The organism is Carboxydocella thermautotrophica (assembly GCA_003054495.1).
Lineage (GTDB): Bacteria > Bacillota.
On record CP028514.1, the window covers coordinates 12,501 to 107,500 of the forward strand.

At 48.6% G+C, this 95,000-nt stretch carries 98 protein-coding genes, 2 rRNA genes and 1 CRISPR repeat array (2 of these 101 cut by a window edge); of the genes, 97 read left to right on the plus strand and 3 right to left on the minus strand.

Annotation, left to right across the window (positions count from 1 at the left end; all coding sequences use genetic code 11):
- From CTH_RS00045 to CTH_RS00065, 5 genes are all read left to right on the plus strand, one after another.
- Positions 1-2,389 (plus strand): 23S ribosomal RNA (locus tag CTH_RS00045) (it extends 1,156 nt beyond the left edge of the window).
- 54 nt (positions 2,390-2,443) lie between these two features.
- Positions 2,444-2,560 (plus strand): 5S ribosomal RNA (rrf, locus tag CTH_RS00050).
- Between the two features lie 167 nt (positions 2,561-2,727).
- The gene (locus CTH_RS00055; RefSeq protein WP_242947918.1) at positions 2,728-3,561 is read left to right on the plus strand and encodes a DNA adenine methylase; all 834 of its coding nucleotides are present in this window, start codon (positions 2,728-2,730) and stop codon (positions 3,559-3,561) included.
- 25 nt (positions 3,562-3,586) lie between these two features.
- Positions 3,587-4,735 (plus strand): PDDEXK family nuclease, encoded by a 1,149-nt coding sequence (locus CTH_RS00060; protein ID WP_078665762.1) that lies wholly within the window; start codon positions 3,587-3,589, stop codon positions 4,733-4,735.
- A gap of 12 nt (positions 4,736-4,747) precedes the next feature.
- Positions 4,748-5,545 (plus strand): TRM11 family SAM-dependent methyltransferase, encoded by a 798-nt coding sequence (locus tag CTH_RS00065; RefSeq protein WP_078665761.1) that lies wholly within the window; start codon positions 4,748-4,750, stop codon positions 5,543-5,545.
- Positions 5,546-5,570: 25 nt separating this feature from the next.
- On the opposite strand, the gene CTH_RS00070 is transcribed toward CTH_RS00065, so the two are convergent.
- Both CTH_RS00070 and CTH_RS00075 read right to left on the minus strand, forming a co-directional pair.
- Positions 5,571-6,152, minus strand: a complete 582-nt coding sequence (locus CTH_RS00070) for a transglycosylase SLT domain-containing protein (protein WP_318262704.1) — start codon at positions 6,150-6,152, stop codon at positions 5,571-5,573.
- 35 nt (positions 6,153-6,187) lie between these two features.
- The gene (locus tag CTH_RS00075; RefSeq protein WP_078665759.1) at positions 6,188-6,418 is read right to left on the minus strand and encodes a hypothetical protein; all 231 of its coding nucleotides are present in this window, start codon (positions 6,416-6,418) and stop codon (positions 6,188-6,190) included.
- A gap of 68 nt (positions 6,419-6,486) precedes the next feature.
- Between CTH_RS00075 and CTH_RS00080 the strand changes: the two genes are divergently transcribed.
- Genes CTH_RS00080 through rsmI form a run of 8 tightly spaced genes read left to right on the plus strand, consistent with a single transcriptional unit; the run spans position 6,487 to position 12,746 of the window.
- Positions 6,487-7,896, plus strand: a complete 1,410-nt coding sequence (locus CTH_RS00080; protein ID WP_107752638.1) for an aminotransferase class I/II-fold pyridoxal phosphate-dependent enzyme — start codon at positions 6,487-6,489, stop codon at positions 7,894-7,896.
- On the plus strand, positions 7,897-8,535 hold the full coding sequence (gene tmk, locus CTH_RS00085) for a dTMP kinase (protein WP_107752640.1): 639 nt from the start codon (positions 7,897-7,899) through the stop codon (positions 8,533-8,535).
- Positions 8,522-8,974 (plus strand): YaaR family protein, encoded by a 453-nt coding sequence (locus CTH_RS00090; protein WP_107752642.1) that lies wholly within the window; start codon positions 8,522-8,524, stop codon positions 8,972-8,974. The genes tmk and CTH_RS00090 overlap by 14 nt, the downstream gene beginning before the upstream one ends.
- Before the next feature lie 17 nt (positions 8,975-8,991).
- Positions 8,992-9,984, plus strand: a complete 993-nt coding sequence (holB, locus tag CTH_RS00095; protein WP_159073780.1) for a DNA polymerase III subunit delta' — start codon at positions 8,992-8,994, stop codon at positions 9,982-9,984.
- 5 nt (positions 9,985-9,989) lie between these two features.
- On the plus strand, positions 9,990-10,805 hold the full coding sequence (locus CTH_RS00100; RefSeq protein WP_078665754.1) for a PSP1 domain-containing protein: 816 nt from the start codon (positions 9,990-9,992) through the stop codon (positions 10,803-10,805).
- 4 nt (positions 10,806-10,809) lie between these two features.
- Positions 10,810-11,190: an initiation-control protein YabA gene (locus CTH_RS00105; protein ID WP_107752645.1), complete on the plus strand. Its 381-nt coding sequence runs from the start codon at positions 10,810-10,812 to the stop codon at positions 11,188-11,190.
- Entirely contained in the window at positions 11,159-11,905 is a 747-nt protein-coding gene (locus tag CTH_RS00110) for a tRNA1(Val) (adenine(37)-N6)-methyltransferase (protein WP_078665752.1), read from the plus strand. Before CTH_RS00105 ends, CTH_RS00110 begins: the two co-directional genes overlap by 32 nt.
- On the plus strand, positions 11,898-12,746 hold the full coding sequence (gene rsmI, locus CTH_RS00115) for a 16S rRNA (cytidine(1402)-2'-O)-methyltransferase (protein WP_078665751.1): 849 nt from the start codon (positions 11,898-11,900) through the stop codon (positions 12,744-12,746). Before CTH_RS00110 ends, rsmI begins: the two co-directional genes overlap by 8 nt.
- A gap of 32 nt (positions 12,747-12,778) precedes the next feature.
- On the opposite strand, the gene CTH_RS00120 is transcribed toward rsmI, so the two are convergent.
- The gene (locus tag CTH_RS00120) at positions 12,779-13,030 is read right to left on the minus strand and encodes an AbrB/MazE/SpoVT family DNA-binding domain-containing protein (protein ID WP_078665750.1); all 252 of its coding nucleotides are present in this window, start codon (positions 13,028-13,030) and stop codon (positions 12,779-12,781) included.
- A 268-nt stretch (positions 13,031-13,298) separates the two neighbouring features.
- On the opposite strand from CTH_RS00120, the gene metG reads away from it, so the two are divergent.
- The 84 genes from metG to lysS all read left to right on the plus strand — a co-directional run.
- Positions 13,299-15,221, plus strand: coding sequence for a methionine--tRNA ligase (metG, locus tag CTH_RS00125; RefSeq protein ID WP_107752647.1), 1,923 nt, complete (start codon positions 13,299-13,301; stop codon positions 15,219-15,221).
- 12 nt (positions 15,222-15,233) lie between these two features.
- Complete coding sequence (locus tag CTH_RS00130; RefSeq protein WP_107752649.1) at positions 15,234-16,013, plus strand: TatD family hydrolase; 780 nt, start codon at positions 15,234-15,236, stop codon at positions 16,011-16,013.
- Positions 16,014-16,102: 89 nt separating this feature from the next.
- A complete protein-coding gene (locus tag CTH_RS00135) occupies positions 16,103-16,774 on the plus strand; it encodes a G5 and 3D domain-containing protein (RefSeq protein WP_107752651.1) in 672 nt (223 codons plus the stop codon).
- Positions 16,775-16,835: 61 nt separating this feature from the next.
- Entirely contained in the window at positions 16,836-17,423 is a 588-nt protein-coding gene (gene rnmV, locus CTH_RS00140; RefSeq protein WP_200803485.1) for a ribonuclease M5, read from the plus strand.
- Positions 17,383-18,258 carry a 16S rRNA (adenine(1518)-N(6)/adenine(1519)-N(6))-dimethyltransferase RsmA gene (rsmA, locus tag CTH_RS00145; protein ID WP_107752653.1) on the plus strand — a complete coding sequence of 292 codons (876 nt, stop codon included), beginning with the start codon at positions 17,383-17,385 and terminating at the stop codon, positions 18,256-18,258. The genes rnmV and rsmA overlap by 41 nt, the downstream gene beginning before the upstream one ends.
- A 34-nt stretch (positions 18,259-18,292) precedes the next feature.
- Positions 18,293-19,129 (plus strand): sporulation peptidase YabG, encoded by an 837-nt coding sequence (gene yabG, locus CTH_RS00150; RefSeq protein ID WP_318262705.1) that lies wholly within the window; start codon positions 18,293-18,295, stop codon positions 19,127-19,129.
- 75 nt (positions 19,130-19,204) lie between these two features.
- On the plus strand, positions 19,205-19,378 hold the full coding sequence (locus CTH_RS00155) for a DUF362 domain-containing protein (RefSeq protein WP_078665743.1): 174 nt from the start codon (positions 19,205-19,207) through the stop codon (positions 19,376-19,378).
- 107 nt (positions 19,379-19,485) lie between these two features.
- On the plus strand, positions 19,486-21,906 hold the full coding sequence (locus tag CTH_RS00160; RefSeq protein WP_078665742.1) for a heavy metal translocating P-type ATPase: 2,421 nt from the start codon (positions 19,486-19,488) through the stop codon (positions 21,904-21,906).
- A gap of 13 nt (positions 21,907-21,919) precedes the next feature.
- Complete coding sequence (locus CTH_RS00165; RefSeq protein ID WP_078665741.1) at positions 21,920-22,723, plus strand: electron transfer flavoprotein subunit beta/FixA family protein; 804 nt, start codon at positions 21,920-21,922, stop codon at positions 22,721-22,723.
- Positions 22,724-22,744: 21 nt separating this feature from the next.
- The gene (locus CTH_RS00170) at positions 22,745-23,995 is read left to right on the plus strand and encodes an electron transfer flavoprotein subunit alpha (protein WP_107752659.1); all 1,251 of its coding nucleotides are present in this window, start codon (positions 22,745-22,747) and stop codon (positions 23,993-23,995) included.
- A gap of 5 nt (positions 23,996-24,000) precedes the next feature.
- The gene (locus CTH_RS00175) at positions 24,001-25,293 is read left to right on the plus strand and encodes an FAD-dependent oxidoreductase (RefSeq protein WP_079908029.1); all 1,293 of its coding nucleotides are present in this window, start codon (positions 24,001-24,003) and stop codon (positions 25,291-25,293) included.
- Positions 25,290-25,568, plus strand: a complete 279-nt coding sequence (locus CTH_RS00180; RefSeq protein ID WP_200803484.1) for a ferredoxin family protein — start codon at positions 25,290-25,292, stop codon at positions 25,566-25,568. Before CTH_RS00175 ends, CTH_RS00180 begins: the two co-directional genes overlap by 4 nt.
- A gap of 258 nt (positions 25,569-25,826) precedes the next feature.
- Positions 25,827-26,282 carry a chemotaxis protein CheW gene (locus CTH_RS00185; RefSeq protein WP_078665737.1) on the plus strand — a complete coding sequence of 152 codons (456 nt, stop codon included), beginning with the start codon at positions 25,827-25,829 and terminating at the stop codon, positions 26,280-26,282.
- Between the two features lie 15 nt (positions 26,283-26,297).
- Positions 26,298-28,334 (plus strand): chemotaxis protein CheA, encoded by a 2,037-nt coding sequence (locus CTH_RS00190; RefSeq protein WP_107752662.1) that lies wholly within the window; start codon positions 26,298-26,300, stop codon positions 28,332-28,334.
- A 12-nt stretch (positions 28,335-28,346) separates the two neighbouring features.
- Positions 28,347-28,925 (plus strand): chemotaxis protein CheC, encoded by a 579-nt coding sequence (locus CTH_RS00195; protein ID WP_107752664.1) that lies wholly within the window; start codon positions 28,347-28,349, stop codon positions 28,923-28,925.
- A 12-nt stretch (positions 28,926-28,937) separates the two neighbouring features.
- Complete coding sequence (locus CTH_RS00200) at positions 28,938-29,426, plus strand: chemotaxis protein CheD (protein WP_107752666.1); 489 nt, start codon at positions 28,938-28,940, stop codon at positions 29,424-29,426.
- Positions 29,427-29,443: 17 nt separating this feature from the next.
- The gene (locus tag CTH_RS00205; protein WP_078665733.1) at positions 29,444-29,800 is read left to right on the plus strand and encodes a response regulator; all 357 of its coding nucleotides are present in this window, start codon (positions 29,444-29,446) and stop codon (positions 29,798-29,800) included.
- A 12-nt stretch (positions 29,801-29,812) separates the two neighbouring features.
- Complete coding sequence (locus CTH_RS00210; protein ID WP_079933692.1) at positions 29,813-30,892, plus strand: HD-GYP domain-containing protein; 1,080 nt, start codon at positions 29,813-29,815, stop codon at positions 30,890-30,892.
- A gap of 13 nt (positions 30,893-30,905) precedes the next feature.
- Positions 30,906-31,376 (plus strand): chemotaxis protein CheX, encoded by a 471-nt coding sequence (locus CTH_RS00215; RefSeq protein WP_079908040.1) that lies wholly within the window; start codon positions 30,906-30,908, stop codon positions 31,374-31,376.
- A gap of 85 nt (positions 31,377-31,461) precedes the next feature.
- On the plus strand, positions 31,462-32,229 hold the full coding sequence (locus CTH_RS00220; protein ID WP_159071759.1) for a cyanophycinase: 768 nt from the start codon (positions 31,462-31,464) through the stop codon (positions 32,227-32,229).
- A gap of 6 nt (positions 32,230-32,235) precedes the next feature.
- Entirely contained in the window at positions 32,236-34,887 is a 2,652-nt protein-coding gene (cphA, locus tag CTH_RS00225) for a cyanophycin synthetase (RefSeq protein ID WP_078665729.1), read from the plus strand.
- Positions 34,888-34,890: 3 nt separating this feature from the next.
- Positions 34,891-35,772 (plus strand): 4-(cytidine 5'-diphospho)-2-C-methyl-D-erythritol kinase, encoded by an 882-nt coding sequence (ispE, locus tag CTH_RS00230; protein ID WP_078665728.1) that lies wholly within the window; start codon positions 34,891-34,893, stop codon positions 35,770-35,772.
- 30 nt (positions 35,773-35,802) lie between these two features.
- Positions 35,803-36,498, plus strand: coding sequence for a GntR family transcriptional regulator (locus CTH_RS00235; RefSeq protein ID WP_078665727.1), 696 nt, complete (start codon positions 35,803-35,805; stop codon positions 36,496-36,498).
- Positions 36,498-37,217 (plus strand): NTP transferase domain-containing protein, encoded by a 720-nt coding sequence (locus tag CTH_RS00240; protein WP_078665726.1) that lies wholly within the window; start codon positions 36,498-36,500, stop codon positions 37,215-37,217. Before CTH_RS00235 ends, CTH_RS00240 begins: the two co-directional genes overlap by 1 nt.
- A 104-nt stretch (positions 37,218-37,321) precedes the next feature.
- Positions 37,322-38,173 (plus strand): pur operon repressor, encoded by an 852-nt coding sequence (purR, locus tag CTH_RS00245; protein ID WP_242952056.1) that lies wholly within the window; start codon positions 37,322-37,324, stop codon positions 38,171-38,173.
- A gap of 8 nt (positions 38,174-38,181) precedes the next feature.
- Positions 38,182-39,369 carry a threonine ammonia-lyase gene (gene ilvA / locus CTH_RS00250; protein WP_107754224.1) on the plus strand — a complete coding sequence of 396 codons (1,188 nt, stop codon included), beginning with the start codon at positions 38,182-38,184 and terminating at the stop codon, positions 39,367-39,369.
- A gap of 14 nt (positions 39,370-39,383) precedes the next feature.
- Complete coding sequence (locus CTH_RS00255) at positions 39,384-39,767, plus strand: RidA family protein (protein WP_079908046.1); 384 nt, start codon at positions 39,384-39,386, stop codon at positions 39,765-39,767.
- A gap of 122 nt (positions 39,768-39,889) precedes the next feature.
- On the plus strand, positions 39,890-40,168 hold the full coding sequence (gene spoVG, locus CTH_RS00260; protein ID WP_078665724.1) for a septation regulator SpoVG: 279 nt from the start codon (positions 39,890-39,892) through the stop codon (positions 40,166-40,168).
- Between the two features lie 222 nt (positions 40,169-40,390).
- Complete coding sequence (gene glmU / locus CTH_RS00265) at positions 40,391-41,779, plus strand: bifunctional UDP-N-acetylglucosamine diphosphorylase/glucosamine-1-phosphate N-acetyltransferase GlmU (protein ID WP_107752668.1); 1,389 nt, start codon at positions 40,391-40,393, stop codon at positions 41,777-41,779.
- 3 nt (positions 41,780-41,782) lie between these two features.
- Complete coding sequence (locus CTH_RS00270) at positions 41,783-42,724, plus strand: ribose-phosphate pyrophosphokinase (protein WP_078665722.1); 942 nt, start codon at positions 41,783-41,785, stop codon at positions 42,722-42,724.
- A 79-nt stretch (positions 42,725-42,803) separates the two neighbouring features.
- A complete protein-coding gene (locus CTH_RS00275) occupies positions 42,804-43,442 on the plus strand; it encodes a 50S ribosomal protein L25 (RefSeq protein ID WP_078665721.1) in 639 nt (212 codons plus the stop codon).
- Positions 43,443-43,642: 200 nt separating this feature from the next.
- Positions 43,643-44,257, plus strand: coding sequence for a hypothetical protein (locus CTH_RS14310; protein WP_318262706.1), 615 nt, complete (start codon positions 43,643-43,645; stop codon positions 44,255-44,257).
- Positions 44,236-45,123 carry an IS200/IS605 family accessory protein TnpB-related protein gene (locus tag CTH_RS14315; protein WP_318262707.1) on the plus strand — a complete coding sequence of 296 codons (888 nt, stop codon included), beginning with the start codon at positions 44,236-44,238 and terminating at the stop codon, positions 45,121-45,123. The genes CTH_RS14310 and CTH_RS14315 overlap by 22 nt, the downstream gene beginning before the upstream one ends.
- Positions 45,124-45,375: 252 nt before the next feature.
- On the plus strand, positions 45,376-45,948 hold the full coding sequence (gene pth / locus CTH_RS00285) for an aminoacyl-tRNA hydrolase (protein WP_079906167.1): 573 nt from the start codon (positions 45,376-45,378) through the stop codon (positions 45,946-45,948).
- A 30-nt stretch (positions 45,949-45,978) separates the two neighbouring features.
- Positions 45,979-46,731 (plus strand): CRISPR-associated endoribonuclease Cas6, encoded by a 753-nt coding sequence (gene cas6 / locus CTH_RS00290; RefSeq protein ID WP_079906141.1) that lies wholly within the window; start codon positions 45,979-45,981, stop codon positions 46,729-46,731.
- A gap of 127 nt (positions 46,732-46,858) precedes the next feature.
- Positions 46,859-47,365 carry a CRISPR-associated protein Cas4 gene (gene cas4, locus CTH_RS00295; protein ID WP_079906142.1) on the plus strand — a complete coding sequence of 169 codons (507 nt, stop codon included), beginning with the start codon at positions 46,859-46,861 and terminating at the stop codon, positions 47,363-47,365.
- Between the two features lie 18 nt (positions 47,366-47,383).
- The gene (gene cas8a1, locus CTH_RS00300; RefSeq protein ID WP_107752671.1) at positions 47,384-48,709 is read left to right on the plus strand and encodes a type I-B CRISPR-associated protein Cas8b1/Cst1; all 1,326 of its coding nucleotides are present in this window, start codon (positions 47,384-47,386) and stop codon (positions 48,707-48,709) included.
- A complete protein-coding gene (gene cas7i, locus CTH_RS00305) occupies positions 48,706-49,701 on the plus strand; it encodes a type I-B CRISPR-associated protein Cas7/Cst2/DevR (protein WP_107752673.1) in 996 nt (331 codons plus the stop codon). Before cas8a1 ends, cas7i begins: the two co-directional genes overlap by 4 nt.
- Before the next feature lie 2 nt (positions 49,702-49,703).
- Positions 49,704-50,354 (plus strand): type I-B CRISPR-associated protein Cas5b, encoded by a 651-nt coding sequence (gene cas5b / locus CTH_RS00310; RefSeq protein WP_107752674.1) that lies wholly within the window; start codon positions 49,704-49,706, stop codon positions 50,352-50,354.
- Entirely contained in the window at positions 50,323-52,491 is a 2,169-nt protein-coding gene (locus tag CTH_RS00315; RefSeq protein ID WP_107752676.1) for a CRISPR-associated helicase/endonuclease Cas3, read from the plus strand. The genes cas5b and CTH_RS00315 overlap by 32 nt, the downstream gene beginning before the upstream one ends.
- A gap of 13 nt (positions 52,492-52,504) precedes the next feature.
- A complete protein-coding gene (cas1b, locus tag CTH_RS00320; protein WP_079906147.1) occupies positions 52,505-53,488 on the plus strand; it encodes a type I-B CRISPR-associated endonuclease Cas1b in 984 nt (327 codons plus the stop codon).
- 1 nt (position 53,489) lies between these two features.
- Positions 53,490-53,753, plus strand: a complete 264-nt coding sequence (cas2, locus tag CTH_RS00325; RefSeq protein ID WP_079906148.1) for a CRISPR-associated endonuclease Cas2 — start codon at positions 53,490-53,492, stop codon at positions 53,751-53,753.
- Positions 53,754-53,909: 156 nt separating this feature from the next.
- A CRISPR array of direct repeats spans positions 53,910-57,139; the repeat unit is 30 nt; unit sequence GTCTTAATAGAACCATTGTGGGATGGAAAC.
- Positions 57,140-57,207: 68 nt separating this feature from the next.
- Positions 57,208-57,465 carry an ATP-binding cassette domain-containing protein gene (locus CTH_RS00330; protein ID WP_207656820.1) on the plus strand — a complete coding sequence of 86 codons (258 nt, stop codon included), beginning with the start codon at positions 57,208-57,210 and terminating at the stop codon, positions 57,463-57,465.
- A 361-nt stretch (positions 57,466-57,826) separates the two neighbouring features.
- The gene (locus CTH_RS00340) at positions 57,827-58,210 is read left to right on the plus strand and encodes a hypothetical protein (protein ID WP_079906149.1); all 384 of its coding nucleotides are present in this window, start codon (positions 57,827-57,829) and stop codon (positions 58,208-58,210) included.
- The gene (locus CTH_RS00345; protein ID WP_078666607.1) at positions 58,188-58,376 is read left to right on the plus strand and encodes a hypothetical protein; all 189 of its coding nucleotides are present in this window, start codon (positions 58,188-58,190) and stop codon (positions 58,374-58,376) included. Before CTH_RS00340 ends, CTH_RS00345 begins: the two co-directional genes overlap by 23 nt.
- Before the next feature lie 45 nt (positions 58,377-58,421).
- Positions 58,422-61,958 carry a transcription-repair coupling factor gene (mfd, locus tag CTH_RS00350; RefSeq protein WP_107752678.1) on the plus strand — a complete coding sequence of 1,179 codons (3,537 nt, stop codon included), beginning with the start codon at positions 58,422-58,424 and terminating at the stop codon, positions 61,956-61,958.
- Between the two features lie 33 nt (positions 61,959-61,991).
- Positions 61,992-63,083, plus strand: a complete 1,092-nt coding sequence (locus CTH_RS00355) for a peptidylprolyl isomerase (RefSeq protein ID WP_078666605.1) — start codon at positions 61,992-61,994, stop codon at positions 63,081-63,083.
- 270 nt (positions 63,084-63,353) lie between these two features.
- Entirely contained in the window at positions 63,354-63,917 is a 564-nt protein-coding gene (gene spoVT / locus CTH_RS00360; RefSeq protein WP_078666604.1) for a stage V sporulation protein T, read from the plus strand.
- A 65-nt stretch (positions 63,918-63,982) separates the two neighbouring features.
- On the plus strand, positions 63,983-65,476 hold the full coding sequence (gene yabN, locus CTH_RS00365) for a bifunctional methyltransferase/pyrophosphohydrolase YabN (RefSeq protein ID WP_078666603.1): 1,494 nt from the start codon (positions 63,983-63,985) through the stop codon (positions 65,474-65,476).
- A gap of 82 nt (positions 65,477-65,558) precedes the next feature.
- Positions 65,559-65,831 carry an HU family DNA-binding protein gene (locus CTH_RS00370; RefSeq protein WP_078666602.1) on the plus strand — a complete coding sequence of 91 codons (273 nt, stop codon included), beginning with the start codon at positions 65,559-65,561 and terminating at the stop codon, positions 65,829-65,831.
- Positions 65,832-65,901: 70 nt separating this feature from the next.
- On the plus strand, positions 65,902-66,171 hold the full coding sequence (locus CTH_RS00375) for an RNA-binding S4 domain-containing protein (protein ID WP_078666601.1): 270 nt from the start codon (positions 65,902-65,904) through the stop codon (positions 66,169-66,171).
- A 64-nt stretch (positions 66,172-66,235) separates the two neighbouring features.
- Entirely contained in the window at positions 66,236-67,198 is a 963-nt protein-coding gene (locus tag CTH_RS00380; protein ID WP_078666600.1) for a SpoIID/LytB domain-containing protein, read from the plus strand.
- A 102-nt stretch (positions 67,199-67,300) separates the two neighbouring features.
- The gene (gene yabP / locus CTH_RS00385) at positions 67,301-67,579 is read left to right on the plus strand and encodes a sporulation protein YabP (protein ID WP_078666599.1); all 279 of its coding nucleotides are present in this window, start codon (positions 67,301-67,303) and stop codon (positions 67,577-67,579) included.
- Between the two features lie 15 nt (positions 67,580-67,594).
- Positions 67,595-68,095, plus strand: a complete 501-nt coding sequence (yabQ, locus tag CTH_RS00390) for a spore cortex biosynthesis protein YabQ (RefSeq protein WP_078666598.1) — start codon at positions 67,595-67,597, stop codon at positions 68,093-68,095.
- 157 nt (positions 68,096-68,252) lie between these two features.
- A complete protein-coding gene (locus CTH_RS00395; protein ID WP_078666597.1) occupies positions 68,253-68,480 on the plus strand; it encodes a sigma factor-like helix-turn-helix DNA-binding protein in 228 nt (75 codons plus the stop codon).
- Positions 68,477-68,854, plus strand: a complete 378-nt coding sequence (locus tag CTH_RS00400; protein ID WP_078666596.1) for an FtsB family cell division protein — start codon at positions 68,477-68,479, stop codon at positions 68,852-68,854. The genes CTH_RS00395 and CTH_RS00400 overlap by 4 nt, the downstream gene beginning before the upstream one ends.
- Before the next feature lie 81 nt (positions 68,855-68,935).
- A complete protein-coding gene (locus CTH_RS00405) occupies positions 68,936-69,316 on the plus strand; it encodes a S1 RNA-binding domain-containing protein (protein WP_078666595.1) in 381 nt (126 codons plus the stop codon).
- A 51-nt stretch (positions 69,317-69,367) separates the two neighbouring features.
- Positions 69,368-70,288, plus strand: a complete 921-nt coding sequence (locus CTH_RS00410; RefSeq protein WP_159073781.1) for a Ppx/GppA phosphatase family protein — start codon at positions 69,368-69,370, stop codon at positions 70,286-70,288.
- Positions 70,289-70,393: 105 nt separating this feature from the next.
- Positions 70,394-72,565: a SpoIIE family protein phosphatase gene (locus CTH_RS00415; RefSeq protein ID WP_107752682.1), complete on the plus strand. Its 2,172-nt coding sequence runs from the start codon at positions 70,394-70,396 to the stop codon at positions 72,563-72,565.
- Positions 72,566-72,650: 85 nt separating this feature from the next.
- Entirely contained in the window at positions 72,651-73,403 is a 753-nt protein-coding gene (locus CTH_RS00420) for a threonine/serine exporter family protein (RefSeq protein WP_159071761.1), read from the plus strand.
- Positions 73,404-73,420: 17 nt separating this feature from the next.
- Positions 73,421-73,852 (plus strand): threonine/serine exporter family protein, encoded by a 432-nt coding sequence (locus tag CTH_RS00425; protein ID WP_159073782.1) that lies wholly within the window; start codon positions 73,421-73,423, stop codon positions 73,850-73,852.
- Entirely contained in the window at positions 73,842-75,230 is a 1,389-nt protein-coding gene (gene tilS, locus CTH_RS00430) for a tRNA lysidine(34) synthetase TilS (RefSeq protein ID WP_159073783.1), read from the plus strand. Before CTH_RS00425 ends, tilS begins: the two co-directional genes overlap by 11 nt.
- Before the next feature lie 32 nt (positions 75,231-75,262).
- Complete coding sequence (ftsH, locus tag CTH_RS00435) at positions 75,263-77,074, plus strand: ATP-dependent zinc metalloprotease FtsH (RefSeq protein WP_078666178.1); 1,812 nt, start codon at positions 75,263-75,265, stop codon at positions 77,072-77,074.
- A 30-nt stretch (positions 77,075-77,104) separates the two neighbouring features.
- Positions 77,105-77,554, plus strand: coding sequence for a nucleoside-diphosphate kinase (ndk, locus tag CTH_RS00440; protein ID WP_078666179.1), 450 nt, complete (start codon positions 77,105-77,107; stop codon positions 77,552-77,554).
- Between the two features lie 78 nt (positions 77,555-77,632).
- Entirely contained in the window at positions 77,633-78,034 is a 402-nt protein-coding gene (locus tag CTH_RS00445) for a thioesterase family protein (protein WP_078666180.1), read from the plus strand.
- Between the two features lie 135 nt (positions 78,035-78,169).
- Positions 78,170-79,840, plus strand: coding sequence for a formate--tetrahydrofolate ligase (locus CTH_RS00450; RefSeq protein WP_079906159.1), 1,671 nt, complete (start codon positions 78,170-78,172; stop codon positions 79,838-79,840).
- 81 nt (positions 79,841-79,921) lie between these two features.
- Positions 79,922-80,410, plus strand: a complete 489-nt coding sequence (locus CTH_RS00455) for an HD domain-containing protein (protein ID WP_078666182.1) — start codon at positions 79,922-79,924, stop codon at positions 80,408-80,410.
- Between the two features lie 12 nt (positions 80,411-80,422).
- The gene (folP, locus tag CTH_RS00460; protein WP_242952064.1) at positions 80,423-81,619 is read left to right on the plus strand and encodes a dihydropteroate synthase; all 1,197 of its coding nucleotides are present in this window, start codon (positions 80,423-80,425) and stop codon (positions 81,617-81,619) included.
- Positions 81,619-81,978, plus strand: a complete 360-nt coding sequence (gene folB / locus CTH_RS00465) for a dihydroneopterin aldolase (RefSeq protein ID WP_078666183.1) — start codon at positions 81,619-81,621, stop codon at positions 81,976-81,978. Before folP ends, folB begins: the two co-directional genes overlap by 1 nt.
- Positions 81,978-82,466: a 2-amino-4-hydroxy-6-hydroxymethyldihydropteridine diphosphokinase gene (folK, locus tag CTH_RS00470; RefSeq protein WP_107752686.1), complete on the plus strand. Its 489-nt coding sequence runs from the start codon at positions 81,978-81,980 to the stop codon at positions 82,464-82,466. Before folB ends, folK begins: the two co-directional genes overlap by 1 nt.
- A 196-nt stretch (positions 82,467-82,662) precedes the next feature.
- Entirely contained in the window at positions 82,663-83,559 is an 897-nt protein-coding gene (locus tag CTH_RS00475) for a Rossmann-like and DUF2520 domain-containing protein (protein ID WP_159071764.1), read from the plus strand.
- Positions 83,537-84,367 carry a 3-methyl-2-oxobutanoate hydroxymethyltransferase gene (gene panB, locus CTH_RS00480; protein ID WP_107752688.1) on the plus strand — a complete coding sequence of 277 codons (831 nt, stop codon included), beginning with the start codon at positions 83,537-83,539 and terminating at the stop codon, positions 84,365-84,367. Before CTH_RS00475 ends, panB begins: the two co-directional genes overlap by 23 nt.
- Before the next feature lie 11 nt (positions 84,368-84,378).
- Positions 84,379-85,230, plus strand: coding sequence for a pantoate--beta-alanine ligase (gene panC / locus CTH_RS00485; RefSeq protein ID WP_107752690.1), 852 nt, complete (start codon positions 84,379-84,381; stop codon positions 85,228-85,230).
- Positions 85,230-85,613, plus strand: coding sequence for an aspartate 1-decarboxylase (panD, locus tag CTH_RS00490; RefSeq protein ID WP_078666188.1), 384 nt, complete (start codon positions 85,230-85,232; stop codon positions 85,611-85,613). The genes panC and panD overlap by 1 nt, the downstream gene beginning before the upstream one ends.
- Positions 85,614-85,677: 64 nt before the next feature.
- On the plus strand, positions 85,678-86,601 hold the full coding sequence (gene nadA / locus CTH_RS00495; RefSeq protein ID WP_078666189.1) for a quinolinate synthase NadA: 924 nt from the start codon (positions 85,678-85,680) through the stop codon (positions 86,599-86,601).
- 17 nt (positions 86,602-86,618) lie between these two features.
- The gene (gene nadB / locus CTH_RS00500; RefSeq protein WP_107752692.1) at positions 86,619-88,226 is read left to right on the plus strand and encodes an L-aspartate oxidase; all 1,608 of its coding nucleotides are present in this window, start codon (positions 86,619-86,621) and stop codon (positions 88,224-88,226) included.
- A complete protein-coding gene (gene nadC, locus CTH_RS00505; protein ID WP_107752694.1) occupies positions 88,226-89,098 on the plus strand; it encodes a carboxylating nicotinate-nucleotide diphosphorylase in 873 nt (290 codons plus the stop codon). The genes nadB and nadC overlap by 1 nt, the downstream gene beginning before the upstream one ends.
- A gap of 6 nt (positions 89,099-89,104) precedes the next feature.
- Positions 89,105-90,112 (plus strand): biotin--[acetyl-CoA-carboxylase] ligase, encoded by a 1,008-nt coding sequence (locus tag CTH_RS00510; protein ID WP_078666192.1) that lies wholly within the window; start codon positions 89,105-89,107, stop codon positions 90,110-90,112.
- Positions 90,096-90,887, plus strand: coding sequence for a type III pantothenate kinase (locus CTH_RS00515; protein WP_078666193.1), 792 nt, complete (start codon positions 90,096-90,098; stop codon positions 90,885-90,887). Before CTH_RS00510 ends, CTH_RS00515 begins: the two co-directional genes overlap by 17 nt.
- 3 nt (positions 90,888-90,890) lie before the next feature.
- The gene (gene dusB / locus CTH_RS00520) at positions 90,891-91,859 is read left to right on the plus strand and encodes a tRNA dihydrouridine synthase DusB (RefSeq protein ID WP_078666194.1); all 969 of its coding nucleotides are present in this window, start codon (positions 90,891-90,893) and stop codon (positions 91,857-91,859) included.
- 70 nt (positions 91,860-91,929) lie between these two features.
- On the plus strand, positions 91,930-92,832 hold the full coding sequence (locus CTH_RS00525) for a quinate 5-dehydrogenase (protein WP_078666195.1): 903 nt from the start codon (positions 91,930-91,932) through the stop codon (positions 92,830-92,832).
- 21 nt (positions 92,833-92,853) lie between these two features.
- Positions 92,854-93,963, plus strand: a complete 1,110-nt coding sequence (locus tag CTH_RS00530) for a shikimate dehydrogenase (protein WP_107752698.1) — start codon at positions 92,854-92,856, stop codon at positions 93,961-93,963.
- Between the two features lie 65 nt (positions 93,964-94,028).
- Positions 94,029-94,499 carry a transcription elongation factor GreA gene (gene greA / locus CTH_RS00535; protein WP_078666197.1) on the plus strand — a complete coding sequence of 157 codons (471 nt, stop codon included), beginning with the start codon at positions 94,029-94,031 and terminating at the stop codon, positions 94,497-94,499.
- A gap of 53 nt (positions 94,500-94,552) precedes the next feature.
- Positions 94,553-95,000: the beginning of a lysine--tRNA ligase gene (lysS, locus tag CTH_RS00540; protein ID WP_078666198.1), read on the plus strand. The gene runs 1,025 nt beyond the window's last position; the window shows 448 of its 1,473 coding nt (coding positions 1-448); it begins with the start codon at positions 94,553-94,555; its stop codon lies off the right edge, out of view.

Genomic DNA, 95,000 nt, shown 5'->3' on the forward strand with positions numbered 1-95,000 from the left:
AGCGAAAGCGAGTCTGAAGAGGGCGATAAGTTTGCTGCCGTAGACCCGAAACCGGGTGATCTACCCATGTCCAGGGTGAAGCGGGAGTAAAGTCTCGTGGAGGCCCGAACCGACCGACGTTGAAAAGTCGGCGGATGAGGTGTGGGTAGGGGTGAAATGCCAATCGAACCCGGAGATAGCTGGTTCTCCCCGAAATAGCTTTAGGGCTAGCCTCAGGGGATGAGTTATGGAGGTAGAGCACTGAATGGGCTAGGGGCCTGAGCAAGGTTACCGAACCTTATCAAACTGCGAATGCCATAACTTGGACCCTGGGAGTCAGACTATGAGGGATAAGCTTCATAGTCGAGAGGGAAACAGCCCAGACCGCCGATTAAGGTCCCGAAGTACAGGCTAAGTGGGAAAGGATGTGCAGCTGCATAGACAACCAGGATGTTGGCTTAGAAGCAGCCATCATTTAAAGAGTGCGTAATAGCTCACTGGTCGAGTGGTTGTGCGCCGAAAATGTCCGGGGCTAAGCCTGTCACCGAAATCGCGGCTTATTCGAGGTTCGAAGTTGGAGGTTCGAGGTTCGAAGCAAGCAGAAATCCTAAGGTCTAAGCATAAAGTAAGGACCCGGGAGGAATGCCAAGATCGAACATCAAACTTCTAACATCGAACTTCGAGTAGGGGTAGGGGAGCGTTCCATGGGCGGAGAAGGCATACCGTGAGGAGTGCTGGAGCGCATGGAAGTGAGAATGCCGGTATAAGTATGCGAAAAGGCAGGTGAGAATCCTGCCCGCCGAAAACCTGAGGTTTCCTGGGGAAGGCTCGTCCGCCCAGGGTAAGTCGGGACCTAAGCCGAGGCCGAAGAGGCGTAGGTGATGGACAATCGGTTGAAAATCCGATACCACCATACAACCGATATTACGAAGGGGTGACGCAGGAGGCTAGGGAGAGCCGGTGATTGGAAGGACCGGTCCAAGCCAGTAGGGAGTGAGGCAGGCAAATCCGCCTCACGGAAATCCTGAGAGGTGAAGGGGAGCCCGTAAGGGCGAAGCTTCTGACGCCAAACTGCCGAGAAAAGCCTCTAAGGAGGGGGTATGGTGCCCGTACCGGAAACCGACACAGGTAGGTGAGGAGAGAATCCTAAGGCGAGCGAGAGAACCCTCGTTAAGGAACTCGGCAAAATGACTCCGTAACTTCGGGAGAAGGAGTGCCGCTAGATGTGAAGGGCTGCGCGCCTGGAGCATAGAGCGGTCGCAGAGAAGAGGCCCAAGCGACTGTTTACCAAAAACACAGGTCCCTGCCAAAGCGAAAGCTGACGTATAGGGGCTGACGTCTGCCCGGTGCCGGAAGGTTAAGGGGAAAGGTTAGCTGAGAGGCGAAGCTTTGAACCGAAGCCCCGGTAAACGGCGGCCGTAACTATAACGGTCCTAAGGTAGCGAAATTCCTTGTCGGGTAAGTTCCGACCCGCACGAAAGGCGTAACGACTTGGGCGCTGTCTCAACGAGGGGCTCGGCGAAATTGTAGTACACGTGAAGATGCGTGTTACCTGCGACAGGACAGAAAGACCCCGTGGAGCTTTACTGTAGCCTGACATTGGATTTTGGTATTGCATGTACAGGATAGGTGGGAGACTGGGAAGCTTAGGCGCCAGCCTAAGTGGAGTCGGTGGTGGGATACCACCCTTGTGATATTGAAGTTCTAACCCGAACTCGTGAGCCGGGTAGGGGACAGTGTCAGGTGGGCAGTTTGACTGGGGCGGTCGCCTCCTAAAGAGTAACGGAGGCGCCCAAAGGTTCCCTCAGCGCGAATGGAAAACGCGCGGAGAGTGCAAAGGCAGAAGGGAGCTTGACTGTGAGACCGACGGGTCGAGCAGGGACGAAAGTCGGGCTTAGTGATCCGGTGGTACCGAGTGGAAGGGCCATCGCTCAACGGATAAAAGCTACCCCGGGGATAACAGGCTTATCTCCCCCAAGAGTCCACATCGACGGGGAGGTTTGGCACCTCGATGTCGGCTCATCGCATCCTGGGGCTGAAGTAGGTCCCAAGGGTTGGGCTGTTCGCCCATTAAAGCGGTACGCGAGCTGGGTTCAGAACGTCGTGAGACAGTTCGGTCCCTATCCGTCGCAGGCGTAGGAAATTTGAGAGGAGCTGTCCCTAGTACGAGAGGACCGGGATGGACAGACCGCTGGTGTACCAGTTGTTCCGCCAGGAGCAATCGCTGGGTAGCCAAGTCTGGACGGGATAAGCGCTGAAAGCATCTAAGCGCGAAGTCCACCTCAAGATAAGATTTCCCACTGGGTAAGCCAGGTAAGACCCCTGGAAGAAGACCAGGTAGATAGGCCGGGAGTGTAAGAGCCGCAAGGCTTTGAGCAGACCGGTACTAATAGGTCGAGGTCTTAACCTCAAAAGAACTCTGTGCGGTTTTGAGGGAGCAGTCACTTATCCCTTAAAAGAATAGTCCGGTGGCAATGGCGGTGGGGCAACACCCGTACCCATACCGAACACGGCAGTTAAGCCCACCAGCGCCGATGGTACTTGGACCGCAGGGTCCTGGGAGAGTAGGTCGCTGCCGGACACGAGTTAACCCATCAAGCAGAAATGCTTGGTGGGTATTTTATTTATATTCCATTTTTATCGAATTAAATTGACTACCGGAAGGAAGTTAACTGTAAGTGTAGAATAGAATATTTTGCTGAATAAAAGAGGTAAAGGATAAAACTAATTTTTAGGGGGAATTTAAATTTGATTAATTATAAGATGGTTAATTATAAGGTTCAAATAAAGCCATTAGTAAAATGGGCAGGTGGTAAGACACAACTTTTAGATACAATAACAAAATTTTTGCCTGAAAGTTTTGATAGATATATAGAACCATTTATTGGGGGAGGAGCTTTGTATTTTTTCTTAGAGCCAGAAAAGCCAATAATAATTGATAAAAACCATGAACTTATCAATTTTTATAGAGTGGTTAGGGATAATTTGGACGAAATGATTGAAGAATTAACAAGTTATAAAAATGATGCGGAGTTTTATTATTATATTAGAAAGTTACAGCCACACCAATTAACAAATATACAAAGAGCAGCAAGATTTCTTTACTTAAACAAAACTGGATATAATGGGCTTTGGAGGGTAAATAAAAAGGGAGAATTTAATGTACCTTTTGGAAAATATAAAAACCCTAAATTAATTGATAGAGAAAACTTAATGCGCGCAAGAGAATTATTAAAAAGAACTGAAATATTATTTGGTGATTTTGATATGTGTTTAGATTATGCAGACAAAAATACCTTTATCTATTTTGATCCCCCCTATCATCCGCTTTCAGAAACATCGTCTTTTACTAGTTATACAAGCGACGATTTTACAGAGAAAGACCAGATCAGGTTAGCAAATATTTTTTGTGAATTAGATAGAAGAGGGAGTAAACTAATGTTAAGTAACTCTGATACTCCGTTTATTAAGGAACTTTATAAAGGATATAACATAGTTAAAGTTTATGCCAAAAGAGCTATAAATTGTCGTCCGGATAAACGTGGCCCCATTTCTGAATTAATAATTAGAAATTATAGCTAATGAAGAAGTAGAATAGGTGAGAAAAATGGCAGGTTATATTATTAACCTAAATTCAAATAGTGCTTTAGAACTATATATTAAGAATGGAGTTTATTCTACTTTGTTATCACCCCCGAATGGATATTGGAGAATACATCATGAAGCCACTTTTGCTGATTATGCTACAATGAAACCAGGAGACAATATATATTTTTTTATTGACCGCAAAATTTATGGAATTGGGGAATTAGTAAATATAAACGGAGATTGCAAGTTTTTAAACTATCCTGATGCTAATAAGCCATTATTACCTCCATATTCAGAATTGGAAAAAAAGTTGTTATGGAATGAAGGCCAAGGAAGTATAAACCAACGATGGATATGCGTATTTAAACCAAGTCCATATTTTTTTAAAGAAGGAATAGATATGGATGATGTTCTTGCCTCAAACCCGCCAGTATTTCGTATGTTAAGAGCTTTTTGGAAGGTATCATTTATAAAAGTTGATGATGATGAAAACCAGGCTTTAATTGATATATTCTTGCGGCGTAACAAAAATATTTTAACTAATCCAAAATCCCATGAATGTTTTTTTAGTGATTACATAAATCATCATTCTTTGTTAAGTAAAAAAATTACGCCAGATTATTTATTTAATTGTAACGACATTCTAAAAAGCTGTGCCGATGGAGATCGTCTTTCTCACGAAATGGCTCTAGAAGCAGGAATTCTTTTTCAGCTTTCTCAGAAAGAACCTAATACAATCAAGATATTTGGCGAATGGGATTATTTATCTCATCAAGTAATTGCGTCTCCTTTTAAGCCAATTGATTATATGGATAAAATGGATATTTTCGGATACTCCTATATTAAGGGATTTAAAAATACAAAATCGGAGTATATTGTAATTGAAAACAAAAAAGATATAGCAAGATTGGAAGATATTGAACAATTAATGAAGTATGTAGACTGGATTAGAGATGAATATGCTTTTGGTGATTATTCAATGATAAATGCATTTTTAGTTGCTTATGATTTTTCTAATGATGCTATACAAAATTTAACAAATATAATACAAAGAAACTACTTAAAAGGAAGAAGACCCATCCAATCAAAAACCTGGACTGGATTAAAGTTAATAAAATACAAATATGATATAAGGAGTTCAAATATAAAGTTTGAAATATTTGTTTAGGAGAAATTATTTATGGACAAAAAAGATGACTTATTTCAAGAGATTAATCTAGAAACAACTACGGTTTGGTCTTTTCCGGACAGGGGTAATTGGGCGACGCATAAAGGTGATTATAGGGGAAATTTTGCTCCACAAATTGCTAGAAATGTAATACTGAAATATTCTTCAGAAGGTGAATTAATTTTAGACCCTATGGTAGGCAGTGGGACTACACTCATTGAAGCTAAAATTTTAGGCAGGAAAGGCATAGGTGTTGATATAAATGAAAAAGCAATAAACATAACTAGGGAAAGAATAAAAATTGATTATAATAATACAGAAAGCAACTTTAAATTATTTAATGCTGATGCTCGTAATTTATATTTTATTAAAGACGAAAGTATAGATTTAATTTTAACTCACCCGCCTTATTTGAATATAATATCTTATTCTGAAGGTAAAATAGATGGCGATTTGTCTAATATTTCTGGTGTCAAAAAATTTTGTGATGAGCTTGAAATAATAATTGCAGAGTTATATCGCGTTCTAAAACCTAATAGGTATTGTGCGATTTTAATTGGTGATACCAGAAAGGGCAGACATTACGTTCCTTTAGCTTATTATGTGATGGAACGTTTTTTAAATCAAGGATTTGCCCTTAAAGAAGATATAATAAAAATTCAGCATAATTGTAAAACTACAGAAGGAATATGGCGCAATAAAGCTAATCAACTGGATTTTTATTTAATTATGCATGAGCATTTGTTTGTTTTTAGAAAACCGAAACCAAATGAGGACTTGAGTAAAATTAGATATAGTATAAAAAAGTAAAAGGACTGTCCCAGCGACAGTCCTTTTAGGCTTCCAGCTCCAACTTATTAAACAAAACCCGTTTCACATAGTTTTGCGTTTCCTGATAAGGGGGAATATTATTACCGTACTTTTTCACAGCATGGGGACCAGCATTATAGGCCGCTACAGCCAGGGCTTCATTGCCCCCAAACTGGTCCAGCAGTTGCCTTAAATATTTTGTACCCCCTTCGATATTCTGGGCTGGATCGAAAGCATTGGTTACTCCAAGCGCGCGGGCAGTAGCAGGCATTAACTGCATCAGCCCCTGGGCCCCGACGCGGGAAATAGCATGGGGATTAAAACTGGACTCCGCTTGAATTACAGCAGTGATCAGATCCGGATCAACCCCGTATTTTTGTGCCGCTTGCTGAATTAATGGAGCGAAAGCAGCAGGGGCTTTAATCGCACCTGAAACTTGCTGTCGCGTAGTTTCCGCTTTTTGCTCGGCCTGCGCAACAGCAGATTGCAAGATCTCAGCAAAACTGGCAGTATTGTCAGTATTAAGAGAATTAGGTAACTGGTTTTGACTAAAAGTAGAGGTCAAAATCTGCCAGCGCCAGAGAAACAGGAGCAGTTCAATATCCACCGCTATCACCTCTACTCTTAGTTTAAACCAAAGGTTCATCTCTGTAAAGAATGAGAATTTATCCAGGACTGATATCGGTGGCGGAGATGAGCCTGTTCGATTTCATAGCGCAGCTGTTTTAAAGTGAAGTAATCAATACCCAGGCTGCTGGAAACTTCAAAGTCATCTTTGCCTTTTTGCCAGAGCGATACTATCCGTTTGACATTGGTACGATACTTTTTGCTTAATTTAGCAAAATCGATAATGTCTTCCCGTTTTTTCTTCATAAGAATCCCTCCATTTTCCCCGGTACAACTATTTTTCGCTTTTCCTTTTCTGATATGAGTTAAAACTTTTGGCACAGCTGCGGGCTTATGGTAAAATAAAAATTATGAACAAACAAGCAGATTGTCCAATTTTTGATGCCATAAATGAATATCTGGCCCAAAAGGGAGATTGCTGGCATATGCCGGGCCATGGTCAGGGCCGGGCTTTTCAATCCCTTTGGCCAGAGCTGGCTGCGGTTGCCCGCTGGGATGTCACCGAGATCCCGGGACTGGATAGCTGGCATCAGCCAGAGGGTTGTATTGCAGCTGCGGAAAAACTGCTGGCAGAGGCATATCAAACCCAGGCTTCCTTTTTTCTGGTGGAAGGAGCTTCAGCGGGAATCTGGGCCATGATGGCAGCGGTGGTCTCGCAAAATGGAAACAGAATAGCTATACCGCGCTGGGCTCATGCCAGTGTCTTCCATGCTCTGGTGCTGACGGGGGCGGAACCGGTATTTTACCCTCCAGTTTTTTTGCCGGAATGGCAGCTGATTATCGGGCCAGAAACTGAAGGGGTTGCGCTGGATAGTGATGGTATTTTCTTTTTGTACCCTTCCTATGAAGGGGTAGCCTGGCCTCTTAAAGACTGGATGCTGGCAAATAGCTACAACACCACTGCACCTGTTCTGGTAGATGAGGCCCATGGCGCATTATTTCCCTGGCATGAAAGGCTGCCTGTAAGTGCCATCACTTCAGGCTGTGACGGGGTGGTGCATGGGTTGCATAAAACCGGTCCGGCTCTGACACAGACGGGTTATCTGCACCTGCCCACTGCGAAACTAAAGGCTGACTGGGTGCGAAAGAACCTATCGCTACTCACTACAACCAGCCCTTCCTATTTGTTTATGGCGGCACTGGATCTAGCGCGCAGGGAGCTGTATTTTCATGGCCGGGAAAAAATCGAGCAGATGCTGGAGTGGGCGGAACAATTGCGCTGGGAGCTGGAGAGGATAGGGATAGAAGTATTAAAACCAGAGCAATTACCAGCCGGCTACCAGCTGGATAGGACCAGGCTTTTGTTGAGGTTGGAAGGATATACAGGAGTAGAAGTGGCTACTCATTTAAGACAGAAGGGGATAGTGGTAGAAAAATACGAGGCAGATCGGGTCCTGTTATTGATAAACTATGACTTCAATCCAGAACAGGGGAAAAGATTAATCGAGGCTTTAGGCCAATTAAAACCAAAAACGGGGAAACCTAACTGCTGGAAAGAACAATTTTATCCTGAGGAGAACCGCCTGGTCATGTTGCCCCGGGAAGCCTGGCTGGCCAAGAAAGAACGGGTAGCAACAAATCAGGCCAAAGACAGAGTGGCAGCCCAAACGGTAGCACCATGCCCACCGGGTTTGGCAATAGTTTGTCCCGGGGAAGTAATTCAGGCTGATACCATCGCTGCACTGGAGGCCTGGGGTATTGAGGAAATTTGGGTGGTGAAATAGTTGCGGACAGGAAAATTTATCGTATTTGAAGGACCGGATGGAGCGGGAAAATCGACGGTATTACAGGAAATAACCAGTAAACTGCAACAGACTGGTGTCAGTTATCTTACCACCAGGGAACCCGGGGGGACCAGAGAAGGACAGCTATTGCGGGAATTGTTGCTTAGAACTGATTACGAATGGTGTGGTGAGGCTGAGGCCTTTCTATACTGTGCTGACCGAGTGCAGCATGTCAGGCGCTTGATTTTGCCGGCGCTGGCAGAAGGGAAAATAGTGCTCAGTGACCGATACTATTACAGCACACTGGCTTATCAGGGTTACGGACGAGGCTGGAATTTGACCTTTTTACGGCAAATTAACCAGATGGCTACCCTGGGAGTGGAGCCGGACCTGGTTTTCCTCTTTGATATTGAACCAGAACTGGGATTAAGCCGGGTTAAGAAAAATCGCCAGGGACAAGCCCCTGACCGTCTGGAACAGGAAGAGCTGGCCTTTCACCAAAGGGTGCGGCAAGGTTATCTGGAATTGGCCAGAGAGCAAAACTGGGAAATCATCGATGGCAGTCGCGACCTGGCTGAAGTGGTAGATTTGGTTTGGCAGATCCTGCAGCAAAGGATGAGAGAAAATGAAAATATCTGATTTACGTCGTGGGCCCGGGGGTTTGCCGGGAATTGATGGTCCCGGGCGGGAAAAAGATGGCGAGGCTCGCAGGGCTGATTTTAATGATCAGCTCATCAAGGCCCAGACCACGGAAACCAGAAAACAGCTGGATAAATTAATCAAAGATATTGAAGTACAGGGCCAGCGGCTGGCCAATCACCGAACCCTGGTGGAACTGAAAAGATATAAGGAAATGGTGCGTAACTTTTTGCGGGAGGTAGTTTCATCTGGCTATCAGGTCCGGGAAGAAACGGGCTGGGACCGTCGAGGCCGATATAAAGTGCATGTCCTGGTGGATAAAGTCAATGCCAAACTGGAGGAATTGACCGAGGAGATTTTGCAAAAAGAAAAAAGCCAGGTGGAAATACTGGCCCGGGTAGATGAAATTCGGGGCTTACTGGTAGATATGTATACCTGAATTAAGTGGTGAACATGATGTTGAAGGAAATTATCGGGCATAAACAGTTAGTCCGTTTTCTTTTAAAAAACCTCAAAAACCAGCAAATGGCCCATGCTTACATTTTTCAAGGACCGGTGGGAATTGGGAAAAGGGTGGTAGCCCAGGCTTTTGCCCAGGCTTTTTTATGCCTTCTGCCCCGGGAGGATGGGGATGCCTGTCAGAGTTGCCAGGCTTGTTATCTTTTTCAAGCCGGGACTCATCCTGAGTTTATCCAAATCCAGCCGGAAGGTAACTCTATTAAGATAGAGCAGGTTCGGCAGTTACAGCAGACCCTGACATTGAAACCTGTGCTGGAGCGGGGACGAGTCGTTTTGATCCAGCAGGCTGATGGGATGACTGAGGAAAGTGCCAATAGCCTGCTAAAAATTCTGGAAGAGCCGCCGGAAAGAACCGTATTTCTTCTCCTGACTGACCGGCCTTTTGCTTTACTGGAAACCATTCGTTCCCGCTGTCAGACTTTGCAGTTTTACCCTCTCAATAATGAGGAAATGCGGGAATTTGCCGGCAAGGTGATGCCGGAAGGCTGGCAGGGGGAGATTGAGACCCTCTTGTTGCTGGCAGAAGGGATTCCGGGCAAACTGGAGGAATTTTTGCAGGAAAAAGGTCTGGCTTTGACTCGTCAACAGGTTATCACGGGATTAAAAGATATTTTAGCCCAGGGGGTTAGTTGCTGTTTTAGACAGGCAGAGGAATGGGAAAAAGAAAAGGAACTGCTGTCTGTCAAACTGGAAATTCTCCTGAGTATTTTTCGGGATTTGCTGGTTCATGAGCTGGCAGCAGAAAATCAACTGACCTTAAATAGGGATTGTGAGCCATTGTTAAAGGAAATGAAACAGCGTCTACAGCGGGAACAGATACTGGTTATCACAGACAGTATCCTAAAGGCCCAGCGCCTGCTGACTACCAATGTAAACATCCGGCTCTTGCTGGAATGGCTGTTTCTGCAAATCGCCAGATACGGAGGTTAGAATAAATGGTAAAAGTAGTAGGAGTGCGCTTTAAGGAAGCGGGCAAGATCTATTATTTTGATCCCGGGCCCTGGGAGGTAAAAGCCGGTGATCATGTGATTGTGGAAACAGCCCGCGGGATTGAATATGGTCAATGTGTGACCGGGATCAGGGAAATTGCGGAGGAAGATGTAGTTCAGCCTTTAAAACAGGTTATTCGGATTGCAAATCCCGAAGATGCGGAAATTGTAAAAGAAAATGAAGAAAAGGAAAAACAGGCCTTCAAAATCTGTTTGGAAAAGATTCAGGAACATGGCTTGCCCATGAAACTGGTAGGGGTGGAATACACCTTTGACCGCAGTAAAATCATTTTCTATTTTACTGCGGATGGCCGGATTGATTTCCGGGCCCTGGTCCGGGACCTGGCCGCTATTTTCCGTACCCGGATTGAGTTAAGGCAAATCGGAGTAAGGGATGAGGCCAAGATGCTGGGCGGGCTGGCCAGCTGTGGTCGGGTCTTGTGTTGTAAAACATTCCTGGGGGAATTTGTCCCTGTTTCCATCAAAATGGCTAAAGAACAGAACTTATCCCTTAACCCGACTAAAATTTCCGGTATCTGTGGGCGTTTGATGTGTTGCCTTAAGTATGAAAATGATGTTTATGAAGAAGAGAAAAAGGATTATCCACCTCTGGGAACCTGGGTTAACCTTCCGGCGGGAGAAGGAAAAATAGTTGCTGCTAATATTTTAAAGAAAACCGTTAGTGTGGAAATGAAGGAAAGCAAACACATTGTGGAAGTTCCTCTGGATGAAGCGAAAAGACTCCTCAACAACAAGGAGTGAGAGCATGCAGCTCATCAAAAAAATCACCGAGCTGGAAATTATCATCAAACATTTGCTGGATGAGTTACAGGAATTAAAAGAAAAGGCATTAAACCTGGAAGAGGAAAATGAAAAACTGCGCCGGGAAGTGACAGAAATCTACCAGAATTATCTGCAAGGAGAAGTACAGATAAAAAAGATGGAAAGGAAGCCCTTGAAACCGGTGGGGGGCGAAGGTTATGATAACCTGGCTCGTTTATATAATGAGGGTTTTCATATTTGCAATCTGCATTTTGGGCAAATGCGCCAGGAAGGGGACTGTCTCTTTTGTATGGGCTTCTTAAAAAAATCCCTGGAAAGGGAGGAAAACCAACTTGGTCCGATTGGAGCCAGGAGAAAGAATTGATACTTTGACTACTGACGGATTGCAGATCATTCAGGCAGAAGATCAGTTTCGCTATACCATTGATGCTGTTTTGCTCAGCTGGTTTGCAACTGTCCAGCGGGGGGATACTATCCTGGATCTGGGTACCGGGACGGGCATCATTCCTCTTCTAATGATCCAGCGTCAACCGGATTTGTCCTTTACGGCCCTGGAATTAAACGAACAGGTGGCTGAACGGGCACAGCGCAGCATCAGGCTTAATAAACTGCAGGAGAGAATTGAAGTTGTTAATGCTGATTTGCGCAGCTGGAAACCCGGCAGGCATTATAACCTGGTGGTGGCCAACCCACCCTATCGCCCCCTGGGACAAGGAAAACTGAGCGCAACGAAAAAGATCGGCATGGCTCGCCATGAACTTACCTGTACTCTGGAGGATGTCATTAAAGCGGCAGCCAGGGCCCTGGGGACCAGAGGCCGCCTGGCTATGGTTTATCGTCCGGAAAGACTGGCTGAGCTAATGGTGCTGCTGGTCCAATACCGTTTTCAGGTGAAGCGCCTGTGGTTTGTACATGGCAAGGAAAGCAGGATAGCCACTCAGGTTTTGCTGGAGGCATATAAAGATGGGGGCCCAGGGTTAAAGGTATTACCTCCCCTGTTCATCTACGATGAACAGGGGCATTATACATCAGCCATGCTTGCTATTTATAAAGATCTGAGGAGTGTAGGCCTTGAGTAAGGGAGTGCTTTATGTTTGCCCAACCCCCATTGGCAACCTGGAAGATATAACCTTGCGGGTACTCAGAGTATTAAAGGAAGTAGACCTGATTGCGGCTGAGGATACCCGGCACACCATTAAGCTACTTAATCATTTTCAGATTTCCACTCCTCTGACCAGTTATCATGAACATAATGAAACCAGTAAGGGGCCCAAATTGATTGACCAGCTCCAGAAAGGGAAAAAGATTGCCCTGGTATCGGATGCAGGCATGCCGGGAATTTCCGATCCGGGTTTGCATTTGATTGATCTGGCCTGGCAGGCCGGGATTAAAGTGGAAGTGTTGCCGGGCCCCAATGCAGGTTTGACAGCACTGGTAGCTGCGGGTATGGCGGAATTGCCCTTTACCTTTTTCGGTTTTCTGCCCCATCACAAAAAAGAACGGCGCCAGCTCTGGCAAAAGCTGCGACAGCATCCCTACACCCTGGTTTTTTATGAAGCCCCTCATCGTCTGCGGTTGCTGTTGGAAGAAATCCGGGAGTATTGCCCAACAGCACAAATAGCCATTGCCCGGGAGCTGACCAAGGTACATGAAGAGATTGTAAGGGGCCAGGTGGAAGAAATTATGCACTGGTGGGAAGAGAAACAGCCCCGGGGTGAGTTTGTAGTAATACTAAATCCGGGGAAAAAAGAAGGGCAGAATGAGGAAGAAACAGAGACCCATACTGAAGATAGGGCATTGATGCGGGCCCGGCAACTTATGGAGACTGGGATGAGCCTGAAAGAAGCGGCGCGACAGGCGGCGGCAGAAACCGGTTTTAGTCGCCGGGAAATATACCAGCGGTTGCTGGCAAAAGAATAAGGGGGCTTATTGCCCCCTTATTTGTTTTAGCCCTACTTGCTGGCCAGTTCGCCCATTTCCTTGGCACAGTCCATGCAGACATTTTTGCCCCGGAAATGGGTGATGTTACCGGCATTGCCGCAGAAAACACAGGCCGGCTCGTATTTCTTCAGGATGATTTTTTCCGCATCTACATAGATTTCCAGGGCATCCTTTTCATCAATGCCCAGAGTTCTGCGCAACTCGATGGGAATAACCACCCGGCCCAGTTCATCAACTTTTCTTACGATACCAGTAGACTTCATCACAGACGTCTCTCCCTTCGACAAGTTTCGACAAATTACTACATCAACCGTCAGACTTATGATACCAAGCTTTCCATTTAAAGTCAAGGGGGCATTTGCATTTCTTGACAATTTTTTTTGTATCAGCTATTATCAGTAATAGTATTACCCGTATGGGTAAAAATGATGTGAAGAGGAGTTTGACAGCAGGTTGTCCCCGGGAATGCCGTGAACAACCTCTTACCCCTTCAGTGAGGGGTTTATTTTTTCCGAATGAGGAGGTAAGAAAATGGCCAAACCTACATTTTATATCACCACCCCCATTTATTATCCCAGCGATAACTTACATATCGGCCATGCCTATACTACGGTGGCCGCAGACACCATTGCCAGGTACAAGAAGTTGAGAGGGTATGATGTCCGGTTTTTGACCGGATCTGATGAACATGGCCAGAAAATCCAGCGAACCGCTAAGGCTCGTGGCCTTACTCCTCAGGAACATGTAGATCAGATTGTTGCCGGGTTTCAGAAGCTGTGGCGTCTCCTGTATGTGGATTATGATGATTTTATTCGCACCACCGAGGAACGGCATAAAAAGGTAGTGCAGGCTATTTTTCAGAAGATTTATGACCAGGGAGATATCTATAAATCAGAATATGAAGGCTGGTACTGCACTCCCTGTGAAACCTTCTGGACGGAAAACAAACTGGTAGATGGCAATTGTCCCGATTGCGGCCGACCGGTAGAGCTGGTGCGGGAAGAAAGCTACTTTTTCCGTATGTCCAAATATGCCGACCGTTTGTTACAGTACATTGAGGAACATCCTGAATTCATTCAGCCTGTTTCCCGGCGCAATGAAATGATTAATTTCATCAAACAGGGTCTGGAGGACCTCTGTGTTTCCCGGACCACTTTTGACTGGGGTATTCCTGTGCCCTGGGATCCCAAGCATGTCATCTACGTCTGGTTTGACGCCCTGACCAACTATATCTCCGCCCTGGGTTATGGCGGACCGGAATGGGAGAAACTGGGCAAGTACTGGCCGGCGGTACACCTGGTGGGGAAAGATATTGTGCGTTTCCACACCATCATCTGGCCCATAATCCTGATGGCAGCCGGTATACCTCTGCCGGAAAAGGTAGTCGGACATGGCTGGCTACTGCTGGCCGGGGGCAAGATGTCCAAATCCAAGGGCAATGTGGTGGATCCCGTTCAGCTGGTGGAAAAATACGGGGTAGATGCTGTACGCTATTTCCTCTTGCGGGAATTGCCCTTTGGTTCTGATGGCTACTATTCGGAAGAAGCTCTGGTCAATCGCATCAATGCTGATCTGGCCAATGACCTGGGCAATCTGGTTTCCCGCACGGTGGCCATGATTGAAAAATACCGGGATGGGATCGTGCCCGCCCCTGGTCCCCTTCAGGCAGTTGACCAGGATCTGATTGAAACCTACCGGCAGGCTCTGGCTGGATATACGCGGGCCATGGATAATCTGGAGCTGGCCAATGCCCTGTCCGAACTGTGGCCACTAATAGCCCGGGCCAATAAATATATTGACGAAACCGCCCCCTGGGTACTGGCCAAAGATCAGGAACAACAGGATAGACTGAATACAGTTCTCTATAATCTGGCTGAAGTGATCCGCATAGTTACAGTAATGCTCTCACCCTTTATGCCTTTACTGGCTCCGCGGGTCTGGCAACAACTGGGCCTGACGGATTTGAATAAGGCAGATTGGGATTCGGTACAGGTCTGGGGAGGTTTACCGGCTGGTTTGAAAGTAGTCAAGGGCCAGGCCCTTTTCCCGCGGATTGATTGGAAAGGAACAGAAACGGAGGCAGAAAAAGTGACAGAGGAAAAAGTAGAAAAAGCAGTATCTATTGACAATAATTATATCACTATTGAAGATTTTGGTAAAGTGGATTTGCGGGTTGTAGAAGTTATTGCCGCCGAAAAGGTGCCTAAAGCTGATAAACTGCTGAAATTAGAGGTTAAGCTGGGTGATGAAATCCGCACCATCGTGTCCGGGATCGCCCAGCACTATGCTCCTGAAGAACTGGTAGGCAAACGAGTTGTGCTGGTAGCCAACCTGAAACCTGCCAGGCTACGGGGAATTGAAAGTCAGGGTATGATTCTGGCAGCTTCTGATGAAAACGGGCTGGAGGTACTGACTGTCCAAAAAGATATTAAACCCGGGTCGAAAGTAAAATAAGGGGCGAATAAAATGGCGAAACTGAAAATCTTTGATACCCATGCCCACCTGGATGACCGCAAATATGACCAGGACCGGGAGGAAATGTTACAACGGGCCCGGGAGGCCGGAGTGGAGCGGATTGTCAATGTGGGTTATGACCTTTCCTCCTCCCGGCGTTCCCTGGCCCTGGCGGAAAAATATGATTTTATCTATGCGGCGGTGGGCATTCATCCCCATGATTCAGCAACTGCTAATGAGGATACCTGGAAACAATTGCTGGAACTAGCGGCTCACCCCAAGGTGGTAGCTCTGGGAGAGATGGGCCTGGATTATTACCGGGACTTGTCTCCCAGGCCGGTACAGCAAGGGGTTTTTGCTCACCAGATGGAACTGGCTCAACAGGTAGGTAAACCGGTGATTATCCATGACCGGGATGCTCATGCCGATCTGCTGGCAATGGTAAAGGAATCCCGGATTGGAGAAAAGAACGGTGGTGTCTTCCACTGCTTTTCCGGCAGCTGGGAAATGGCTAAAGTTTGCCTGGACCTGGGGTTTTATATATCCATTGCCGGTCCGGTGACGTTTCATAATGCCCGCAAGTTAACCGAGGTTGCCGCCAAAGTACCGCTAGAGCGCCTGTTGATTGAAACCGATGCGCCTTATCTTACCCCTGAGCCTTATCGGGGTAAACGGAACGAATCAGCCTATGTTGTCTGGGTGTTGCGCAAAATTGCGGAACTAAGGCAGATGGATCCGGAGGAACTGGCAGTACGCACTTTCGACAATGCTTGCCAGCTTTTCCGGATTTAGTCGGAAACTTTTGCCACTGGTAATTTTTTCTCCGGCAGGAATTCATCCCTCCTTTGGCGAATATAGTATAAGCGAAAGGAGTGGATGCAATGGTAATAAACCGCAAACTCCGGACAACACTGGCCCTGCTGTTAGCCTTTGTTCTGGTGATCAGCGGCAGTGCTGCCTGGGGGAAAACGGTGAAAAGGCCCTCCCGTACCAAAATTAAAACCCAAACGGTCTATAAGTCCGAGTACACCACTTTTACAGCCCAGCCGCTGGTTCAGTATGACCCCAAGAAACCGGCAGGCTGGCGACAGGTATTGCGTCAGGCTAAACCGGGAAAAATCGAAAAGAAATATCGTCTGGTATATCAAAATAACAAGCTCATCCAAAAACAGTTAGTAAAACAGCGGGTTGTGGCAGCTGCCCGGCCAGCCCTGATAGTAAAGGGAGGCAACAGAGTGGCTTCCCGCGGCGGGGTGATTTCCCGGGGTGGCGAACGGGATGTGGCTAAAGTAATGAATGTCCTGGCTACTGCTTATACCCATACAGGTCGGCGCACAGCTACAGGTATCTGGCCCCATCGGGGAGTAGTGGCGGTGGATCCCAGGGTGATACCTTTTGGCACCCGCCTCTGGATTGAAGGGTACGGGGAAGGGATTGCAGCCGATATGGGCAGTGGTATTAAAGGCAACCACATTGACCTGTTTTTCGACAGTTACGGAGAGGCCATCAACTGGGGTATGCGCAATGTAACTGTATATGTTCTGGAACGTTAAGCAAAACTGTAAGGAGAGGGAGTATTCCCTTTCCTTTTCCTCTTTTACGGGAGGTTTGATGATGAAAATCAAGGAAATCATAGTAGTTGAAGGCCGGGATGATATTGCGGCTGTCAAAGCGGCAGTAGATGCGGAGGTAATCGCTACAGGTGGTTGCCGGATCAGCAAAAAGGTGATAGAACGGATTCGCACAGCTCAGGCCAGGCAGGGGGTTATCATTCTTACCGATCCCGATGCCGCCGGAGCGGCTATTCGCAGGCGGCTGGCTGAACTGGTGCCAGGGGCCAAACATGCCTATTTACCCCGGGCGGCAGGCACCAGAGAGGGCAATATCGGAGTGGAAAATGCCAGTCCTGAAGCCATTCAGGCGGCATTGGCTCAGGTCAAGACGCTGGTAAAGGAACGGCAGGAGACATTCACTGCTGAGGATTTAAACCTCTGGGGCCTGGCCGGAACAGCTGATGCTGCCTGGCGCCGGGAACAGGTGGGGGATCGCCTGGGTATCGGCTATGCCAATGCCAAACAGTTTTTACAAAGGCTAAATGCTTATGGAATCAGCAGAGAGGATATAGAAGCTGCTGTACAGGAGATTGACGAGGAGGAGAACCATGAAAATTGCCACTCCGGCCCGGACCAGGGCCATTCTTAATCAATATCAGTTGCGGGCCAAAAAGAAACTGGGTCAGAACTTTCTTATCAGTGAAAGGGTAACCTCGGCAATTGTACGAGCTATCGATTTACAACTCGATGATGTAGTGGTAGAAATTGGCCCGGGAATCGGCTCTTTGACTGAAGAGCTGCTGCAAAAAGCAGGGCAGGTAGTGGCGATTGAACTGGATCGGGAATTGATCCCGGTATTGCAGGATCTGTTTCGCGACTACTCCAACCTGAAACTGGTCAACCAGGACGTTCTGAAAGTGAACCTGGATCAATTGGTTCAGGAACAGACAGGAGCAACCCGGTATAAACTGGCTGCCAATTTGCCCTACTACATAACTACCCCGATTCTGATGCATTTACTGGAAAACCGGTACCGGATCAGTGAAATGGCCCTGATGGTTCAGAAGGAAGTAGCAGAAAGAATCTGTGCCCAGCCCGGTGGCAAGGAATACGGGGCCATAACTGTAGCGGTCCAGTATTACTGCCAGGCCAGAATTTTCGTACAGGTACCGGCCACTTCCTTTATACCGACCCCGGAAGTGGAATCGGCGGTGATCCACCTGAAAAAACACAACCAGCCCCCGGTTGATCCAGGGGATGAAAAAATCTTTTTCCGGGTGGTGAAAGCTGCTTTTGCTCAGCGGCGCAAAACTCTGCTTAATACCTTGAGCAAAGCAGGCTTTAATTTAACCCGGGAGGAATGGTTACAGCTGCTGGAGAGCTGTCAGATTGAACCCGGCCGCCGGGGTGAAACCCTGAGCCTGGAGGAATTTGCCCGTATAAGTAGGGAATTAAGTGTCAACCCTGCCCTGACCGGTGCATAAGATAAAGAAAGCGATGGGCACCGGAGGGATGGGTGTGACAGCCTTTAAGATAGGGGATATTGTAGCGCGCCGTTCATATCAGGCCGATGTATTTTTTCGCATCGTCAGAATTCGGGATAATCACGCTTTATTGCGCGGGATAGATGTCAGGCTGGAAGCTGATGCTCCTTTGGATGATCTGGTTTTATTGAGTGATGAAGAAGTGCGTCGGCGGCGGCTGGAATTTATCAAACACCATCATGAGCATTTGCGGCAGATTCTGGTGCGCCAGGCGGCCAATGGCCAGGAGGAACAGGATTTTTTTGAATTGCCAGGCCGGGTATTGCACCTGGATGGGGACCAGGAGTATCTTAACCTCTGTCTCAATTCCTATCAGCAGCTGAAAATAAACTGCTGGGGCTTCATGGTGCCGGAAATGGAGCAGCCGCAACGGGTGAAGGAGTTACTGGCCAAATATCAACCGGATATTCTGGTTCTGACCGGCCATGATGGTTTGCTGAAAAAAAACAGTGACTGGAAAAACCTGGACTCCTACCGTAATTCCCGTTATTTTATCGAAGCTGTCAAGGCGGCCCGTTCCTGGCAGCAGGATAAAGATGCTCTGGTGATTTTTGCCGGCGCTTGCCAGTCCTATTATGAGGCTTTACTGCAAGCGGGGGCCAATTATGCCAGCGCACCCCAGCGCATATTAATCCATGCCTTTGACCCTGTACTGGTAGTAGAGCGCGTGGCCTACTCCCCCTTCCAGATGACGGTGCCGGTGGAAGAGGTAATTAAAGCGACTATTTCCGGGGTAGCAGGAATTGGTGGGCTAGAAACAAGAGGTAAATTAAGAAAAGGTAAACCCAAAACAAAAAATTTTTTTCAATAAAAGCTCAGGAAAATGATGAAAAAGCCTGCCTTCCGTGGTAAAATATCAGCGATACCACTGAAGGGGGTGAAAAGAATGTCCTATCGGATTAGTGATGAATGCATCAGCTGTGGCGCTTGCGCTCCCGAATGCCCCGTCGATGCTATCAGTGAAGGTGATGACAAGTACGTCATTGATGAGGAAAAGTGCATTGAATGTGGCGGCTGTGCCGATGTTTGTCCAGTTGGTGCACCCCAGCTGGCAGAATAATTTTGTTGAAACCCTCCCATGCTAAGGGAGGGTTTTGAATTTTTGTTAATAACTTGACTTGAAACTACAATATATAGTATGGTGAGATTGAGGAAGGAGGAATGGAAATGAATGGTGTCGAAAAAAATCTGCAGAGGATACAGCTGGGAATTCGGGGGATGACCTGTGCAGCATGCGCCTCCAGAATAGAAAAAGGATTGGGGAAACTGCCTGGAGTACACACAGCAGCAGTCAACCTGGCGGCTGAGCAGGCAACAGTGGAATTTGACCCGGCTCAGATTCAGGTTGCGCAGATCCTGGCCAAGATCGAAGATCTGGGTTATCGTCCAGTTACGGAAAAAGTAGAATTCCGGGTCAAAGGTATGACCTGTGCTGCCTGCTCCGCCCGGGTGGAAAAGGGTTTAAACCGGTTACCGGGAGTAGTGATGGCCCAGGTAAATCTGGCTACTGAACGGGCTACAGTTACTTATCTGCCGGCTCAACTGGATTTTCAGCAGATTAAGGCTAAAGTTACCGATTTAGGCTATGGGGCGGAAACTCTGACTGAAACAGGAAAGGCTGTGGTGGACCGGGAGAAAGCCGAACGGGAACGGGAAATACGGGAGCAAAAGTTGAAAGTAATCATTTCTGCCCTTTTAAGTTTCCCCTTGTTCTTGGCCATGTTATCCCACGGACTGGGCTGGCATCTGCCTGATTTATTGACCAATACCTATTTTCAGTTTATTCTGGCTACCCCTGTTCAATTTGGTACTGGCTGGCAGTTTTACCGGGGAGCCTATAAAGCATTAAAAAATGGCAGTGCCAATATGGATGTGCTGGTGGCTCTGGGTACCAGTGCCGCTTACTTTTACAGTGTTGCCTTTACCTTCTTTCTGCCCGGCGGCCAGGTCTATTATGAGATCAGTGCGGTGCTTATTACCCTGATTCTGCTGGGCAAAATGCTGGAGGCCATAGCTAAAGGACGGACATCGGAAGCGATTCGCAAACTGATGAGCCTGGGGGCCAAACAGGCCAGGATCCGCCGGGACGGGACGGAAATGGAGATTCCGGTAGAAGAGGTACAGGTCGGCGATCTGGTTGTAGTAAGGCCCGGAGAAAAAATACCTGTGGACGGCAAGGTAGTGGAAGGTACATCGGCAGTGGATGAATCCATGTTGACGGGGGAAAGCCTGCCGGTAGACAAAGGACCGGGGGACCCAGTTACCGGGGCCACTGTTAATGGCCAGGGAGTGCTGGTAATCGAGGCAACCCGGGTGGGAAAGGATACGGCCCTGGCCCAGATTATCCGGGTGGTGGAGGAAGCTCAGGGTTCCAAAGCGCCGATTCAAAGGCTGGCCGATGTGGTTTCCGGTTATTTTGTACCTGTGGTAGTCGCAATCGCTGTCTTGACCTTTATTTACTGGTACTGGCGCACCGGTGACTTTACCACTTCTTTGCTAAACTTTACCGCTGTTCTGGTGATTGCCTGTCCCTGTGCTCTGGGGCTGGCTACGCCTACTTCGATTATGGTCGGTACCGGGCGGGGAGCGGAACTGGGGGTTTTGTTCCGCGGCGGTGAATATCTGGAGAAAACCCATAAAATCAATGCCATAATTCTGGATAAAACGGGTACAATCACAAAAGGGAAACCCACTCTTACCGATTACCGCAGTTTTGGTTCATGGCAGGAACGGGAAAGGGAATGGCTGTCCATTGCGGCCTCCTGTGAGCGAATGTCAGAACACCCTCTGGCCCAGGCTATTACTGCCTGGGCAGAAGAACAGCAATTGCCCCTGGTCAGCGTGGAGGAGTTTCAAGCTCTGGCCGGTAAAGGTATTAAGGCTAAGGTTGGACAACAGCCGGTACTGATAGGTACGGTGCGGTTACTGGAGGAAACTGGGATTGATATGGCAGAAGCCCTACCCATGAAAGATGAGCTGGAAGGCCAGGGCAAAACTGTCATGCTGGTAGCTATTGCTGGTGAACTGGCAGGGTTACTGGCTGTTGCGGATACTGTCAAGGAAAACTCCGCTCAGGCCATCAAACATTTACAGGAAATGAATATTGAAGTCTGGATGATTACCGGAGATAACCGCCGCACAGCAGAGGCAATAGCCCGGCAAGTAGGGATTACTAATGTGATGGCCGAGGTATTGCCTCAGGATAAAGCGGAAAAAGTAAAAGCCTTGCAGCAACAGGGTAAAGTGGTGGCTATGGCGGGAGATGGCATCAATGATGCCCCGGCCCTGGCCGCAGCCGATGTCGGGATTGCCATGGGTACGGGTACGGATGTGGCCATGGAAGCGGCAGCCATAACCCTGATGCGGGGGGATCTGCTGGGGATTGTGACAGCAGTGGAATTGAGCCGGGCTACAATGAGCAATATTAAACAGAATCTGTTCTGGGCCCTGATTTATAACATTATCGGTATTCCGGTTGCAGCTGCCGGTATGCTCAATCCGATTATTGCCGGAGCAGCCATGGCTTTCAGCTCCGTTTCGGTTGTCACCAATGCTCTGCGGCTTAAGCGTTTTAAAGTAAAGTGGTGAGGAGGTAGCAAGAATGCACATAGTTGTTTGTTTGAAACAGGTACCCGATGCTACGGAAGTAAAAATCGATCCCAAAACCAATACCCTGGTGCGGGAAGGGGTACCATCCATCATCAATCCCTATGATGCCCATGCCTTAGAAGAGGCACTGCGAATCAAGGATGAGCTGGGGGGAAAAGTCACCATTATCACCATGGGACCTCCTCAGGCAGAGGAAGCGGTACGCAAGGGTCTTTCCTATGGAGCAGACCAGGCTATCTTGCTCAGTGACCGCGCCTTTGCCGGTTCTGATACCCTGGCCACCAGTTATATCCTCACCCAGGCTATTCGCAAACTGATGGAAAGAGAGCCGGTAGACCTGATTTTCTGCGGTAAACAGGCCATAGACGGGGATACGGCTCAGGTGGGCCCGGGAATAGCGGCCCGGCTGGGCTGGCCCCAGTTGACTTTTGTGGATAAAGTAGTTGAAGTAAATCCAGAGGAAGGGACTGTTACCGTACAGCGGAAGCTGGAAGCGGTAAAAGCGGTGGTCAAGGCAAAATTACCAGCCTTGATCACTGTGGAGAAAAGCATTAATGAAATCCGTTACGCCTCCTTGCCCAATATGATTAGAGCTGCTCAGATGCCCATAACTGTCTGGGGCAAAAAAGATTTTGACCTGGATGATAATGAAATCGGTTTAAAAGGCAGTCCAACCACCGTTAGCCGCATCTTTGCCCCACCCCAGCGGCCCGGTGGTGAAATCCTGGGCGGAATCGAGGCTGTGCCCAAACTGGTGGAACTCCTGGTGAAGGAGAAGATTGTAGCAAATAAATAAGGCGGGAAAGGAAGGGGAACCATGGCCGTAGAGATTAATGCCAAAGCCTGTATCGGGTGCGGAATTTGTGTGGATACCTGTCCTGTTCAGGCCCTCTCCCTGGTGGACGGGGTATCAGTAGTAGATCCCAAACAGTGTGTGGATTGTGGAGCCTGTGTCAAGGTTTGTCCCACCAATGCTATCACTCTGGACAAACCTTTAGCAGCCCAGAAAAAACAGCCCGCTACTCCGGCTGAGCCGGCAGTAAAGAAAGCTGCCCCTGCTGCTGAGGGTGACTATCAGGGGGTTTGGGTTTTTGTCGAACAAATGGAAGGCGAAGCGGCTCCCGTTTCCTGGGAGCTGATGGGGGAAGGGCGGAAACTGGCCGATAAACTGGGAGTGGAATTGGCCGGGGTAATTCTGGGCGCTCAGGCTGAACACCTGGTTCCGGAGGCCTTTGCTTATGGTGCCGATAAAGTCTATATTATCGATGACCCCGTTCTGGCCCGCTACCGGACTGAGCCCTATTTGCACGGGTTGGTGAAATTGATCAGGCAATACCGGCCGGAAATCGTTTTGATGGGAGCTACTACCCTGGGCCGGGACCTGTCCGGGACAGTGGCCACAGAGTTGCGGACCGGATTAACAGCAGACTGCACGGTACTGGATATTAATCCTGAAACCCGTTTGCTGGAACAGACCCGTCCTGCTTTCGGTGGCAACATCATGGCTACCATTCTCTGCCGTACCCGCCGGCCCCAGATGGCAACCGTCCGTCCCCGGGTGATGGCCATGCCGCCCCGCCAGGAAGGGCGCAGCGGCCAGGTGATCCGGGAAGAACTGGGCCTAAAAGAAGAGGAGATTCAGACCAAGGTACTGGAATACATTACCGCTGGAGCGGCTGGAGTTTACCTGGATAAGGCGGAAATCATCGTGGCCGGTGGCCGGGGCGTAGGGGCGAAAAACTGGCCTTTGCTGGAAGAGTTGGCCCAGGTATTAGGTGGCACGGTTGGAGCCAGCCGGGCAGCTGTAGAAGCGGGCTGGGCCTCGCCGGCACAACAGGTTGGGCAGACCGGTTATACCGTACGACCTAAGGTCTATTTCGCGGTAGGCATTTCCGGTGCCATCCAGCATCTGGTGGGGATGCAGACTTCCGACACCATCGTAGCTATCAACAATGACGCTAATGCTCCAATTTTCAAAATAGCCGATTACGGGATTGTGGGCGATGCAGCTCAAATCCTGCCGGCGCTGGTTGAAAACTTCAAGCAACAGCTGGCAGGGAGGAGGTAGAGAACATGGAAAAATTTGATGTGATTGTTGTTGGCGCTGGCCCGGCCGGACTGGCTGCAGCCTATACCTGTGCCAAAGCCGGGTTGAAGACGATTGTCTTTGAACGGGGCGAATATCCCGGCAGCAAGAATGTCATGGGGGGTGTTCTCTACCGCCAGGCAACGGAAGAGATAATTCCCGGTTTCTATAAGGAAGCGCCCTTAGAGCGGCCTATTGTAGAGCAAAATTACTGGTTCCTCACTGATAAATCCGGGGTAAAAATGGGCTACCGCAGCGAGAAGTTCGGGGAAGAGCCCTACAATAACTTCACTGTCTTGCGGGCCAAATTTGACCGCTGGCTGGCCAAACAGGTGGAAAAAGCCGGTGCCCTTATTATCAATGAAACTGTAGTAGAGGATTTGCTTTACGAGCGGGACCGGGTGGTAGGAGTGCGCACTGATCGCCCGGAAGGGGATTTAAGGGCAGAAATGGTGATTATCTGTGAAGGGGTTAACAGCCTGCTGACCCAGAAAGCTGGTTTAAGAGGAGATATTCCTCCTGAGCATCTGGCAGTGGCAGTCAAGGAGATAATTTACCTGCCGGCGGAAAAAATTGAAGACCGTTTTGGGCTGGAAAAAGGTCAGGGAGCGGTTATCGAACTGATCGGTGATCCTACCTATGGCATGATGGGAACCGGTTTCATCTATACCAACCGGGAAAGCATCTCTATCGGCGTAGGTGCCTTGCTCTCAGAAGTAGTGCAGCGCAAAATCAATCCCAATGAGTTGCTGGAACATATGAAGCAACATCCCCTGGTGCGGCCGCTGATTGAAGGGGGAGAAAGCAAAGAGTATCTGGCCCATTTAATTCCTGAAGGTGGTTACAAAGCCATGCCCAGGCTTTATGCCCCCGGGGTACTGGTAGCCGGGGACTCGGCGATGCTGGTCAATGGCATTCACCGGGAAGGCTCCAACCTGGCCATGATGAGCGGCAAGTTTGCTGCCCAGACAGCCATAGATGCCATCAGTACCGGGGATTTCAGCAACCAGATGCTGGCCCGTTACCAGGAACGCCTGCAGAATTCCTTTGTCTTGCAGGATTTACAGAAATACCAGAACGCTACCGGGCTGTTTGAGGAAAATCCCCAGTATTTCAGCCAGTATCCGGCTATGTTGAACCAGGTAATGCATGAATTCTTTACTGTGGATAATGTGCCCAAAAAGGAAAAGCAGAAAAAAATGCTGGAAATTATCCGCCAGCATCGCTCCCTGCGGCAGGTAGCCGGTGATATGTTTAAATTATGGAGGGTTCTGGGATGAAAAAAATTGATGACAAACTTTACCTGACCCGCTTTATCCCCGCTTCTGAAAGCCATTTGAAAATAATCGATGAAAATGTCTGTAAAACTTATTGTCCCGATAAAGTTTGTACCCTCTTTTGTCCGGCCAAAGTCTATTCCTGGGAAGAGGAACATATGCAAATCGCCTTTGAAGGCTGCCTGGAATGCGGGACCTGCAAATATGGCTGTCCCTTTGACAATATCGCCTGGAAAAATCCCCGGGGCGGATTCGGGGTACAGTACAAGTTTGGGTAATTTTTAGCAGGAATTTATAAAAATATATCGTATATATGGTATATAGAACAATGTATAAAACAAAAGTCATGAGGGTTTAACAGAACCACACGACTACCTGATAATTCTTACTGATTTCCTGAGAAGGGAAGGGTAAGAATTTTTAGGTAGTTTTTTGTCTATTGTGAATAAAATTTTGAATTTAAAATTTAATGAAGGATAATTATTTAAAGTGTCGAATTTTCATGGTTAACATTACAAATTGAAGGAGCGGTTACTATGACAAATGAAAAGCAATTTGTTGTTTTTCAGCTGGGAAAAGAGACCTACGGCATCGATATTGCCAAGGTCTGGGAAATTATCACCATGCAACCCATAACTAAAGTTCCCCATACAGCCAGTTTTATCGAGGGGATTATCAATTTGCGGGGGCGGGTTATACCGGTTCTGGATCTGCGCAAGCGCTTTGACTTGCCGGCTACCGAATACACCCGTTCTACCCGGATTGTGGTAGTGGAGATTGAGGGCAATACCCTGGGCATGATCGTGGATGGAGTTTCGGAAGTGTTGCGGATTAGCAGTGATATTGTGGAAGCGCCCCCGCCGGCTATTACTGACGTGGATTCTGAATATCTGGAAGGTGTGGCCAAACTGGAAGACCGTCTGATTATTTTGCTCAATCTGGATAAGGTCCTGAATAAACAGGAAAAACAGGCCCTGGAACAAATGCAGTAAAGGGAAGGTGAAATGATGGGTCTGCAATTGGATGCCTCGCCTGAGGAGTTGAAACTGTTTCTGGAAGAAGCGGAAGAACATTTACAACTACTGGAAGAGGATTTGGTCAGGCTGGAAAACGAGGGAGATAACCAGGAGTTATTGCAGGAAATTTTTCGTTCTGCTCACACATTAAAGGGTTCTTCTGCTACTCTGGGCCACCAGAAAATGGCCCATTTGACCCACGCTATGGAAAACGTTTTCGACAAATTTCGCAAACAGCAACTGACAGTTAATATAGAAATAATGAATGTACTTTTTGAGGCACTGGATAATTTGAAAATCCTGAAAAATGAAATTGAAACCATGGAAGAGAGCGGTATAGACTTGGAGGGGATTTTGCAACGGCTGTCAGCTATGGCCAGTGGCGAAGGGGTACAAGCTGCTGCCAGCAAAAAAGAGGTGCCTCAGCAGCAACCGGTTTTGCAATTGGATTGGCAGGACCAAAAAATGGCTGCTGAATTGGCTCAGCAAAAAAGAGGCCAGTTCTGGCAGGTTAATGTATTTTTCGCTGAAAACAGCGATATGTTACCGGTAAGGGCTTTGATTACCCTGATGACACTGCGGGAAAAAGGGGATATTATCAAATCCGAGCCGACAGCCGAAGAGATTGAACAGGAACAGGCCAAAACCACTTTGCGCGCCATTGTGCTCAGTTCCTGTGGGGCGGAGGAAATCAGCAAAGCCCTGCAAGAGTTGCCGGATATTATTAATGTTAAGGTAGAGCCTTTTGAGCTGGCCAAACAAGAGGAACAGGCACCCCAAGAACAAAAGGCAGCAAAGAAGATTGAGGGAAACAAAAACAGGGCAACCCTGAGCAAAGCCAGCCGTACCGTCAGAATAGACGTAGAGTTGCTGGATAACCTGATGAACCTGGTCGGGGAGCTGGTTATAGACCGGACCCGCCTGGCTCAGATTATTACTGAAATTGAAGCTAAATATGATGTAAATGATCTGACGGAAGATTTGAATCGCACTTCTGTGCATATTGGCCGTGTCACTACCATGTTGCAGGAAGAGATCATGAAGGCCCGCATGATTCCGGTGGAAAGCCTGTTCAACAAGTTTCCGCGCATGATGCGGGACTTGAGCCAGAAAGCAGGTAAGGAAATTGACTTTATTATGGAGGGCCAGGAAACCGAGCTGGACCGCTCCATTATTGAGGAGATAGGAGATCCTCTCATCCATCTCTTGCGCAATGCGGTGGATCATGCGATTGAACCGCCAGAAGAAAGGGAAAAGCTGGGTAAACCGCGTAAAGGTGTAGTGAAATTAATTGCCCGGCATGAGGAAAACCATATTGTGATCCTGGTACAAGATGATGGGCGCGGCATTGACCCCAATAAAATAAAGGAGTCTGCGGTGCGGAAGGGAATTATCTCCGATGAAGCGGCCAAACGGCTGAATGATGAGGAAGCTATCAATTTGATTTTTGCTTCTGGTTTGAGCACAGCCACTAAAGTTAGTGATATTTCCGGCCGCGGTGTCGGCATGGATGTGGTACGCACCAATCTGGAAAAGGTCAATGGTTCCATTGAAATTGATACCCGGGTCGGGGTGGGCACTGTCTTCAAGATAAAGCTGCCGCTAACATTGGCTATTATCCGGGCTTTGATGGTTAAAGTGGATGAACGGGTCTATGCCATTCCCCTCACATCAGTGCTGGAAACTATTCGGGTGGAAAAAGAGCAAATCCGGATTGTTAACAAGCATGAGGCTATTGTGGTCAGAGGACAGGTCTTGCCCTTGCTTTACCTGCGTGAGTTGTATAATCATGGGAGCGCAGAAGAAGAAAAGGCCAAAATTTTTGTAGTTGTAGTGAATGTTGGGGGTAAACAGGTAGGACTGGTTGTGGACTACCTGATTGGTGAACAGGAGGTAGTAATCAAGTCCCTGGGCCGGTATATTGGGGATGTGCAGGGCATAGCCGGAGCTACTATCCTGGGAGATGGGCGGGTAGCCCTGATCATGGATGTTCCCAGTTTGATGAAAAAGGTTATGCAAATCAGTTAGGGGGCCTGAAGGGTGCAGTTGGAAAAACTGGAACAAGCGATCAAAGATGCTTTACAAAATTCCGGCCAGGTGTTTTCTGAAATGCTGGGCCTGGAAGTCAGGATAATCAGCCCCCGTCTGGATTTGCTGGACTTAAAAGAGGTGTTGAGCTGGGCCGGGGGCCCGGAAACAGTGGGACTGGGCCTTTACCAGGCTGTAACGGGGAACATCAGCGGTCACCTCTTGCTGTTTTTTGAAGAGGGACAGGGTTTTCGCCTGGCGGATTTTCTCCTGATGCAGCCACCGGGTACAACCAGGGAGCTGGGGGAGATGGAAAGATCGGCTCTGGCGGAACTGAGCAATGTAACCGGATCCTTCTTTATGAATGCCCTGGCTGATATGACCGGTCTGGAGATTGTTCCGTCCACACCAGCGGTTGTTTATGAAATGCTGGGGGCGATTTTTAGTGATATAGTGGCAGATTTAAGCCTTTCCGGCAACCAGGCACTGGTCGTAGAAACAGAATTTCATGTGGGTGAACAGGAAATGAAAGGACACTTCTTTTTCATGCCAAATCCGGAAAGTTTGCAAATTCTGTTGGCCCACTTGTAGGAGCGGTTATACATGAATGAGACAAAAATTGGGGTCGGCCTGGGGGAAATGCACTGGTCTCGTACACCCAATACCGCTTTAGTTTGTTATGGATTGGGGTCCTGTGTAGGAATTGCTGCCTATGATCCGGTGAAAAAACTGGGAGCTATGGCCCATGTGGTATTGCCAGACAGCAGTATCATGCGGCCAGGTGACAGTGTCTATAAATATGCCGATACCTGTGTGCCTGCCCTGCTGGCAGAGCTGGAACGCCTGGGGGCAGATCGCCAGCGGTTACAAATAAAAATAGCTGGCGGGGCCCAGGTACTGGCAGTAGCCGGGGCGGCCCGTATGGATATTGGCAATAAAAATGTACAGGCAGTAAAAGAAGCCGTGCGCAAATTAGGGCTTAGAATAAGCGCTGAGGATACAGGGGGCAACCATGGCCGCACTTTTTCCCTGTTTATAGATAGCGGTAAAGTAACTGTAAAAGTGGTAGGGAAACCTGAAGTGGAAATATAGGAAAGGAGAGCCTTTCGATGGCGAAAATACTGGTTGTAGATGATGCGGCATTTATGCGGATGCGGGTAGTTAAATTGTTGACTGAAAACGGATATGAGGTGATTGAAGCCGGGGATGGCAAGGAAGGAGTGGATAAGTATCTGGCAGAGAAACCGGATCTGGTGTTAATGGATATCACCATGCCGGTAATGGATGGTATTGCTGCCGTACAGGAAATCAAAAAACATGACCCCAATGCGATTATTGTGATGTTAAGTGCCCTGGGACAACAGACCATGGTGATGAATTCCATTAAGGCTGGTGCCAAGGATTTTATCGTTAAGCCCTATCAGCCGGACAAAATCCTGTCCACCATTAAACGGTTTATTGGATAGGCGGGAGGCAAAATGCGAGTTATCAGCACTAATCGTTTGCAGCCGGGAGATAAACTGGCCAAACCGGTTTATGGCACTGCAGGCGGGCTAATTATGCCGGCCAATTTGCCTTTGACCCGGGAGCATATTGAGCGGTTGTTAAAACAGGGAGTACAACAGGTATATCTGGATGATCCCCGGGTTGCTGATTTGCAAATAGAAGAGCCCATCCGGGAAATTACCCGGATTAAGGTAATCAAGGTCTTGCAGGAAGCCATGCAGGAAATAGGCAAGAAAGGCCTTGCGGTCAGCCTGAATAGCAAGGCAATAGAAGAAGTAATTCATGAGCTCCATGAAGAATTAATCTATGGGAGGGCTAGGGAAATAAACCTTTATAAAGTCCAGGCCGGAGAGGATTACTTGCCTTTACAGGCACTGAATACTGCTATTCTCGCAACTAATATGGCCCGACTGGGCGGGTTTGTCCAGAACAGTAAGGATGTGGTGACCGGGACCCTTTTAATGAATCTGGGCCTGGCCCTGATTCCGAAGGAGATCCTGTTTAAGCCAGGAGCTTTACTGCCAGAGGAAAAAATACAGGTACAAAAACATGTGGAGTACTCTCTGCAAATCGCAAACAACAATTTTCCCAATCTCCGTGCGCATGTAAAAGTAATAATCCAGCAACACCATGAACGCCTGGATGGCTCCGGCTATCCTCAGGGCCTAAAAGGGGAAAAAATCCATCCCCTGGCTCAGCTGGTTGGAATTGCGGAAACATACAGTGCCATGGTTTCCTGGCGGCCATACCGGGAAAGAATCAGTCCCCAGGAAGCTATCGAGTATATTATGGGTGGAGCTGGCATTGAATTTGACCATAAGCTGATCGATATTTTCAGTCGCTGTACAGTACCCTATCCTGTAGGTTCAATGGTGCTGCTATCTACCGGAGAAAAGGGAGTGATTATAGATCTGGGCAAAGGGCTGGCTACTCGCCCGCGAATTCGCCTTTTTACTGATGAAAAGGGACAGAATCTGGCCCAGCCAGTAGATATTAATCTATCTGATCCCCAGTACCAGACCCGGGTAATTGTGGGATTGCTCGATGAATAAGGAGGAAAAAATAATGAGGGTGGAATTTATCAATCCCTTTGTCAAGGCTGCCTATGATGTGCTGGAACAGGAGGTCCAGGCTGAAATCAAGAAAGGACAGCTGAGCATCGAGGAATCATCCGTTACTACCCAGGATGATGTAACGGTTTTAATCGGAGTTACAGGCCAGCTGGCCGGGGTGGTTATGTATTCACTGGCGGAGAGGACAGCCAAAAACCTGGTTTCCCGCATGCTAGGACAACCGGTCCCGGTTTTTGATGATATGGTGGAAAGTGCCGTGGCGGAACTGGGTAATGTTATCTCCGGTCTGGCCAGTGCCCAGCTGGAAGCCAATGGGTTTATTTGTCATATCGCCCCACCGACGGTAATTGTAGGCCGAGGGGTAATTATCTCAACGGTAAATATCAAAAAACTGGTTATCCCTCTGGAAACCCAGTATGGTAATTTAAGAATCGCTGTAGCTTTAAAAGAAACGGGAAAATAACTAAAGCTTGCCCTTTAGACTGCATAAAAAGCAGTTAAACAGGGCAAGCTTTTCTTGTTGCCAGAATTTAGAGGTGATGGAACCTATGCAAGCCGGTTGGCTGGTAGCCATTGGCGGAGCTGAGCAAAAAGATCCACCGGGTGAGATATTGGAGCAGCTGGTAAAAAGATCACCTCCAGGGGAGATGGTGGTTATCACAGCTGCTTCTACACAGGCGGGGAAAACCGGTCACCAGTATGAAGAAGCCCTGCAAAAACTGGGGCGACAGGTCAGGATTTTGCATTTCAATAACCGGGCCCAGGTGCGCCAGTTTATTTATCAGGATTTAGCACCAGCGGGGATTTTTTTCACCGGCGGGGACCAGAGTCGTCTCACGGCTTTGCTGGCAGGGACGGAATTGCTGGATTACCTGACTGAACTCTGGCGACAGGGCTGTACCCTGGCTGGAACCAGCGCCGGAGCCGCTGTGCTGGGTTCAGTAATGATAGCCGGGGGCAGGGCCGAAGCCAGTCCGCGCAAGGAACTGGTCAGCCTGGCCCCGGGATTTGGCTGGCTACCCAATACTGTCATTGACCAGCATTTTAACCAGCGCGGGCGGTTTAACCGCTTGCTCACGGTACTGGCTACTTTTCCCGGCATACTGGCTCTGGGCCTGGATGAAAATACCGCCCTGTTCGTCAGGGAAAATATTGGCGAAGTGGTAGGAGAAGGGACAGTCACCGTGCTGGATGGGCGCGAAATGGATTTTTCCAGTGCCCCGGAAGTGGATGGTTTTACGCCCCTGACAGTGACTGATGTACGGTTGCATAGTCTGGCCGCCGGTTATAAGTTTGACCTGAACCAAAGAAGGTGAGAGAAAATGAAAATTATCCGCAGTCAATGTTATGAGGAAAAAAATATTTATTGCTTTCGGCCGGTGGTGAAGGGCACTATCCGGATTCCGCCGGAGCATAATCTCCCTTCCGATCGGATTCCTGGTTTGGCAGCCCTCATCCTTGCTTACCTTCCCGGTCTTATGGAACACCACTGTTCCCGGGGCTATGCCGGCGGCTTTGCCGAACGGCTGAGAGAAGGAACATATCCCGGCCATATTATTGAACATATCGCGCTGGAACTGCAGGTTCAGCTAGGACAGGATGTCTATTTTGGCCGTACCGAGGAGAGAGTGGAAGGATTGGTTGATATCATCGTCGAATGCCTTGTACCTCAGGTGGGGTTGGCAGCTCTGGCCTGGGCGGTAAAACTGGTGCGGTTCTGGTATACTGGAAAGCCGGTACCGCATCTGTCCACAGTGCTGGCGGATTTGGGAGCGGTTTATGACCGCTTCGGACCGGGACCATCGACCCTGGCCTTGTTACAGGCGGCCCGTCGTCAGGGACAGCCAGTAATGGAGCTGGGTGGAGGCATCTGGCAAATCGGTTATGGCCGTTATGCCCGGCGGCTGGCAGGTAGTCTGCTGGAAAATACCTCTTGTCTTTCTGCCGATCTGGTTCAGGATAAAGCTCTCACCAAAGAAATTTTACAGCGACAGGGCCTGCCGGTACTGCCCGGTTATCCGGTCAGAACCCTGGAAGAAGCCTGGGTGCGGGCAGAACAGCTGGGTTATCCGGTAGTTTTGAAAGACAATTTTGGGCATCAGGGCAAAAAGGTATATTGTCATCTTCAGAATGGGGCAGAACTGGCGGAATGCTGGTGGCAGAAAGGGAAGGAAGGCAGCTGGTTGCTGGAGAAGGAAGGCAGGGGGCGTAACTTCAGGGCCCTGCTGGTGGATGGTCAACTGGTAGCGGTGGCTGAGCGTTTGCCTCCACGGGTCAAAGGGGATGGGCAGCGAACCATCAGGGAACTGATCGAGGAACTGAATAGAGACCCGCGCCGCGGTCAGGGCCATGGCCGGGAATTGACCCGGGTGGAAATTGATGCGGAAGTACTGCGCTGTCTGACCAGTCAGGGATATACTCTGGAGCAGGTATTGCCGGCCGGGGCTGAAGTGAACTTGCGCTTTCAGGCCAATCTATCCGGTGGCGGAGAAGCTGTTGACGTTACGGAAGAAGTTGGCCCTGAATTAAAAAAACAGCTGGAACTGGCAGCTCGCCTCAGTGGACTGAATGTCTGTGGGGTGGATTTTCTGGCTGAAGATTTGCATTCCCCCATGCCTGCTGATCAACAGCAGGGTATACTGGAAATCAATGCTGCTCCCGGATTGCGGATGCATCTGAACGGAAAGAGAGGTAAGGAGATAGCAGATTGGATTATAACACGGTTAGATCTTCAGCCCTCGCAAAAGCTTCCCCTCTTTGCGGTTACCGGTACTAATGGCAAAACCACGGTGGTGCGCTGTCTGGCCCATTTGCTGGCTCTGGCAGGCAAGAAGGTGGGATATACTACTTCTGATGGCATATATTTTGATAAGCAATTGATTCGGGCCGGGGATATGAGTGGACCTCTCAGTGCCAGAGAAATCCTGCAACATCCTCTGGTGGAGGCAGCGGTCCTGGAAACTGCCAGAGGTGGCATTCTGCGACAGGGATTGGGCTTTAGCTATTGTGATGTGGCGGTATACACCAATCTCAGCGGGGATCACCTGGGCCAGGATGGGATCAATTCCCTGGCGGAACTGGCAGATGTTAAGGCTCTGGTAGGGGAAGTGGTTTCCCGGCAGGGCTGGATAATCCTCAATGCTGATGATCCCCAGTTACTCAGTATGGGGCCTCGCTTTCAGGGCCAGCTGTTCCTGTACACAACCAGGGCGGAAAATCCCTGGCTGGCCCGGCATCTGGCCTTAGGTGGACAGGGATTACTGGTACGGCAGGGTTGGGTACTCTGGGTTCAGGGGGACCAGTGTCTGCCCCTGGTAAAGGTGAAGGAACTGCCGGCAGCCTGGGGAGGGCTGGCTTTACATAACCTGGAGAATATGCTGGCAGCAGCGGGAGCGGCCCTGGCCTATGGTCTCAAACCGGAATTGATTGCCCGGGGTTTACGTACATTCAGCTGTGACCCGGAAACCAATCCCGGCCGTTTTAACCTCTGGCAGCTGGGCAAAATCCAGGTCCTGGTGGACTATGGTCACAATGCCGCCGGTTTTGACCGGGTGTTGAGTGCCTTGCAAGCCGGGGGCTTTGGCCCTATAACTGCTGTGATTGGCATGCCGGGGGACCGGCGTAATCAGGATATTATCCGGGCCGGGATGGTGGCGGGCAAATATTTACATAGAGCCATAGTCAAGGAGGACAGCAATTTACGGGGGCGGCAGCCGGGGGAAATGGCAGCTTTGCTCTGTCAGGGTTTGCGGACAGTGCTTTCCCCGCAGGATATACAGGTGATTTTGCCTGAACTGGAGGCTGTAAAGCAGGCTCTGCTTACTGCTGTTCCCGGCGAGACGGTGGTGGTTTTCTATGAAAAACTGGCTCCGCTCGTCAAACTTTTGCAGGAACTGGGAGCCAGGCCGGTGCGATTGGCAGAATACCATAAATATGTTATGATGAAAGGGAAACTGCAAATTAGAGGAAGGTAGGACATGGAGATTACGCTATTAGCACCGGCCAAAATCAATTTAACTCTGGAAATCAAGGGCCGGCGTCCCGACGGCTACCATGAAGTAGCCATGGTGATGCAGTCCCTGGAACTGGCAGATACCATTACCTGTCGTTTGCGTTCAGATGGCAAAATCTTTCTGGAGGGAAATCACCCGGAGGTAGCATGGAATGAAACTAACCTGGCCTGGCGGGCGGCCTGGCTCCTGCAGGAAGTCAGTGGGGTCAAACTGGGGGCGGAAATCCTGGTAGAGAAGCGCATCCCGGTGGCGGCCGGCCTGGCCGGAGGGTCCACCGATGCGGCAGGGGTTTTGCGGGCCCTGAATCAGCTCTGGAACCTGAACTGGTCCAGGGAGAAGCTGGCCGAACTGGGGGCTCGCCTGGGGTCGGATGTGCCTTTTTGCCTCTATGGTGGAACGGCCCTGGCCACCGGCAGAGGAGAACAGATTCAGCCCTTACCGGCACTGCCGCAGCATTCCCTGCTGCTGTTAAAACCACCTTATGGAGTATCTACGGCAGAGATTTACGGGCTTTATGCCCGAATGGGCCGAAGTCAGCAGGGGCAAACGGAACGGATGCTGGCAGCTGTAAGGACCGGAAACTGGCAGGAGGTGGCCCGGCATCTGGCCAATGACCTGGAACAGATCACTCTGGCCCTTGCTCCCGACTTAAAAGAGCTAAAGGAAGCGGCCTGCAGGGCAGGATGTCCTGGAGTGTTGATGTCAGGCAGCGGCCCAACGCTGTTTGCTTTAATCAATGATGAAGCTCAGGATCAGGAACTGGCTCAACGCTGGCAGGAGGCCGGACAGGTAATCAGGACAAAAACCGGTTTGCCCCTGCCATTGCCGGGAGAGGAGCAAATGTAGTAAAATGGAGCAGGAGAGGGGGATAGTTCCATGGAAAGAAGATTAATCCCGGTCAAACTGGATAGTTACAAACCTTTAAGGGAAATCGTTTTTGAATCCCTGCGGGAAGCCATTATCAATGGTACCCTGAAACCCGGGGAACGGCTGATGGAAATTCAGTTAGCCGAGGAAATGGGAGTGAGCCGGACACCGGTACGGGAGGCCATCCGCAAGCTGGAACTGGAAGGCTTTGTAGTAATGGTACCCCGGAAAGGGGCCTATGTAGCTGGCATTTCCCTGAAGGATATTGCTGATGTCTTTGAAGTGCGGGCCGCGCTGGAGAGTCTGGCTGCCGGCCTGGCGGCAGAGCGCATAACCGAAGAAGAACTGGAAGCGTTAGAGCGCAGTCTGGTTAAGGTAGCGGAATCGACAGAAGCGGATGACCTGACTTCCCTGATTTCCGCTGATACCGATTTCCATGATATTCTCTACCGGGCCAGCCGCAATGAACGGCTGGTGCAGATTGTCAGCAACCTGCGGGAACAGATCCAGCGTTTCCGCATGACTTCTCTGTCCCATCCCGGTCGGATGCGGGTGGCCCTGGAGGAACACCGCAAAATCGTGGAAGCCATTTCAGAACGGAATGTAGAACTGGCCCAGCAACTGGCTCGCGAACATATCGAAAATGCGGAAAACACCATGCTGAACATGATGCGCAAAATGGAGGAGGAAGGGGCGAAAGGCTAATGCGTGCCCTGGTTTTGGGCGGTGATGCTAAATGTTTACGTCCGTTAGGCCAGGAGCCCATGTTAAAGCGCATTATTGAATGCCTCTGGTCAGCCCAGGTGGTCAAAGAGGCACTGGTTGTGGGACCGGTGGCCCAGTCGCCCTGGCCCCTGCCCCCGGGGATAGCCTGGGTACAGGGAGGCGAAAATCTTTCTCAATCCCTGCAAATTGGCTGGGAAGCCCTACGGCGGCGAGGAGTGGGTAACCGGGAATATATCCTGCTCCTCTCAGGAGATATGCCTTTGTTGTCCCCCCGGCATTTGCAGGAATTTCTTACCGATTGCCAGGGGGAACATGATGCCTATTATCCTATTGTTCGCCAGGAGGACAATGACCGCCTTTATCCCGGGGTAAGACGGACATATGTCCGTCTGGCTGAAGGCACTTTTACCGGAGGCAATGTTTTTTTGATTCGGGCCGGGGTAATGGATAACTGCATGGATTTGCTGGAACGCTTTATTTCCGCCCGCAAGCAGCCCTGGCGCCTGGCACGATTGCTGGGGCCCACTTTTCTGTGGCGCTGGTGGCGGCAAACCCTGACCATTGCCGATATTGCCCGCAAGCTCCAGCAACTGACAGGGTTTTCCGGTCAGGCGGTGATTTGTCCCCATCCGGAAATTGCCCTGGACCTGGATAAGGAGGAAGACTGGCTCTGGCTGGAAAAGGGCCAATATTTCTAAACATCCTCATGGACAGAGGATGTTTTTTTTATTATAATGATGGAAAAATGAAATTTTTTTGCCTCAAATGGATAAAATATTCGGGAAATGGGAGAGTGATTCCCGTGAAAATTAAACGCAGTGCCAGAACAATTATTATCGTACAGGAACTGCTCAATCGACCCCATCATCTCTTTCCCCTGACCTATTTTGCTGATGAACTGGGAGTAGCCAAATCCAGCCTCAGTGAGGATATTGGGCTGATCAAGGAAACTATAGCCCGGTTACAGCTGGGGATAGTGGAAACTGTAGCGGGAGCAGCCGGTGGGGTTCGTTTTTTGCCTTTAATCGGGGCGGAAAAACGGGCCAAACTGGCGAAAGAGCTCTGTCAGAGGTTACAGGAGCCGGAACGCATCATTCCGGGCGGATTTTTGTATATGAATGATATTATCTATGATCCGGAAATCGCCGGCTGGATCGGCCAGATCTTCGCTTCTCGTTATGTCTACCAGCCGCCGGAATATGTCCTGACCGTGGAAACCAAAGGCATACCCCTGGCTATGATGACCGCCAGGGCTCTGGGGGTGCCTCTGGTCATCGCCCGGGATGACAGCAAAGTTACCGAAGGGTCATCGGTGAGTATCAACTATGTTTCCGGTTCCACCCGACGCATTCAGACCATGGCCCTGGCCCGGCGCAGTTTGCCCCGGCAGGCCAGGGTCCTGATCATTGATGATTTCATGAAAGCCGGGGGTACGGCCCGGGGCATGAAAGAACTGCTCCAGGAATTTGAAGCGGAAGTAGTAGGAACCGGCGTCCTGATCGCTACTGTGGAGCCGGAACAGAAACTGGTAGGAGACTATTTCTCCCTGCTGGAGCTGGTAAATATTGATGAGGAAAAGAAACAGGTGGAAATCCGGCCAGCGGCCTGGGTAACCCAGCCGCTGGCAGAGGAGGAAGGTCTGTGGCAATTGTAGATTTGACCATGATTGAGCAGGCGGCAGTCCGCCTTCAAGGGGTTGCTCACCGCACTCCCCTGGACCTGTCCACTACCTTCAGCCGTCTGAGTGGTCGGGAAGTCTGGTTAAAACATGAGAATCTGCAAAAAACCGGTTCTTTTAAATTGCGGGGCGCATATAACAGGATTTTAACCCTGTCCCCTGAAGATAAGGCCAAAGGGGTAATAGCCGCCTCAGCAGGGAACCACGCCCAGGGAGTAGCATACGGGGCCAGTGCTGCAGGCATTCCGGCTACCATTGTCATGCCGGAGGGAGCTCCTCTCAGCAAGGTATCCGCTACCCGCAGTTATGGGGCCAGAGTAGTGTTGAGCGGAATTTCCTATGATGAGGCTTACCAGAAGGCCAAAGAGATTCAGGAACAAACCGGAGCCACTTTCGTTCATGCCTTTGATGACCCGGAAGTCATAGCGGGGCAGGGGACCATCGGCCTGGAGATTCTAGAGGAGATTGAACCGGAAGTGGTGGTAGCCCCTATCGGCGGCGGGGGGCTGGTGGCCGGACTGGCTACAGCTATCAAAGGTCGCAATCCCCGCATTAAAGTGATCGGGATTCAGGCGGCCGGAGCTCCGGCTATGTACCTGTCCAAACGGGCCGGCAGCTGGCAGGAGACCATTCAGGTGGATACCATTGCCGATGGGATTGCAGTTAAAAAACCGGGACAACTAACTTTTCAGATTATCAATGACCTGGTGGATGAGATTGTGACCGTTACGGATGAGGAAATTGCCCAGGCTATCCTCATGCTGCTGGAACGGGGCAAAACCATCGTAGAAGGGGCCGGGGCAGTAGGAGTGGCGGCGCTGCTGGCAGGCAAGCTGCCTTTCAGCGGTCGGACAGTGATTGTCCTTTCCGGTGGCAATATTGATGTGAACATGGTGGCGACCATTATTAACCGCGGTCTCAGCAAAGCTGGCCGCCGTTTGCGCTTTCGCACCATTCTGGTGGATAAGCCCGGCAGCTTGCAAAAATTGCTGGAGCTGATCGCTGGTACCAGGGCCAATGTCATCTCCATTACCCATGATCGTACCCGTCCGACTTTAACCTATACCCAGGCGGAAGTGATACTGGAACTGGAAACCCAGGATAATCAACATATTGGGGAAATTCTGGCGATACTGCAGAATAACCACTATCAAGTGGAAATAGTTAGTTAAAGGAGGAACGAGCAATGACAAAAGAAATTATTTCTACTACCGCAGCACCCCAGGCCATCGGACCCTATTCCCAGGCGGTCAAGGTGGGCAATTTGCTATTCTGTTCCGGTCAGATTCCCATTGATCCCGTCACTGGCCAGCTGGTTACCGGGGATATCCAAACCCAGACCCGCCGGGTGCTGGATAACATTAAGGGTCTACTGGAAGCTGCCGGCAGCTCTCTGGATAAGGTGGTAAAAGCAACGGTATTTATTAAGGATATGAATCAGTTTGCCACCATTAATGAAATCTACGCTACATACTTTACTGCCAATCCGCCGGCCCGCTCCCTGGTAGAGGTAGCCCGCCTGCCGAAAGATGTCGATATTGAGATTGAGGTAATAGCCTTATGTGAATAATTGTGTAAGAATTTGTATGAAACTTTTAGCACAAATAAGCAGGATTTTTTTGGGATGGAGAGAATAAAATAACCTGTATTGGAAAATAATATCTAGTAGGCAACCAGGAAGGTGGTGAGACTATGCTTAATATTACCGATGTACGGATTCGGAAACTGAGCCCGGAAGGAAAACTGAAAGCAATTGCCTCTGTCACCCTGTCCAATGTCTTCGTTGTCCATGACATCAAAGTGGTGGAGGGTCAAAAGGGCTTATTCGTGGCGATGCCCAGCCGCAAGACTTCTGAGGGGCATTACCGTGACATCGCCCATCCTATAACTTCAGATTTCCGGCAGCTGATTTCCCAGGTGGTTCTGGACGCCTATCAACAGGCAATGGTAGAGGAACAGGTCAGTGCTTAAACAGCAACACCCCGCGTCAGCGGGGTGTTTATATTTTGGAGAGATGAAGTTGCATGAAAATTGATAACACAGATACCGAATCGACAAAAATGAAGGGATTCCTTCTTTATTTAAAATTCCATTTTTCTCGACAAAAGGGCAGGAATTAAGGGAAAGCTGTTGAATATACAAAAAGTTAGGCATAATAACAAATGGATAGCTCATATAAAGGAGGCGTCTTTTTTGGAAGGGCTGGCAGCAGTCATCCTGGCAGCAGGAAAAGGGACAAGGATGAAGTCCCGGCTGCCCAAAGTATTACATCCGGTCGGGGGCCAACCGATGGTCAGCCATGTCATGGCAGCTTGCCGTACTGCCGGAGCGCAACCGGTGGTGCTGGTTATCGGGCATGGAGCAGAACAGGTGCAGGCCACTTTAGGGCCGGAGCAGGTATATGTAGAACAGAAAGAACAACTGGGTACAGGTCATGCTGTCATGCAGGCAGAGACTGTATTGCGGGATTTTGAGGGAGATATTCTGGTTGTGTGTGGAGATACCCCTTTGTTGCGCGGTGAAACCCTGGCGGCTCTGGCCCAGTACCATCGCCAGCAAGAGGCAGTGGCTACGGTACTGACCATGACGCTGGCAAATCCGACAGGTTATGGCCGGATTATCCGGGATGAACAGGGCCAGGTGGCAGCCATCGTGGAGGAAAAGGATGCTACCCCGGAGCAGAAAGCCATCAGGGAAGTCAACTCCGGTACATATTGCTTCCAGGCGCAGGCCCTCTTTGCCGCCCTGCAGCAAATCACCCCCAACAATGCCCAGGGGGAGTATTATTTAACGGATGTGCTGGCTATTTTCCGGCAGCAAGGGCAAAAGGTAGCGGCCTGGCAGCTGTCAGATGATACAGAGGTGATGGGTATCAATGACCGGGTGGCCCTGGCAGAAGCCAACCGGCTGTTCCGGGAACGCATTAACCGGCAGCAGATGCTGGCAGGAGTAACCATTCTTGACCCGGCCACTACTTATATAGAGGCGGAGGTCAAAATCGGCGCTGATACCGTCATTTACCCCAATACCCACTTGACAGGCAAAACCACTATCGGAGCTGGCTGCCAGATCGGTCCTGATACCAAAATTATGGACAGCCAGATTGGAGATGGGGTGGAGATCCAGTTCAGCGTGGTTTTGCAGGCGGAGATCGGCAATGACTGTACTATCGGGCCCTTTGCTTACTTGCGCCCTGGTACCCACCTGGCGGCCGGGGTCAAGGTGGGCGATTTTGTGGAAATTAAAAATGCAGTGATTGGCCAGGGCAGCAAAGTGCCCCATCTCAGTTATATAGGAGATGCGGAGATTGGCTCCGGGGTTAATATCGGGGCTGGCACCATCACCTGCAATTATGATGGTTACAAAAAATCAAAAACCATTATTGGCGATGGCGCCTTTATTGGCAGCAACAGCAACCTGGTCGCACCGGTAACTATTGGCGCCGGGAGCCTGGTTGCCGCTGGTTCCACTATTGTTAAGGATGTACCGGCTGATGCCCTGGGGGTGGCCCGGGCGCCGCAAAAAAACCGGGAAGGCTGGGCTAAAGCTCGGCGCGAAGCAATCGAAGGAGGTAAAGCATAAATCATGGGTGTGCGCCAGATGAAAATTTTTACCGGTAATGCCAACCCGGCGTTGGCAGCGGAAATCGCCGAATATCTGGGGGTTAATCTGGGACAAGCTCAGGTTTCCCGCTTTAGTGATGGCGAAATCGTGGTCAAAATCAATGAGAGCGTACGGGGGGCGGATGTATTTGTCATTCAGCCCACCTGTAGCCCGGCCAATGACCATTTGATGGAACTGCTGATTATGATTGATGCCCTGCGTCGGGCTTCTGCTCGCCGCATTACTGCCGTTATTCCTTATTACGGTTATGCCCGGCAGGATCGAAAAGCCCGGGGCCGGGATCCCATTACTGCCAAGCTGGTGGCTAACCTGATTACCGTCGGGGGAGCTCGTCGGGTAATGACCATGGATTTACATGCTGGTCAGATTCAGGGCTTTTTTGACATTCCGGTGGACCACTTGCCCGGGGTTCCCATCCTGGCCGAATATTTCCGCAACAAGAACCTGGAGAACGCTATTGTTGTCAGCCCTGACCTGGGCGGAGTAACCCGGGCCCGGGCTCTGGCTGACCGGCTGGGCAGTGCCATTGCCATTATTGACAAACGGCGGCCGGAACCGAATGTAGCAGAGATAATGAACATCATAGGCGATATCGAAGGCAAGACAGTGATCATGATCGATGATATCATCGACACCGCCGGGACTATCACCCTGGGTGCCCAGGCCTTGATTGAGCGGGGGGCGAAAGAGGTTTATGCCTGCTGTACCCATCCGGTCTTATCCGGTCCCGCTATCTCCCGCATTGAAAACTCTCCCATCAAGGAACTGGTGGTAACCAATACCATTCCCCTCTCAGAGGAAAAACGCAGCAACAAAATCAAGGTCCTGTCAGTTGCGCCGCTTCTGGGTGAAGCCATTTTGCGCGTTCATGAGGACCTGTCAGTGAGTATGCTGTTCGACTAGGTATAATACTTATCTAAAACGGGCATAATACCAGCACAAACAAATGGTGCTGGTATTATTTTTTTTGGAGGTGTAGTCATTGACTGGTCAAAATCTGACAGCCCGAATTCGGGAGAGAGACGGAAAAGGGCATAATCGCCGCCTGCGCCGGTCCGGCTGGGTGCCGGGAGTTGTATATGGTAATGGTATTGATGGCAGTATTTTGGTCGCAGTGGATAAAGTACAATTGCGGCAACTGCTCAACAGTCCGGGCGGCCGTACCCGCTTGCTGAGACTGGATTCCGGCTTGCCTACGGGCCCTATTGACGCTTTGATCAAGGAAGTGCAGTGGGATCCTGTTACGGAAGAGCTCCTGCATGTGGATTTGCAAAAGGTGGAAACAAACCGCAAAGTTCATGCCCAGGTACCGGTGCACCTGGTGGGAGAAGCCCAGGGGGTAAAGGCCGGGGGCATTATTCAGTTTAATGTTCGCCAGCTGGAAGTGGAATGTTTGCCCCAGGATATTCCGGCGGAAATCACCATTGACATCAGTCACCTGAAAATAGGCGGAATGATCCGGGTCAAGGATATCCCTGTTCCGCCTGGTTGCCAGATTGCCCAGGATCCCGATACTATTATTGCCGCAGTGATTGCACCCAGGATGCAGGTCGAGGACGTAGAAGTGGAAGTGGTTGAATCCGTACCAGCCAAACAAGCGACTACCACTGCGGCATCATAATAAAGTGACCCTCTGCCCACTGGCAGGGGGTTACTTGCTTCTGCTGGCTCTGGTTGTATATAATGAGGGAGAGCAAGGGAGGTATGCAACAGCTTCAGAAAACTATACTATAATTGATTGTACCTAACTATTTTACTATTATAAAAGCATGGAATATTATCCATTGGAGAAGCAACAAAGTCCGGCAGGGTTTTCGGGAGTTGATCAGGAATGCCAGAGAAACACGAGAAGAACAAATTAGCATAACTGTGTGCGGGGAGTTTTTTCCAGAGATTTACCCGGCTCACCGGTCTTCGAAGTGGAGCCGGGGCGAAGAAGACCCGCTGACTACGGAGATGCGTCTCTTCTGTGCCTGTATGCGGTGGGCCTTTAACCGGCTCCTGGAAGGTGCTTCCCGCCATGAAATCAAGAAGTCAGGACAAGAACTTTTCGGGCTGAACTCCCGCTATACGGATGATGCCAGACTTAAAGCACAGGCCCTGCTGGACTCCCAAACAGAACTGCTGAAGTTAGAAAATGAAGAAACAGAAAAGAAACTGGGCCGGGCCAGGAAGAAACTCAGCCTGACAGTCAAGGGGCGGAACAATCGGGTGGTTTCACTGGCAAAAAGGCTGGCTGAACTGAAGGATTACCGGGAGAAGGGGACAATACCAGAGGTAGTCTTTGGGGGCAGAAGGCTGTGGGAAAAGGTCTGCCAGGGCCGGGCCGCCCGTGAAAAATGGCGGCACGCCCGCAGGAATCGCCTCTACTCCTGGGGAGACGAGAGCAAGGGAGGCAACCCCAACAGGAACTGGTGCAGATATGGCTGGCCATGAAGTTACCCTATGCGGTAGAACTGATCCGCACCCTGGAAGGACGCTGCTTGGTACATTTGACATTTGAAGTGGTCAGGGTGCAGGAACCGGACTTTGCTAAAGGTTGTCTGGCTATAGACACAAACCCTGATGGGGTAGCCCTGTGTAACGTTAGCGCTTCCGGCCAGCCGGAACCGTGGGCGGAGGGTTTAAATATTCCTTCTCCCGGCAACCTGGGCAAATACGAAGGAGAGTTTCAGGTTATCCCTTACCCGAACGGCTTTCTTTATATCAGAATACCAGACTTAGCCCATGCTTCCAGCTTCCGGCGTAGCTACCTGATAGGCGTTTTAGCCAGAGTAGTGGTAGATATAGCTTTCTTTTCAGGCAAACCCATTGTTTTAGAAAACCTGAACTTTGGCAAAGACAGACTGGACACTAATAAAAAGTTTAACCGCATGGCTTCCAATTTTCCATTTGCGAAAATGGTAGGAGCAATGTATCGGAGAGCGGTGAAAGAAGGGGTGCCTTTCAAGTTAGTATCACCCCGGCATACTTCTACCATAGGTTACTGGAAGTATATGAAACGTTACGCCGTTCCGGTGCATTGCGCGGCGGCACTGGTTACAGGTCGCCGGGCAATGGGGTTCAGGGAACGGGTGACTGAAGAACTCAGGCAACTGGTATCGCAAATCAAGCAAAACCTGACCCGGAAGGTTAATCCTGATAGACCTGAGGAAGGAAAAGGGATGACCCGTAGGGTCAGGGCCTGCTTGAGGCGGCTGGAGGAGAGGCTTCCTGTGCATAACGGGCTTGCCCAGAGTGAGCAGGAGGCGTATAACTCCGTCTGGCCTGACCTGAAGTTATTGGCCCTGTCCGTACGGTGACCCCGTTTAGCCGGTGTCGGAGAAACCGGTAGGCGTCCTAACAGGACGCGGGAGGCGGAGTTATACTCCCACCGGGAGGTCAGCATAAACCGGTGCAGTACTCCCGTCCGGGTGGAACTCCCGGGCCGAGGTCCCCTGTCGCCCTGCCCCGCGGGGGCAAATCAAGTATTCGGAAAGGAGGCGAAATCCTGGTCTGGGGGCCGACTTGGCTGGAGATAAAAACAGTCAAGTTTTTTGAACCAGGGCGAGAATATGAAGATGCTGGTGGGACTGGGCAATCCCGGCCCGCAATATGAATTGACCCGGCATAATGTCGGTTTTCTGGTGATTGATGCCCTCGCTGATAAGGTAGGGGTTAGCAGTTTCAAGCAGCAGGCCGGCGCGCTGGTAGCTTCGGTAAATTATCAGGGGGAAAAATTGCTGCTGGTCAAGCCTCAGACCTACATGAACCTGAGCGGCCAGGCCGTAGGGGAACTGGCCCGTTATTATAAAATTCCGGCTCAAGATGTGCTGGTTATCTATGATGATATGGATAACCCGTTTGGCCAGCTACGCTTGAGGGCCAGGGGGAGTTCTGGCGGCCATAATGGGATCAAGTCGATTATCAGCCATTTGGGGACGGAGGAGTTTCCCCGCCTCAAGGTGGGGATTGGCCGGCCGCGGCCAGGCCAGAGTGCTGCCGATTATGTCCTGGAGCCTTTTAGTAACGAGGAACGGGCGGCACTGGGGCGCATAATTCCCGCTGCGGTAGATCGGGTGTTGTCGGTGGTGGACAAGGGGATAGTGGCGGCGATGAATGAGTTTAATGGGAAGAGGGTTTGTTAGAGTATTTTGCAGTTAGGTAGGGAAAGGAAAATGAGGCTGGATATTATCTTGAAAACCAAAGACAAAGAAGTTCTATTACCTTTTAATTATCAGTATCAGATAACTTCGTTTATTTATGAGATGGTTGCAAAATCATCACCTGATTATGCTACTAAACTTCATGATGAGGGATTTGGAGAAAAGAGATTTAAATTTTTTACCTTTTCTCAAATTGTAGCAAGAAAGAAGAAAATTGTTTCTGATGGTGTTTGGCTATTTGGCGAGTTTGTCTTGAAAATAAGTTCACCTCTTTACGATTTTTTATTTCACTTGTTAAATGGGCTTTATAAACAAAATAATATCAAGATTGGTAGAGAAATCTTTTTGATTAAAGATATTTTACTTTATGAAAATCCAGTAATTAAATCGGGAATGAATTTTGTCTGTCTGTCACCTATTGTGGTAAGCACAATAAAAGATGACTTTTCTACACCTTACTATATTAGATATACAGAGGAACCCGAGTTGTTTAATGAAAAATTACGCCAAAATCTTATCAGAAAATATCAAACATATTATGGACGGGCGCCGGCGGCAGATAATTTACAAATTGTTTTTGATCAAGAATACCTTCAGAGACATAAGGGTACCAAGCTAATTCATTATCGTGATCAAAAAATCCTGGGTTATTTGGCTCCCTTTACTATTTATGGGTCTGATGAACTAATTACTTTTGGTTATGATACAGGTTTTGGAGAGAAAAACAGTATGGGTTTTGGGTTTGTAGAGCTGAGGAAAAGATAAAAGAAGCCCCGAAAATCTTCTTCTAAGAGGATTTCGGGGATTTTTTTTATGAATTTTATTACATAAAAAGGAAAATAAGATGGAATGTAGAAAATAAATATATAAAAAATGGTTCCAAGGTGAAATTATGCAAAATTACTTAATGGAGCTTGAGTTGGGTGGGCTTGAAATTAATTACTATTTTGTGTGTAAGAGAAAACTCTGGCTTTACTCCAGATATATTAGGCAAGAAACTAATCATGATCGTGTAGAACTAGGGCAATTTATTCATGAAGAGTCATACCGGAGGCAAAAAAAAGAAATCGAAATCGGATCCATAAAAGTAGATTTACTTCAAGATGGGGCAATATGTGAAATAAAATTATCATCCAGGATGGAAGAAGCTCATTTGTGGCAATTATACTATTATCTTTATTATTTAAAAAAGCAAGGCTTTAATCAGGTGAAAGGAGTGCTTTTATTTCCTAAAGAAAGGAGAAAAAAAGAGGTGATTTTGACCCAGGAGGTAGAAAAGGAACTAAAAAAAATTATCGCTCAAATTATCACAATAAAGAAGGAAGAATTACCACCTGAAAAACTGAATAAACGTAGTTTTTGCACTAAATGTGCATACTTTGAGTTTTGTTACGCCTAAGAGAGGAGGTGATCCGTGATGAAATATTTCACTTATACCGGCAATCCCTTTATTGATACGGGATTGAATGTTGTTTTATCCTGGCATAACAAAAAAGCTCCAGAAGAACTAATAGTTGAGGACCTGGAAAAAATGATTGAGATTTCTGCCAGACTTTATGGCAGCGAAAAATGGCTGAAAAATCTTTATTCTGTTTTTCCCAATAACCCCTTTACCAATCCTTCAATTAAAAATAAGGAATCTAGATACCTGGAATTCATGAATGATTTAAAAAATAATATTAAACCGTTAGATACTGGACGTGGTTGTGTTGGTTGTGGCAAACGTGAACCATACAAAAAATTTACTAAGACAGATATACCACTTACAGGTACAAAGGATTTGAGAAATTTATTTCCGGCGGCTGAGGCAGGAGAGAGTTATTGCGCTCTTTGTGCTATGCTTATTCAGTTTATGCCAATGGCTTTATTTGCTTGTGGTGGACGATTCATGCTAGTTCACTCGGCAAATTCAGAAATAAATGGAATATATGTCCGGCGATGTTTAAAAGAAATAAAGCAACAAATAGCTTTGGGGGATATGTCAGGTGTCTTTGACCAGGGTTATAAAAACCCGATAAATGCTCTTTTTTTCCTTGCTGAAGAAATTGTCAGGGATATTAATGATTTTTTTGATGAACCGGTAATGGTAAGAATTTATAGTTTCACAAACTATAACCAATCGCCGGATTTAAATATTTATGATTTACCGGCTCCTGTTTTTTATTTCATTGTGCAAGCACAGAGGAAAGGTTTTACACAGGCTTGGAATGAGCTGAAAAACAAAGGATATACAGGAAAAAAAGCAGAAAATACCAGTAAGGAAAAACGCAAAAACCTTAATAACGAAGTCTTATTAAAGCTGTTAAATGAGGAGAGCGTTGTACCATATTTTTTAAACATAAGCACACGATCTATTGTTGGAAATTTTGAATTTTTATCCTTATATTTGAAGGAGGTGAGGAGATATATGCAGAGAAGAATTGAATCAATAAAAAGATTAGGAGATGAACTGGCGATATTTATCCGGGAAAATAATGACCAAAGAAGACTTTATCTTTTAGAAACAGTAGACAAGTTTGATGACTTTAGAAATCAGCTGCGGATAATTTATCGTAAGCGTTTAGACATGGGAATTTCCACACCACTATTTACAGTTGATGAATATGTGGAAAATCTTTTTCCTGATGGCCCAGTGAACTGGAGAGAAACCAGAGATCTAATACTTTTCAGAATATACGAAACTTTATCAGGCTGGCTGGCAGAAAATGCAGGGGAAGAAAATGAGGAGGAGGAAGAAGAATGAGAAAACATTGTCTTGGTTTTGTGTTGATTGATGCACCTCATTCAGCACTGAACAATGCTGGTACGGATGAAGGGGCGAGAACGGAAAATACTATTGCAGTTAAAAAAATAAAAAAAGGGCGAGAAGTTTATCCGTATGTATCTGCCCAGGCGTGGAGATACTGGTGGCGAGAAGTATTAGGCAGTAAATTTAATTGGACAATGTCACCGATTGCCCGAGAATCTAAAACAGCTTTTACAGAAAATAATCCTTTGAAATATTATGATGATGATGTATTCGGGTATATGCGGGCAGAAAAAAAGGAGACCTTTACCAGAGTGTCACCTTTGAAATGTTCGCCTTTAGTTTCAGTTGTGCCATTTAAACCTGTTGATGATTTCGGGGTTATGGCCCGCCAAGAAGGGGATCCTGTGCCTTATGAGCATCAATTTTATTCTACTGTTCTAAAAGGAATTTTTGCCCTTGACCTCGATAGTGTAGGTCGCTTTACTACTGTTAATAAGACTGGTTTTAAAAATATTAGCAAAGAACTGTTACAAAAAGCCCATGATTTTAATGCTCAAGTAGTGGATGGAGAAGCTATTCTTACAGCACAAGAGCGAGCCAAACGGGCAAAAGAAACTTTGTTAGCTCTGGCCTATTTATTTGGTGGAGCCAAGCAAACATTACATTTAACAGATGTATCCCCAAAATTCATCATTTTACTTATCCTGGATGGAGGAAATCATCTGCTGATGAATGTTACAGGGGAAAAAGAAGGAAAACCCATAATTAACTTTGATTATTTAGAAGAGGTTTTATTGGATTATCAGGATAGTATTGTTTCCAACGTATATATAGGCAAGGCCAGTGGCTTTATGGATGAAGTAGATTTGAATAGATTTAAAGCTCGTATGGCAGAGAAAGGCTTTGCGCGTATAGAGATAGGTACAGTTAAACAGATGATTGAAAGTTTTGCGGACGAAGTTGAAAAATATTATCTGGAGAGATAACGATGAAGGTCTTAAAAGTAATAATTAAGGGAATTACGGCATCCTTTCGCTATCCCCTTTTTATCAGCGGTTATCAGCCAACGCTATCAGTTCCTCCTCTTTCTACAGTTCTAGGATTGCTTTCTGCAGCAGCTGGGAAAGTAATAGATCAGGTTGATTTTGGTCTGGCTTATAATTTCACTTATGAAGCCCGGGCAGTTGATCTGGAAACAGCGTATGAAATAGGTGACAACCTATCTTTTAAGACCAATGTATGGCGCAGAGAATTTCTTTTTCATCCAGAACTTACGTTATATGTTACAGATTTAGAACTTCGTCCAATTTTTGAAAAACCTGTTTTTCAGTTATTACTAGGGAGAAGCCAGGATTTGGCTCAAGTTGCAAAGATTGAAGAAATTGAACTTATGCAAACATCTAAAGCTATATTAAAGGGGTGTATTGTTCCTGCTGATACACCAGGAGCTATAGGGCCATTGGTCTCTTTGCCAGTAATGTTTGATAGCCATTTTCCTCGAAAAAGATTAAAAGCTGATAAATTCATTATTGTCGACCGGGAATGCCAGATTGAATACGAGCGTAATCTTTATATTGATTTGGCTGAAAGCAGAGGAGTGTTCTTGTATGAACCAGAATATTTTAGCCAAGCCGGATGAAAGTTTGCAAGAACATACTCATAAAGTCCTAAAAGTTTTACGTAACTTAATGAATGTTTATAGAAATGCCCCGGTTTATACCGGGGATATCCTTTTTTACAAAAAACTTTTCTGGGCAGCATTTTTACATGATTTCGGTAAAGGGGCTCTTGGATTTCAAAAACAACTCACGGAAAAAAAGCGTTGGGGCTTCCGTCACGAGCTTTTATCAACGGCATTTTTGAATTTTTTACCGTTTTCCGATAAAGATAAAGAAGATATTGCCTTATGGATAGCGACACATCATAAAGATCTATTTTTATTACGGGAAAGATATCTAGATAAAGAAGTTTTAAATAAACGTTTTGAAGAAATAAAACCCTATATGGATGATTTGTTTAAATTATTACAATATGGTGGTCAACTTTATTATGAAGTTTTTGGGGAAAAGGTTGATTTTGTAGAAAAAGAATTAGTAGAAGTATCAAGTATTGTTAGCATTATTTTGAAACAAATAAGAAAAATAAAATTTGTTGATGATATATCAATAAAAGATAAAATGTTAGGTTTTTTAGGCAGAGGCTTTTTGATTGCAGCTGATCATCTAGCATCGGCTGGTAAAACATATATTGAAAGATTTTCATCTCCTTCAGAGGTTTATAAATTTTCTAACTTGTTTTCTACACAGAAGTACTGCCAAAATTACAGAGATAATTTATTACTTATTGCTCCTACAGGTTCCGGTAAAACAGAAGCGGCGTTATTTTGGAGTGAAGCTAATCAAAGTGAAGGAAATGGGGATCGAGTATTTTATATACTACCCTATACTGCTAGCATCAATGCGATGTATGAACGCCTAGCCAAGGATTTTGGCGAAAAAAAGGTCGGTTTTTTACATGGAAAAGCAGCTTATTATCTCTACAAAAAATTAAATGAGGATGATTTAAAGAAAATACGCGATCTTAAAGATTTGAATCATAAGATATTTAAACCAATAAAAATTATGACGCCATTTCAGTTAATAAAAACGTTTTTTGGCATTAAAGGTTTTGAAATGAATTTAGCTGAGTTGCTAGAAGCTAAAATTATTATAGATGAGGTACATGCGTATGATCCCCGTACCATTGCTTTATTACTTTCATCTTTAAGGTACTTACAGAAAAACTTTAATGTGCGTATTTTAGTAATGTCAGCGACTATTCCAAGATTTTTAAAAGAGCTCATCATGCAAAAACTTACTATTAATCAAGAAATTTCTTTAACCCCGAATGAGTGGAACAGATTTACGCGCCATCGTGTAAATATTTTGCAAGGAGATATATTTGATCACCTTGCCTTAATTAGAAAGCATATAGAACAGGGGAAAAAAGTACTAGTAATTTTAAATACAGTAAAAAGGGCTCAAGAAGTTTATCAATTATTTTTTGATATTCCCTGTCATAAAAAACTTTTACATGGCAGATTTATTCAACGGGATCGGGAGGCTATTGAAAAAGAGATATCTAAACTTGGTTTATTAGTAGCTACCCAGGCGGTGGAGGTTTCGCTAGATATTGATTATGATCTTCTATTTACAGAACCAGCTCCATTAGATGCCCTTTTGCAACGTTTTGGCAGAGTGAACAGAAGAGGTAAAAAAGGTATTGCTGATGTTTTTGTGTTTTCTAAAGGAAGTCGAGAAGACAAATATATATATCAGCCGGAATTAGTAAATAGAAGTATTGAGGTTTTAGAAAAAGTAGATATATTACAGGAAGTGAAAGTTCAGGAAATGATTGATTATGTTTATGAAAATGGTTTTAACCAAAAAGCACAGAGTCTTTATGATGAAGTTGAAACTAATATGAATAGTTTATTAGATAGTTTATATCCATTTATAGTTTCTGAAGAAAACGAGGAACGATTTTATCAGCTTTTTAATTCTATCGATATTGTACCGGAACGTTTTTATGGGGAATATATAGATCTAATTGAAAAGGAAAAATATTTTGAAGCAATGGGATATATAGCCAGCGTGAATTTTGGTCAATTTATTAAGTTGAAAAAACAGGGGCTTATTTATCAAAAGGAAGACACACTGATAACAAGTTGCCGCTATGATGATGAAATAGGACTAGTAATAGATGAACCGGAAAGGGTTTTGGAAAACTTTTTCTAGGGGGATATCTTTTATGAATAGAACTATTTATATATTTAACAATGGTAGATTGAAAAGAAAAGATAACACATTATATTTTGAAACTGAAGAAAATAAAAAACCTTTGCCAATAGAAAATATAGAAAGTATATATTTTTTTGGTGAGATAGATTTAAACACTAAAGCCGTTAACTTTTTGGCACAAAATAACATAAGTTTGCATTTTTTCAACTACTACGGGTTTTATACGGGCAGTTTTATACCAAGGGAGTATTTAAATTCTGGATACCTCCTGGTGAAACAGGTAGAACACTATCTTGACCGGGAAAAAAGAATGGTTTTAGCAAAGGAAATAGTTGAAGCTGCATCGGACAATATTTTAAGAAATTTATATTATTACAAAAATCGCGGTTATGATTTGGAACATGAAATTTCAGGTATAACAATCTTAAAGAAAGAGATCAATAAAACAAAAGAACCAGAAGAGCTAATGGCAATAGAAGGGAACATACGACAGTATTACTATCGTGCTTTCCCAATAATAACCGGATACGAAATGGAGAAAAGAGTAAAAAGACCGCCAGACAATATCTTGAATACATTAATTTCATTTGGAAATACCGTTTTTTATACTACAGTTTTATCTCAAATATATCATACTCAATTAAATCCAACTATAAGCTACCTACACGAACCAGGTCAAAGAAGGTTTTCACTGGCTTTAGATCTAAGTGAAATTTTTAAACCAATAATTGTGGATAGAGTGATTTTTACGGTTTTGAACCGCAATATAGTTACCGAAGACGACTTTAATGTTGAAGAAGGTTACTGTTTTTTAAAAGAAAAGGGTAAAAAAGCTTTTTTACAAACCTATGAGGAGAAACTAAGAACAACAATAGAGCATAGAACCCTTAAACGCCATGTATCATATCGCACTTTAGTAAAATTGGAGGCCTATCGATTGATCAAACATCTCATTGGTGATGAAAAATATAAAGGGTTTAGAGCGTGGTGGTAATATGTATATAGTCATTGTTTATGATATTGGAGAAAAAAGAGTTGCGAAGGTATGCAAGTTTTTAAGGAAATATCTTTATTGGGTACAAAACTCTGTATTTGAAGGAGACTTGACAGAAAGTCAATTTGAAAAAGTAAAACATGGATTAAAAAAATTAATAAAAGAAGATGAAGATATGGTGTTGTACTATGTTTTTTCCACTCCTAAATGGGTTGAAAGAGGAATTTTAGGTAAAGAGAAAAATCCCATTGATGCTTTTTTGTAAATACAGCAGGAAAAGAAGGGAGAGGTATAGAATAGATATATGTGTAAATTAATTGTTATCGTCGCTACCCCAGCATAATTACATTATTATAGGTAGACGACATTTTTGGCTTACTAACCATCCTGAAAGCCTTATTTTTTCTGGCTTTCAGGATGGGTCTTAATAGAACCATTGTGGGATGGAAACTGATAACGAAGGCATCAGCCCTAATCTGGCCTACTGGGTCTTAATAGAACCATTGTGGGATGGAAACGGAGAGGTCTTGGGGGAATGCCTTCCTCAGCGCCAGAGTCTTAATAGAACCATTGTGGGATGGAAACCTAGGCCGGTGACGGTGTAAGGCTTCCCCTTTTCGTCAGTCTTAATAGAACCATTGTGGGATGGAAACGCACTGCAAGCAGTAATAAAAAAGCGAAAAGGTAAGGTCTTAATAGAACCATTGTGGGATGGAAACCACCTCTCCAAAGCCTGCATTATGCGTGGTACAGCATGTCTTAATAGAACCATTGTGGGATGGAAACCTTGTCAGGTATGCTGTTATTTTCAAGGGTTGCATTAGTCTTAATAGAACCATTGTGGGATGGAAACGGCTCATGCGCCGCAGACTGGAAGATGGCGGGGGACTGTCTTAATAGAACCATTGTGGGATGGAAACGCCGGCATGGCTATGCAGGACTTAGCCAAGTACCAGGTCTTAATAGAACCATTGTGGGATGGAAACAATAGTGTGATAATAGAAAACGTCTGCTGGGGGCTGGGTCTTAATAGAACCATTGTGGGATGGAAACCTCCGGCAGCGCGGGATGCGCTGTCAGGGGCGGCTATTTGTCTTAATAGAACCATTGTGGGATGGAAACACTGGTGTGGTAAAGACGGCAAATGGCAAGACGTCTGTCTTAATAGAACCATTGTGGGATGGAAACCAAGCTTGTCCATGCCAAACTTGCGGATCCGATCAGGTCTTAATAGAACCATTGTGGGATGGAAACTGATGGTGGCAAGAAAGGAGGAGTAAATCATGATTTGTCTTAATAGAACCATTGTGGGATGGAAACGTTCTGATGCCAGTATGGTGGCCGATAGCCATACCAGTCTTAATAGAACCATTGTGGGATGGAAACCAAGTTAGCTCCCTGCAGGTCAGCACCCCTCAGGTCAGTCTTAATAGAACCATTGTGGGATGGAAACCCGGGTGCTGGAGGCAACATGAGAGAACGGCGCTTTGTCTTAATAGAACCATTGTGGGATGGAAACATATCGGGCCGGGAAAAGCAAGGAAGAGGCTATGGCCGTCTTAATAGAACCATTGTGGGATGGAAACATATAATTTCAGCGAGGAGGTGGCAAAAGCCTGTGCTGTCTTAATAGAACCATTGTGGGATGGAAACCGCCCGGTGATTATCAACCTGCTGTTTGGTCATATAGGTCTTAATAGAACCATTGTGGGATGGAAACCCAGTAGGAGAGAGCCGGTGTAGCACAGCACCGGTGGTCTTAATAGAACCATTGTGGGATGGAAACGGCTCCTGCTCTGGTCAAGCACCTGGGCTATGACTGTCTTAATAGAACCATTGTGGGATGGAAACTCGCAGCAGGAAGCAAAATCTACTGGGATGCTGTAAAGTCTTAATAGAACCATTGTGGGATGGAAACTTAGGTGTATATCTCAGTTCCGGGTCGGCTGTCAGCCGTCTTAATAGAACCATTGTGGGATGGAAACCAATAGAAGAGATTAAGCCCGCACATCTCGCAGTGGGTCTTAATAGAACCATTGTGGGATGGAAACAGTCAGCAAGGGTAGGCCTCGTTCTGGGAGCATTTTCAAGTCTTAATAGAACCATTGTGGGATGGAAACCAACTGCGGAACTATGGCATATTGGCGACGGAGCAAGGTCTTAATAGAACCATTGTGGGATGGAAACGTTCATAATCCAGGACTTCAGTCAATGTCAGCAAATTGTCTTAATAGAACCATTGTGGGATGGAAACACAACAAGCCATTTGTTACTATCAGTCTTATCCAAATAGTCTTAATAGAACCATTGTGGGATGGAAACAGTGCAGAGCCAGCTCAACGACCTGCGCCGCCAGGAGTCTTAATAGAACCATTGTGGGATGGAAACAGGTATAATTTGCATAAAAACTGTATAAACTTAGTATGTCTTAATAGAACCATTGTGGGATGGAAACGAAGCGGGGCCGGCAATTGAGGCGGGAGTTTGCAAAGTCTTAATAGAACCATTGTGGGATGGAAACTTCTAGTCTGGATTTTATGTGTTCAGGCAATCTAAGTCTTAATAGAACCATTGTGGGATGGAAACCTTGGATGGCTAGCTCTATAACGTCTGGCTCAACATGGTCTTAATAGAACCATTGTGGGATGGAAACATGCAATATCTAACCCATCTCGTAAGAGAAGTATTGGTCTTAATAGAACCATTGTGGGATGGAAACGCGGCAGTGCCGGAACAGCCCTATATACGTGGCCAGTCTTAATAGAACCATTGTGGGATGGAAACATGAAGCATACAGGGTCGCTGCACTCAGCGATAATCGTCTTAATAGAACCATTGTGGGATGGAAACCCAAAGATTCATTCTTGATATTGGAGGTGAAACCGAGTCTTAATAGAACCATTGTGGGATGGAAACATGCCAACGCTTATCATGCCTCCTCGATGCCCCTCTAGTCTTAATAGAACCATTGTGGGATGGAAACGGCGCATCCGGGAACTGAACCGAACTTGGCGCAGGAGTCTTAATAGAACCATTGTGGGATGGAAACGCTGTTGCTTACAGACAAGTTACAAGTGAGCAACCAGAGTCTTAATAGAACCATTGTGGGATGGAAACTTGGCGCCAGGATGGAGCATCAGCACTTCGCAAGTATCGTCTTAATAGAACCATTGTGGGATGGAAACGAATTAATTCCGTGTCGGTGAAAACAACCCCATCTGCGTGTCTTAATAGAACCATTGTGGGATGGAAACAAATACTCAAGGTAGGCATAATCAATGTTTGTGCCCGTCTTAATAGAACCATTGTGGGATGGAAACCAGCATGGGTAAGTGATTCGGTGATATTGGCCGCCGGTCTTAATAGAACCATTGTGGGATGGAAACTTGGGACTGTTGGTAATTTTGCCTACCAGAGGCTCCCGTCTTAATAGAACCATTGTGGGATGGAAACCGGCTTCCTTGCGCAGCTTTTCCCGCTCGTCGCTCAGTCTTAATAGAACCATTGTGGGATGGAAACGGTGGAAAACTTGCTCTGGCGAGAAATAGCAGCTGCGTCTTAATAGAACCATTGTGGGATGGAAACCTCTATCTCATCATTCAGCTTGGCCAATTCCAGCCGGTCTTAATAGAACCATTGTGGGATGGAAACAAGCAATTTCAGACAAAGGGGACGGTTCCTTTCGTCTAAAAATTTATTTTGTAAGGAGAGGGTGTTTCATGAAGATAGTTAAAATGAAGGATGTAATAAAAAGGTTTGGTGATGTTATAGCTTTAGACAATGTAAATTTAGAAATAGAGGAAGGAGAAATTTACGGTCTATTGGGGCCTAATGGGGCAGGTAAGACAACAGCTATAAGCATAATCTGCGGCTTGCTCAATTTTGATAGAGGAAAGGTGTATGTTTTTGATAAAAATATACGCAAAGAACCGGAATTCATAAAGAAGAGTATAGGTATTGTGCCGTCTTTTTCTTAGGTGGAAGATTGGATTCGCAACGAATTCTGCGAATAGTAGAGGGGCTGACAGTAATCCCCTCATGCTCGGATAGTAATTGGGCTAAATGATGCTCATTTGATAAAGCATGTGCCGGTTTTCGCCCGCGGTTTTTATGGATAATTCCGGTTTCTCCCTCCTCCAAGATTCTTTGTAACGCTTCAATTCTTTTTTGCTCATAGTGATTCTCTCCTGTCCCATAGTGACATTTTCTCAGAAGCGTTACAATATGACAATATCACAGACGTACGACAAAACTGGCCGAAACATTGAATGGTACTCATGTTTAACCGTGCCACTCATCGGACATAATGTAAACAAGAGTCCAGAAGGAGGATAGGGCATGGAATTGGTCGCCGCATGCCTGGCAGCACTAGTAGCCGTCCTCTTTAATCGCCGGGTTCAAGCAGAGACCGGCTGGCAAATTGCAGTCATAACCGCCCCACTAATCGAAGAATTAGCCAAAACCGGTTTCGCTAAAATCCTATCAGCCCAGGTATTACCCGTGCACCTCTACTTCGGCCTCATTGAAGCAATCTACGATGCCTGGGCCAAACCTGAGCGCCATCTTCTGCCGGCCCTGCTCAGCCTGCTCAGCCACGGCTTTTTCGGCTATCTCACTGTCAAAAGCGGCATCCTTGCTGCCCTGTTCGCCCATTTCTCCTGGAACGGTCTGATCTGGTACATGCAGAGGAGGAGGCAAAATGCGGGTAATATATTATTGTGAATTGTGTCAGGAAATCGTGGATGAATGGGAAATAGCCTTGACTGAGCCTGACAACCCATCTATAATGGAAATGCATATGGAACCAACCCTTTGTCCTGATTGCATGACAGCAATGGGTAAGGACGAAGGCTGGTTAGGCCAAATCAAGTACAATTACCTACACTGATTTGTGCCAAATTGCACTTTCATAGTGGGGGAAGGAGAAGAGCAAATGACCAGAGGGCTGGTCGGGCCCTTGCTTCAGGCGAAAGAACTCCAGGATTTGTGGCGGGATTTAGGAGTAAAGAAAAAAACCGCCCTGGTCTATGGAGTAAGCGGAGCGGTGTCTGCTTCATTACTGGCGGCCTGGTACCGTTTGCGGCAGCAACCTCTGCTAGCCATAGTAAGGGATCTGGCTGATGCAAAACGTCTATGTGATGACTTGAGCACATTTTTGCCGGAAGAGGAGATTTTACTCTATCCGGCCCAGGAACTATTACCATGGGACATTGAAGCCAGTAGCCGGGAGTTATTAACTGCCCGGCTAAAAGTGCTGGGCGCGCTGGCCAGAGGGCGCACCTCACTGATAGTGGCTCCCGTTGCTGCTTTAAGCCGGGCGGTCACACCACCGGAGCAATTCAAAAATTATCTGGTTACCCTGAACAAAGGCCAGGAAATAGAGCCGACCGCCCTGGCGGCTCAACTTCTCCAGATGGGTTATGAACGGGTATCCCAGGTGGAAGTAGCAGGGCAATTCAGCTGGCGCGGAGGAATTGTCGATATTTTTCCGGCCTCGGCCAGTGAACCGGTGCGCCTGGAATTTTTTGATGTAGAAATTGATTCCTTGCGCCTTTTTGACCCGGTGAGCCAGCGCTCTTTGCGGGAAATAGAGCAGGCGGAGATTCTGCCGGCCCGGGATTATTTTGCCACTGCTGCTGATTGGCAACAGGCAGCCAGGGTGCTGGAAAAAGAGTACCAGAATTTGCGCAAAAAACTGATCGGGCTTCAACAGAGGGAAGCAGTGGGGCGTTTGGATCAGAAGCTGAAGGATTTGCTGAGCCGGCTCAAGGAGGGCCTGATTCCTGCTGGTCTGGATGCCTTCGCCGCCTATGTAATGCCAGAAAAAGCTACCCTGCTGGACTACTTGCCGACCGGGGCGCTGATAGCCGTCGAAGATCCCAACCGGGTCAGGGAAAAGGCGCTGGCCTGGGATGATGAGCGTGGAGAAACCTTTGCCAGCTGGCTGGAACGGGGTATGGCTTTGCCCGGGCAGGAAGCTTTATATTTCAGCTGGGAAGATATATGGCGGCAGCTGACAGGAAGGCCCTTGCTGGGCCTGGCCCTTTTGCCCAGGGAGCAAACAGGCTGGCGGCCCGAACTTCTGTTAAACCTGAACAGCCGGACGGCGCCCCTGTATCAGGGAAATCTGGAAGAATTGACCCGCGACTTAAAAAACTACAAACGTCAGGGCTATGCCGTCGCCCTGCTTACAACCCATACCCAGCGCAGCCAGCAGTTGCTGGATTTATTGAAAGAGGCGGAGATTGAAGCTGTATATTTAGGCCGATTGCAGCAGGAATTTCGGACTGGAAATATCGTTATCACCCGGGGGGAACTTTCAGCCGGTTTTGAGTTTCCCCAGAGCAAAATCCTGATTTTAACGGAGAGAGAGCTTTTTGGCCAGAGCAAAAAGGGCAGAAAAGCCCGGGAAATTAAGCCTGCTGGCGGCCAGAAAATCAGCGCTTTTACCGACCTCAAGATCGGGGATTATGTAGTTCATGTCAATCACGGGATCGGGGTGTATGAAGGGGTTGAACAGCTGAGCGTTGGCGGTATTACCCGGGACTACCTGGTGGTAAGCTATGCCGGGGCCGATCGCCTCTATATCCCTACGGAACAGATTAGCCTGTTGCAAAAGTACATCGGTACTGATGGGCAAAAACCCAGGATCAGTAAACTGGGCGGGCAGGAATGGCAAAAAGCCAAGGCCAAAGCCAGAAGTGCGGTCAAAGAGATGGCCGAGGAGCTGATCAAGCTCTACGCTGCCCGCGAAGCCCTAAAGGGTTTTGCCTTTTCGCCGGATACCGTCTGGCAGCAGGAATTTGAACAGGCCTTTCCTTATGAGGAGACTCCGGACCAGTTGCAGGCTATTGCCGAAATCAAGGCCGATATGGAACGGCCCCGGCCCATGGATCGTCTCCTGTGCGGGGATGTGGGCTATGGCAAAACCGAAGTAGCTTTGCGGGCAGCCTTTAAAGCCGTAATGGACAACAAACAGGTAGCCATCCTGGTGCCGACCACCATCCTGGCCCAGCAGCATTACAATACCTGTCTGGAGAGGTTTCAGGGCTTTCCGGTTTCCATTGACCTGCTCAGCCGTTTTCGCAGTGCCCGGGAACAAAAAGCTACCTTAAAGAAACTGGCCAGTGGCCAGGTGGATATTATAATAGGTACTCATCGGCTGTTACAGGATGATGTAAAGTTCAGAGACCTGGGGCTGTTGATAGTCGATGAGGAACAGCGCTTTGGTGTTGCCCATAAGGAAAAACTGAAACAATTAAAACAGACGGTGGATGTCTTGACCTTAAGCGCAACCCCCATTCCCCGGACATTACACATGGCTCTGGCGGGGGTTAGGGATATGAGCTTGCTGGAAACCCCGCCGGAAGAAAGATATCCAGTACAGACCTTTGTGGTGGAATTCAATCCTCTGATGATCCGGGATGCTATCCTGCGGGAACTGGCCCGCGGGGGACAGGTCTATTTTGTTCACAACCGCATTGAAGACATGGATCGCATCTTTACCTTCCTGACCCAGCTGGTACCCGAGGCCCGCATAGCAATTGGACATGGACAGATGAGGGAAGATGAGCTGGAAAAGGTCATGCTGGATTTTCTCAACCAGGAATATGATGTTCTGCTCTGTACTACCATTATTGAAACCGGTCTGGATATTCCCAATGTTAATACCATCATTATCGATAATGCTGATACCATGGGTCTGGCCCAGCTCTATCAGCTGCGGGGCCGGGTGGGACGCAGTAATCGTATGGCCTATGCCTATTTAACCTATCGCAAGGATAAGGTATTGACGGAAATTGCGGAAAAAAGGTTGCAGACATTACGGGAGTTTACCGAGCTGGGTTCCGGGTTCAAGATAGCCATGCGGGATCTGGAAATCAGGGGGGCCGGCAATTTACTAGGGCCGGAGCAACATGGTCATATTATGGCCATAGGTTTTGACCTTTACACTCAGATGCTGGAGGAAGCGATACGTGAGTTAAAAGGAGAAATCAAGGAAGAACCGCTGGAAACTACTGTGGAAATTGCAATAGATGCCTATCTGCCTGCAGACTACATCGAAGATGGTGCGGTAAAAATGGAGATTTACCGCAAAATCATGCTCTGCCGCACGGAAGAACAATTACTGGATTTGTCGGATGAGCTGGTAGACCGTTTTGGTGATCCGCCTTTACCGGTGGTCAACCTGTTGACTATTGCCAGAATAAAAATTCTAGGCCAGGAAGCAGGCATTACCTATATCGGCAAACAACAGGAACATTTAATTATCAAGCTGGCACCTGATGCTCCTTTGGAGCCGGTCAAGATCCTGAGGTTACCGGGAAAGATTCGGGGGCTGAATATTGTCGGGGGTGCGGAGCCGGTTATAAGAGTGCCCTGGTCCAAACGGGACCCGGGGCTGAACTGGGTGGAAAAAATTATCAGGGAAATAAAATACTGTGGAATTGGTTCCGAGAATTTGGTATAATAAAAACAGTTTTCAGAAAGGGGATGTGATGGAATGTACAAACTGAAAAAACTGGTTGCGTCCGTACTGACCGCTGCCATGCTGGCCCTGGTAGCCGGTTGCGGTAGCAATGCGGTAGCTACGGTTAATGGGGAGGATATCACCAAGGAACAGTTTGAACGCCGCCTGGAAAAAATGAAAGCGGTATACAAGCAAAATGGAGCTAATTTTGACACCGAACAGGGTAAAGCTATGTTAAAGGCGATCCAGAAGCAGGTATTAGATGGCATGATCGAAGAAACTATCCTGTTGCAGGAAGCCAAAAAACAAGGGGTACTGCCTTCTGATGCCGATGTGCAGAAACGGGTAGAAGAGACCATCAAGAAATTTGAATCCAAAGAAAAATTCCTGGAAGCCCTGAAGAATTATAACATGGATGAAAAGGAATTTGCGGAGTGGACTAAACAAAACCTGGCTCTGGATGCTCTGTATAACAAGGTAACTGCTAACATCAAGGTAACTGATGAGGAAATCAAGAAATATTATGAAGAAAACAAGGAACAGTTCAAGCAACCGGAACAGGTACGAGCCCGTCATATCCTGATCAAATTTGATACCCAGCAGGAAAAAGTAGGCCGGACTGAGGAACAGGCCAAGAAAATGGCCCAGGACCTGATCAAGGAACTGGAGAAAGGTGCTGACTTTGCCAAACTGGCTAAAGAAAAGTCTGAAGACCCAGGCTCTAAAGACAATGGTGGCGAATACACCTTTAGCCGTGGTCAGATGGTTCAGGAATTTGAAGATGCGGCTTTCTCTCTGAAACCGGGCAGCTTTACCAAGGAACCGGTAAAGACCCAGTATGGTTATCATATTATTAAGGTAGAAGAACGCATCCCTGCTAAAGAACGGACTTTTGAAGAAGTTAAAGGGGAACTGGCCCTGCAATTGCCCATGCAAAAGAAACAGGAAGCTTTCGCCAAATATACTGCTGAGTTGAAGAGCAAGGCCAAAATCGAGATTAAGGACAAGGAGCTGGCCGCATCCCCGGCCCCTGCTCCCAGCAACGGTAGCCAGTTACCTCCGGGCCATCCCAGTACTTCCGGTGGTAGCAGCAGCGCACCCCAGCCTGCTAAACCGGCGCAATAACGAAGTTCGAAGTTCGAGGTACGAGCTTCGAGATGCAAAGAATTGGAATGCTAGGGTAGGCAGTTTAGAAGCGAGTATAACAAGGCACCGGAGGCGTACTGGAAGTACGTCGAGGATGCCGCAGCGACAGCTGACGCAGTAATACGAAGCCTATAATCGGGCGAGCATAAGAAGTCTGACAATTTTGGTAGCATAATTCCCTTCCCGCCGATAAATACTAACAGTGACAAAAAAATTGTCAGTTGGTATAAAGGAGGGAAGGGAATTGTCATGAAAGCAACAGGAATAGTTCGTCGGATTGATGACCTGGGACGGGTGGTAATACCGAAGGAAATCCGCCGCACTTTAAGGATCAGGGAAGGCGATCCGCTGGAGATTTTTGTCGATCGGGATGGAGAAGTGATCCTGAAAAAATATTCCCCCATTGGGGAACTGGGTGATTTCGCCCGGGAGTATGCCGAATCTCTGCATGAAGCAGTCGGCCATATCTGTTGCATTACTGACCGGGACAATGTCATTGCCGTAGCTGGAGGCTCTAAGAAAGAGTTTATGAATAAACCCATCGGTCCCGCAGTGGAAAAGGCGATGGAAGAAAGGAAAGCGGTTATTATCAATAACCCGGGTGAACATCCCCATTGCCTGGGTTGTCCTGTGGATGATGAAGATGACACCTGCAAGTTTACAGCGGAAGTAATAGCACCCATTATAGCTGAAGGGGACCAGATCGGCGCAGTGTTGATTCTCTCTAAAGACCCCAATGTCAGGATGGGAGAACTGGAACTAAAGCTGGCTGAGACTGCAGCGGGCTTTTTGGCCAAACAAATGGAACAGTGAAGCTGGCGGGTAGTATGCCTGAGGTATACTACCCTTTATTTTGACCGACTGGAGGAGGACGGAGGATGGCAGAAATATATATTGTCGGCCTTGGTCCCGGTGATGAGCAAACTTTCCCTCTGGGCAACTGGCAGTTGCTCAAGGGCTTTACCGGGCCGATAATTTTCCGTACATATAGACATCCTATTGTTGACTGGTTAAAACAACAGGGTATTACAGGCGCTAGCTGTGACCATTTTTATGAAGAAGCTGAGGATTTTGCTGCCGTATATGAAAAAATCGTACAGGAGCTGGTTGGACAAGCAACACAAAAGGGGCAGCTGGCTTATTGTGTACCCGGGCATCCACTGGTGGCAGAGACCAGTGTGCAATGGTTGCTGAAGCGCTGTGAGTCAGAGGGGATAACAGTCAGGATATTGCCGGCCATGAGTTTTCTGGATGCTATTTATGCAGCCCTGAAAATAGACCCGGCGCAAGGGGGGCTACAAATAATTGACGCTTTAGCGCTGGCCCAAACCCGGATCAATCCCAGAAATGGCCTGCTTCTGCTGCAGGTATATAACCAGCTGGTTGCTTCTGAGACTAAACTAACTTTGATGGAATTTTACCCGGATGAATATCCAGTTACAGTTATCCGGGGGGCAGGATTGGCTGACGAAAAAAAGGTAGTCATACCCCTGTATGAACTGGATCGTTTGCCCTGGATAGATCATCTCACCAGTATCTATTTAGCCCCCAATCCGGAGGGGAAACCTGAATTCGGCCATTATGCCCTGGAACCCCTGGCGACGGTTATGGAAAAATTGCGTTCAGAGCAGGGATGTCCCTGGGACCGGGAGCAAACCCATCAAAGCTTGAAACCTTTTTTAATTGAAGAAGCCTATGAAGTTTTAGAGGCCATCGACAACCAGGATATGGAGGCGCTTTGTGAAGAACTGGGGGATGTGCTGTTACAGGTGGTTTTTCATACACAAATTGCCCGTGAACATGAATATTTTGATTTAAATGATGTCATAATGGTAATAACTGAGAAAATGATCCGCCGCCATCCCCATGTCTTTGCCGATACACAGGTGGCTGATAGCAGAGAGGTGATACGTAACTGGGAACAGATCAAGGCCCAGGAAAAGAAGGAACAGGGCAAAGAGGAGAAATCGCTACTAGCGGGTGTTCCCAGATCCCTGCCGGCCTTGCTGCAGGCATATAAACTGCAGGCTAAAGCAGCCAAGGTGGGCTTTGACTGGGATAACTGGCGAGGAGCCTGGGACAAGGTTCAGGAGGAATTGCGGGAACTGGGACAGGTTTTAGATGACCGGCAAAAACGACAGGAGGAGCTGGGTGACCTGCTCTTCGCTCTGGTCAATCTGGCGCGCTTTTTCGACATTGATCCCGAGGAGGCACTAAAAGGAACTTGTAGTAAATTTCGCCGTCGCTTTGCCTTTATCGAGCAAACGGTAAGGGAGCGGGGCCAGAAGCTGGAGGAGCTGGCTCTGGCGGAATTAGACAAAATATGGGAACTGGCTAAAAACCATGAAAATATTTCTAAAAAAAATGGGTAAAAAGCAGGAAAATCAAGGGTTATAGCGAATATCCATATTTGGTAAATTAAACAGCTGTAAAACATAAACAGGAGGGATTTGTGTGAACAAAACCGATCTGGTAAACAGCGTAGCCGAGAAAGCTGAGCTGACCAAGAAAGATGCTGAAAAAGCCGTAAATGCTGTCTTTGCTTCAATTGAAGAAGCACTGAAAAAAGGGGAAAAGGTACAACTGGTTGGTTTTGGTACTTTTGAAGTTCGCTCCCGTGGCGAGCGCAAAGGCCGTAACCCGCAAACTGGTGAAGAAATTACCATCGCTGCTGCCAAAGTACCTGCTTTCAAAGCCGGTAAAGCTCTGAAAGAAGCTGTAATGTAATTATCAGCAAGAGCGAATAAAATCAGGTTCCACATGGAACCTGATTTTGTCATATTAAGGGGGAATCGGTTTGCGTTTAGACAAATTTCTTAAAGTAAGTCGAATTATTAAACGCCGTACTCTGGCCAAAGAAGTATGTGACGGTGGACGCATTCAGATCAATGGTCGGCCGGCCAAAGCCAGCAGTGAAGTTAAAGCAGGAGATATACTGGAACTGGATTTTGGCCAGCGACGTTTGCGGGTACGGGTAGTGGAGATAAAGGAAAACGTTCCGGCCGCCCTGGCTGGCCAGCTTTATGAAATTCTGGAAGAGATAAAAGTCAGGGAAACCACTTTCTGATGTAATATTTTTGCCCTCCCAGGTAAAACTAAGCCTTGAAAAAAGGTGACAAGGAGGGCAAAATATGTTCAGGTGGGGATGGCAAAAAATCTTGCTGTCATTACTGGTGGTGATGACCTTGATAGGTGGAGGTTGTGCCTTACGTAAACCCTTACCACCCGGGCAACCGCCAGGGCCGGCCGGGAGAGAGTTTACTGAAGAGCCAACTATATCCCTCTATGACAACAAGACCAAACAAACAAAAAAAATCAAACTGGAAGAATATGTAGCCGGAGTGGTTGCAGCCGAAATGGATACCAGCTGGCCGGTAAATGCCCTGGGAGCTCAGGCTATTTTGGCCCGTACTTTTACCCTGGAAAATATCAAGGCTGGTCGGGTGAAAAAATTGTATGGGGCGGATATTTCTACTGATATTGAGGAATCCCAGGCCTATGCTCCGGAAAAAATCAATGATAATGTGCGCAAAGCGGTACAGCTTACCCGGGGCCAGGTCATTCGCTGGCAGGGTAAGTATGTTAAAGCCTGGTTTCATGCCTGCTGTGGCGGCAAAACCGCTTCGGCTAAGGAAGGCCTGGCTTATGAAAAAGAGCCTACCCCTTATTTATCAACGGTAGCCGATGGCTGCATGGCCATCACTACCCCGGAAAATAAGCACTGGGAAGTAAAACTGAGCGGGGAGGAACTGGCCCGGGCAGTAAAACAGGCAACCGGTCAGGACCCCGGTCAGGTAACTTCAGTGCAGATTATTAAACGCGGACCTTCAGGGAGAGTAGAATCTCTCAAGGTCGGGAATGTTGCCATTAGCGGTCCGGCATTACGGCTGGCAGTGGGCAGTGAAAAAATGCGCTCCATGATGCTGGAAGACATCCAGAATGCCGGCGGAACCTTCATCTTTAAGGGCAGGGGTTTTGGGCATGGAGTTGGCCTCTGCCAGTGGGGAGCAAAAAAAATGGCTGCAGAAGGGAAACAGCCCTGGAGTATAGTTAAGTTCTATTATAAAGGTGTTAAAATAGAAAAGTTATGGTAGCAAAAGGCCCCTGTTCCATAAAGGAATGGGGGCATTTTTGACATATTCAAGGGACAAGGGGCATAAATTAAAAATGAACAAGGGAAAAGGAGGGATAGTGGGATGGAGAGCAAGAAAACAGTAACTGGTCAGCGGTTGGAAGTGCTCAACCGGGAAGAAGTAATCATAACCGGGGTGGAGCACGTGGATTCCTTTGATGAACAGGTGATAAGCCTGAAAACCAATCTGGGCAACCTCATCCTGAAGGGTGAGGGGTTGAATATCACCCAGTTGAATATGGAGGAAGGCAAACTGGTAGTACAGGGCTACCTTTATTCCCTGACTTATGCGGAAACCAAAGGGGGCAAGAGCAAGGGAATTTTTGACAAGCTGCTCAAATAGAAAGGAGGGCGTTGAGTGGAACTCAGGCTTCAACTCCTTTCTTTTCTTTTTAGCTGGGGATTGGGAGCCTTGCTGGGCATTATTTTTGATTTTTATCGTCTCTGGTCGGAATTTTACCACTGGCCGAAATGGATTAAGGCCCTGGGAGATCTGATCTACTGGATTATAGCAACTATCCTGGTTTTTTTTAGCTTACTGGGGGTTAATGGCGGGCAGATGCGTTTTTATATTTTGCTGGCTGTAACTCTGGGTTTGGCCAGTTACTGGTTTTGGTTTAGCCCTCATGTTTATCGGATTATTTCGCAGATCTGGCGCCGGCTGGTAAATCTGATCAAGAAAATAATCTGGCTGGTGACCCGGCCTCTGGTCTGGCTGGGGATTGTTCTGGCCTGGCCGTGGCGCTGGTTGTTGATATTGTGGAAAAATTTGTGGATAAGATTGTGGATAAAACCTAAACGCAACCTTTACCAGCGCCTGGAGAAATGGTGGACAGAAAAAAAGGAGCGCCGGAAATAATTAGCAGCAGGAATTAACGATAACATGTAGAAGTATTGTAATGAATTTGTAATAAATGCACTACAGTTATCCACTGCTGTGGATAACTGTGTGGATAACTTGTTTATTATCCATATTTTTTGTGGACAAGCTGGGTATAAGTCCGGAGGAATGACAGGTGCAGATTGAAATTCGGGGTGTGGAAAAACTGAGCATCCGGGAACGCCAGGTGGTGGCTTTAAAAGAAATGGGCTGGTCGACAGATGCTGTGGCCAAGCAGCTGGGCTTAAGCCCGGCTACAGTGGCTACCTTATATAACCGCGCCCGAAACAAGGGCTATCAGGTTGTGATTGTGATGAGCGGGGATGTCCTGGGTTTGGGACAGCCGGAGGAGGATGAGGCATGAGTAAACGGGCTGAAAGAAAAATAGTGGATCTAAATCAGCGGCTGGAGAAGGAAACGCCGAAAAAGGTTAAGACCGGAAGTTCCAAATCCAGATTCTTCTGGCGCCGGGTAGTGGTGGGGATTTTTCTGGCATATAGTGTAATCGTAGTGGGCTCCTTTGTACACCAGACTGTAAAAATGAATCAGCTGGAAAAGGAAATCAGTTCTGTGCAAAACAAAATAAAAGCAGTGGAAATGAGCAATACTAAGTTAAAAGAAGAAATCAAGTTGTTACAAACTGATGAGTACATAGAGCGCCGGGCCCGGGAAGAGCTGAATCTGGTAAAACCAGGGGAAAAGGTGGTAATTCCCGCTGTCGGTAAGAAAAAACAATAAGGGAAAAAGGTTTTGCTTGACAGTTTTTTCTTGTAACCTATATAATTTTGATATATGACATTAAGGAGGAATTCTCTGTTTATGGCCATCGCAGTAGGGAGCATCGTTGAGGGAGTAGTTACCGGCATTACCAATTTTGGTGCTTTTGTGCAATTGCCGGACGGGCAAACGGGACTGGTTCACATTTCCGAGGTTGCCCATACTTATGTGAAGGATGTGCGGGATTTTCTCAAGGAGGGGGACACTGTACGGGTTAAAGTCCTGAATGTGGATGACCGGGGTAAAATCGGCCTGTCCATTAAACAGACTCAGGAAGCTCCGGAACGGGCAGACCGCAAGCGCTCTCAAATCAGTTTTGAGGAGAGGCTGGCCCGTTTTCTGAAGGACAGTGATGAACGGCAGGCTGATTTGCGGCGAGCTACCGAAGCCAAGCGGGGTGGCCGCGGCAGCAGAAGAGGGTAAATCAGAGCCAGGCACAGCCTGGCTTTATTTTATGGGGAAAGGATGAGGCTAATGTTGATCGCCGGTCTGGATATTGGCAGTAATTCCTGCCGTTATACTCTGGTGCACTGGCAAAAAAACCAGGGCTTAAGGGTAGTTGAACAGGACATGGCTACGACCCGGCTGGGCAAAGGGATGGCCGGAGGTATTTTGTTGCCGGAAGCCATCGAGCGTACTGTGGAGGCTATTACTGGTTTTGTTGAACGCGCCCGGCAGAAAGGGGCGGAAAAAATATTAGGGGTGGCGACAGCCGCAGTTCGGGAAGCTGCTAATGGACAGGAGCTGCTAGATCGTCTGGTGCCATTGTCTGCAGAGATTACCTGCATTGATGGGCAACGGGAGGGCTGGTATAGCTGGCTGGGAGCAGTTCAGGGCCTGGGGCTGGAAAAGGGAGATGGAGTAATGGTCATAGACAGCGGTGGTGGCAGTACTGAGTTCAGCTGGCTGGAGGCAGGACAGCTAAAGGCTATTTCACTGAAAATAGGAGCGGTCAGAGCTACGGAAGAAAAATGGTCTCTGGCCGAGATCGATGATTTTCTTGCTAAAGGGATAGCCTCCATTCCTGTTAAACCGGAGAAAGTGATTCTGGTAGGAGGAACTGCGACTACCCTGGGCGCAATGGAGCTGCAGTTGGAGAAATATCAGCCCAGTCTGGTACACGGGCTTAAGCTGTCAGCCCAACAGGTAGCAGCCTGGGCCCGGCGGCTGCGAGAGCTGAATCTGGAGGAAAGAAAACAATTGCCTGGTTTACAGCCTGCCCGGGCGGATATCATCCCTGCCGGTGCTTCCATCCTGGCTGCTGCTACCCACCAGCTGGGCACTGAGCAGGTTTGGTTAAGTGAGACCGATTTACTTTACGGCCAAATCTATATATATATTCAGGAACAGCTGAAATATGACGAAAAAGGCCCGGTTAAATGGGACTTTTCCTAATTTGTCGAAGAAAAAATTTGGACAACCTACCAATACTGACAAGTTTTTCCCGCTCCCCTGATTAAAATATAGATAGGTAGAGTACAGGCTAAGGGGGAGTGGAGCTTGCTGGAATCCCAGTTCGAAATTTATCCCTATCGGCAGACAGAAGATGGACAAGCAGCCATAGCCCGGAAGGAGCGCTGGCGCTGGCCTGATCTGAGCGGGCTGTTAAAAGTAAAAAGAGTTCGGCCTGATTTTAAAGACCTGATCTGGCTGGGTATAGCTGCAATTTTAGCCAACAGCATGATCCTGGAAGATGTTTCACCTTTTTATCCCGCTTTGTTAGGGGGAATCGCCTGGTTTAATGCCCGGCGCCAATGGGCCACCAGCCTGGGAGTAGCTTTGACCCTGGCAGTAAAGGGGGATTACTGGCAGCTGGCAGTAGCCTCAATGCTGGCCCTGGGTTTTGCTACCATTATCGGGCGTATTCCGGAACAGACCCGGCGTCGCTGGTTTTTATCGGTACTGGTGGGAAGCCTTGATTTGACCTTAAGAGCCGGGATGGCCCTTTTGCGACAGGCCCCCTTATATGCCTTTGTTGCCAGCACAGTAGAGGCGGTGCTGGCGGCGGTACTGGCCTACTTTATGCTGGTCTGGTTACCTCCCTTGCTGGAAAAAAGGGAAAAAGCGGTTGAAGCTGTCGGCGGCCTGGGGATACTGGGAACAGGCATTCTTATTGGCTTGAATGGTATAGAAATCAACGGCTTAAGTCTGGTGGGGATTCTCAGCCGTCTGCTGATTCTACTGGCTGCCACCATAGGCGGTATCGGTGGTGGGACGGTAATTGGCACTATTATCGGGCTGATACCTGCTTTGACGGCCCGGGGCTATTCTCCCGTGATAGTCGGGGTTTATGCCTTTGGAGGCTTGCTGGCGGGAATTTTTGAACGTTTTGGCCGCTGGGGCCCGGCCCTGGGCTTGATGTTAAGCAATATATTTCTCTCCTTATATACACCCGACCCCAGGGGGCTGTTGATTATCATGGGGGAAACCCTGATTGCAGTTTTACTATTCTTGCTGTTACCTGCCCGTTTACTGGAAGAATGGCAACGGCGGGCGGGTAGAGTGAGACGGCAACAGGAGCGACAGTTGAAAGAAGAGGCAGAAAAACTGAAGGCCATGACGGCCCAGCGTATTCTGGAATTCGCCAGTGTTTTTCAGGGTTTGTCCAATACTTTTGAACAATTGATTAATTCAACAGGTCGGGAAGGGGAAGAGGATGCTCTGCCTCCGCTGGTTAAAGAGGCCTGTGGTCGCTGCAGCAGACTGGTAACCTGCTGGCAGAGAGAAGAGCGGGCGACCAGACAGGGAATACGGCTATTGTTGAATCTGGCTGAAGCCCAGGGAGGGGTTGATAGTACCCAGGTGAGCCGGGCGCTGAAATATTGTTTTCGCATGCGGGAAATGGCGGCAGCTATTAACTGCCTGGCCAGTGCCCATCGTTTACATAAGTTCTGGGAACATAAGATTCAGGAAAGTCAGGAATTAGTTAAGGAACAGCTGCGGGGTGTTTCCAATTTAATGGAATCTTTCGCCTATGAGCTGGCAGTAACGGGCGAAACGGCAGAAGTACTGGACTGGCCCTACCAGGTGGAATATGGTATTGCCAAAGTAGCCAAGGATGGTTGTATTATTTCCGGAGACAGTACGGCGGTTCAAAATCTGAACAATGGCAAGTTTTTACTGGCCCTCAGTGATGGCATGGGAACGGGTACAAGGGCTGCAGTACAAAGCCAAGCGGCCCTCAGTTTGTTGACTCAGCTGCTGGAGATGGGATATGATCCGGAGATAGCAGTGAAGACTGTGAACTCAGCCATGATTATGCGTTCCAAAGATGAAGAAGAATTCGCTACCCTGGATTTGGCTTTAATTGACCTGCAGGATGGTTCGGCTCACTTTGTCAAGATCGGTGCTGTCTTTTCCCTGATCAAACGGGAGCATCGGATTGGACTGGTTAAATCAGGTTCTTTGCCCATAGGTATTCTGCAACAGATGGAACCGGACCAGATTAATGTCCAGCTGGAACCCGGTGATATAGTGGTGATGTTCAGTGATGGGGTAATTCATGGTACCGGTGCCTGCCCGGAAGAATGGCTGGCCCAGGTCTTGCATCAATGCCGGACAGAGGATCCGGAAAATCTGGCCCATTATATTCTCAACAGTGCCCGTATCCAGGCCAATAACCGAATTGCTGATGATATGACGGTAATAGTATTCCGACTGATCAAAAAGTAAATTTTTCCCCCTCTACGGGGGTTTTTCTTTTCTATTTGGATAATGGTATAATAATGCTATCAGTGTTTGAGGTGGGCAGATGGGCATGGCATCAACCAAGGAAATTGTTGTGATTCTGCTGTGGACCGGCAGGTTGTTGCTGGAAAATGGAGCGGAAATTACCCGGGTAGAAGATACCCTGGAGAGAATGGGCCTGGCTCTGGGGCTGAAAAAGGTAGAGGTTTTTGCCACTCCTACCGGTTTTGTGGTTTCCGGCCAGAATGAGCTGGGGAAGGTCGCTACTATGACGGAACGCATACGGGCCCGGGAGCTGGCTTTACATCGGGTCTTGCTGGTGAATCAGATTTCCCGGCAGGTAGTGGAAGGAGAGCTGCAATTTCCCGAACTGGTGCAGCGCCTGGCAGAGGTGGAAAACGCACCACCAGATTACCCTGCCTGGGTAATGACAGGGGCAGGAACCCTGGCTACCGGTTTTTTTGCCCTGATGTTTGGTGGGGATTGGCGAGCGGCTCTGGTGGCCTGTCTGGGTGGACTGACAGTGATGCTCTGGCGTCAGCTGGTGGCACCGCTAGGGCCAGGTAGAGTGATCACTACATTCCTGGCCGCAGTGATTGGAGCCATAACGGCAGTGCTGGTAGGCCGGCTTTGGCCAACGGTGGCAACAGACAAGGCCATTATCGGGACCATTATGTTGCTGGTACCAGGGGTTGCGGTAACCAGCGCTATAATAGATGTAATCAATGAGGACCTTTTATCCGGGGTAGCCAGGGGAGCAGAAGCCATTTTGATTGCCACTGCCGTGGCTGCCGGAGTCTCCCTGGTACTGGCATTAGGATGATGGAGGCAGACAGAAAAATGTTAAAAGTATTATGGGCTGCAATTGCTTCTGCTTTGTTTGGCATCTTATTTGCTGTGCCTCGACGCTGGTTATTTACAGCAGCAGCAGGTGGAGGGCTGGGCTGGGCCAGTTATACCTGGCTAACTACTATCCACCTGAATGGGATCGTGGCCATGTTTTTGGCAGCAGTCATGGTTGCCCTCTTCAGTCAAACGGCGGCCCGGCTGGGAAAGGTGCCAGTACCCATTTTCCTGGTACCAGGCGTGGTGCCCCTGGTGCCAGGGGCGTCCGCTTATGAAGCTATGTTCAATCTGGTCCATGGCCAAACAGCGGCGGGGCTGGCTAAAACGGTGGAGACCCTCTTACTGGGACTGGCCATTGCCGGAGGGCTGGCACTGGGGGCCGCTTTGTTCCGGGCCAGAACGGGAGGAAAGGCCAATGTGGCATAAGATTGAACATTATATTGTCCAGCAACAGCTTCTGCAGTATGGGGAGCGGGTGTTGCTGGCGCTTTCCGGCGGACCGGATTCGGTGGCCCTGGCTCATTGCCTGTTGCAATTAGCGGATAAATACCGGTGGCAGCTGGGGGCTGTACATGTCAACCATCGTATGCGGCCCGGAGAAGCAGAGCGGGATGAGGAGTTTGTGCGCCGCTTGTGCCAGGAATGGAATATTCCCCTTTATGTGGAAAAACTGGAGCAACCTCCGGGATCGGAAGAAGCAGCCCGCGCTGCTCGCTACCGGGTATTTGAACAGCTGCTGAACCAGGGGGGATGGGATAAAATCGCCCTGGGGCATCATCAGGATGACCAGGCGGAAACCCTGTTCTGGCATTTGCTTAGAGGCAGTGGTCTGGACGGGCTGGCGGGTATGGCGGCCCGGCGCGGAAAATTTATCCGGCCGCTGCTGGCAGTAAACCGGGCTGAAATACTTGCTTATTTAAAGAAAAATGATTTACAATGGTGTGTGGATTCCAGTAACCTGTTGCCCATTTATACCCGTAATCGCATTCGGCAGGTGATTTTTCCTTTTCTGGAGCGGGAAATTCAACCGGCTTTAAGAAAACACCTGGCCCGTACCGCCGAGTTGTTGCGGGACGAACTGGAGTTGCTGGAAAAGGTAACAGACCAGTACTGGCAGGAGACGGTCCTCTACCAGAATGAAATGGAAATAGTTCTGGACTTAAAATCCCTGCAAACCCTGCCGGCGGCTTTGCAACGCAGGTTAATCCGCCGGGCCTGGCGGGAATTTACCGCTGCTGAACATCCCCTTTCCTGGGCCAAAACTGAAGGAGTGAGGCGTTTGCTGGAGAAGGACGGCAGTGCCAGCTGGCGCTTAAAGGCAGATCTGGAGGCGGTAAAAGATTATACTAAACTGGTGTTGCGACGACGGTCAGTGCCGGTTAAGGAAGAAACTGTTTCTGAAGAGTGGTACCTGTCCTTACCTGGACAGATTCAGTTGCCGGATGGAACGGTAATTCAGGCGCAGGTTGTTCAGCAACCTGGAGAGCTGGGGCCAGCAGGCAGGGAACTGATTTATCTCTGGGTACCACCAGAAGGAGAATTGCTGGTGCGCTACCGGCGCCCGGGGGACCGTTTTCGGCCAGCGGGGGCACCGGGCAGCAAAAAGCTGAAGGAATGGATGATCGATAAAAAAATTCCCCGTTCAGAGCGGGAACGAATTCCTTTAGTCCTGCTGGGAGAGGATATTGTTTGGGTAGTAGGCTGGCAAGCAGGCCACAATCCTTGCCGGAAAAGCCCGGGAGGAAGATGGGTGGCTTTGTTGCAAAGGCCCGGGTCCTGTGGTACAATATGTAAATATGAGTGACTTTAACACGCACCGCGGGAGGAGTGACTTGGTTGAACAAATTATTTAAAGGTTTCAGCATTTATCTCCTGATCGGCCTGTTGGTGTTTGCCATTTTAGAGCTGTCTGGCCGCCCGTCTGAAACAGTGAACAGGCCATCCTATGATGAATTTGTCAAAATGGTACAGGCTGGGAAAATCAGGGAAGTAACCATTACAACTGAAAACTTAACCAACTCCATTGAAGGTGTGGATAGCAGCGGCAAAAAATTTGCTCTCTACGGCCCGATTCAGGATGAACGGCTGATTGACCGGCTGATGGATGCCAATGTCAAGATAGTGCATAATCCTCCGCCCAAAAACAGTGTCTGGCTATCGGTGCTGACCTCCTTACTGCCAGTATTATTGCTGGTAGGGGTGATGTTCTTCTTTATGCAACAGGCCCAGGGGGGTGGCAACCGGGTCATGTCCTTTGGCAAAAGCCGGGCTCGCCTGGCTTCCGAGGACCGGCGCCGGGTGACCTTTGCCGATGTAGCGGGAGCTGATGAGGCTAAAGAGGAATTGCAGGAAGTAGTGGAATTTCTCAAATACCCCAAGAAATTCCATGAACTGGGGGCGCGGATCCCCAAAGGGGTTTTGCTCTTTGGACCTCCCGGTACCGGTAAGACACTGCTGGCCAGGGCGGTAGCCGGGGAAGCCGGGGTTCCTTTCTACAGTATCAGCGGTTCCGACTTTGTAGAGATGTTTGTCGGGGTAGGGGCCTCCCGGGTAAGGGACCTGTTCGAGCAGGCCAAAAAAAGTGCGCCCTGTATCGTTTTTATCGATGAAATCGATGCCGTTGGTCGCCAGCGGGGAGCTGGTCTGGGTGGTGGCCATGATGAGCGGGAACAAACTCTGAACCAGCTGCTGGTGGAAATGGACGGCTTTACTATGACGGAAAGTGTGATTGTCATTGCGGCTACCAACCGTCCCGATATTCTGGACCCGGCGCTATTGCGCCCGGGCCGATTTGACCGGCAGATTGTGGTAGACCGTCCTGATCTGGTAGGGAGAAAGGAAATCCTCAAGGTGCATATTCGCAACAAGCCGATTGCTCCCTCCGTTGACCTGGATGTGCTGGCCCGGCGAACTCCTGGTTTTACCGGGGCAGACCTGGCCAATATGGTCAATGAAGCGGCCTTGCTGGCAGCCCGGGCCAACAAGAAGCAAATCGAAATGACAGAGCTGGAAAATGCCATTGAAAGGGTTATTGCCGGTCCGGAAAAGAAATCGAAAGTGATTTCTGAACAGGAGAAGAAACTGGTTTCCTACCATGAAGCGGGACACGCAGTTGTGGGTTACCTCCTGCCCAATACTGATCCGGTGCACAAGGTTTCCATTATTCCACGGGGAAGAGCAGGCGGATATACCTTGCTGCTACCCAAGGAAGACCGTTATTATGCTACCAGGAGCCAGCTGCTGGATCAGGTGACCATGTTGCTGGCCGGCCGGGTGGCAGAGGCCCTGATGCTTAATGAAATCAGCACCGGGGCGCAAAATGACCTGGAGCGGGCTACCAATACCGTGCGGCGCATGATTACCGAGTATGGTATGAGCGAAAACCTGGGTCCCCTGACCTTTGGCAACCGCAGTGACCAGGTTTTCCTGGGCCGGGATATCGCTCGCGACCGCAATTACAGTGAAGAAGTAGCCAAGGCCATCGATGCTGAAGTGCGGCGGATGATTGAGGAGTGTTATCAGCGGGCGGAAAGTCTTTTGCTGGAACACAAGGATAAACTGGAACTGGTAGCCAATACCCTGATGGAAAAAGAAACCATTGAGGCTGATGAGTTTACCGCTTTGATGCAAAAGGCGGAAAATGAATAAATAATATGGTTGGGAGGAGTAGAAAAGCTTATGGAAAGAACATTTGTCATGATTAAACCCGATGGCGTTCAGCGCAATCTGGTAGGGGAAATTCTGGCCCGGTATGAGAAGAAGGGTTACAAACTGCTGGCTATGAAGCTAATGCGGGTTACTGAAGAACTGGCCCATCAGCATTATGCCGAGCATGTGGGCAAGCCCTTTTTCCCCGGGCTGGTGGAATACATTACTTCCGGCCCGGTAGTAGCCCTGGTCCTGGGGGGTAAAGGAGTTGTGGCCGGGGTAAGAGCCATGAATGGTGCTACCAATCCCGCCAATGCTGCTCCTGGTACTATCCGGGGTGACTATGGCATAGAAGTGGGCCGCAATGTGGTTCATGCCTCTGATTCGGTAGAATCGGCCGAAAGAGAAATCGCTATTTACTTCAAGGAAGAAGAAATTCTTGCCTACGAAAAGAATGTAGATGCCTGGCTTTACGAATAAAGAGGTCTTTTTGTGCCCTGCTGGCGAATACGCTGGCAGGGTATAATTTATATTTATTAGGTAATGGAGGGGATAGTTATGGAAAAATTACAGGTGGGGTTGACTGGCACGGCGACCACGGAAGTCAGTGAGGCCAACACGGCTATCGCCTATGGCAGTGGCGGGGTGAAAGTTTTTGCCACACCGGCCATGATCGGGTTGATGGAAAAAGCGGCTTTGAGTGCTGTGGATCCCTTGCTGCCAGAAGGGATGGCAACGGTAGGTACCAAAGTGGAGGTTACTCATCTGGCGGCAACGCCGATAGGGATGCAGGTGCGGGCCCAGGCTGAGTTGCTGGAAGTTGAGGGCAAGCGCCTATTATTCCGGGTGGAAGCCTATGATGAGGCAGGACTCATTGGAGAAGGCAAGCACGAGCGCTATATTATTGATATCGCCCGGTTCATTAGCCGGTCTGAGGCGAAAAAAGACCAGAAGAAGTGAAATATAGAATTTTGCAAAAATTCCGCCAACGCCGGCAGGAAATTGGCTGGCGATGGAGAATAATAATTCTACACCAGTATGTGCAGAAGGGGAGAGGACCCCTGCAAATAAAAGAGGATGAGGGAGGATGAGATTGTGAAATCCGATATCGAAATCGCGCTGGCGGCGGAGAAAAAACCTATTACCGAAGTAGCCGCCAAAGTGGGTTTAAGCCCTGATGATCTGGAGCTGTATGGCAAGTATAAGGCTAAGATTTCCGCTGACGTCTGGAAGCGGGTTGCCGACCGGCCCAATGGTAAACTGATTTTGGTCACCGCTATCAACCCCACCCCGGCTGGTGAAGGCAAATCCACCACCACCGTTGGTCTGGGGGATGCTCTGGCCCGCTTGAACAAAAAAGTTATGATCGCTCTCCGGGAACCTTCCCTGGGGCCCTGCTTCGGGATCAAAGGGGGGGCAGCCGGTGGTGGTTATGCCCAGATCGTGCCCATGGAAGACATTAACCTGCATTTCACCGGAGACTTCCATGCTATCACCACTGCCCATAACCTGCTGGCAGCCATGATCGATAACCATCTGCACCAGGGAAATGAACTGGGAATAGATCCGCGGCAGGTGCTGTTCCGTCGTGTCGTTGACCTGAACGACCGGGCCCTGCGGAAAATCGTGATCGGTCTGGGTGGCAAGGCTCAGGGTGTACCCCGGGAAAGCGGGTTTGACATCACTGTTGCTTCCGAAATCATGGCCATCCTCTGTCTGGCCAATGACATCAATGACCTGAAGAAGCGTCTGGGCAATATCCTGGTTGCTTACACCTATGATGGCAAGCCGGTCTATGCCCGGGATCTGAAGGCTGAAGGCTCCATGACTGTTCTGCTCAAGGATGCCATTAAGCCCAACCTGGTCCAGACTTTGGAGCATACACCTGCTTTTGTCCATGGCGGTCCTTTTGCTAATATCGCCCATGGCTGTAACAGTATCCAGGCTACCAAACTGGCTTTGAAACTGGCTGATTATGTGGTAACTGAAGCTGGTTTCGGTGCTGACCTGGGGGCTGAGAAGTTCCTCAACCTGAAGTGCCGTTTTGGCGGTCTGCAGCCGGATGCAGTAGTAATCGTGGCTACTGTACGGGCGCTGAAGTACAATGGCGGTGTAGCCCGGGCTGACCTGAACCAGGAAAACCTGGAGGCTCTGCGCAAGGGTTTTGCCAACCTGGAAAAGCATATTGAGAACGTCGGCAAGTTTGGCTTGCCCGCCGTTGTAGCTATCAACCGCTTCCCCACTGATACAGAAGCAGAGCTGGCTCTGGTACGGCAGCTCTGTGAAGAAGCCGGTGCTGAAGTGGCGCTCTCCGAAGTGTGGGCCAAAGGTGGCGAAGGCGGTATCGAGCTGGCAGAAAAAGTGCTCAAGACCCTGGAAACCAGGCCGGCAGACTTCCGCTTCCTCTATGACCTGGAAATGCCCGTCAAGCAAAAAATCGAAACCATCGCCCGGGAAATCTATGGTGCCGATGGGGTCATCTTCACCAAAGAAGCAGAAAAGGCTCTGGAAGGCTTCGAAAAACTGGGCCTGGGCAACTACCCGGTTTGTATGGCCAAGACCCAGTACTCTCTGTCGGATGATCCCACCAAACTGGGCCGTCCCAGTGGCTTCACCATTACCGTGCGGGAAATCCGGGCTTCTGTAGGCGCCGGCTTCCTGGTAGCTATTACCGGGGATATCATGACCATGCCCGGCCTGCCCAAGCGCCCGGCCGCCGAGTTCATTGATATTGACGAAAACGGTGTAATCACCGGTTTGTTCTAAACTGCAGTTATATAGTATAATGGAGATGGCCCAGGGAGACCTGGGTCCATCTTTTTTAGAGGCGGGCAGGAGGTAGTAATAATGGACTTACTCAACCGTCTAATCAATCATCCCCGGGTGAGGGCAGCATTTACGGAAATAGCCGCCTGGGAAAAGGATAGAATCTATTGCCGACATGGCTGGGAGCATGCCTGGGCTGTTGCCCGGCTGGCTTATATGCTATACTTGGAAGAGAGGGATGAACGGGAGCCTGAGGCCCGGGAGGGGTTTTATGCCGCCGGGCTGTTACACGATCTGGGGCGGGCAGCGGAATATGCTACCGGTGAAGATCATGCCCAGGTTTCGGCCCGGCTGGCCGGGGAGATTCTTGTTGAACTGGGAATGCCCGCTGAATTCATCTATAAGGTTTGTCAGGCTATTGCCGGACACCGCCGGGGAGAGGTAGAGGGTTGGGCCCGCTATCTCTATCTGGCGGACAAGCTCTCCCGTCCCTGCCTGCAGTGCGTGGTTGAGGATTGCTATAAACGGGAAAAAATGCTGGTTTTGCAGCAACTGTATGATTATAGATAGGAGGCAGTGCAAGTGGAAAAAGCCAATCCCAGAGTAGTGCTGATCCGTAATCTGGAACAGGCCAGGCGTGAGCTGGCCCGCATTGGGGCCGATAGCGGTGGTGTTGGTGTGATGGCGGCCAAAAGTGTCTTTTTGCCTGTTAAACTTACAGGCATCGGGATCAAACAGGCCATCATCTTAAAGCAGGAGATGTTGAGCCGGGGTGGGGAAGCGGCTGTACACCGGGCGGTAGGCAACCTCAGCTGTGAGGAAACCGATGTTTTATTGCTGGGGACCTTACGGCAACACCTGGATTTGTGCAAGAAGCTGCGCTCCCAGCCCTTTGGTCTGGGACGGCTGGCCCAGGAAATAGAAGAGGTAGTGAAGACTGCTGCTACCGGTTACCGTAAGTGGCACTGGCGGTGGCAGGGAAGGGAGCTGGTATTGGGGGAGAGAACCCTGGTCATGGGTATCCTCAACGTTACCCCTGATTCCTTTTCCGATGGTGGTAAATTCAATGAGCTGACCGCTGCTGTCAAACAGGCTAAAGCTATGGTGGCAGCAGGGGCGGATATTATCGATGTAGGGGGTGAATCCACTCGCCCTGGACACACTCCGGTAGATGCCGAGGAAGAAATGGCCCGGGTTTTGCCGGTAATCAAGGCTTTGGTTGAGGAGATAGATGTACCTATTTCTGTTGATACCTACAAAGCCCGGGTGGCAGAAGCGGCCATTCAGGCGGGAGCCTCTATTATCAATGATGTCTGGGGCTTGAGGGCTGATCGGGATATGGCCCGGGTAGTGGCGGAAACGGGAGTTCCCTACATCATGATGCACAACCAGCAGGGAACGGAATACCGGGATTTGATGGGGGACGTGCTTGCCTTTTTCCGTGAAGGCATTGATTGGCTAACAGCAGCAGGTGCCAATTTGGACTTATTGGCTCTGGATCCGGGCATTGGTTTCGGCAAAACCTATGAGCACAATCTGGAAGTGCTGGCGCGACTGGACGAATTACGTACTCTCAATTATCCTATATTACTGGGTACTTCCCGCAAGTCGGTTATCGGCAATACCCTGGGCTTGCCGGTCAATGAGCGGGTCGAAGGAACCGGAGCTACGGTGGCTCTGGGAATTGCCATGGGCGCAGAGATTGTGCGGGTCCATGATGTGGAAGCAATGATCCGGGTGGCCAGAATGACTGATGCCATTGTAAGAAGGTGCTGGTAATGGATCGGATTTTAATCAGGGATATAGAGTTCTATGGTTACCACGGCGTCCTGCCGGAGGAGAAAAGGCTGGGTCAGCGGTTTGCTGTAGATCTGGATCTCTACCTGGCTCTGGCTCCGGCGGGCCAGGAGGATAACCTGGAACGGACCGTTAATTATGCTGAAATTGTGGAAAAAGTAGTGACCCTGGGCCAGGCGAAATCATTTAACTTAATTGAAGCCCTGGCAGAGGCGATTGCAGCTGAGATGCTCTGCTATCCTGTAATTGAAAAAGTCCGGGTGCTGGTAAAAAAACCCCAGGCCCCTATTCCCCGGCCTTTTGGTCTGGTGGCAGTTGAAATTGAAAGGAGTCGGGGCTGATGAAAAAAGCCATTATTGCCCTGGGAGGGAACCAGGGCCCGGTGCGGGAAAATTTGCAGCGGGTGCTGATGGCTCTGCCGGAATTAGGAATAGAGCCTGTGGTGGTCGGGGGACTGTATCTAACTGAACCCGTTGGCTATACCGAACAGGACTGGTTTTATAACAGTGCGGCCCTGGTGCAAACGGAGCTGAGCCCGGAGGAATTGCTGGCCCGATTGCTGCAGCTGGAAACGGAGCTGGGGCGGGTACGGCAACTGCGCTGGGGGCCCCGAACCATTGACCTGGATTTGATCTGGTATGAAGGGGAAGAGCGCCAAACCGACTTTTTGCAGTTGCCCCACCCACGGGCAGAGGAAAGGGCTTTTGTAGTTTTGCCCATTGCCGATTTCTGGCCGGACTTCAGACTGGGAACCTGTACTGTGACGGAACTGGGAAAAGCACTGGTAAAAAGTCAAAAAATTAAAAAAATTACCAACTACCCCTGGTAATTTGCCAGAGATAATGTTACAATAAAATTCAGGACAGTATCTGCTCCGGCAGAGCTGTACCTTTAGTCTGGAAATGCAAGCAATCAACCGCTTGGAGCCGCTTCGGACCGAGACGGAAGGAGAAAGGCACTTCTGGCTTTTACACCCTTTCGGCATCTGTCCGAGAGGGTGTTTTTGTCTTTTGGAGGTGGCAGAAATGTTTCTGACCATGGGGATTATTGGAACCGGTAAAGTGGGAACAGCTCTGGCTGTCTTGTTAAAAGAACGGAGCATTCCGGTGGGGGCTGTATGGAATCGCCGGTCCCAAAAGGCCCAGGAGGTAGCCGCTCTTAGCAACTCAATGCCGGTAATGGAAATGGAAGAGGTAGTCGATTATTCAGACTGGATCTGGCTGACAGTCATTGACCGGGCTTTGCCGGAAGTGGTAGAACGGCTGGCCCGATACTCTTGCCGGGGGAAGATTTTTGCCCATACCAGTGGTGCGTTAAGCAGCGAGATTCTAATGCCTTTGCGGGAAGCGGGGGCCAGGGTATTATCTTTCCATCCTTTGCAGACTATTGCAGACTGGCAACAGGCGCAGCAGAACCTGCCCGGGTCACTGGTGGCCCTGGAAGGGGATGAGGAGGCGGTTGAACAGGGGATGGAACTGGCACGGCAACTGGGACTAAACCCCTTTACCATCGCTAAAGAAGCCAAAGCCCTTTATCATGGGGCGGCAGTAGTCGCTTCCAATTATCTGGTTACCCTGGCCTACTGGGCAGGGAAATGGATGGAAGCTGCCGGCATCCCGGCGGCAGCGGCCAACCAGGGGTTGGTGGCACTGATGCAAGGGGCTTTGAATAATATCGGTACTTATGGTCCGATAGCGGCATTAACTGGTCCGATTGTTCGCGGTGATGGACCGACGGTGTATCAGCACCTGAAGGCAGCTAGGGAACAGGGTATACCGGAGATGGAACAGGATTTATACCGGCTGCTGGGCTTGTTGACATTAGAAATTGCCCGGGAGCGAGGATTAGCAGGGGAACAATTGATTGAGTTAAACGGGATTCTGAAAGGAGAGGTTGTATATGGCCCGCATAACCACTACTAAGCTGAAAAAAATGAAAGAGAGTGGCGAAAAAATAACCATGTTGACCTGTTATGACTATTCTACAGCCGTATTGCTGGATGAAGCAGGTGTGGATGTTTTGCTGGTAGGCGATTCCCTGGGTATGGTGATTTTGGGCTATGACAGCACCTTGCCGGTTACTATGGCAGAAATGCTGCACCATACGAGAGCGGTGGCCCGGGGGGCCAAACAGGCAATGGTGGTAGGCGATATGCCTTTTATGTCTTACCAGGTTTCCTGTGAGGAGGCAGTGCGCAATGCTGGCCGCTTTTTGCAGGAAGCGGGAGCCCAGGCGGTCAAACTGGAAGGGGGTCGGGAGGTGGTGCCCCAGATACGGGCGATTGTACAGGCCGGAATTCCCGTGATGGGTCACCTGGGGCTGACTCCCCAGCATGTCCATCGTCTGGGCGGTTATAGTGTACAGGGAAAAGAGGATGCGGCCCGGCAACAATTGCTGGAGGATGCTCGTTTGCTGGTGGAGGCCGGGGTGTTTGCCATTGTACTGGAGTGTGTACCGGTTGACGTGGCTCGTATGGTAACTGAGGCAGTGGATGTACCTACTATCGGTATCGGTGCCGGGCCCTATTGTGATGGGCAAGTGCTGGTAACCCAGGATATGCTGGGGCTGTACCGGGATTTAACTCCCAGGTTTGTACGGCGCTATGCCAGTCTACAGCAGCCAGTAAAAGAGGCGGTACAGGCCTATATACAGGAAGTTAAGGCTGGGTCTTTCCCGGGTCCGGCGGAATCTTTCGGCTGGCCGGAAAAGGAGCCACTAAAAGTTTATTAGAGGTGACGAGCATGGAGATTATCACTTCGGTAAGGGAAATGCAGGCACTGGCCCGGAAATGGCGCCAGGGAGGGAAAAGCATTGGCTTTGTCCCTACCATGGGTTATTTGCATGAAGGCCATTTGACCTTGATGCGCAAGGCCAGGACGGAAAATGAGATTACAGTGGCCAGCATTTTTGTCAATCCCCTGCAATTCGGGGTAGGGGAGGATTATGAAGAATATCCCCGGGATCTGGAGCGGGATGCTTCGCTGGCAGAGGCGGCTGGAGTGGATTATCTGTTTGTTCCTACCGTGCGGGAGATGTATCCTCGAGGTTATCAGACTTTTGTTGAGGTGACTGAGGTAACCCGGGGACTGTGTGGAGCTAGCCGGCCGGGGCATTTTCGAGGAGTCACTACTGTGGTTATGAAGCTGTTCAATATTGTTAAACCTGATCGGGCCTATTTTGGCTGGAAAGATGCCCAGCAGGTGCAGGTTATCAGGCGGATGGTGGAGGATTTGAATCTGGATGTAGAGATAATCCCGGTGCCCATTGTCCGGGAAGCTGATGGACTGGCTCTCAGTTCTCGCAATGTTTATCTCGAGCCCGAGGAAAGGAAGGCCGCTCTGGTATTGTCCCGGAGTCTTAAGCGGGCGGAAGAGCTGGTAGCTCAAGGGGAACGGCAACCAGAGGTTATCAAGGAACAGGTAAAGCAGATGATTGAAGCCGAACCGCTGGCGCAGATTGATTATGTGGAACTGGTAGCTTTGCCGGATTTGACCCCGCTGGAACAGTTACAGGGGCAAGCTTTGCTGGCTCTGGCAGTACGGATTGGTAAAACCCGTTTAATTGATAATACCGTTTTGGAGGTTGAAGGCTAGTGTTCAGAACCATGATGAAATCCAAAATTCACCGGGCGACCGTAACTGAAGCCAACCTGAATTATGTAGGAAGCATTACTATAGATGCAGCTTTAATGGAAGCGGCCGATATTCTGCCCAATGAAAAGGTGCAAGTGGTTAATAATAATAATGGCGCCCGTTTGGAAACCTATGTCATAGAGGGGCCGCGCTATTCCGGGGTTATTTGTTTAAATGGCGCTGCGGCGCGGATGGTTCAGCCTGGTGATAAAATTATCATTATTTCCTATATGCTGGTGGATGACCGGGAGGCCAGAGAATATCAGCCCAAAGTGGTGTTTGTGGATGATCAGAACCGGATTTTGGATACCGCCAATCTGGAACGGCATGGGGAAATTCGTTGAAATGGCGCAATATTCTTGCTATGATGAACATAGGACAAACTATGCTGTTTAAGGAGAGAAAGAAATGGAACAACATGAAGTTAGCCGATGGCAAGAAGAGATACGGCGTTTGAAAAAGGAACGGAATGCTGTTATTCTGGCTCATTACTATCAACGCCCTGAGGTCCAGGATGTGGCTGATTTTATCGGGGATTCCCTGCAATTAAGCCAGCAGGCAGCTGCTACTGATGCGGATGTGATTGTCTTTTGCGGTGTGCATTTTATGGCCGAAAGTGCAGCCATTCTGTCACCGGATAAAATTGTGCTTTTACCGGAGGAAAGGGCCGGCTGTCCCATGGCGGATATGGTTACTGCAGAAGCCTTACGGCAGAAGAAACAGGAGCATCCGGAGGCAGTAGTTGTTTGTTATGTCAATTCGGCTGCTGATGTCAAGGCGGAAAGCGATATCTGTTGCACTTCTTCCAATGCTGTCAAGGTAGTCAACAGCTTGCCGCCGGAGCAACCCATTTTGTTTATTCCCGATAAAAACCTGGGCAACTGGGTGGCCCGTCAAACTGGACGGAATAATATTATCCTCTGGGAAGGCTGGTGTAATACCCATGACCGGCTGACCAGAGAGGATATTCTGGCTGCTAAAGAGGCCCATCCCGAGGCCCTGGTACTGGTTCATCCGGAATGCCGTCCTGATGTGGTTGACCTGGCTGATGGTGTGTTCAGCACCGCCGGGATTATCAATTATGCCCGTAATAGTGAGGCCCGGGAGTTTATTATCGGGACGGAAAGCGGGATTTTGCACCAGTTACAAAAAACCTGCCCGGACAAACAGTTTTATCTGGCATCCAATAAATTAATCTGTCCCAACATGAAATCGACGACTCTCCCCAAAGTCAAATATGCTTTGGAGGAAATGGAGCCGCGTATTACCGTGCTACCGGAAATCCGGGACAGGGCGTTAAATGCTCTGGAAAGAATGCTGGCCATCCGGTAGTTTAGGAGGAAAGAGGGTTGAGGGTTGATTATCTGGTAGATTTCCGTTTGGATGCTCTCCCGGTAGAAACTGCCGATTATATTGTAGTGGGCAGCGGTATTGCCGGGCTCTATACGGCGATTAAGGCAGCTGAACATGGCAAAGTCATCCTGTTGACCAAAAAAGGTTTAGGGGATACCAATACCGATCATGCCCAGGGAGGTATTGCCGCTGTTTTTGACCAGGAAGAGGATTCGCCGGAATTGCATAAAGCTGATACGCTGGCAGCAGGAGCAGGCCTGTGTGACCTGGAGGCAGTAGAAGTACTGGTGACTGAGGGGCCGGAACGGGTAAAAGAATTGATTGCTATGGGGGCGGATTTTGACCGCACTGAAGGAGGCCATATCTCTTTGACCCGGGAGGGGGCCCATAGTCGGCGTCGTATCCTTCATGCCCGGGGAGATGCCACCGGGGAAGAGATTCAGCGTACTCTAACCCGGCAGGTGAAAAGGGAGCAGAAGATTGATCTCAGGGAAAATCATTTTGTGGTGGACCTGCTGGTCTGGGATGAACGCTGCAGAGGGGTTCTGGCCTATGATGAACAGGACCAGCTCCGCTGTTTTCTGGGGAAATTTGTTGTCCTGGCCACTGGAGGCGGCGGCCGGCTCTATCGTAACACCACCAATCCCGAAGTAGCTACCGGAGATGGGTTTGCTATTGCCTATCGGGCCGGAGCAGCGGTGATGGATATGGAGTTTGTCCAGTTTCATCCTACGGCGCTGATGGTACCGGGGGCTGCTTTTTTCCTGATTTCCGAAGCGGTCAGGGGAGAAGGGGCATATTTGCGTAACCATAAAGGGGAACGATTCATGATCCATTACCATCCCCTGGCAGAACTGGCTCCCCGGGATGTAGTAGCCAGAGCAATTGTTCAGGAGTTGCTGAAATCAGGGGAAGATCATGTTTATCTGGACCTGCGCCATTTAACTCCGGATCGGGTCAGGCAGCGTTTCCCAAAAATTACCGCTACCTGCCGGCGATTTGGCCTGGACCTGGCGACGGACCTGATTCCAGTGGCACCAGCGGCTCATTATTTTATGGGCGGCATTAAAACCGATATCAATGGTGCTACCACGCTGCCGGGGCTATATGCCTGTGGGGAGACTGCCTGTGTTGGTGTTCATGGTGCCAATCGGCTGGCCAGCAATTCCCTGCTTGATGGCCTGGTTTTTGGAGGCAGAATAGTGGAGGCGACCAGGGGGCAGTTGGAGACAGTGGTATTGCCCCGGGATCTGCCTGAACTGGAATTGAGGAGATCGGAGCAGGTGCTATCCAGGCCGCTACCAGAAATGGTAGAGGAGCTGCAGGAAATCATGTGGCAGCATGTTGGGCTGGTGCGGACGGCGGCAGGCTTGAAAGCGGCTCTGGCCCGGATTGAGGCAGGTAAAAAGGATTTAAGCGGACCTTTACAAGGGCGGGATGCCTGTCAAACTGCCAATATGTACTGGACGGCCGGGCTGGTGGCACAAGCGGCTCTGATACGTACTGAAAGCCGGGGTGGTCACTATCGCAGTGATTACCCATTTACCGATGATGCTCACTGGCTCAAGCGGGTGGTATTAAAATATGATGGAGGCCAGGAATGATGTTACAGCGTTTCTTGGTAGAGGATATTATTAAACGGGCCCTGCAAGAGGATTTGGCCTGGGGGGATGTAACTACCGAAGCTACTGTTGACCCGGATTTGTTAGGTACTGCCTATATTTATGCCAAGCAGGAAGGGGTAGTTGCGGGCTTACAGGTAGCAGCCTGGACCTTTCAGATGCTGGAGCCCCGGGTGCTAGTGGATTTCCTTTGCCGTGACGGGGAACTGGTGACTTACGGGCAACGGTTATTAAAAATAGAGGGACCTGTGCGGGCCATTCTTTCTGCTGAACGGGTAGCATTGAATTTATTGCAAAGGATGTCGGGTATAGCTACCCAGACCCGGCGACTGGTTGAAGCTCTGGCCGGATATAAAATTAAACTGGTGGATACCCGCAAAACGACTCCGGGCTTGCGAATTCTGGAAAAATACGCGGTCAGGGTAGGGGGTGGAGCCAACCACCGTTTTGGCCTGGCAGATTGTGTATTGATTAAGGATAACCATATTAAAGCCGCCGGAGGCATTAAGGCGGCAGTGAATAAAGCCAGGCAAAGAGTAGGTCATACCATGAAAATCGAGGTAGAGGTGGAAAATCTAACCCAGGTGCAGGAGGCTTTGCAGGCTGGAGCAGATATAATCATGCTGGATAATATGAATATAAACACAATCACAGAGGCGGTGGCTCTGGCTAAAGGCAAAGCGATTCTGGAAGTTTCCGGGGGTATGGATCTGGAAAAAGCGCGACAGGCCGCCGAATTGGGGGTAGACCTGGTAAGTGTAGGCAGTATTACCCATTCAGTGAAGGCGATGGATATCAGTCTGGATCTATTTACCAGCAAGATTTCCACCTTTACGGCCGGAGAGGAAGATTAACTGGCCATGAAAGAAAAAATCCTGGAAATGTTACTGGCTAGTCCGGGAAAGCCTATCTCAGGGGAGGAAATATCCCGTTTGCTTGGGATTTCCCGTACAGCTATCTGGAAACATATTCAAGCCCTGCGGGCAGAGGGGTATGAAATTGAATCCCGAACCCGACAGGGCTATCGGCTTTTGCAACAGCCCGACCTTTTAACGGGGCAGAGTATCTGGCCTTATCTGATAGCGGATTTACGGGAACGCATTAAAATCTTTCATTTTCACCAGCTGGATTCTACTAACATTTATGCCCGTAAACTGGCTACGGCCGGGGCACCGGAAGGCACTGTAGTTATAGCTGAAAGCCAGTGGGCGGGCAAGGGGCGCAAAGGCCGCAGCTGGCAGTCAGCCTCAGGCAAGGGGATGTGGTTAACTCTCGTTTTACGGCCGCCTATCCTGCCTCGGCAAACTACATTATTACCTTTACTGACAGCGGTGGCAGTGGTGGAAGCGGTGGAAAAAACGGTGCCTGGAGCGGCATGCGGAATTAAATGGCCCAATGATGTGTTGGCGCAAAATCGGAAGCTGGCTGGTATATTAACAGAAATGAGCGCAGAACTTGATATGGTCAATTTCGTCCTGGTGGGTGTAGGGGTTAATCTTAACCAGGATGAGGAAGATTTTGCGCCTGATTTGCTTGGTACAGCTATTTCTCTGAAACAGCTGGCAGGCGATAAAGTCAATCGCGGCCAGTTTACTGCTGCTTTTATTAATGCCTTCTGGAAGCTATATGAGCGCTATTTACAGGAGGGGGCCCAGGCAGTACTGGGGCCCTGGCGTCAAAAGGCGCTGGTGCTGGGAAAAGAGGTTATCATTCATGAATATACCGGTGACTGGGCGGGTATGGCCCTGGATATTGATGAGGAAGGGGCTTTGCTGGTTCGTGATGAGCAGCAACAAATACGCCGGGTTTTAGCTGGAGATGTTACTTTACGGCTCGGGGAGGGGCAAAAAAATGATACTGGTTTTTGATGTGGGAAATACCAATATTGTTCTGGGGGTCTATGAAGAGGGAGAGCTGATTAGACATTGGCGGGTAACTACTGACCGGCACCGGACAGCAGATGAGTATGGAATGCTGATTTTTAATCTTTTTGCTCATAGCAACCTGAAACCACAGGATATAAAAGCCATTGTCATTTCCTCGGTTGTACCACCGGTAATGCCGGCACTGGAACGCATGTCCCGCCGCTATTTCAAAATTAATCCTCTCGTAGTGGGGCCGGGGGTAAAAACTGGAATGCCCATCAAATACGATAATCCGCGGGAAGTGGGGGCAGACCGCATTGTCAATGCTATTGCCGGTTATGACCTGTATGGCGGGCCCTTGATTATCGTTGATTTTGGTACAGCTACCACTTTTTGTGCCATTTCCCGCCAGGGTGAGTATCTTGGTGGAGCGATTGCGCCGGGAATTGGCATTTCGGCAGAAGCTCTGTTTTCCAGAGCGGCCAAGTTGCCACGGATTGAGTTAGCCAAGCCTAAAACAGTGATTTGTAAAAATACCGTGAGCAGTATGCAATCCGGGGTTATCTATGGTTTTGTCGGTCAGGTCGATGAAATAGTGCGCAGAATGAAGAAAGAACTAGGGGGAGAGGCTTTTGTAGTGGCAACCGGCGGTCTGGCGGGTATGATTGCCTCTGAAAGCAGCACTATCGACAAAGTGGATCCCTATTTGACTCTTACTGGTCTGTACTATATTTATCAACGCAACAAGGATCACTGGCAGTTTGAAATGGAGGAATAGTCAATGAAAATTGGTGGAGTCAGGCTGGCCAATCGGGTTTTTGCTGCGCCGATGGCTGGTGTGACGGACCGCTCTTTTCGCCAGCTGGCCCGTGAAATGGGCTGTGGTCTGGTTTATACGGAAATGATTTCTGATCTGGCTTTGCTGTATAGCAATAAAAAGACACTGGAAATGGTGGACATAGGTGATGAGCCCAAACCTATAGCGGTACAGATTTTTGGCTCCCGACCGGAAGAGATGGCCCGCGCAGCAGAGCTGGTAGAAGAGGCAGGAGCGACTATTATTGATATCAATATGGGGTGTCCGGCGCCAAAGATTGTCAGAAACAATGAAGGGGCCGCCCTCATGCGTGATCCTGAACTGGCGGGGCGGATTGTGGAGGCGGTTTGTTCGGCGGTAAAAGTGCCGGTTACTGTGAAGATGCGTAAAGGCTGGGACGAGAATTCAGTAAATGTCCTGGAGGTGGCCAAAATTGTGGAGGCTGCCGGTGCTAAAGCGGTAACCATCCATGGGCGTACCCGCAGCCAAATGTATAGTGGCCAGGCGGATTGGCGCATTATCGCAGCAGTTAAAACTGAATTGAAAATACCGGTAATAGGCAATGGCGATATCTGGACTCCCCAGGATGCGGCGCGTATGCTGGCTGAAACTGGTTGCGATGCTGTGATGATTGGCCGGGGCGCCCTGGGCAATCCCTGGATTTTTCGCCGTACAGTTCACTACCTGGCAACCGGTGAACTGTTGCCGGAGCCGACGGCTGCTGAAAAGGTACAAATGGCCAAAAGGCATCTGGATCTGTTACTGGCGGAAAAGGGAGAATATATTGCGGTTAGGGAAATGCGTAAACATGCAGCCTGGTATGTTAAAGGATTACGGGAAGCCACCCGTTTGCGAGAAGAAATCAATAAGGCAACTTCGGCCCAGGAAGTTAAAGATTGTTTAGACCAGTATCTTGCTCACCTGTCTAGGTGAGTATTTTTTTTCGCCAGGTAAGGAATAATTATGGGTAATCGGAATTTATTAGTGATAGGAGGTTAAGGACATGTTAAAAGTAGTGAGCATAAGCCTGGGTTCTTCCAGTCGCAATCATACTGTGGAGACGGAAATTGCCGGTAAAAAAATAATGTTAAGCCGTCTGGGTACAGATGGGGATTGGCTAAAAGCACGGCAATTGTTTTGTGAATTGGATGGCAAAGTGGATGCCTTTGGTCTGGGGGGAATGGATTTGTATGTTTATATTGCCGGTAAAAGATACACTTTCCGGCAGGCAGTCAGGTTGATCGAAGGGGTACATACGCCGGTTCTGGATGGAAGCGGGCTGAAAAACACCCTGGAGAAACATGTTATTAATCTATTACAGGAGGAAGGGATAGTTAAGTTCGTTGATAAAAAAATTTTGCTGGTTTCCGGGGCGGATCGTTTTGGTATGGCAGAAGCTTTGATACAGACTGGAGCCCAGGTGGTTTTCGGGGATTTATTATTTGGCCTGGGATTGCCTTTTCCTATGTATAATTACCAGACTTTCTGCCGCGTGGCCCAGATGGTTTTGCCGCTGATTACCCAAATGCCTTTTTCTTTGCTCTATCCAACTGGAGAAAAGCAGACTGTCAATACTCCTAAGTTTACCCGCTTCTTCGCAGAGGCGGATATCATAGCTGGAGATTTTCTGTTTATCAAACGCTATATGCCCGGAGAACTGGAGGGGAAAATTATTATAACCAATACGGTAACCGCTGCTGATATCAAGGAATTAGCGGATAGGGGAGTACATAAAGTTATTACTACCACACCTGAATTTCAAGGCCGTTCTTTTGGGACCAATGTGCTGGAAGCTATGCTGGTAGCCCTAAGCGGAGCGAAAACAGCTTTAACCGCTGAAGAGTATCTGGAAATAATCCAGCGTTTTGAAATCAGGCCGAGGGTGGTGGATCTAAGGGTAGCTTAAAAGTAAATGGAGGGATGGGGATTGTCGGGTTTTGCTTTTATACTTCACCCTCTGAAGGTGGGGGATTATTACCGCAAATTCCCCTGGGCACGTTTTTTACCGGAAAAATGGGCCGAGCGGGGTTTGGCTCATTTGCCCCCGCTGGTCCTGGGCAAAATCGAAGGTCTGCCAGTGGAGGGCTGGCTGATCAGTTGTCCCTTAACCACGACCATGCTTGTAAATCAGCCCTATCCCAAGGTGCACCGGGTCTTACTCAAGTCAGGTCAGCTGGCGACAAAACTTGGGGCCAAAATAGTAGGCCTGGGAGCTTTTACTGCTGTGGTGGGCAATGGCGGGAGGGAGCTGGCCGAGGAATTGCCCATCGCTGTTACCACTGGCAACAGTTATACGGTGGCGACAGCTGTCGAGGGGCTGGAGACAGCAGCTAAATTGGTAGGGTATGATATCAGTAAGGAGGAAGTAGCTGTAATAGGCGCTACTGGCTCTATAGGGCGAGTATGTGCCTTTTTGTTAGCCAGAAAATTCCCCTACTTAAACCTGGTGGGAAGAGACCAGCGAAAACTGGAACGGGTGGCCCGGGATCTTTTGCGAGAAACGGGAGTAGCTGCGGCTATTACTACTGATGTGGCTAAAGCTTTAAGGCGATCGGCCCTGGTAATATCTGCGACCAGCAGCCGGGATGTTGTTATCCATCCTGCTCACCTAAGGCCAGGAGCGATTGTCTGTGATGTGGCCCGCCCCCGGGATGTGGCACGGGAGGTAAATGAGGCAAGGCCGGATGTACTGGTAATTGATGGCGGCCTGGTAGAGGGCCCAGCCGGTCTCGTTTCTACCTTTAACTTCGGTTTACCGGCAGGAACCTTTTATGCCTGCATGGCGGAGACGATGATTCTGGCACTGGAAGGACATTATCAAAATTATTCCCTTGGTAAAGAATTAACTATTGAACAGGTTGAGAAAATAGCGATGCTGGCTCAAAAACATGGATTCAGGCTAAGCAGGTTACGCAGTTTTGATCAACCGCTGGCCGAGGAGAAAATTAACAGAATAAAAACAATTGTGGCTGCCTATAATAATGGTCGCCTGCAGCCGTTGAATCCTGCGGAATTTCTTGACAATGCAGGTAGCTAATTTTATAATTAAAAATTAAGGTGTGTTGGTTCCTGGTTTAACCTGCACAAAAAGGAGAGAGATATATGGAAAAAGAAGTTATTTTAACCCCAGAGGGATATCGGAAATTGGAAGAGGAACTGGAGGAACTGAAAACAGTCAAGCGTCGTGAAGTAGCTGAAAGGATTAAGCAGGCTATAGAATTTGGCGATATAAGTGAAAACTCCGAGTATGAAGATGCCAAAAATGCTCAGGCATTCATCGAAGGGCGGATCTTGACTCTAGAAAAGATGCTGCGCAATGCTCGCGTAATCAATGAAGGGGATATCCACACCGATGAAGTAAGCCTGGGTAGCAGGGTATTGCTTAAAGACCTGGAATTTGGCGATGAGGTAGAATATTCGATCGTAGGCACGGCGGAAGCAGACCCTGCTCAAAATAAGATTTCCAATGTTTCGCCGGTAGGTAAAGCGATTCTGGGAAGACGCAAAGGAGAAATTGTAGAAGTAGACGTCCCGGCAGGTAAGCTGAGATATCAAATTCTCGATATTCACTAGGCAGACAACCGGCTGTGTAGCCGGTATTTCCTTTTTCATTAGGAGGGACAAGCATGGAAACACAGGAACGGGAATTAAATGAGCTGCTACTGGTAAGAAGAGAAAAACTACAGGAATTGCGTAATAAAGGGATTGAGCCATTTGGTGGCAAATTTGAGCGTACCCACTTAAGCCAGGAAATTATCGATAACTTTGGTGAGTTAGAGGGACAAAAGGTTATCATTGCAGGGCGAATCATGGCCAAAAGAGGCCATGGCAAGGCATCATTTGCTCATCTTCAGGATGGGGCAGGTTTGATTCAAATTTACGTCAGAGTTAATGATGTTGGAGAAGAAAACTATGAACTCTTTGTTAAAGCTGATATAGGCGATATTATCGGAGTGGAAGGAACAGTATTCAAAACCCAGAGGGGTGAAATCACTGTTTCTGCTACAAAAGTGACTATGCTGGCCAAATCCCTGCGGCCTCTTCCGGAAAAGTGGCATGGTCTAAAGGATGTTG

Excerpts from the sequence above, each read along its gene's own strand:
- CTH_RS00190 (WP_107752662.1), top strand. The coding sequence starts at position 26,298 with ATGGGTCTGCAATTGGATGCCTCGCCTGAGGAGTTGAAACTGTTTCTG.
- cas1b (WP_079906147.1), top strand. The coding sequence starts at position 52,505 with ATGAATAGAACTATTTATATATTTAACAATGGTAGATTGAAAAGAAAA.
- ispE (WP_078665728.1), top strand. The coding sequence starts at position 34,891 with ATGGAGATTACGCTATTAGCACCGGCCAAAATCAATTTAACTCTGGAA.
- CTH_RS00330 (WP_207656820.1), top strand. The coding sequence starts at position 57,208 with ATGAAGATAGTTAAAATGAAGGATGTAATAAAAAGGTTTGGTGATGTT.
- CTH_RS00515 (WP_078666193.1), top strand. The coding sequence starts at position 90,096 with ATGATACTGGTTTTTGATGTGGGAAATACCAATATTGTTCTGGGGGTC.
- CTH_RS00240 (WP_078665726.1), top strand. The coding sequence starts at position 36,498 with ATGCGTGCCCTGGTTTTGGGCGGTGATGCTAAATGTTTACGTCCGTTA.
- CTH_RS00135 (WP_107752651.1), top strand. The coding sequence starts at position 16,103 with ATGGTAATAAACCGCAAACTCCGGACAACACTGGCCCTGCTGTTAGCC.
- cas6 (WP_079906141.1), top strand. The coding sequence starts at position 45,979 with ATGAGGCTGGATATTATCTTGAAAACCAAAGACAAAGAAGTTCTATTA.
- CTH_RS00075 (WP_078665759.1), bottom strand. The coding sequence starts at position 6,418 with ATGAAGAAAAAACGGGAAGACATTATCGATTTTGCTAAATTAAGCAAA.
- CTH_RS00270 (WP_078665722.1), top strand. The coding sequence starts at position 41,783 with ATGGGTGTGCGCCAGATGAAAATTTTTACCGGTAATGCCAACCCGGCG.
- CTH_RS00200 (WP_107752666.1), top strand. The coding sequence starts at position 28,938 with ATGAATGAGACAAAAATTGGGGTCGGCCTGGGGGAAATGCACTGGTCT.
- CTH_RS00065 (WP_078665761.1), top strand. The coding sequence starts at position 4,748 with ATGGACAAAAAAGATGACTTATTTCAAGAGATTAATCTAGAAACAACT.
- CTH_RS00255 (WP_079908046.1), top strand. The coding sequence starts at position 39,384 with ATGACAAAAGAAATTATTTCTACTACCGCAGCACCCCAGGCCATCGGA.
- CTH_RS00400 (WP_078666596.1), top strand. The coding sequence starts at position 68,477 with ATGAGTAAACGGGCTGAAAGAAAAATAGTGGATCTAAATCAGCGGCTG.
- cas7i (WP_107752673.1), top strand. The coding sequence starts at position 48,706 with ATGAGAAAACATTGTCTTGGTTTTGTGTTGATTGATGCACCTCATTCA.
- yabN (WP_078666603.1), top strand. The coding sequence starts at position 63,983 with ATGGCAGAAATATATATTGTCGGCCTTGGTCCCGGTGATGAGCAAACT.
- CTH_RS00340 (WP_079906149.1), top strand. The coding sequence starts at position 57,827 with ATGGAATTGGTCGCCGCATGCCTGGCAGCACTAGTAGCCGTCCTCTTT.
- folK (WP_107752686.1), top strand. The coding sequence starts at position 81,978 with ATGAAAAAAGCCATTATTGCCCTGGGAGGGAACCAGGGCCCGGTGCGG.
- CTH_RS00315 (WP_107752676.1), top strand. The coding sequence starts at position 50,323 with ATGAACCAGAATATTTTAGCCAAGCCGGATGAAAGTTTGCAAGAACAT.
- metG (WP_107752647.1), top strand. The coding sequence starts at position 13,299 with ATGGCCAAACCTACATTTTATATCACCACCCCCATTTATTATCCCAGC.
- CTH_RS00090 (WP_107752642.1), top strand. The coding sequence starts at position 8,522 with ATGAAAATATCTGATTTACGTCGTGGGCCCGGGGGTTTGCCGGGAATT.
- CTH_RS00060 (WP_078665762.1), top strand. The coding sequence starts at position 3,587 with ATGGCAGGTTATATTATTAACCTAAATTCAAATAGTGCTTTAGAACTA.
- CTH_RS00455 (WP_078666182.1), top strand. The coding sequence starts at position 79,922 with ATGGACTTACTCAACCGTCTAATCAATCATCCCCGGGTGAGGGCAGCA.
- CTH_RS00175 (WP_079908029.1), top strand. The coding sequence starts at position 24,001 with ATGGAAAAATTTGATGTGATTGTTGTTGGCGCTGGCCCGGCCGGACTG.
- CTH_RS00355 (WP_078666605.1), top strand. The coding sequence starts at position 61,992 with ATGTACAAACTGAAAAAACTGGTTGCGTCCGTACTGACCGCTGCCATG.
- CTH_RS00425 (WP_159073782.1), top strand. The coding sequence starts at position 73,421 with ATGTTAAAAGTATTATGGGCTGCAATTGCTTCTGCTTTGTTTGGCATC.
- CTH_RS00130 (WP_107752649.1), top strand. The coding sequence starts at position 15,234 with ATGGCGAAACTGAAAATCTTTGATACCCATGCCCACCTGGATGACCGC.
- cas8a1 (WP_107752671.1), top strand. The coding sequence starts at position 47,384 with ATGAAATATTTCACTTATACCGGCAATCCCTTTATTGATACGGGATTG.
- CTH_RS00155 (WP_078665743.1), top strand. The coding sequence starts at position 19,205 with ATGTCCTATCGGATTAGTGATGAATGCATCAGCTGTGGCGCTTGCGCT.
- CTH_RS00180 (WP_200803484.1), top strand. The coding sequence starts at position 25,290 with ATGAAAAAAATTGATGACAAACTTTACCTGACCCGCTTTATCCCCGCT.
- dusB (WP_078666194.1), top strand. The coding sequence starts at position 90,891 with ATGAAAATTGGTGGAGTCAGGCTGGCCAATCGGGTTTTTGCTGCGCCG.
- CTH_RS00380 (WP_078666600.1), top strand. The coding sequence starts at position 66,236 with ATGTTCAGGTGGGGATGGCAAAAAATCTTGCTGTCATTACTGGTGGTG.
- yabP (WP_078666599.1), top strand. The coding sequence starts at position 67,301 with ATGGAGAGCAAGAAAACAGTAACTGGTCAGCGGTTGGAAGTGCTCAAC.
- tilS (WP_159073783.1), top strand. The coding sequence starts at position 73,842 with ATGTGGCATAAGATTGAACATTATATTGTCCAGCAACAGCTTCTGCAG.
- CTH_RS00215 (WP_079908040.1), top strand. The coding sequence starts at position 30,906 with ATGAGGGTGGAATTTATCAATCCCTTTGTCAAGGCTGCCTATGATGTG.
- CTH_RS00345 (WP_078666607.1), top strand. The coding sequence starts at position 58,188 with ATGCGGGTAATATATTATTGTGAATTGTGTCAGGAAATCGTGGATGAA.
- panC (WP_107752690.1), top strand. The coding sequence starts at position 84,379 with ATGGAGATTATCACTTCGGTAAGGGAAATGCAGGCACTGGCCCGGAAA.
- CTH_RS00100 (WP_078665754.1), top strand. The coding sequence starts at position 9,990 with ATGGTAAAAGTAGTAGGAGTGCGCTTTAAGGAAGCGGGCAAGATCTAT.
- cas5b (WP_107752674.1), top strand. The coding sequence starts at position 49,704 with ATGAAGGTCTTAAAAGTAATAATTAAGGGAATTACGGCATCCTTTCGC.
- folB (WP_078666183.1), top strand. The coding sequence starts at position 81,619 with ATGGATCGGATTTTAATCAGGGATATAGAGTTCTATGGTTACCACGGC.
- CTH_RS00120 (WP_078665750.1), bottom strand. The coding sequence starts at position 13,030 with ATGAAGTCTACTGGTATCGTAAGAAAAGTTGATGAACTGGGCCGGGTG.
- CTH_RS00475 (WP_159071764.1), top strand. The coding sequence starts at position 82,663 with ATGTTTCTGACCATGGGGATTATTGGAACCGGTAAAGTGGGAACAGCT.
- CTH_RS00220 (WP_159071759.1), top strand. The coding sequence starts at position 31,462 with ATGCAAGCCGGTTGGCTGGTAGCCATTGGCGGAGCTGAGCAAAAAGAT.
- cphA (WP_078665729.1), top strand. The coding sequence starts at position 32,236 with ATGAAAATTATCCGCAGTCAATGTTATGAGGAAAAAAATATTTATTGC.
- CTH_RS00445 (WP_078666180.1), top strand. The coding sequence starts at position 77,633 with ATGGAAAAATTACAGGTGGGGTTGACTGGCACGGCGACCACGGAAGTC.
- panB (WP_107752688.1), top strand. The coding sequence starts at position 83,537 with ATGGCCCGCATAACCACTACTAAGCTGAAAAAAATGAAAGAGAGTGGC.
- ilvA (WP_107754224.1), top strand. The coding sequence starts at position 38,182 with ATGATTGAGCAGGCGGCAGTCCGCCTTCAAGGGGTTGCTCACCGCACT.
- CTH_RS00185 (WP_078665737.1), top strand. The coding sequence starts at position 25,827 with ATGACAAATGAAAAGCAATTTGTTGTTTTTCAGCTGGGAAAAGAGACC.
- holB (WP_159073780.1), top strand. The coding sequence starts at position 8,992 with ATGTTGAAGGAAATTATCGGGCATAAACAGTTAGTCCGTTTTCTTTTA.
- CTH_RS00405 (WP_078666595.1), top strand. The coding sequence starts at position 68,936 with ATGGCCATCGCAGTAGGGAGCATCGTTGAGGGAGTAGTTACCGGCATT.
- CTH_RS00525 (WP_078666195.1), top strand. The coding sequence starts at position 91,930 with ATGTTAAAAGTAGTGAGCATAAGCCTGGGTTCTTCCAGTCGCAATCAT.
- CTH_RS00170 (WP_107752659.1), top strand. The coding sequence starts at position 22,745 with ATGGCCGTAGAGATTAATGCCAAAGCCTGTATCGGGTGCGGAATTTGT.
- CTH_RS00420 (WP_159071761.1), top strand. The coding sequence starts at position 72,651 with ATGGCATCAACCAAGGAAATTGTTGTGATTCTGCTGTGGACCGGCAGG.
- cas2 (WP_079906148.1), top strand. The coding sequence starts at position 53,490 with ATGTATATAGTCATTGTTTATGATATTGGAGAAAAAAGAGTTGCGAAG.
- spoVG (WP_078665724.1), top strand. The coding sequence starts at position 39,890 with ATGCTTAATATTACCGATGTACGGATTCGGAAACTGAGCCCGGAAGGA.
- CTH_RS00410 (WP_159073781.1), top strand. The coding sequence starts at position 69,368 with ATGTTGATCGCCGGTCTGGATATTGGCAGTAATTCCTGCCGTTATACT.
- nadC (WP_107752694.1), top strand. The coding sequence starts at position 88,226 with ATGTTACAGCGTTTCTTGGTAGAGGATATTATTAAACGGGCCCTGCAA.
- cas4 (WP_079906142.1), top strand. The coding sequence starts at position 46,859 with ATGCAAAATTACTTAATGGAGCTTGAGTTGGGTGGGCTTGAAATTAAT.
- CTH_RS00105 (WP_107752645.1), top strand. The coding sequence starts at position 10,810 with ATGCAGCTCATCAAAAAAATCACCGAGCTGGAAATTATCATCAAACAT.
- CTH_RS00165 (WP_078665741.1), top strand. The coding sequence starts at position 21,920 with ATGCACATAGTTGTTTGTTTGAAACAGGTACCCGATGCTACGGAAGTA.
- ndk (WP_078666179.1), top strand. The coding sequence starts at position 77,105 with ATGGAAAGAACATTTGTCATGATTAAACCCGATGGCGTTCAGCGCAAT.
- CTH_RS00205 (WP_078665733.1), top strand. The coding sequence starts at position 29,444 with ATGGCGAAAATACTGGTTGTAGATGATGCGGCATTTATGCGGATGCGG.
- spoVT (WP_078666604.1), top strand. The coding sequence starts at position 63,354 with ATGAAAGCAACAGGAATAGTTCGTCGGATTGATGACCTGGGACGGGTG.
- rnmV (WP_200803485.1), top strand. The coding sequence starts at position 16,836 with ATGAAAATCAAGGAAATCATAGTAGTTGAAGGCCGGGATGATATTGCG.
- CTH_RS00160 (WP_078665742.1), top strand. The coding sequence starts at position 19,486 with ATGAATGGTGTCGAAAAAAATCTGCAGAGGATACAGCTGGGAATTCGG.
- CTH_RS00210 (WP_079933692.1), top strand. The coding sequence starts at position 29,813 with ATGCGAGTTATCAGCACTAATCGTTTGCAGCCGGGAGATAAACTGGCC.
- greA (WP_078666197.1), top strand. The coding sequence starts at position 94,029 with ATGGAAAAAGAAGTTATTTTAACCCCAGAGGGATATCGGAAATTGGAA.
- CTH_RS00235 (WP_078665727.1), top strand. The coding sequence starts at position 35,803 with ATGGAAAGAAGATTAATCCCGGTCAAACTGGATAGTTACAAACCTTTA.
- mfd (WP_107752678.1), top strand. The coding sequence starts at position 58,422 with ATGACCAGAGGGCTGGTCGGGCCCTTGCTTCAGGCGAAAGAACTCCAG.
- nadA (WP_078666189.1), top strand. The coding sequence starts at position 85,678 with ATGGAACAACATGAAGTTAGCCGATGGCAAGAAGAGATACGGCGTTTG.
- CTH_RS00510 (WP_078666192.1), top strand. The coding sequence starts at position 89,105 with ATGAAAGAAAAAATCCTGGAAATGTTACTGGCTAGTCCGGGAAAGCCT.
- rsmA (WP_107752653.1), top strand. The coding sequence starts at position 17,383 with ATGAAAATTGCCACTCCGGCCCGGACCAGGGCCATTCTTAATCAATAT.
- pth (WP_079906167.1), top strand. The coding sequence starts at position 45,376 with ATGAAGATGCTGGTGGGACTGGGCAATCCCGGCCCGCAATATGAATTG.